The sequence below is a fragment of the Paenibacillus sp. NPDC058898 genome (genome assembly GCF_049316025.1).
Lineage (GTDB): Bacteria > Bacillota > Bacilli > Paenibacillales > Paenibacillaceae > Paenibacillus_AQ.
Genome location: NZ_JBMOSM010000010.1, coordinates 1 through 115,343, shown reverse-complemented (window position 1 = coordinate 115,343; position 115,343 = coordinate 1). Strand labels below are relative to the sequence as shown.

Sequence of the window (115,343 nt, the reverse complement as noted above, 5' to 3'; positions counted from 1 at the left end):
TTTCGCCATATCACTTCCACCGCTTGTTTCGGAAGGAGGTCGGTATGAACATCGCGGATTACCTTAGAAAACGAAGACTCTGTTATGCGGCACAGCTACTGCTGCACTCCGAAGCTGCGATTATCGACATTTCCCTGCACTGTCACTTCGAAAGTCAGGAGTCGTTTACAAGAGCATTCAAAAAATTATACGGCATGCCGCCGGGACGTTACCGGAGAATCTTTGCGGTTCACGCTCAACACGCAAGCTACTTTAAAGGAGAGGATCACATGGAGCAGCAATCTCAATCCGCATTAAAAGGCTGGTTTCTGAGCGGAAGCCACCCGCATGATTATGAAATCGGTGTCGATCGGTCCACCGTCCACCAAGGAAGCACTTCCGGTTACCTAAAAGCCCTAACCCCAATGGAGGCTGGCGCTTTTGCGACCATGATGCAGCAGTTCAAAGCCGATAAGTATGCGGGCAAACGGATGCGGTTTTCCGGATTTGTCAAAACCGAGAACGTCAAAGAATACTGCGGGCTGTGGATGCGTGTTGACAACAGAGCGGAAGACGTACTCCAGTTCGACAATATGAACGATCGGCGCATTGTGGGCAGCATGCACTGGAATCACTATGCCATCGTGCTCGACGTACCCGAGGACAGCGCCACGATTTCGATCGGTGTTCTGCTGATGGGGGCAGGCAAGGTGTGGCTGGACAGCCTCCGCTTTGAAGAGGTGGATCTTAGCGTACCGACGACGAACTTTGATTTTCACTATGAGCTCCTGGAGGAGCCTACCAATTTATCGTTTGAAGAGTGAGGCGCAGGGCTCCTGGCTTTCACACACCATTACAGAAATGAAATGACCCTAGCGCGCTGATGGATAGGGGAAGCTCCCATTCAACTATAACCTGGAAGTCTCTCCAAAAACGGAGGGCTTCTTCTTTTTTCTTCATGGATGGATGGTGGTTGCGTTGCATCATGTTTACTCCTATGATGGGTCTTGAGCAATGCTCCCTACTATAGTAATAATATTGAATCCTTATGCTTTTTTTGTTATAATTCCCAAATGGCGGTGGTGGATTCGATGGATATTTATATGGTTATTCAGCAGTTATATCCGAGTTTCTCGAAGAAAGAACAGTTGGTAGCGAATTATATTCTTCAAGAAGGTCAATCGATTAATAACATGAATATATCTGTGCTCGCGAACCATGTTGGTGTCTCGAATGGGACAATCACGCATTTCTGCAAGAAGATTGGTTGCAATAATTTTGCCGAATTAAAGGTTCAGTTGGGCAGGCTACGAACTGCGACGGCTCCTTCGGTGGAGGACAATATTCTCATTCAAGTATCTAAATTCTATCAGACAGTTATTGAGCGTTCGAATCAATTACTGGACATTACATATTTGCATCAGCTTGCTGAAACGATTAAGGGCGCAGCACGGATTTTCATATACGGGATCGGAAGCTCGGGACTTTCAGCGAAGGAAATGATGCTTCGTTTGCTGCGTATGGGCTTCAATGTGCAGAGTATAACGGATTCGCATTTAATGCTGATCAATAGTTCGATAGTGAATGAGAATGATTTCGTTATTGCGATTTCCAGTTCAGGGGAAACGTCTGTCATTGTCGACGCAACCAGAATTGCAAAGAATAATCGGTGCAAAGTCATCTGTCTGACCAGCTTCTCCGAGAGTACGCTGGCGCAGCAAGTGGACTCTTTTATTCTGGTCCCGAATACATTGTTTGTTGATAAAGAAAGGTTTGTAAATAGTCAATTTTCCGTCATGTATGCGATCGATATTTTATGTATGATCTTACTCGCGGATGCGGATTTGAATAGACGGATGCAAATTACAGTTAATACGATTCTTGAACATAATCGAATGGATTACCAATAAAGCATTCATCGTACCTGTGAACCTCAGAAGTTGACGTAGTTATCGTCTACTGGAGGGGCACAGGTTTTTTTATTGGTGAGTTGTTCATACTAAGAGTTGTCATGGATTTAATTGTCAGGTAATAATAAAATTATTTTAATAAAATTATATTTACTAAAATAATTTCATGATGTAGAATCGACATATCGCGATGGAAGTACAATGCTTGATCTAATAGGAGGAAAATCCATGTTTAAACAGTTGCAAAAGCTTGGTAAGTCATTTATGTTACCGATTGCAATCCTACCTGCTGCGGGTTTGCTGCTTGGGATTGGCGGATCCTTATCGAATGCAAATACGATTGCGGCATATCCGATTCTGAATACGCCGTTTTTACAAGCTATTTTTCAAATTATGTCAGCAGCCGGCAATGTTGTGTTTACCAACTTAGCGCTAATCATGTGTATTGGTCTTGCCGTGGGATTAGCGAAAAAAGATAAAGGTACTGCCGCACTGGCAGCAGCCGTCTCGTTCCTAGTTATGAATGCATCGATTGGTGCAATGATCACGGTATTCAATCCAAGCGTTGAATCCATTGACACCGGGGTTGTAGGGGCTATTGTCATTGGTATCCTGGTTACTTATTTGAATAATCGATACCGGGGAATTCAATTACCTTCCTTTCTAGGATTTTTTGGAGGCTCGCGGTTTATTCCGATCGTCTCATCGTTTAGTGCTATTTTTGTAGGCGGGATCTTCTTCTTAATCTGGCCTACGTTTCAAGGATGGCTGGTAGCGGCAGGAACTGCTATTGCCGGCATGGGATATTTCGGAACCTATTTATACGGATTCTTGCTTCGTCTTACAGGTGCTGTCGGTCTACACCATATGATTTATCCGATGTTCTGGTTCACAGAGCTGGGCGGTGTCGCCACGGTTGCAGGTCAGCAAGTGGTGGGTGCGCAGAAAATCTTTTTTGCCGAACTGGCTGATCCGAATCATGTTGGAATGTTCTCCGAAGGAACCCGTTTTTTTGCAGGGCGTTTTGCTACGATGATGTTTGGTCTTCCTGCGGCATGCCTTGCGATGTATCATTGCGTACCGAAGAACCGTCGCAAACTTGTGTTTGGTTTGTTCTTTAGTGCTGCGCTGACATCGTTCCTGACAGGGATTACGGAGCCGATTGAGTTTATGTTCTTATTCGTCGCTCCATGGTTATATGTGATTCATGCGGCTCTGGACGGTCTGTCCTTTATGATCGCGGATATGTTATCCGTTCGTATCGGGAATACCTTCTCTGGCGGGGCCATCGACTTCTTGCTCTTCGGGGTTCTGCAGGGGAATGCCAGAACTAATTGGATCTATGTCATCATTATCGGGCTCTTCTGGGCGATCATCTATTACCTTGTGTTCCGCTTCTTAATTACGAAATTCAATGTGGCGACACCTGGACGTGAAAGTGATGGGGAGAGCGTATCGGTTGAATCCAAGGACAGTATTGGAGATACCGCGATGAAAGTGCTGAGTGCGCTTGGCGGCAAGGAGAACCTGGAAGATGTCGATGCATGTATTACAAGACTTCGTGTTGCCGTCAAAGATGTATCGAAGGTAGATAAGGATACAATCAAAGAACTGGGTGCTACCGCAGTATTGGAAGTAAAAGGCGGGATTCAGGCTGTATTTGGCGCCAAAGCCGACTTAATTAAACAAAAGATAAATGAGACTATTGGTGAAGAATAAAACAGGATAGGGCATGGAGGGAACATATTGTGAATCGAGGATTAATTGTATCATGTCAGGCTTTGCCAGGCGAACCGTTGCATAGTTCATTTATTATGGGGCGTATGGCCATTGCGGCTGCCGAATCCGGTGCGGTGGGGATTCGTGCTAATAGCGTTGAAGACATCGAAGAGATTAAGAAGCATGTTGAGTTGCCCATTATTGGCATTATCAAAAAAGAATACCCGGGTATGCAATCGTTCATTACAGCGACCATGACCGAAGTGGATGCGCTTGTTGGCACGGGGGTTGAAATTATTGCTGTGCAAGCAACGATGGATCAGGATGAGGCATTCCTGCAATCGATCTTTACAAAATACCCTTCGCAGAAGTTCATGGCGGATATCTCCACCACGGAAGAGGGGTTGCGAGCAGATCGATTGGGGTTCCACTACATTGGAACGACACTTATTGGTTATACACCGCAGTCTCAGCATGTGGAGAAGTTCACCGTGCTGGAAGAACTGATTAAGCAGTGTAAGAAACCAGTCATTGCAGAAGGCAACTTCAACACACCGGAGCAGGCTGCAAAAGCGATCAAAATGGGGGCTCATTGTGTGGTTGTAGGCAGCGCCATAACAAGGCCGCAAATCATCGCGAAATGGTTCTCTGATAAGGTAAACGAAGTTCTATAACAAAAGAAGCTTAGAGGAAAGATTTGTTATGATATAGTCTGTTAATACCATAGCCATCCGCGCACTTTTAATAAAACGGGGCTGTCCCAGAAGTCATGAAAGATGACTTTGGGACAGCCCCTTTATACGTGCCCGAGCACCTCTAGGATTGTAAACGGTACTTGTAGAACGGTTTTACAGATAAAGCACCAATGCAATAATAGCAGCGAGCACGATCCGATAGATCGCAAACGGCACCAGCTTGATCCGGTTAATCAGCTTCAGGAAGAAGCGGATGGAGATCAAGGCGAAGACGAAGGCTGCCACGAATCCGGCGATGAAGAATGGAAGAGCCTCCAGCGTGAAGTATTCCCAGTTCTTCAGCAGCGACAGTAAGCTGGCTCCGAACATGATCGGCACCGCCATAATGAAGGTGAAGTCCGCCGCCGCGCGGTGACTCATACCGAGCATGACGCCTCCGGAGATGGTGGAGCCGGAGCGGGAGAAGCCTGGCCAGAGCGACAAACACTGAATCAATCCGACGCTGAATGCCTGTTTGTACGTTATTTGGTCGACAGTGACCACGTTCGGCTCTCTTTTCGAGCTGACTTTATCGGCAACGATCATGAAGATGGCCCCGATTACAAGTCCGATCAGCACCGTTTCGGTAGAAAATAAATGCTCGTCAATAAGGTCTTCGAACAAGACGCCCAGAACACCGGCCGGAATCAAACCGACGATAACCTGGCTGAGCTTCAGTCTGCCCGTAACCGCCGGTACGCCGGCTTCAGGCTTTTTGCGCTTGAGGCCCAAGAGATCCAGGAAGCGGTCCTTAAACACAACGAGGACGGCTAGAATGGAGCCAAGCTGAATGACAACCTTAAAGGTGTTGGCTACGTATTTCGTCAGAAACTCCTCGGATTTCAGCCACATATCATCAACGATGATCATATGACCGGTAGAGGATACAGGAGCGAACTCGGTCAGTCCCTCGACGATTCCCAGAATAATTGCTTTGAGGATGGTTAAAAAATCCATGACCTATAGCTCTCCCTTACTAAAATGTTAAATGTAATGATATGAATGATCAATGGCATGAATATGCGTAACTTTAAGCTGACTTTCTCCGCTTGCGGAAGAAAAAGAACAGGAACGCAATTACGGCCACAGCTATTACAGCATAAGCGATATTGGAATAGACGTCCATGAAGGCTACGATTTTTTCCCATGAATCGCCGACAGCGGCTCCCACGCATACCAGAATAATGTTCCAGATCAGGGTGCCGATGGTCGTGAAGAGGAGGAACATGCCGAACTTCATGTTGGACATCCCTGCCGGGATGGAGATCAAGCTTCGGATCAGCGGAATCATGCGGCAGAACAGCACGGTCCAGTAGCCGTATTTATCAAACCATGCATCCGCCTTGCGGATGTCTTCTTTTTTGACACGGAGGATATGCCCCCAGCGATCCACGATTTTTTCAAGCCGCTCGACATCGAGGAGGCGACCAATCCCGTACAGAATAACAGCACCGACGACAGATCCGATCGTAGCGGCAATGATAACGCCAGGCACCGTCAGTTTCGTGTAGGTGGTCATGAATCCGCCGAAGGTAAGAATGACTTCGGAGGGGATCGGAGGAAACACGTTTTCCAAAGCAATCATCAGCAGGATGCCGATATAGCCGAACTGCTCCATCATATCCGTAATCCAGTTTTCCAAGGGTTACACCTCTTTCAAAATAAGGATGCTGCTGCATCCTTTATATAAGGGTCTGCTTCAGCTTGCGCAGATATTGACTGCGGATAAAGAAGAAATACAGGACCTGCATCATCAGGAAGCTGATCAACACGATGCCCATTTCAGCTGCAATGGATAAATAGAAGTAGCTCTGCAGCGCGATAAAAGCAAAGATGCTATGCACAATCGCAAGGCTGATCGGTACAAAAAACAGCAGCGCCAGCTGTCCGGTGACGATTCGCCGGAACTCCTTATCGGTCATTCCAAGCCGGGATATCGTGGCATAATGCCTGCGGTCATAATCCAGATCGGCATAGAGGCGGAAGTACAGGAAACTTCCTGCCGCGATAAAAAACACCGTGCCCACAAGCAGCGCCGCAAAGAGCAGCATATTGTACAGGCTGTCTCGAAGGGCAAAGAGCGTGCCGCTGACCGCCAGCGCATAAGGCTGGCCCATCTCATAACGCACCGCCCCGCGCGGGGCCAGATGGGGGACGATGCCCTCCGTCTCTGTGAAATCATCCACATAGAAGCCGGTGTACCGCTCTAGCCGGACCGGATTCGTGATGGCGGCGAAGGCTTCGTCACTGACCACAAGCCCGCCGAAGCGAGAATCGTCGTCCATTTCCGGCAGCAAATATTCCGGTACGCCGACATGATCGGAATAACCGATTTCATGCAGGAGAAGTTCGGAATCATGGATTCGGTACGAAGCGTGCTCCCGGTCGCGGATATAAGCCCTGTCATTTTGCGAAGCAATGAGGACAAGCGCATCCTCACCGCTTAGCGGCTGTTCATCAAATGGCAGTCCCGCCATTAGCACCGCCGCCTTATAGTCGGAGAAGGAGATCAGTGCCAACGGATTTTGCAACTGCCCGACCTGTGCGGAAGCTGGCTCAACTTCCGTATATTTCACGCGAAACGATAGCGTTTCAAACGGTATTTTTTTCGACTCAAGCTCCTGCCGGATTTCATGTAAATGCTGCTTCTCGGAGGTGTCCCCCGCTTTGGCGAGATAACCGATGGCAGCAGGGAAATCCTCGTTGAATTGCTTCGTGAGCACCGGGATGGAGGCAAATACGCCTACCGAGCAAAAGGAAACAGCCAGCACGATTGTCACCATCGAGAACATCTGTGCATGATCTCTAAGCCGGTAATGCAGGCTGGATAGCGAGACCAGCTTGGTCCTTCTCCAGGCTAACCGGCGGCTCTGCTTCAACCTTCGCACGAGAGCAACCCCTAGCTGCGTATACAACAGATAAGTGCCGATCATCGTCATTAAGGTAACCGGGAACATGCGCAGCGCCAGGGTCGACGCGTTTGTCGTAGCGGCCAAGCTGTAGCTGACCACCAGCAGCACGGCTGCCAATATCGATAACCAGGGCGATGTCCTGGGCGCGGTTTTCGGCCGCTGTCCGGACTGAAACAGATCGATCAACGCTTTAGGACGCAGCAGCCTAGAGGTGCACAGCGAGATAATGATAAACAGTAGCACATAACTTGCAACCGTCAGTCCAAGCGCACGCAGGGGCAATCGAAACGGCAGAGGCGGGATTCCAAGAAAGGCCGAGCCTGCCATCAGAAACAGCTTGCCTGTAATGATGCCGAACAGGATGCCTGTAGCAATGGCGCTTACGCCGATGATCATATTTTCGAGAAACACCATCTTGTTAAATTGGCGATCCGTCATGCCATGCATGAACAGAATGCCGAACTCGCGCTTACGCGTCTTTAGAAAAGCCCCCACGGAATACAGCACGAAAAAAAACGAGAATACATACATGATCAGCTCGGCCCCGAGCATCGCCTGGATAACAACCGGATAGAACATCTCGTCCGCTATCGAAGGATGGAACAGGAACAGCGCACACACGAAGAAAATCATGACGGAGAATGCGCTGCTTAAGAAATAGGCAGCATAGGTCCGCTTATTCCTCAGGACATTCCTAAAAGCGAATTGTCGAAAGGTCATGACTGCCTCCTCCCAGTAAAGCCAGCATGTCAATGATTTTCTGGAAAAAGGCTTGGCGGTTGTCACCGCAGTACATTTCATTATAAAGTTGTCCGTCTTTGATGAACAAGACGCGGTCACAATAGCTGGCTGCCACCGGATCATGAGTGACCATGAGAATCGTTGCGGAAGCCTCTTTACTCGAAGCAGAAAGCGTCTGCATCACCTCTTTGGAGGCTTTGGAGTCTAGGTTGCCGGTGGGCTCGTCAGCGAGAATTAGAGCGGGCTCCTGAATGAGCGCCCTGGCAATGGCGGTACGCTGCATCTGCCCGCCGGATATCTCATAGGTATGCTTATGCAGAATGGACCCGATGCCGAGTCGATCTGCGATCCGGCTCAGCCGGATGCCCATTTCGTCAAGCGGCATGCCCTCCAGCGTCAACGGGAGAACGATATTTTCCTCAACGGTCAGCGTATCCAGCAGATTGAAGTGCTGGAAGACGAAGCCAAGCTCCCGGCGCCGGAACAGAGCGGTGTCGCTTCTGCTGAGAAGATGAGGATTGCGCCCCCCTATGATCACTTCTCCGGCTGTGGGCTGATCAATGGTTGCAATCAGATTGAGGAGCGTGGTTTTTCCGCTGCCGGAAGGACCCATAATGCCGACGAATTCCCCTTTGGTGACGTTGAAGTGAATATTGTTCAGCGCTTGGAACGCCACTTTGCCCTCATAGATTTTAGATAGATGCTTGACGCTCAGGATGGGCATATCTTCACTCCTCTATAACGATGATATCATTGTAAAAGATTCCTTCGCGTTCATGCCATATTCGTAACTTACAGTTACCTTACAACCTTGTAAGGTTTCTTTAACTGCCGCAAGTTAGATCAGGAACTGCCACTGCTATCGTTTCCGAATGGGCAAAAAGCGCTGCCCTGCCTGCCGTTGAACTTTATTGTGCAATGTGGCCTGAAGAATCCGCAAAAATGATGCGAACCGTCGTTCCTTCATCCACTTTGGATTCGATTTCGAAGGCATGTCCTAGCTTATCGCATATTTGTTTGACAAGAAACAGCCCCATGCCTGTCGATTCCTGGAACCTGCGCCCGTTCTCTCCGGTGAAATAGGGGTCGAACACTCGCGGCAGGTCGCTTTGGGGAATACCGATGCCTTCGTCCCGGATTTCAAGTACAACTTGATTCTCCCGGGTGTAGCCGTTAAAAAAGAGGGTGCCTTGTTCCTTCAGCGTATACCGAACCGCATTGGTCAGCAGCTGTGTCAGCACAAAAGAGAGCCATTTCTCGTCCGTGGCCACCGTTAGTCCGGAATCGATCTGGATGGACGGATAAATTCTCCGCCGGATGAACAGACGCTTTTGCTCGGAAGTGACATTCCGGACGATTCGCTGAAGCGGCAGGTTCTCCACGTGAAAGTCATGCTCGAACGTATCAAGCCTGGCGGTGTACAGCACCAGATCAAGCCCTTTTTTGAGTCGATCCAGCTCGTCGCCGATCGCGGCAAAACGGGGATCATCGTCATCCTGAAGAATCAGGTGAATGACCGAAATCGGCGTTTTCATCTGGTGGGCCCATTGATTGATGAACTGAAGATGGCCCTCAATCTTATGCTTATAGTTATGCAGATCCGTGGTGTAATGCCGGAACTGGGTTTTCAGCAGTTGATGAAGCGCTTCGGCGAGCGGGGTATGGGAGGATTCTGCCGAGGATTCGCCGGTGAGGGATTCTCCCGGGAGCGGCTGTTCTAATCGTTTATAGAATGAACGGTTGGCTATAAATCGGAAGGCCAGATAGCCGAGAAGCAGCAGCAAGCTGATGATGCCTGCGTACAGACTAACCATCAAATTGCGATAGCCATCCAGTCTGTAAATGAGTGTTATTACGAGAAGCTGGGCTATGTAGACAATCATTAAGGGACGTTGTTCTTGCAGAAATAGCCTCATGCTTCGTCCCCCCAGTTCGGTACCAGTCGATAGCCGCGACCGCGCACGGTTTGAAGGCCATCCTCGATCCCAAGGGCAGCAAGTTTCTTGCGGACGCGGGTGATGTATACGTTCAGCGTATTATCGTCCACGAAGGCCTGATCATCCCATATTTTCTCCAGAAGCCGGTCCCTGCTGATGATCTGCTCGGGCTTCTTCATTAACTCGTCCAAAATTTTGGCTTCAGTATGGCTGAGCTCCGTTTGGTTCTGCCCAAGCGACAGGGAGAGGCGTTCAACGTCGAGCGTGAGTCGGGCAACGCTGAGCACGCGCTCATTCTGAGCGACAGCATAAGAGCCGTAGGCACGCCGGAGCTGGCTCTTGATTTTGGCCATGGCAATCTCGTAGTCAAAGGGTTTGGTTATATAATCATCGGCACCGTTCTCCAGCGCCATCACCTGATCCATTTTCCCGTCGCGGGCGGAGATGAAGATGATCGGGCAGGTGGAGAGGCTTCGGAACTGGCGGCACCAGTAATATCCGTCGTATTTTGGCAGATTGATATCCAGAAGCACAAGGTGGGGGTCATACGATTCAAATTGATCGCGTACCGTCTCGAAATCATGAACGGACTGCGTCATGTAACCGAATTTATGAAGATACTCTTTCAGCAGGTTGACCAGCCCGGTATCGTCTTCGACAATAAAGATTTTGAACATATCGATCATAGTCCCTTCATTTTACATTCTTCTAGTACCGAGTGTATTGTACCAAATTGTCAGGATATAAGGAAAAATACGTTACCACACATCTGCTGATAGTATACTTGATAATTCCGATCGAATAACTATGATAAATTCAATCGACCAGTCTACTGGAGATCATGAGCATCCTTCATGATCTCCTTTTTTTGTTGTTATGATCTCATATTATTTAGCAATCAAGGAGGGGGGATCATCGATTGCGTGCAAATGAGGAACTCAAACTGACGGCCGATGTTCTCGTCATTGGTGGTGGTCCCGCCGGAGCTTGGGAAGGGGGATTTCAGGCTAAGGACTGAATGATACCCGGCCACTCGGCACGAAAAACCGTTCCTTGGTTCACCGTGCTGTCCACGCTCATCTGACCGCCATGTGCGGCAATGATGGATTGGGTAATGGATAATCCAAGACCCGCACCACCGTGCTGTCTGGTCCGGGATTCATCGATGCGGTAGAACCGCTCGAACAGATGGGGCAGATGCTCCTCCGGAATCCCCGCTCCATTATCGCTAACCAGCAGTACGGCCTGTTCCTTGGTTTTATTAACCGTAAGGGTAATCCGCCCTATGGCAGAATCGGTATGCTGTACCGCATTATGAAACAGGTTATAGATGACCTGTTTGATCTTATCGGGGTCACACTGGCACAGCACCGGTACCGCTTGAATCGTTACAATCCTGCCTTGGGCAAGCATCCTCAGATGGGGCTCCATCTCAAGCAGCAGCTGATCCAGCCGGGTTGCCTGCAGATGGAGCTCCGGCTTGCGGTCAAGCTTGGCTAACAGAAGCAAATCCTCGACCAATTTCTTCATGCGCTTAGATTCCCCGTGCATGCTGGATAGTGCAGCATGCAGCTGCTCCGGGTTGTCGGCAGCGCCGCGGCCAAGCACCTCCAGAAAGCCGTGAATGGAAGTGAGCGGCGTTCGCAGCTCATGGGAAGCATCGGCAATAAACCTCCGCATCTGCTCTTTGGCTTCGCGTTCCGTTTCAAACGCATCTTCGAGCCTTTCCAGCATGCCGTTAAACGATTCGGCCAAGCGGTCAATCTCCCGTTGACCCTGCACGGCAGGAAAACGCTCCGCCAAGTTCCCGGCGTCTGTGCGTTTTACCGCTTCGACCATTCGGTTCAGGGGGTGGAGCGTTCGGCGCAGCAAAGGCAGGTACAATGCAACCCCTGCAGCCATGGCCAGTAAAGCCAGTACGGCGAAAATCAGCAGCTGCCGCAGCAGAACGGCATGCAGGGGCTGCGTATCCAATCCAAGCTGCAGTACACCCGAGGGGCTGCTCGGATTGCCGTAAGGGCGAAAGACAATGATCTGCTCGGTGCCCTCGGCATTTTCGATTACTTCATACGGAATAGGCAGACGCTTCTGGAATTTCTCCAGGATCGCTGAATAAACCTCAGCTGTCAGCCGTGGTGCGGACAGACCGTTGTCAGCGGCCAGGTCGGTGTAGCCTCCGCCGGCTTCGATCTTGGCAAGCGACATATTCGGCAGAAAAAACATAGGTCTGTCTCCCTGACGGGGATTTTCCGGGAGGGCTTCGTTATTGCGCCCTGCAGGCCGGTTACGCGGCTCCCGATCAGCCTCCCATAGCTCCACGGGGATCGACCGAGCCTGAAGGGAAAGCGCCTCGGCTTGATTGCGGAACAGGGCGTTTTTCATTAACACATATTGCAATGCGCCGATCAGCACAAGCAGAAGAGCCAAGACGATGAGGGATCGTGACAGGAGCTGCGTACGTAGAGACGTAGGCCCGGATGAACGTGTACGGTTTCGCAAACTCATGGCAAATCGACCCGGTAGCCGGCTCCGCGAAGCGTGCGAATGACCCGGTGTTCTTTATCACCGAGCTTCTCGCGCAGGGATCGGATATAAACCTCAACGATGTTATCCTCTCCGCCAAAGTCGTAATCCCACACAATATTCAAAATGTTCGTTTTACTCAAAACGCTGCCGTGTTTGGTCACAAGCAGATTAAGCAGCTTATACTCCGTGGGCGACAGCTCAAGGGCCTCCCCCTGGTATGCAATTTCCTTCTTCCGGTCATCGATGGTGAATGGGCCAAGCCGAATTTCACCCAGCAGGCTCGGGAACTGATTGCGCAGCCTTGCTTGAATTCGGGCAAGCAGCTCTTCGAAACTGAAAGGCTTGGCCATGTAATCATCCGCTCCGATCATGAGGCCCTTCACACGGTCATCAATCTCGTCCTTCGCGGTAAGCATAATGATCGCGACATCCCGCGCCTCCTCTTTCAACCGTCTGCATACAGAAAGTCCGTCCATTCCCGGCATCATCACATCCAGAACGATGATATGCGGCTCGAAGCGGCTTGCTTCCATTATCGCACGTTCCCCATCCGGGGCCGTTCGCACCTCAAACCCTTCATTTTGGAGACCAAGCTCCAGAAACTGCAGGATATGCGGCTCGTCGTCCACTAGCAAAACACGAATACGATGCGTTGATTCCATAGCACAAAACTCCCCTTATCTCATTCCTTCAACTTTATCATACGTGCTCTAGCTGAATGAAGACTGAACGTGAACTGAAAATAAACTGAAAAGTGATTCGCAAATATGCATCCGCAAGAAGGGAATTTAAGGATGTTGATATATATTCTGTTATCGTTGATACTATCTTAAAGCCGAGATAATCAATGGAGCACCTGTTCAAGGTCCATCATGGATGGGTGAAAGGAGGAGACTGGACATGATAGGAAATGTATATCCACCCGAGAATCAGAGCACGGACTCTCTCGATGGAGGAAGGATAACGGAGCAGAAGCCGATCGGTTTCTCCGGAGAAGGGTCTGCCGTGACCCGGGTGGGGCCACTATTCTATTGGTCCTGGTTCCGTTCGCCCGTCGAAGGTTATATTGCGCCTCATCCCCATCAGGGTTTTGAAATCGTGACTTATATGATTCAGGGAAAGGGCGTTCATAAGGATTCGCATGGCACGCACAGTGAGTTGGGGCCTGGAGGCCTGCAATTGATGAGGGCCGGTTCCGGGCTAACACACGAGGAACGTTTGACTGGACCGGATGCAGAAGGATTTCAGATTTGGTTCGAGCCGTATCTTCGCGATTCATTGAAACAGAATCCTGCCTGTCGTCAGTATCGACCGGATTCCTTCCCGGTAACCCGCATACAGGGTGGACTGGTCAAAACGATGATTGGCGGTTCTGCACCAACCGATTTATCCGTAGATGTGAGGATGCTGGATATTCAGATTCTGGCTGGTAATGAAGCTCAGTATGAACTGAAGTCCGGCAGGAGAGCGGCTGTGCTTGCCGTAAGGGGAGCTGGCAGCTTTTGTGCCGAAGAGGAAAGCCTTCAATTTCGACAGCGGGACTTTATGGTAATGGATACAAAGCTGGGCGAGACGCTAAGCCTTAAGGCGCAAGACAATGTCAGGGTTATCCTGATTGACGTACCGGAAAACCCTGGGTATCCGCTCTATTCCAAGAGGCCGTAAGGTCAAATGTTTACAAAATTGTAGTGGAATGAAATTTAGGATGTACGATAAACTAAAGTCTGTCAGATGGGGATACCCGTCTGGACAGGCTTTTTTAGCTGTAGGAAGGATCGCAATATATACTCTCCTGCAACAATAGTAAGAAAAAATACGTATATATGGTAAGTAGAAAGACCCAACAGAGAATTCCGGCGTTTGTTATACCGGGCTGGTTGGGTTATTTTGGCATGTATTATTTCTATAATAATCTATTTATACTAAATTTAAGCATAAAAAGAGACTATAGTCCCCCTCTTTACCAATAGTTGGCATGCGTTTTTGTGAGGATGGTAGCATGCGTCCCGAGACATGGCCTGTCTATAATGATTGCGGGATCACGAAAATGACAATTTCGTCATTCCACAATCTAACGAGATGGGGGAGATCATTATTTTCTCGAAAAAAAGCTTTAAACAATTGATGGCCGGAGCGCTTCTATCAGCAGCGGTTCTTGGTTCTTACGGATATGGGTCTGTGAATGAAGTGGCTGCTGCCAGCGTGCAGTCTGCAACAAACGGCGTGGCAAGCTCGAATGTGTATATGCGCAATAAGGCTTCGACTTCGGGTAAAGTCGTTGACCGCGTGCATAAGGGTGACCGCGTTCAAATTCTGGGTAAGAGCTCAGGCTGGTATAAGATCAAAACTTCGGACGGCAAGCAAGGATATGCTTCGTCTAAATATATTAACCAAAGCAGCGGCTCTTCTAACAATTCCGGCAATTCGGGAAGTACTGCGCCTTCTGCCAGCGCCAGCGTTGAAAAAGTAATCAGTGCAGGCATGAAGTATCTTGGCACGCCGTACGAATTCAGTTCTAACCGGAATTCAACGAAGACCTTTGACTGCTCCGCTTTTGTTCGCCGCGCATTCATGGACGGCGCTAACATTACGCTGCCAAGCGATTCCCGCAAACAAGGGCAATACGTCAAGGATAAAGGAACGGCTGTTTACAACGTCAATCAATTAAAGCGCGGGGATCTTGTATTCTTCATGAGTTACAAAGGTTCATCGGCTTCCGCTTATGCCGGATTGGACAAGTCCAAACAACGGATTACGCATGTAGCGATATACCTGGGAGACAACAAGCTGCTGCATACGTACTCGAAACAATCCGGTGGTGTCCTTGTAGGTAACTTCGGTGATTCCTGGAAAAATCGCTTCATGCATGGCGGAAGCGTCCTGTAGCGCATCATAATTTTTCATTGGGTATGTGCCCGTACTTAGAATGAGATAGAAGGACTGTCCGATTCGAAGATCTGAATGATCTTTAACGGGCAGTCCTTTGTTGTTTGGAATTTGCTTTTCAACCTTGATTTCAGTAAGGTGGACAATAGAGAATGGACAGCATCAAGAAATGGACAGGAGGGACAACGATGAACGGTGGGCAGCGTTCCAATATCAAACCGGGACTTGAGGTTGATATCGTATTGAAGCAGGATCAGCGAACGGGCAAATTAACCCGCGGCGTGGTCAAGGATATTCTGACCAATTCCCCGAACCATCCGCATGGCATAAAAGTACGCCTTCAAGATGGCCAGGTGGGACGGATAAAGAACATTTATGAGTCTTGAAATTCGAAGCAGTTCTGTGGCCGTCAAAAAACTCAGGCTGCCATAAATAGAACAGTTTGACTATAAGTCGATCCAAAACTTCGCAATTCTGAGGAGTTTTGGATACGGCTTTTTTGCAGTTCTGTGCAACATTGCCCTCTGACCATCCGTCTGGAAGTTGAGGTGAAAATGAAGATGAAAAGGTACCTTTATATGGGGTTTATCTTGATGTTGATGCTAACAGGTTGTGTGAAGCAGGAGACGCTAGGGGCGGCTCCATCTGATCCTCCATTGAATATAGCTGCCAGGGGACATTATGCGGAAGTTCCTGACGGGGACTTCGTATATCGCCTCGTTAGCGAGAAGGAGCAGTACGAGCATGGAGATCAGGTTCGAGTATACGCGGAGCTGGAGTATGTCGGCGAGTTGGATGAGGTTACGATCGGCCATGCGGCCTCCGCCTTTTATTTCCCGATGAAAGAGCTCACAAGGGACTACAACATCAGTTATGCCATGAATGAGCCCTATATTACAACCACGCTGAAAAAGGGCGAGCCACTGCGCGAATATTATCAAATCGGCGGTGGTTACGACAGCAGTGACGACAAGAGGTTCAAAGATTTCATCCATTCCCTGCAGAATGGCTTTCCAGCTGGGGATTACGTTGTATACGGATCCGCGGATTTCGTGATGGATTCACAGTCACAAGGCGTGAATAAGGGCGGTTCGAACGGGGAAGAGCCAAAGAGGTATAAGATACAAGCTGAGATCGAATTCAGAGTAAGTGAAGAGAAGAAGTAGATAACAAAGAGAAGAAGTAGATAACGATAGAAGGGGTATCTCGTTAGGTCTTATCGACCTATGAGATACCCCGTTTGACATTCTTATTGGAAGCCTTGGCCTTGATGTGTGTTAGGGAAACCCTGTTGGCCAAATGAAGGCTGAATGTGTTGTGTTTGGTTGTGAGCTTGCACGGAATTCTCGACTTGTCTAACGATTTGGGAGATTTGCTGATACTGCTGCATCGCCTGTTGATGTCCTTGAAGGGCAGACTGGATCATCTGTGCCGCTTGGCGCTCACGTTGAGCGAGCTCTTCCAGGCGGGCTGCATTTTGCTGCTCTTGCTGCATCAGCTGCTGGTACATAGCCGAACCCTGCTGTGTTTGCTGGGTCAACTGCTGAAGAATTTGCTCGCACTGACGAATTTGCTGCGAAATTTGCGAGTTGTTGTTATTCATTTGATACATAGCTTGTATTCCTCCTAAGAATTGTGGTTTCAAATCCTTGATTAGTGTACGGAAGAATACGTAAAAACATCCTGATTATAAAGCGAGCTGACCTTCCAATATATGGACAAACTCCTCCAGAAAAGCTTGATCCTCCTGATCGAAACGGTTCTTTAGCGGACTATCGATATCGAGAACGCCATACAGTGCGCCATCCACCATGATCGGAACAACAATCTCGCTGTTCGAAGCTGCATCACAGGCAATGTGCCCGGGGAATTCATGTACGTCGGCAACTAGCAGTGTCGTCTGTTCAGCCGCAGCCGTGCCGCAAACGCCACGATTCATTGGAATCCGAATGCAAGCGGGCAGTCCTTGGAACGGCCCGAGCACCAGTTCTTTACCATCATAGAGATAGAAGCCGACCCAATTCGTATCGGACAGAAACTGCTTGAGCAGCGCCGAGGCATTGGACAAATTGGCAATGGCATTGGGCTCATCGTGTATAAGTGCTTTTAGCTGGTTCAGGACCTGGGCATATTGCTCGCTCCGGGTGCCTTCGTAGGGTGTGTTTTGAAACATGTGATTATCCGCCCTTCCTTTATTTTCGCGTTGGTTCCATCACCTTAGTATAAGTATATGATATTCGTCAAGAGACAAGCCAAGAGGAAGAAAGCTCTAAGTGAATCCAACTGATTCCTCTTCCAGACGCAAGGGTAATGTATGACATGACCAGGTATCAATTTAATCAGGTGGAGGGAGAGAACCTTAATGCGGGCAGACGTACAGAATTTGTTTATCGGTATTCATATGCTCTATCACGCCCATGAGCGGGACCTTACGATCAGCGAAATGCAGCCCGAGTTGGAGCGCCATGGATATAAGGTTGGCGATAGGGAGGTTAAGCATGAGCTCGAACGTTTGACCGAGGAGAACTTCCTGACGGCGCACGGTGAAGGATACAGCCTCACGGGAGCCGGAATCGAGGAGTTCAAGGAAATCCAGAGCAGGCTTAAGGAGCTTTGCGATGAAGTGCTTAAACCGGTGAATCCCAAGAAGGCAGACTCCATGGCGTAAGTAGATAACAGGAGCATAACATTAGAAGAAGCCCCCGACTCACGCTGGTTTTTATGCGTGCAGGCGGGGGCTTCTTTGAAGGGATAAGAAAGGGTTAGAGCCAGCGGACTATATCGTTTCAAGCGAGCCTTCCAACTCCAGCTGGAAAGGATGGGGTGCAGGTGCAGTTTCTTTTTCCGGCTGCGTTGCTCGTTCAGCTTCCGCCTGCGGTACTCTCACGGGCTGATCAATATGTTCGCGAAGGAAAGAATGCACGCTTTCCCGATATAACTTGGGATCAACATGATAAGCGTTCGCATGGATAGCGCCTTCGATAAGAAGAAGTTTTTTCGGGTCCGGTTTAGCCTCGAACATGTCGATACTCATTCGGGTAGGCACGTAATTATCCTTGGTGCCATGGATAAACATAACCGGCAGCGTGCTGTTCCGAACAGCACGGATCGGACTGACTTGATCAAGGCTGAACCCGGCTTTGCGCCGAATTCTGGCGTTGACCCAAGACAGGAACGGCACCGAAGGGATTTTGTTAATGCGCGTAAGCTGATGCCGCATTAAATCCGTCAAATCGGAATACGGGCAATCGGCGATGACAAGTTTAACCTGCGGCTCGGCAATGGACAAGTATTCAAGCACGGTTCCGCCTCCCAGCGATTGACCATGCAGCCCGATGGCCACATCCTGGCCATACTGCCGAATAAGCCAGCGCACCCACGCTTGCACATCGTGTTTCTCATAGTAGCCGTAGGTGGTATAACGTCCTTCGCTTCGTCCATGCCGGCGTTGATCGATGAGGAGTACATTGTAGCCCTCTTCTGTGAACAAATCGATAAATTGAGTGGATACGGCTCGGGATCCGGTATAACCGTGAGCGAGAAGCATCCAATGCTTGGAGCCGGGATTGTTCTCAATGGCTGCGCCGCACAGCTTCAATCCGTCAAAACTCGTGATAACCACTTCGTTCTTCTGAAGCGACTCATATTGCTTTCTGCTGTATAGTCCGGCTTTTTCGAGAACATTGAACAGCTTGAGATCGTTCTTTACTCTCATCCTTGTAATTTGCAGATATCCGATTTGTGTAATGGCAGCGGCAATGATAACGACGGTGAACAGCAAGACAATCGCGATATACATACTCAGATGATTTTCCTCCTTCTTCCGTACTGTACAAGGGGGGCCGTAACATGCGTATTGACGGAAGCCTCCCGAATCCATCAATATAGATACATCTAGGTTCTGAGATGCAGATGGATGACCAGGACACGGATTAAATATTCGCTATACTCTTTTATACACGCACATAGTATCACCGGAAACAGCCCATACAAGTCAGTTTTTTTGCAAGGAGGTGGGAAAGCCATGTATGTTTGCGAGGGAATCATTCCGGAAATAAATGGCGGGCGAATACGGCTGCGAAGGATGGAGGCGGATGATGCGGAAGCGATGCTGCGCTGTTGGTCCGATCCGAAGACGAGCGCTTTTCTGGATTTGCCTGCCATGCATTCGGCTGAGGATGCAAAGGCATTGATTCATTGGCTGCATCTGCTTGCCGAGCAGGACGAAGCCATCCGATGGGGCATCGAAGTCATCGACACCGGCCAATTGATCGGCAGCTGTGGGTTTAATATTTGGCAGCTGGAGGGCGCATTCAAGGGCGAGTTCGGCTGTGAGCTCACAAGCGCTTATTGGGGGCAGGGCTTCATGTCGGAGGCGGCCGAAATGGTTGCGGCATTTGGGTACACATCCATGGGACTAAACCGGATTGAAGCTTTTGTTGATCCGAGAAATGAACGGGCATGTAGATGGTTTACGGGGATCGGCTATACGCGCGAAGGACTATTGCGGGATTATCGCCATACGCCAAGCGGTTATGTGGATGCCGTCGTTTTTTCGCGATTAAGAAAAGATTGGCCGATAGAGAGGCAGGAGTTGTAATATGCTGATTCAATATGAGAAGGGGAACGCGCTTCTTCATCGATATGATCCATTAAGCAAGCTGGTGATATTATTTTGTACCGCTGTGATAGCCATGCTGCTTCATCAGGCCTGGCAGCAGGCAGTATTCCTCCTGCTATGCATCGGACAAGCCCGATTTGCGGGCCGGGTATCAGGCAAACGGCTGCTGGGTGGGATCCGGCTGATTGCGATGGTTGCCGTGCCCTATTTCATTCTGACCAGCCTGACGGTCACAGGAGAGACGGTATGGCTGCAGTGGGGACCCATCTCCCTGACGGTGGAGGCGTTAAACGCTGCGGGTGCCATGACGCTCCGGATGTTTACCTTGTTTCTAACCTCGATGGCTTATATCTTGACGACAGATCCGAGAGAACTGGTAGCTGAATTAACCCGACGTCTTCGAATCCCTTATCGGTTTGCGTTTGGCATATCTGCTGCGCTAACCTTCATCCCGCTGTTGGAGGAAGAGGGAACTCATATTCTGGCTGCCCAGCAAGTAAGGGGCCATCGACCTCCCAGGGGCCTCGGTAACCGAGTGCGCTACGGCTTGAAGTTTGTATCGGCTGTACTGCTCAATGCACTGCGGCGTGTGCAGCAAACGGCGGGTGCCATGGAGTCCAAAGGTTTTGGCGCGTATCCGGACCGAACGTACCGCACGGAGGTTAACATCCCATCTTGGGCGGTCATATCGGCTGTCATGTATGTACTGGCAACCGTTTTCGTGTGGTGGATTGTCTAAATTGTTAACCAATAATAATAAAAATTAGGTTGACGTTAAGGGCTGAAGCATGCAAAATATGAAATGAAGCATTCGAAAGCGCTAGTACAGCCGCCCATGGCTGGAAATAAGGAGGACTACATTTGAATTCATCATCATCCCCAAAAAAATGGTTTGCTTTTACGACGCAGGAAATTATTCTGATGGCGATGCTCGCTGCCGTCAATGCTGTTCTAACTGTTTACATAGGGCCAGTTAACAAGCTGCTGAACAGTCTTGGCGGACCCATCGCAACCTCGACGACGACGGGCATCTACATGGTATATGGGCTCTTGGCCTATTACATCATTCGTAAACCGGGAACGGCGGTTGTCACGTTTGCGATCGGCGGCACGATACAGGCTCTGACGGGCACGGTATACGGCATCGCTTCGTGTTTTGTGGCCGCAGGCTGCTATATGATCGTGGCAGAGACGATTTTTGCCATCTACCGCCACAAAAAGTGGAGTGCCGGCGTGCTCATGCTGGTTGGCGGCGCGATGGTACCGTTATGGTTCCTATTCGCGGCCAATATGTTCGGATATACGTCCTGGCCGCTTGAAGTGCTTGGCATCGCGCTGGTTGTGCGCATTCTGAGCGGCGTGCTTCTCTGTGGTCTGTTAACCAAAGTGTTAGGAGAGGCGTTAGTGAGGACAGGCCTGCTTCGCCGGTTTGCCGTCGCCGTGAAGGGATAGTTCCATGTCGGGAACAACGGTAACATGCCGGGAACTCGGGTTTATCTATGATGGAGAAGAGCGCCCGGTTATACAGGATCTCCATCTGGAGATCGAGCAGAACGGGTGGGTCGCTATCCTTGGGGCAAGCGGCAGCGGGAAGTCGACGCTTTGCCAGCTGGTGTGCGGCCTTCTTCCGCGGAGCGGCGGAGGCACAAGAACTGGGGAAGTGCTGCTGGATGGCATTGATCCTGCAGCGGCGCCGATTGCCGACGTGGCCGAGGCGGTAGGGGTATTGTTTCAGGATCCGGATGCGCAGCTCGTTCAAGGCATCGTAGAGGACGAGGCGGCCTTCGGTCCTGAAAATATGCGGGTTTCACCCGCGGAGATCGAGGAGCGGGTGGTGCACTCCCTTACGGCGGTCGAGTTGCTGGAGCGCCGGATGGATCCGGTGCGCAGCCTGTCCGGCGGACAGCGGCAGCGGACGGCCATTGCCGCGGTGCTGGCGCTGCGCCCGCGGCTCTTCGTCTTCGACGACGCCTGCGCCAGCCTGGATGCCGCGGCGCAAGCGAACTTCCTGCAGCTGTGCCATAAGCTGCAGGCGGAGGGCCGGACGCTTGTCACCGCGTCCGGCCGCTTTGACGATGTCGCGCGCGCCGCGCAGCGCGTCATCGTCCTGGATGGCGGGACCGTCGTGCTTGACGGTCCGCCGGAGGAGCTGCTGCACCGCTGCGGGGAGCAGCTAGTGCAGTTGGGCTTGCTGCCTCGGCCCGCAGGCGAGGCAGCGGGTGCGTCCGCCGGAGACAATCCTGTCCCGGCGGCGACTCCCCCGCAATTGGCTGCGCGCCATGCGGGCAAGCCGATCGCCGCAGGTGCCATGCCTGCGGCGGTACCCCATGCAGAAGGCGGTAGGGAGTCTGCCGCCTCCCCGCTGCTCGAGGTCGATTCGCTAACATTTGCCTATCCCGGGGGCCGGGAGGCGCTGTATGATATCCATGCGAACATTTACCCCGGCGACTGGGTGCTGTTAACGGGGGAGAACGGCTCTGGCAAAACAACCCTCAGCCGTCTGATCATGGGGCTGCTGCCCGCTCCGGCAGGCAGTATACGCTGGCAAGGGGAAGATACGAAGGGAATGGCCGTCTACCGCAGAGCCGAGATGATCGGTTATGTGTTCCAGCAGCCGGAATATATGTTTACCGCCCCGAATGTATGGGAGGAGCTGATCTACAGTCTTCATGGAGGGCTGCCCATGAAGAAGCGTCCGGAGCTGTCTGCCAGCCAACAGCAACGAGCGAGGTTCCTGTTGGAGAAGGCGGGACTTGCGGATCGGCTTCAGATGTCACCCTACCTGCTCAGTCAGGGTGAGAAGCGCCTTCTGAGCATCATCAGCCAATTGATGCTGGAGAGATCGCTGTACATCCTGGACGAGCCGACCTCCGGGATGGACTATGCCGCCATCGATAAGGTGATCGAGCTGTGTCATTTTGTCATTGGGGAAGGCTCGGCTATATTGATGATCACTCACGATCCAGAACTCATGAAGAAACATGCTACATCGTTCATTCATCTGAAGAGCGGGAAAAAGTGACTGTGCAACCTTCAAGGTAACCTTTATAATAGGAAATATTACATGATATGAAAGCGCTCCTGGTATCGGGAGGCGCTTTTTATGCTGTTGGCCCCGGGCGCACCTTATTTTCTCTATTAAGGATACATGCCAGAAACCTGTTGCAGCAGGTCTGGGATTATGCCGGGGCTGTCTAGAGTAAAGGGGACGAAGGAACGTGGGTGTATTAAAACAAGACAAACGCGGTTATATCTTGGTCGGTATTCTGTTATCCACCTTTATGGCTGCGATCGAGGGAACGGTTGTCGGTCCGGCAGGTCCGGCGATTATCAGCAGCTTCGGCAGCGTGAGTCTGATGAGCTGGATCTTTACGGCCTATCTGCTGACGATGGCTGTGACGACGCCGATCTTCGGTAAAATAAGCGATTTATATGGACGCAAGCCCGTATTTTTATACGGCTCGCTGATCTTTCTCGTAGGCTCATTACTGTGCGGCCTGTCGCAGAACATGACGCAGCTGATCATATTCAGGGCGATCCAAGGGATCGGGGCGGGCGCCGTGATTCCGGTGACCTTCACGATTGTTGGAGATATTTACAATCTGGAGGAGCGCGGTAAAATTCAGGGGATGATCAGCTCCGTATGGGGAATCTCCTCTCTGATCGGCCCGCTGCTTGGCGGTTATTTTGTCGATTACCTGTCCTGGCACTGGATCTTTGTCTTTAATGTACCGTTTGCGCTGTTATCGATATGGCTGATTTTCCGTTATTTCAAAGAGGAACGCACCATCCGCGAGGTGTCGATCGATTACGGGGGAGCGGCTCTGTTTACCGTTGGGATGACAGCGCTGCTATTTGCGCTCGCGGTAGGAGGCGGAGAGACCTATTCCTGGACTTCTCCATTCATGCTCAGTCTGATTATCGGTTCCGTGGTGCTGCTTCTTGCGTTCCTGGTAGTGGAGAGTAGGGTGAAGGAGCCGATGCTGCCGCTGCATCTGTTCAAGATCAGGGATATTACGGTATCGACGGTGGCCAACATTCTGGTCAGCGCGCTTATCATCGGGTTGACCACGTATTTGCCGCTGTGGATTCAAGGCGTTCGAGGCGGCAACGCGACCTTGTCGGGACTGACATTGGCCCCGATGTCGATCGGATGGCTCATCGGTTCGATTATCAGCGGCCGTTTGATCGTTAAATCCGGCTCCCGGAAAACGGCGATTATCGGCGTCGTATTCCTAATGATCGGAGCGGTGGGGTTGGCTTATATGCATAAGGATACAGCGCTGGGCGTGCTGCTGGTCTTTACTTTCATTTATGGCGTCGGCTTCGGATACATCTCGACGTTGTTCCAGATCATTGCACAATCCTCGGTGGGTTATCAGGTTCGGGGAGCGTCCACGGCGCTGAACTCCTTCATTCGGACGTTCGGTCAGACCGTGGGCGTAGCGGTGTTCGGATTATGGGTCAACGCGGGAATTGCGGGCAGACTTGCGGCGGAGCCGGATGCTGCAGGCATTACCAGCGACGACATTAACAAATTGCTCTCTCCGCACGGAATGGCTGAACTGCCTGAAGGGTCAGGCGGTCTGCTGAGCGGAATACTGGAGGGCAGTCTGAATTCGCTGTTTGTGGTGATGGCCGTAATGGCCGTGATCTGTTTGTTTATCGTGGCCGCCTTCCGCAATGCTCCTCCTGAACCGGAGACGGAAACGGAAGAGGCGCAGACTTCAATGAAATGATAGATAGACCCTTATTAATAAGAAGAACCCTGATTCCGAGAAGGAGGAAGGGTTCTTCTCTTTGTTTTTTCAGCCTTGCTGGCGTACGATTTGCACCTGTTCCGCATGTTTGCCCATTTTACTCAGAAGCCCAATCAGTTGATACTTCTCTTCCTCATCCAATCCACCCAGGGCATGCTGGATGTGACGTTCATGCAGGGGGTAAAGCTTCTGCATCAATTGTTCTCCGGGCGGAGTCAGCTCGGCGTAAATCACTCTTCTGTCCTCGGGACAGGGCTTGCGGCGTACATATCCTTTTTCGACGAGCTTATCAACCACATAGGTTACGTTTCCGCTCTGCAGGAGCAGCTGTGCCCCGATCTGCTGGATGGGCTGGCGGCCTTTATAGAACAGTACTTCCATTACGGCAAATGAAGTTGGATTAAAGCCTTCGATTTTACTGCCATTCACGACATGTTCGTTGACGCTCTTGAATGACTTGGCAAACACCCGATACAGGTGCATAGCAAGCTGTGTATCGCGTTCATGTGACACCTTCATACATTCTCCCGCCTTTGATATGGACTCATGTCCTGAATTACTTCAAATCTAAGATTACGCTGAAATGAATAAATTCAACATGTGATTTGTCACAATGCAGCCGAAACATTTTCATTCTCCGGGTCCGTATCAACTACACCTCCAGCCCGATACGCCTTCTGAACGCCGATTTTATAATGAAATTATTCAGATGGGATGAAAAGGGTGGGGAACATGAATCAAGCACAAACCGTGGAATCAGAGGGATTAAAACCGCTGCTGCGCAATCGGAACTATATGTTATTGATGGGATCTCAGCTGGTGTCCAACATGGGAGAGTGGCTGTATATCATTGCGCTCTTGACGCTTGTCGGATTGAAATGGCAGGCCGCGCCCTGGGAAATAACGGCGATGACATTATGCATGGCCATTCCCGTCTTGATTGGCGGCCCTGTGGCAGGATGGATCGGTGACCGGTATGACCGCAAAAAAATCATGGTGATATCGGACGGGGTCAGAGTTTTTATCTTGATTGGGGTTTTGTTTGCAGGCAATCTAATACAAATTTATATACTACTGATCGTTAAAGGCCTGATGGATGTCCTGTTCTCTCCTGCCAAGAGCGGCAAGATTAAAGAGATCGTAGACCCGAAACACATCGATCAGGCGGTGACGATCAGTTCATCGATCGAGCAGTTGTCCAAGATCATCGGGCCGTCCTTGGGCGGTTTATTACTGGCGTTGTTCGGCATTCAGTTATGCTTCATTATCGATGCTGGCGCTTTTGTCGTATCGGCACTGTTTCTGCTTGGCGTGCCGGGTCGGAAGCAGCTTAAGCAGAAAGGATTGACCGGTGAGTCGCCAAATGAAGGGCGTAGTGGGCATGACGGACAAAAAAAATCCTTCTTCAAGGAAATCGGGGAAGGGGTGCAGCTGATCTATGGCATACCGCTGCTGCTGGGAGGCGTCATTACGATATGCGCAGTAGTACTGGTGCTGCAGATGGCTGATTCTCAGATTGTAACCTTGTTCCGGTTGATTCCGAATATATCAGAAGATCTGCTTGGTTACTGTATTTCCGCCAGCGGCCTGGGCACGTTGATCGCAGCCATGTTTGTCCGCAAGTTGAGCTGGAGCACGCTTGCCAAGATGGGAATAGGCGCTGCCGCAGCGGGTTTGGTGTTTGCCGTATGTGCCGTAGTCGTCGTGACCGAAATGCCGCATCTGCTGCAGAGCGTGGTGCTGTTCGGATCCTTCTTTCTGGCGGGTGCAGGCGGAGGCTTCGTGCTTGTACCGTTCCAGATGCTGCTGATGAAGAGGACCCCGGAGCATATGACGAGCCGCGTATTCGGAACGGTCAATAGTCTTACCAGCGGTGCGGCGATCATCGGACCTACGCTCGGCGGCGCTCTCGTTACAGGCCTGGGTCCTGTGCCGACTTATATCGTTGCAGGGCTTGGAACTGCTGCAGTGGGCGCCGTGCTGCTGCTGTTCAAAGGCAGAATCGAACGGAAGGATGAAACCTCTGCTACAGGGAATGGAGTCCATAGGGTCCCTGAAACTTCTACGATGTAATGTAAGAGTGTTTCACTAAATGCAACGAATCCCCGTCCATCTGCGTAATACTGAGAATAGGATTAATGGATGGGGTGTTAAGATGCATAAGATTCAAGAGAATGGACTTGAGCCCGAGCCGGTGCTGAAGGTGGATATTCAGCAGGCGGGTTACGAACCAGGTCGCCCGCGGATACGGGATATCTCGTTTCAAGTGGTACCCGGCGAACTGCTGGGGTTGATCGGACCGAATGGAGCCGGAAAAAGCACGACCATTAAGACGGTGCTGGGGCTGCTTAAAGACAGTAAGGCCGACGTCTTTATTGCAGGCCATCCTCCTCGATATGCTTACGTTCCCGAGCAGCCGGTGTTTTACGAGGAATTGACGCTATGGGAGCATCTGGATTTGGCAGCTGCCGCATTTGGAATGGATGATGAACATTTCGAAGCACAGGCTGATCAGCTTCTCCGTCAGTTTGGAATGGAGTCGGTACGCAATGAACTGCCGGGAGGCTTCTCCAAAGGAATGAAGCAGAAGATGATGCTGATGATCGGCTTTCTCTCCAAGCCAGACGTCTATATTGTAGATGAACCGTTTATTGGATTGGATCCCCGGGCTACCCGAGATTTTTTAAATCTGCTGCTTGAGGAGAGACGTCGGGGAGCCGGTGTATTGATGTCTACCCATGTGCTGGATACCGCAGAGAAAATTTGCGATCGCTTTGTGCTCATATCCGGCGGCCGGATTGCTTCGGAGGGCACGTTGGATCAAATCCGCCAGGCCGCTGATCTTCCCGGCGCATCGTTGTTTGATTGCTTCGATGCGCTGACATGAGGGAGGTGATGGATATGGATCGATCCTATCATTTTAGCCATCCGGGCGCTCTCTTTTGGCGAAGGGTAACCGCTCATTGGAAGAATCAACGCGATAATCTGGCAACCGTGGTCGACTGGATCGTGATGCTGTACATCATTGTTCCGGGTCTGCTGCTGGGAGGCGGGCTCTACCGCGAGTTATGGACGAGCCCGCTTCCCGGATGGGCACAGTTCTTCCCGCTGCAGGCGGTGGTAGGCATCCTGCTCTTTATGTTCTCTGGCAGAGTGCTGCTGTTCCTGGAAGAGGCTGACGTGTTGTTTCTTCGGCAGCAGGGGGGATGGATGAAGGGCTTAATGATCAGAGGCATGGTATACAGCCATACGGTCTCAGCAATCAAGGGATTGGTTGTTACAGTGCTTGCGCTGCCAATCCTGGTCAGGGAACATGGGATAACCGGTATTGTTCTGGTGACCTTGCTGATGATTACAGCTGTATGCGCCTGGTGCGCGAATCTATTAACCGCTATGATTCGCGCAAGCTATAAAGGCTGGCGGAAACATGTACTGACTTATATCGTACGCTGGCTCTCATTCGGACTGCTGGCGCTGCTTGTTACATTTTGGCTTGAGTCCTACGTTGTACTATGGGCAGCTTCCTTAATTTTGCTCTTGGTGCTGTTTCTTCTTAGCCGCAAGCGTCTTGCCATGCAAGGGACCTTCATCGCAGATGCGCGTGAGGATGCGAAGACAAGGATCCAGTTGACGGAAAAGCTGCTTATTCAAGCTGTCGGTAAACCTCCCAGCGTACGAAGTAAAACCTGGTTTATGCGCAAGTCCGGCCGGTTGTTCAAAGGTACGGCGGAGAAAAGGCTTGCCGATGCGGGGTTAAAGGCGATTTTGCGCCACTCTGAGAGCTTATTATTATATATTCAGATTACGCTGGTCGGCATCCTGGCCGTCTGGCTGCCGCCGCCGATCATCAAAATCATCGTATATCTTGCTCTGGTATTGATGATGTCGTATTGGCTGAATACAAGGTGGGCATTGTTCGCCAAAGCCGAATTTATGCAGGTGCTCCCGTTTACGAATCAGCAGCATCGTTCGGCTGGTGTTCTCGCGGTCCGAACCTTACTCGCTCTTCCCGCCTTTCTTTATTCGCTCATGACAGGGCTAACGCTTTTACAAGGGGGAATGGGATGGCTCGCCGCGCTTGTATTGACTGTGCTGGCTGTCATGGTCGCGCCCTCGCTCATGTCCTGGCCGGTCTACAAGGAGGAGAGACACCCGCAAGAATAATAAAAAGCGCGCTGGAATGCTCCAATGGATGGGGGCATACAGCGCGCTTTATTTAAGATATCAGAAAGTATAAACTTCGAAGCTTGTGGCTTCCTGATATCGCAAGAAAAACTTCCTCTAACTGCGGTCTGTCATCTGTGAGAGTACGTCGATAGACGTTTTTCTTTTAGATATCAGAAAGTATAAACTTCGAAGCTAGTGACTTCCTGATATCGCAAGAAAAACATCCTCTAACTGCGGTCTGTCATCTGTGAGAGTACGTCGATAGACGTTTTTCTTATTATTTGTTTATCACTGCGGCTTCGGCTGCATGCTTGCCTGCCGTATAACCGGTTGCAAAAGCGGCCGTAATATTGTAACCGCCGGTGTATCCGTGAATATCCAGAATTTCACCACAGAAGAAGAGCCCGGGCATCAGTTTGGATTCCATGCTTTTGGGTTGGACTTCCTTGAGGCTGACGCCGCCGCCTGTCACGAAGGCCTCCTTCAGCGAACGGGTGCCCGAAGCGCGGAACGTGAACTTTTTTAGAATGGAGGCAAAGGTTGTCAGCGCCGTTTTGGAGATACCGCTGCAGATCATGTCGCTGTCGATGGACGTCTTGGATAGCAGCAGGGGGATCATTCGTTCCGGGAGCATGCCTTTGAGCACGTTTTTGATGCTCTTTCTTGGCTCATCCTCCAGTCGACCTTTGAGCTCGGCCTCAAGCTCCGCTTGGGAGCGGTCGGGGAACATATCGATGCCCATGTCCACATTCACGATATCAAACTTCCGCTGTACCTGGCGGATGAACTGACTGCAGCGCAGCGCGATCGGACCGGACACCCCGAAATGGGTGAACAGCATATCTCCCCGGTGGGCAATCACTTTTTTTCCTTTCGGATTCCAGACGGACAGCTCAACATCCCGCAGTGACAAGCCCTGCAGTTCTTTAGAGGCAATAAAAGGCTCGGTAGAGACGATAGGCACTTCAGTTGGATACAGCTCCGTGATGGTATGTCCTGCCGCCTCAGCCCATGGATAGCCGTCCCCCGTGGAACCGGTTTGAGGCACGGATTGTCCGCCCGTTGCAATAATCACACAGGAAGACTTGATTACTTCCCCGGATTTCAGCTCAATCCCGGCTGTCCGGCCGTTCTCATAGAGAACTCTCTTCACCGGACTGTTTGTCCGGATGTCGGTACCGAGCTCCTTCACTTTGCCAATCAAGGCATTAACGACGCTGGAGGCTTTATCCGTCACAGGAAACATGCGCCCGTTGTCTTCTTCTTTGAGGCGGATACCAAGCCCCTCGAAAAAAGACATGATATCCTTGTTGTTCCAATGCTGAAAAGCACTATATAAAAAACGGCCGTTTCCCGGGATGTTGGCAATCAATTCATCCTGTTCTTTGGCATTCGTCACATTGCATCTTCCGCCGCCCGATATGCCTAGTTTACGGCCTAGTTTATCTCCTTTATCGATCAGCAGAACAGAAGCTCCTCTTTCCCCTGCAGCCACGCAGGACATCAATCCGGAAGGTCCGCCGCCGACGACAATAATATCATAATCAAGCATGTTTGCTCATAGCTCCTTTGGGGGTATATCAATTAATAGATGAATCTTATTATATAGGATATTTGCGAATTATCCCAAACCTCATGAAAAGGACACAGGATGGAGTTTCCCCAGACTTCGAATGAGAAATTACAATATATTGTAATATGATGTCGCCTATGCTTTAATCAGAAATATTAGATGCGTTGTCCAATTGAGGTGATCGATCGCTGTGCTGAGCCTATGGAAAGATATTTTGCTGCAAGTTTTGCTGTCTGGTACACTCATCTTTCATCTGCCGCTTCTCCTCGACAGACATCTAAAGTGCCTGAACAAGAAGAATCCGGATGATCTGCTTCGATTTCGCCAACATATTGTCATTGCATGCGGAATCAGTACTGTATTATGCGTCTTGATCTCGGCTATGAACGATTATTACGTTCCGATCCATCTTGGCGTAATCCCGTTATTTTTAGGCATATTATATGGAAGTCGGCGTTCAGGTCTATGTCTTGCAGCTATATATATCACAAGCTATGGGCTGATGAACGGCTGGTCCACGATCGGCCTCATTCTGTATATGCTGGTTCTAGGGTACTCGCTATTACCCTGGATTACCTCCAATTTCAAGAAAGGCTCCATGACCGAAAAGATTTGTTGGCTGTGGAGCGCGCTTATTCCGGCTATGCTGATTATTGTAGCCTCCCACGCGATTGAAGGAAAGGTTAACCAGGATGCTCTGAATCCGGATACGATTCTGGTAACCATTCTGTATATGCTGATCGGTATTTTTTATTCTGGAATGATTGTGTACTGGATCGAATTAACATGTGAGCGCCTAGGCGCAGGTCAATACGATGTGAAGGTCAAAGAGTGGTCATCTTTAACAAAAATGATGGAGATGATTCCTTTAGGAATGGTTGCGGTGGATCGAAGCGGCAATATCATCGCCTTTAATCAACCGCTTATCCGCAGCTTTCGAAACGTCTTTCCTAATCTGACGACCAAGGATGTCATCGGCAGACCATTATTTGACTTATTGGACGGCATGATTCAAAAGGAGCATCTGCGCAACCGGTTTCAGAGAGCTATGGATGGAATCGAAAGCACCGGCGAGATTATGCGAAGCGCTACCCGGGTGTATTCCACCGGCATCTATCCACTTATACATAATGGGAACGGAGACATCTTGGGTGCGGTAGGAGTTATGGAAGACATTACGGAGCTGGAGAGGCTTCGCACGGAATTTATGAATGTAGAGCGTTTAAGCTTGGTTGGCCAAATGGCGGCAAGTATTACCCATGAGATTCGCAATCCAATGGCTGTCGTACGCGGATTTTTGCAGCTGATGCAGGAGAAGAGTCCTGATACGCTGGACCATTATTACCGGATCGTCATGGAGGAGCTTGATCGGGCCAACGGTATCATCAGCGATTTTTTATCCCTCGCCCAAAACCGGGTGGCAGAAAAAGAAGAGTGTCACCTTCATGACATTATCCATGAGCTCAATCCGCTCTTGTGGGCCGACGCGAATTTGCGCGGACAGAGCATTGAGCTGAAACTCGGAACCGAAATTCCCCATCTGTACCTGAATACCAAGGAAATGAAACAGCTGATTCTGAATTTATGCCGAAACGGGATGGAGGCTATGGACGATAAGGGAACGTTGACGATTGAAACTCGGATGGAAGGAGACCGGGCGCAGCTGTACGTTGCGGATACCGGAATCGGCATCTCGGAGAATGAGCTGGAGCGCTTGTTTGAACCATTCTTTACGACGAAGAGCAAGGGAACGGGGCTTGGACTCGCCCTGTGCATGAGCATTGTACAGCGTCATCATGGAACCATTGATGTGAAGTCGAAGCTTGGCGAGGGAACGGTTTTCATTATTTCTTTTCCTCTTCACTCGTACCCGCAAGGTTTGCCGGAATCCCAGAGCGCTGCCGCTTTCGAATAAACGGATTGGTAATTAGGCATCATAAGGCAGAGCTTAGGGCAAAGGAGGGATTCGGATGAGTAAAAATGATTCCAAGCAACAGGAGCAGCAGGAGCGTGAAAACAAAGATCGCCGTGGTGAGCCCATCGTTGACAAGAAAAAAGATGGGGTAAACTATCCTGCTACCTAGTTCAACCAATGGAACATGAAAAACGGGCGGTATCCTATTTTGTGATGCTGCTCGTTTTGTATTTTCTTGCTTTCACTCTTTAGGATTGTATAATATAGATATCGATGAGCTGTTATAATTCGAACAATCTTGTTTATATAAGGAGTGAAGAGTTATGGGTATGTCTTTTGACCGATATATGCGCGATATGGTTCAACCGATGCGGGATGAGCTGACCAGCTTGGGAATCAAGGAACTGACAACACCTGAAGAGGTAGAGGAAGTTCTTCCTACAGCGAAAGGTACAACGCTGGTCGTTGTAAACTCCGTATGCGGCTGCGCAGCAGGGCAAGCGCGTCCTGGTGTAGCCATAGCGCTTGAGAACCAGGTGAAGCCGGATCAATTGTTTACCGTGTTCGCCGGACAGGATAAGGAAGCAACGGCTAAAGCACGTGAGTATTTTGCTCCGTATCCTCCATCCTCCCCATCGATTGCTCTGTTGAAGGACGGGGAATTGGTGCACTTTATTGAGCGTCATCAAGTGGAGAATCGTTCTGCAGAAGAAATCGCGGCGGATTTGACCGACGCATTCAATCGCTACTGCCAGTAATCCGGCAGTTACATAGGCCCCGAAGCATTCGGCATATTCCGAAGCCGCGGGGCTTTTGTTATAGATATAGAATTTATAAGTTATCTCAGCTACGCTGATGAAATTCTATATCGCAAGAAAAACTTCCGCTAAATGCGGTCTGTCTTCTGAGAAAGTACGTCGATAGACGTTTTTGTTATAGATATAGAATTTATAAGTTATCTAGCTACGCTGATGAAATTCTATATCGCAAGAAAAACTTCCCGCTAAACGCGGTCTGTCTTCTGAGAAAGTACGTCCATAGGCGTTTTTCTTTTATCAATGAAGTACTTCAGAAAGAGAGAACATACTGAAAGGAGTCATATATCATGAGCCTACAAGAACAAATTATCGCAGAGCTGGGTGTCAAACCTACCATTAATGTGGAGGAAGAGGTACGCAAGCGCGTTGACTTTCTGAAAACCTATGTAAAGAACTCGGGCACTTCCGGACTGCTGATCGCCATTAGCGGCGGGATTGATTCAGCCGTCGCTGCCGGTCTGTGCAAGCGGGCCACCGATGAACTCACGGAGGAGATTGGCAAGGAATACAAGACACTCGGGGTGTTCCAGCCATACGGCGAACAGGCTGATATTTCAGACAGCTATGCGACAGCAAAGGCCTTCGATTTGAAACATACCGTCGAGACGAATATCGAGGAAACGGTGAACGAAATAGCTTTGGAGGTTGAGCATGGCCTGAAAAATATCGGGGTCCATAAGCATATGAGTATTCCGGGTAAAGGCAATGTGAAGGCCAGAGTGCGTATGGTGGTACAATATGCGCTGGCATTCGAGCAGAATTTGATCGTGGTCGGTACGGATCATGCTTCCGAGGCGATTACCGGCTTCTATACCAAGTGGGGCGATGGAGCAGTGGACATTACGCCGCTGAGTTCCCTGAACAAGCGTCAGGTTCGTATGCTTGCATCCTATTTAGGAGTTCCGAAATCGATTCTGGATAAAGCCCCTTCTGCCGGCCTTTGGGAAGGTCAAACAGACGAGAAAGAGCTCGGAATCAGCTACGAGGATAACAGCGATTACCTGGAAGGTAAGACGATTGATCCTGATGTTCAGCAGAAACTCGAGAGTTATTACGTCAAAACCGCACACAAGCGCAATACGATTCCAGGCATCTAACATACAAATATCCAGGCAACCAGCCTTCCGGTGGAATAACCTCCGGAAGGCTAGTTTATTTAGCGCGGCACTAGGTATATATGATATTGTAGGTCGGTTTGAGAACGCCGTTGGCATATTGCTTCATATCGACCAGTTCGAGTTTTAGCCGCGGTTTGACACTCCCGAACAATGGAACCCCGTCACCAACCATTACCGGGTTTACCTTTAATACAAGCTGATCGATCAGTTGATGCTGAAGCAGGCTTCCTGCCAATTCCCCGCCGCCGCACAGCCACAGCTTGCCGTCTGTCTGTTGTTTAAGATTATGGATGTACGGGATGGCGTCCTCCTTGACTAATTCAACTTCTTCATTGGATTCGAATTCTAATGAGCGTGAGAATATATAATGCTTGAGTCCTTTGTAACCAGGCTCTCCTGGCTTAGCCCCCATCTTAAATCCAAACTCATACGTTTTACCGCCCATCAGCACAGCCTCAAACTCCTGGATTTCTGCCAAGAAGTCCGGAACATGCTCTCCATCGAATAAAAAGAGAGTGCGGTCGATCCTTCCATCCATCATGGCTTGATCGGCGATAAAATAGTCAAGCGAAACAGCCACGTGATAAATCAATGAGCCCATAATATGGTTCCCCTTTCGCCATGCTATTTTGTACAGTCTATATAGATGAAATTTGAAATACAACAAATTTATTTAATTCATGTTGTTGTAACACCGTTGGTCTCGCGTTGACGTACATCGACTGATACAATAAGTAAGAGTATATTTTTTGGACAGGAAGACTGGATCCATGAAGGAGAGCGGACGATTGTGATCTACGGAATCGGACATGATGTGCTGGACATGAAGCGAATGGAGATGTTGATGACAGGCCCGCATGGAGAAAGATTCATGAAGCGCGTGCTTACGCAGGGTGAGCAGGTCATTGCCGCCGGTAAGGGGGCGAAACGGACGGAGTTTGTTGCCGGGCGCTTTGCTGCCAAAGAGGCGATATCCAAAGCCTTTGGCTCCGGAATTGGAGGTATAATCGGGTTCCGTGACATAGAAGTGCTGCCGGGTGTTCTTGGCAGGCCTGAGACTCGACTATCCCAGGAAGCCTGGGATCGCCTCGGAATGGAGGAGTCCGCTCATTATGCGATTCATTTGACGATTTCGCATCAGACCACGCTGGCTTCCGCTTTCGCCGTGGTTGAGAAGATAAAGATAGGTTGACGAAGGAGATTACTTATAGATGCATAATACGGAACACAAACAATACTTCAGCCAAGAGCTGCTGGATTGGTATGAGATCAACAAAAGGGATTTGCCATGGCGCCGGCATCGTGATCCCTACTATATATGGGTATCTGAAATTATGCTGCAGCAGACCCGGGTGGACACGGTAATCCCATATTTCCACCGGTTTATCGAGCGGTTTCCAACGATTCAGTCGCTTGCGGATGCGCCGGAGGACGATGTGTTGAAGTGCTGGGAGGGCCTTGGCTATTATTCCCGGGCACGCAACCTTCAGGCTGCCGCAAGGCAGGTGACAGAGCAGTATGGGGGCGTTATGCCGAGCGGCAAAGATGAAGTGTCGGGACTTAAAGGCATTGGTCCATATACCTCGGGTGCCATTCGCAGCATTGCATTCAATATTCCTGCCGCAGCAGTGGACGGTAACGTCATGCGTGTGCTGTCCCGCTATTTTTTGATTGAAGAAGATATTATGAAAGTGAAGACCCGCACCAAGATGGAGGAGCTGGTGCTGACGCTGGTTCCGGATGGGCGAGCATCGGATTTCACCCAGGCGTTGATGGAACTGGGGGCGTTGATCTGTACGCCGAAGTCCCCCAAATGTCTGGTATGCCCTGTGATGGAGCATTGTACAGCACGGTTTGAGGGCAAAGAGGAGTCCCTTCCTATTAAGACGAAGGCCAAACCGCCACGTCCTGAATACCGCCTCACGGCCATTGTAGAAGGCACTGGCGTGCACGAAGGGAAGATTCTGATCCGCAAGCGTCCATCCACCGGTTTATTGGCAGGGATGTGGGAGCTGCCGCATGTGATCGTGTCGACTGAGGGGAGCGGCGTGCCGGCCGTGATGTCCGAGGAGACGGCGATGAGCCGCTTGCGTCATGCCTTGCTGGAGGAAGGAGTTCCGATCCTGCCGATGGGCCATGTGATGGACGCCGAGCATACCTTTAGCCATATTCAATGGCATATGGGCGTGTACCGCTGTAAATGGCAGGATGTGCCGCCGGAAGCCCTGGAAGTAGCAGAGAGTGCAGCGGCATATGAGACAGGCGAAGAGAGCTTTCGCTGGATTCACGTTCATGACATGGAACGCTACGCATTTCCGAATGTGTTCATTCGGATTCTGAACTCGTATTTCTCATCTTAAAGCCGTATTTCCCTTGCAATGGGAGATATAATGTTGAAACGGCTTGTAAGGAGTAGTGGAGATTTTGCATAGCTGGAAGAATGCGCTTCTTTACATTTTTGGCATCGGGGTTTCCAATCTGGGAAACTGGATCTATCTGGTCGCGATTAATTTGCTTGTGCTGCATATGACAGGTTCTCCTGCGGCAGTGGCTGGATTGTTTATCATCCGGCCGCTCGCAACCCTGTTTACCAACTCCTGGGCGGGCAGTATTATTGACCGGGCGAATAAGCGCAGGCTTATGATCACCACCGATGTGATCCGGGGGGCTTTGATTGCCCTTATCCCCTTCATGTCCTCGGTTTGGGGCATCTACTGTATCATGTTTCTGATTAACGTTGCGGGGGCTTTCTTCGGGCCTACGTCCATGACATATATAACGAAGCTGATCCCGGCAGAGGAACGAAAGCGGTTCAACGCATGGTCCAGCTTTACGACATCCGGCGCGGTGCTGCTTGGACCCGCTATATCCGGTCTATTGATCGCTTATACGGACATTCGGATCAGCATCTTTATCAATGCCGTATCTTTCTTCATCTGCGCGCTTGTCATTTACTTCCTTCCCGATGTGGATGGAAAGGAAAGCGCAGGCAATGGACGGGATGCCATCACAATGAAGACACTGCTTCAGGACTGGGCTGCGGTTATTGATTTCGGGAAAGCGGCGAAGTATTTTATGCTTGTATACTCGTTATTTCAATCTGCCATGCTGCTAGGCTTCGCGCTCGATTCCCAAGAGGCAACCTTTATTAAACAGGTATTGCTCCTCGGCGACGAGGATTATGGACTACTCGTCAGCGTAGCCGGAGCTGGGTATTTGGCCGGCTCAGCGGCTGCGTCTCTAACTGTCAAATGGCTATCATTGCGCATGTTTATCGGGGCTGGTGTGCTTCTATCTAGTGCCGGGTATATGATCTTCTATGCCGCATCCGGCCTCCTGACGGCCGTTATCGGCTTTATCGCGTTTGGTTTCTTCTCTTCGTATGCGAATGCGGGATATACTACCTTTTTTCAAAATCAGGTGCCTATTGATCTGATGGGGCGCTTTACGAGTGTGACCCGCTTATTGGAAGGGATGCTGCAGATTCTCTTAACACTTCTGCTCGGTTTTGCCGCCGATGCCTGGCCGCTGCAGGCCGTATGCCTGATCGGTGCAGGTGCAGCCGTCCTGATCTCGGTCATTCTGCTGGTGGTCATCTATGCACCATCCAAGGTCCGCCATTATGAGTCAGGCTCTGCAGCAGCGGTAAATAACACGTAACAGCATGATATAGATATAGAGAAAGGCTGCTTTCGCAGTAGACAGGGTCTACAGCTGAAAGCAGCCTTTTTTGGTATGATATCGGTTTTTAGTTAAGCGATATTATTTCGCGTTATCGTAACGTTTGCCGACTTCTTCCCAGTTCACTACATTCCAGAATGCGGAGATGTAATCAGGGCGTTTGTTTTGATATTTCAGGTAGTAAGCATGCTCCCAAACGTCCAGGCCGAGGAGAGGTGTTTGACCTTCCATGATCGGGCTGTCTTGGTTCGGTGTGCTGGTTACTGCCAGTTTGCCGTCTTTAACAACGAGCCAAGCCCAGCCGCTGCCGAAACGGGTTGTAGCCGCTTTTGCGAAATCTTCTTTGAATTTATCAAAGCCGCCCAGTTCACTGTTGATGGCATCAGCCAAAGCGCCAGTCGGTTGTCCGCCGCCGTTTGGTCCGATAACTTCCCAGAACAGGGAGTGGTTAGCATGGCCGCCGCCGTTGTTGCGAACCGCTGTGCGGATGCTTTCCGGTACAGCGTCAAGGTTAGAGATCAGATCCTCAAGGGATTTGCCTTGAAGCTCAGGAGCGTTCTCAAGAGCAGCGTTCAAGTTGGTTACGTAGGTATTATGGTGGCGATCATGGTGGATCTCCATCGTTTGTGCGTCGATATGAGGCTCGAGCGCGTCGTTTGCGTAAGGAAGTGCTGGTAATTGAAATGCCATAGTAAAAAACCTCCTGTAAATTTAGTTTTTGGTTATGATGAAAGGGTCTTCCTTCATCAGGAAGTCTTTATCATCCCGGAGACGTAATATGTAATCCGGCTACACTACATATATTAAACCGTTTTGGGTGATTAAATCAACTTTTATGTTTGAAAAGTCCGAGAGGGCTGATTTATTGCATGAACGAAAGTTGTGACATCGAAAATTAATGGAAAACTTTTCTGTGAAATTTGTCGTTATATATATAGTCTTGAACAAATCTATGATCGAAACGTCGATATAGAAGGGATATGTCGAGGTAGAAAGGAGTCGGTACATAATATGAATAGTACAAAGCTCAGAGTGACTGCCATTCTGATGGCTGCCATTCTGGCTGCAGCACCGCAAGTGGAAGCTGCAGCAACTAAGACACAGCCATCCCAAATCACGAAGTCGACTGCACAGAAGGGTGCAGCTCTGGCCTGGAGCGTGCAGCTTGGGAACAACGTCACAGCAAAGCTTGACCATGCCGACGTATGGCAGCAGACCGGCACGAATGTGGCGGTATTTACACTGACTTATAAAAACGGGGGGAAAAGCGCAGCGCGCCTGGTATCTTATTTTCCCAAGGTGGTGCTTCCCGGCGGTTCCGTGACGGCGGCCAATCCCATATCCAAGGATCTGGCCAAGAAGAAGGTAGAGCCCGGGCAAAGCCTGAGTGTAACCTACTATGCGAAGACCGAGAGCAGTTCCTTGTCCGGCATGAAGCTGGTGATGGACGTATGGAATCCGCAAGTCAAAGGCTACCTGCAGCGTGTCGGAACGTACAGAATGCCCGCCAATTATACAGCAGCCGTACCATCTGGTTCGACCTCCAAGCTGAATCTGGGCGGCACTCCGGTTACCGTACAGGCTGAATCACTAGAGATCATCAAGTATGACGGCAAAGTCATCGCCAAAGTCGGGATGTATATGACGAACCATGGTGGAAAGGTATGGAATGATCGGGGGTTCGAACCGTATTTGGCGACGGCAAGCGGCAGTTCGTTCCTTCTGCGTCATGAGGCAGGGGCTGAGGGTGTGCCTGTTCAGCCGAAAGAAAAGAAACTGGTTTATTACATAACAGAAGTTCCCTCTTATCTTAAAACGACCGGTTTGCATTTCCTGTGGACCGAAAACGATGAAACGCTGAAGCTGTCATTGCCAGTCGCATCCTTCAAGCTACCTGCGGCAACAGCTCCAAAGTGGGATGTTGCGGCGGGCGCGGCCAAGAAGTTGACCATCAAGGGGATTCCGGTCGATGCCAGAATCCGCCAAGCTTCGCTGCGTGCCTCAGGGGGGCAGGGCATATGGAATATCGAGATGGCCTTCAAGAATAAAGGAAAAAAATCGGTGGAGGTTCCGGCCTACGAATTTGCGATTAAAGCATCCGAAGGCTCCTTCCATCCTTACACTCCGGATAACAAAGCGGGTTTGACGCTGCGTCCCGGGGAAGAGAAAACAATGGTGATGGAAATAACGCTCCCGCTAGAACTCAAGCAGGACCGATTGAAGCTGCAAATGATCGGGACATCTGGACCAGCCAGCTCATCTAAACCGCCGGCGAGCTCGGGTGAACCGGCCGGTGAGCCGACCACCGAGGTCCAGGAGTCATTGACCCTGCCGATTGCATACTTTGCCATCCCTTATCAAACGGAACGCAAATCATCTATCGGTGTGGAGTACGACGCGCAGACAGCCAAAGGATTTGCGTACACGCTGGAATCCATCCAGCGCCTGCCATGGCAGGATCAGGATCTGATCGTTGCAAAGCTGCGTCTGCGGAATACGCAGGAATCCAAATCGCTGCCGCTGCCTGAGCTTAAAGTGAACGTCACAGCGGACGAAAAAACAAGTCTGGCTGGTTCGGAGGTTATTGCGGAGGAGCAGGGTTCCCTGATTTCCCCGGGGTCATCAACCGAGGTATATGTCATGGCTCGGATCCCGTATACCAAGGATATCCGTTCGCTTCGCTTCGAGCTGTTTACGCAGCAGGATACGGCCAAAACGTCGTTTCTTACCATGACCACGTCCGGCATGACGCAGTCGATCAGCACTTTGGAGAAAGGGAAGCCGTATACCGTTACCGCGATTGGTAAGCGCGCAGAGGCGCAGGAACGGCGGACGGTCATCTATGAAGGTGTGGACTCCGATATTGTCTATTCCGAGTTCTTGCTGACCAGCAATGAACAGCGCCGCGTCCAAGCAGCGGTGCTGAAGGGGTATTTCCAAAGCACGGATGGAAAGATCTATGAAGCGGAAACCATTCAGCCTGAAGCCTCGCTTCAGCCGGGGTCCAAGCAGTCGATTGTCTTTTGGGCCAGAGTGCCGAAGGGGGCTGCAAGCGAACTGGGGCTTGCTCTGGGTACGGCGATGACCGGAGGCAAGTTTGCTGAAACGGGTAAAGATGCTACCGGCGTCATGGGCATGAAAAAATTGATGCTGAATCCGATCAGACCTGCCATAAGCTCCGGACTGACAAACCTCGATTGGTATCCTTACCACGTTTCGGTTACGAAAGCGGTAGGACATCTGCAGGAAGGCAGCTCATCCATTCCGCTGAATATCACGATTGATGTAAAACGCAGCGAGAGCATCATTGCGGCGGACTCCGGCCACAAGCTGATTTTAATCATCAAGGATAACCTCGGGCAGACACAGGAGCGCACGCTCACGCCAGGAACCGATATCCAGGTCCCAGGCACCCGGTCGATGTCGATCGAGCTGTCGGATGAGCAATACAAAAAACTTCGAGGCGGTTGGTTTAACTTGACCCTGGTGGATGAATTCCAGGATGAGCGGATCACGCTGGGCAGTCAAAGCTACAATCTGATATTCACGCCTACAGCAGTTCCTGACGAGGAGAGTTAAATTAAGAACCGGAAAGGAATAGCGAACATGTTGCGTTTGGAGAATGTATCGCACAGCTTTAAGAACGGTAACGAAGTATTAAAAGTGCTCCATAATATCCAGTTCGAAGTCCAGAAGGGAGAGATGATTGCCCTGCTGGGCAGCTCCGGGTCGGGCAAGTCCACGCTGCTCAACTTGATGGCAGGACTGATGAAGCCGACGGAAGGCCATATTTATATTGCCGATCAGGATATTGTCAAGTACGGGGAAAACAAGCTTGCTGTCTTCCGGCGCAAGCATATCGGCTTTATTTTTCAGGCCTATGAACTGATCCCGACGCTCACGATTCGTGAAAACGTGGAGCTTCCCCTGGTCTTTCAATCCGTTTCTCCGTCCAAGCGCCGGAAGAAAGCGATGGAGCTTCTGGAGATGACGGGGATCGGCGATAAGGCTTCACTATACCCGTCCCAACTGTCAGGCGGACAGCAGCAGCGCGTTAGTATTGCGCGCTCGTTGATTACCGAGCCTTCCGTCATTTTTGCGGACGAGCCGACGGGTAACCTGGACACCAAAACGGAAGAGGAAATTATCCGAATCATGATGGCGCTGAACGAGTCCATGAAAACGACATTTGTCATCGTTACTCACGAGATGGAAGTCGCTGCCCAAATGAAAAAAACGATTATGCTCCGTGACGGTTATCTGGTTCAGCCGGAGGACTATACAACGCCAGCAGCAGGTCAACGGGGGCCAAACGGCCCCTCGTCCCTGCCTGGGGTCCCGGTTCATACGGAGGGGGCAGGTGAGGTCAGCTGATAATTTTAGACAGCATACGGCTGGCATGGGGACAGATTAAACGTCGTAAAGTGGTGACAGCCCTGTGCATGACTGGTATTTCGATTGGATGCGCGGCTATTATCGTAGCGATCAGCATTGGGAACGGCGCCCAGAATTATTTGGAGACGGAAATTATAGGCGGCATGAAGCTTGACGAGATTACGGTGACTCCACAGGGCTCAAGCGGGCAAGGAGAAGGCAGCGGCCCCGCGGCCGGAGCTGACCGGGGATTGCTAACGGATGATAAAGTTCAGGTGATTCAGGGCTTTGATCATGTCAAATCCGTTATAGCCACCAAGCAGCTCGGGTATTTTAGAGCCATTTCGTCCGATAACCTGATAAACGACGGTTTCAACGTCGTGGCCGTGGACCTGTCAAAGCTCAAAGAGCAGGGTAACAGGTTCAAGGAAGGTGGCGCGCTTGAACAGATCGGTGCCATGGTGCTCAATTACGGAGCAACAACCGGATGGAAGGATGCAGAGACGAGCGAAAGATTGATGAATATGATAAATACCGATCCCAATAACCCGAAGCTATGGGAAGAATATCAGATGTATGAGAGCACCGTTTCGGAAATGCACGGCAAAAATATTCAGCTGGAGTCGATGGACGCAGACAAGAAACAGCTTAGCCCACAGCTTTATGTTGGCGGCGTGCTGGATGTGCCTTCGGGGAGAGATGCCCAGTTTGCGTTCTACGATCGTCAGGCCTATATTTCCTTTGACACGGCGGAATGGCTAACAAACAGTTTGAACCTGCAAAATGGGACAACTTCGAAACAGCGAGTATACGATAGTCTAACCATCAAAGTGGATGATCTGCAGAATATTAAACCGCTTGAGGATTTAATCTCAAAACTTGCGCTGAATGCGAGCGACAATCTGGCCATGCGTGATCAGGTCGCTTCCCAATTGGATACATTCAAAGCGATCGCTCTCGGCATAGGCGTATTTATCCTGTTATTGGCCTCGATATCAATCATCGTAGCCATGACGATGTCTACGCATCAGCGCCGTAGGCAAATCGGCATTATGAAGGTCCTTGGGGCGAATATGCCGCAAATCCGCAACATGTTCATCGTAGAAGCCAGCCTGCTCGGTTTGCTTGGTGGATTGCTTGGCATCGTATTCGCATTTTTGATCATCAAGGGACTGAATTCATTCATTATGGCTTCGGCGGGCATGTCAGGGCTGCAAATTGCGGTTACGTTGGAGACGCTGCCCATCGGCATCGCATTCGCTGTGATGACCGGAATCTTCTCGGGGATCTATCCGGCGATCAGCGCAGCAAGAACGAATGCACTTCTGGCCATCAAGCGGGATTAGGATAATGAGCATCGGAAAGGAAGCTAAATCGGTATGATAAAAAAAATCATAAAATGGACGGTTATCGTTGCCGTGCTGGGCTTGGTGGGATATTGGGGATACGGACAGGTCAAACCGAAAGAACCCGAGATTCCCATGATGGAAGAGCCGCAGGTCATCACATTTCCCGTAACGGAGGAAACCATTGTCTCGACCGTGCAGGTCAAGGGAACATCCGAATACGGGCGGGAGACCAATGTGTACGCACCTTTTGAAGCGAAAGTGGAGTCCTGGAACGTTGAGAACGGTCAGCAGATCAAGAAAGGCGATGCGCTTTTTAAATTAGAGCAAACGGCCATTCGCCAGCAGCTTCAGCAGAAGGAAGCCGAGCTGCAGAAGCGGAAGCTGGAGAAGGAACTGAAGGAGTTTACGTTAAATCAGGACCTCGATAGCGCCCCCACTTTAGCAACGGAGGCCGAACGCCTTAAAGTGCTGGCAGATCAGGAAAATGCTCGGCTGAGCAGTCAACTGGACGAGGTTACTAACGATATTGAGCGCCAGACGATGGCCGACTTGAATGACAGGCTGAAGAAAGCTACATACTTATCACCAGCAGCAGGCCTGTTTCTGTTCGACCCGACACAGCAGCGGCCGCAATCGGTGACGGCGAACCAGTATATCGGCAAAATCGTCGACCTGGATTCTCTTCGATTAGTGGCATTTGTCGGGGAAAACGATATATTCAGCATTAAGCCGGACATGGCGGTTGAGGTTAAGATGCCGTCCATCAAGGATCTAAAGCTGAAGGGAAAGGTGCTGGAAGTAGCTAAATTCGCCGAGACGACGGCCCAGGAGAAGCAAACTTCCCAGACACCACAGTTTAAGGTGATCATCTCACTGCCGAAGGAAGATCGTTTAATCGGCGGCCTGACGCTGAACGGAGACATTGTAACCAAACGGAAGGATAAGGCGGTTGTAGTTCCTAAACTTGCCGTTATGACGGACGGAGGCGCCTCCTATGTCATGGTGGACAAGGGAGGCGGCCAGATTGAACGGCAGGATATCGAGACCGGCTTGCAGACGCTGGATAAAGTCGAGGTTTTGTCAGGGCTGAAAGTGGGCGACACCGTCGTTCTCCAGTAAGTAAATATCATGATCAAAAAACACAGCGTTCCTCAGAGGCACATAGCCGAGAGGACGCTGTTGTTTTTTACTACATGTCTTTATCCTCGGTGGAACTGGAGAAGGTTGGTTATTTTATCGAAGTATAAATCTCAAATAAGAAAGAAAACCACTGGGAATTAATGGGCCTATTTTAACAGTGAGATAATGGTTTAGCAGCAGGAAACAAACCTAGCATTCAACAAAAAAATGGAATTTTATCCAGCTAAAATGATGAAAACGCTTCCTATAAAGCGCTTTCAGAAGAAAACTCGTGAATTTACGAGAAAGATGTGGTTTAATGGACAAGGAAAGAGGATTTTCGGGTTTTTTGTAGTAATATAAATGTCAGGTTTGCGTAAACGGAATACTAGATTTTTGTAAACCGGGTAAACCGCATCATGCTAACGAAAAGGGAGATTTTGAAATGCATGTTCGTTCCTTTCAGTTGAGTGACTGTAACCCCGTAACCGAGCTACTTCAGATTGCTTTATCGGAAGAATGCTACGAAAACACGATGGAGCCCTTCTCCAGGCAGCTAGCTTGGGATTCCGATCTGATTATGGTAGCTGAAGAAAACGGTGAAATCGTTGGTGCCTTAATCGGTACGATCGAACGCAATCATGGTTGTTATTACCGCATTGCCATTCATCCCGACTATCGTAGAAAAGGGATTGGCAAATCTTTGATTTCGGCAATGGAACAGCGTTTTCAATCACGGAAAGTCAGTCGGATTATGGTAGCCGGAGACGAGCACAACGCCGCAGCCATGCCATTTTATGAAGCCATGGGATACGGTGCCAGCCAAATCCTGCGGTCGTTCCAGAAGCTCAGTATCCTTGGTCAATAGTCGTAATGACAAAAAGCGGTACATACGAGCGACGCAAACGGCGGCTTTAAGCTTCGACAGAGATAAGAAACGACATTTTTTCGATATGAAGCATATCTTTCAGCCGTTGCAAATGGGTGGGAGATATGCTTTTCTATTAATGTACCTTATTTGAAGGTGCCGCCTTCGTTTTCCGGAGGTGAAATCGAAGTAAAGTAGGTGTAGCATGGGACAAGTGATTTCTCCGGATTCAACTGAGCATGGCGAGAACAACGAACCTCAGAATCAACCTGGCAAGAAGAACGGCTGGGCTGCCGAGCTTTGGGATTGGGTAAAGACGATTGCGATTGCATTTGTTATTATGGTGCTTCTAAATATGTTTGTGTTCAACCTGTCTATGGTTAAAGGTGAATCTATGCAGCCGACACTGGTAGCATCGGAGCGGCTATTTATTAATAAAGTGGTATATCGCTTTTCAGCACCGGGCCATGGCGATGTTATTGTACTTAAGGACCCGAGTGATGGCCCGGATAAGAAGGAGTTTCTGGTAAAACGTGTCGTGGGCGTACCTGGAGATACCATTGAGGTAAAGGACCAGAAGCTGTACGTAAACGGGGTTGCAAAGCAGGAAGGATATACCGATGTCCCGATCGAGGATCCTGGCTTTGAGCCTATAGTACTGGAAGAGGGTAGATACTTCGTTATGGGAGATAACCGCCATCTCGGAAAGAGTAAGGACAGCCGCATGTTCGGCAGCGTGAAGGAAAGCGACATCGTAGGCAGAGCCGAATTTATTTTCTGGCCGTTGTCTGAGATCAAAAAGCTGTAACCTGAAAGACAGAACATCATCCCAGAAAAGGAGGCGCTGGAGAATGACCTACACACTCGGTTCGTACGCTCCTCCGCCTTCGGTATGGGAGGAGCTCAAGCAGGAGCTCAAGGCCGCTCTGCCGGAGCTCGGGATTGATGATATCGGCTTCGCTTCGGCGGAGCCGTTCCAATCCCTAAAGGGAATTTTGCAAAACCATCGGGATATGGGATATGAGTCCGGCTTTGAGGAGTCGGATCTGGATAAGCGGGTTACTCCCACACTCCCTGGCACGGAGCCGAAGTCCCTGATCGCCATCGCCATAACCTACCACTCCAAGATGGAGAACCCGCCCAAATCGGAGCCAGGTAAATACAGGGGGATTATGGCGCGATCAGCTTGGGGAAGGGATTATCACCAGGTGCTCCGGGAGGCCATGAGTCGTCTCGAGGAATACATTAAAGAACGCGTGCCGGATGCGAAGCTTGAAAGCATGGTGGACACCGGCGCGCTTGTCGACCGGGCGGTTTCGCAGCGAGCCGGGATTGGCTTTAGCGCCAAGAACTGCTCCATCATCTCCCCGAAATTCGGTTCCTGGATATTCCTTGGCGAAATGGTAACGAACATCCCGTTTCCTCCGGATACGCCGGTAACTGAGGATTGCGGGGAGTGCACCAAATGCATCGATGCTTGCCCAACCGGCGCCCTTGTCGGTCCCGGGCAGCTGAATGCTCAGCGCTGCGTTTCTTTTCTGACCCAAACCAAAGGGTTTCTGGACGAAGAGGCCATGCGCAAGATCGGCAACCGGCTGTATGGATGCGATACCTGTCAAATTGTTTGTCCGAAGAACCGGGGCAAGAACTGGACTCATCAAGAGGACTTCAAGCCCGATCCTGAAAAAGCCAAGCCTCTGCTCCTGCCCATCCTGGATATGAGTAACCGGGAATTCAAGGAGGCATTCGGAGATACGTCGGCCGCATGGCGCGGCCGAAAGCCGATTCAGCGCAATGCTGTCATCGCGCTTGGCAACTTTAAAGATATTTCAGCCGTACCGAAGCTGAGCGAAGTACTGCTGAAAGACCCGCGCCCGGAGCTGCGGGGAACCGCTGCATGGGCTCTGGGCCGTATTGGAGGCGAAGAAGCGTTGAACAACTTAGAGAAAAGCATGAAATCAGAAGGGGACTCCCAAGTACGAGATATGCTGCAGCAAGCCTTGAATAAACTGAATGAACCAAGTGAGAAAGAAGCGTCTGCCGTAGCTGCGGCTGATGCTTCCTCCGCTAGCACTCCTGTTGCAGGTTCCTCTAATGGGGACAAGCCGGGACAGGAAAGTCCTGTTATTCAGGGAGTCGAGCCGATGGCCGTCCCTGAGGGAGGACCGGAAATGCTGTATTACGATGAACTTCAATCTCCGATTGGACCGCTGACGGTCTGCGCAACGGAGAAGGGATTATGTCTTATTGAATTTGGCAGCTTCTATGTGAAAGAAGCGGTCATCCAGCAGTGGTCACGGACCTGGGCCGGTAACGGCGGCTATCAGCGTGACGAGGCAAGATTAGCTCCTGCGATCACACAGTTGAAACAGTATTTTGCAGGGGAGCTAAAGGCGTTCGACGTACAGCTGGACATGCGCGGCACCTCATTCCAATTGCAGGTATGGGAAGCGCTGAAGTCCATTCCTTATGGAACGGTTTGTTCCTATAAGGATGTAGCCGAATCCATTGGGCGTCCTAAAGCAGTTCGTGCCGTAGGTGGGGCGAACAACAAGAACCCCGTTCCGATCATCGTGCCGTGCCACCGGGTGGTAGGAGCCGATGGAGCGTTGATCGGCTATGCCGGCGGTCCGGAAATCAAGCGCACCTTGTTAACGATAGAAGGAGCCATGCCGGACCGGAAAGGGTCGTAGTTGACCAAGGCGTATCATCAGGCCGTGTCTGCTGCCATGTATCTGTTATTTTCATTTGCTGTGATGAAAAGGACATGCTATGATAGGTTCGTGTATGCGCCATTAAATGGCAGATATTAGTAGAAGGTGGTCAAGTGATGGATATTGTCATTCCGATTATTACATTGATCGTGGGTCTGGTCGGCGGATTTTTCATCGGCGTATTCTATTTGCGAAAGCAATTGGAAAAGATGCAGAACGATCCGCAAATGCTGCAGAAGATGGCAAAACAAATGGGGTATAACATGAACAGCAAGCAGATGCAGCGTGCACAGCAAATGATGAAAAATCAGCCTGTGCCGGGTAAAGGGCAAGGCCGTAAACGCAAATCATAATGCAAGAAAGCCCACTCCCGTCTGAATGGATGACGGAGGGGCATTTCTATTTAAAAGGCCGCTAACAGCGGCTATAAGTTAACCGTTTGCTTTTTATATGGAACGAAAAAGGGGGATGTACTGTGGCAGGTGTAAAGGATTATGTAAACAATAAAGTCGGCGATAACCGAGAGCAGATCGAGTATCATGTAGAGCAAATATTGAAACTGATCGGTGAAGATCCCCAGCGTGAGGGACTCCTTGAGACACCGGCCCGTGTGACGCGGATGTATGAGGAGATCTTTGCCGGATACGAAGTGGATCCCAAGGATGTTCTCGGGGTTACCTTTGACGAGAATCATGAGGAATTGGTTATCGTGAAGGATATCGTATATTACAGCCAGTGCGAGCACCATATGGCGCCGTTCTTTGGTAAAGTCCATATCGGTTATGTCCCTAGCGGCAAAATCGCCGGTTTAAGCAAGCTGGCACGTCTGGTAGAGGCGGTTACCCGCCGTCTTCAGGTGCAGGAGCGCATTACATCGCAAATCGCGGATATTATGGTGGAGGCGCTGCAGCCAAACGGCGTGATGGTGGTAGTGGAAGGCGAGCATCTGTGCATGTGCGCGCGCGGTGTGAAGAAGCCGGGCAGCAAGACGGTCACGTCAGCTGTACGCGGTACCTTCCAGAGTGATTCTGCACAGCGTTCGGAATTTCTGTCTTTGATTAAAGACTAATCATGATCCAGACAAATGAAAAAGGCTTCGCCCACGGAGGCGAAGCCTTTTTTTTGTGCTTAATAATGAATGTGAACTCATGATAATCGATATGTTGGGCAAGGGTTTCTCAAGAAGCGCCATCCACTTGTTTCATATATTGCACATACTGGATGAGTGCATGTTTTTGCTCCTCGATATCCCGGATGCGGCGGGACATCTCCATAAAGAAGGTTTCAATCTGGTCGCGCAGCACATTGGCGGATTGTCCCTTCCAATCCTGCAGACGGGCGTACATGACCCTTGCCTCCTGTTCGTCGGCTCGAATGGCTGCCAGCAGTCCTGACAGCTCGCGTTCGGCTTGAAGCAAATCATCAAGCTCAAGCAGAATCTCTCGACTCATCTCCATCCCCCCCCCGGTAGTTTTCGTATCGATGTTTATCCGCTGTTGTCGGTCCGTTCAAATAAATCCGCTTTGAATTTAATATATTGAACGATGTCGGTGGTATGCTGCAGATGCCATTGACTCATCGACATGATGGATGTATCCAGCTGCTGGACAATCGGCTGTAGACGCCTGCTGTGGCTGGAGAACATGTATTTGGAGAGGCGCTGCCGGATTCCCTGTAGTTCGGCATCACTTTGATGGGCGTGTGCTCTCCATTTCTCGGCTACGCTTCGAAGTTCGGCAGGGGTCACCTGAATGGTTCCAGCTGAGCCTCCTGCGGAGCCGGATATGGCTGCCAGCGAGCCGCCCAACCCTAAGCCCAGATTGCTCATCGGACCACCCAGGCCGAACAAGAGACTGCTATGGGCAGGTATTCTAGGCGAATCAACGGCTTTGTCGGTAGCGCCGTCGTACAGAGGATTTGAGATGTAACCATCCTCGAATCGATAGCGGTCAAGCTGATGATAATTGGGGCCGCCCAGTGTATTATCAATTTTTTCCTTTATGCTAAGCCCGTCATTGGCGTCTTTATAACTGGAGTCTATGTAATAGGTTGAACCGACGTGGCCATCGAAGCCGCCGAGCGCACCGCTGCCAATAATGTCGCCAGGATGGACGAAATTAGTGATTTGAGAGTCAAATTCCCCGTTCTCTGCCTTTCTTCTGGCTTCAGGGGAGAGGCTTCCGATGACCGACGGAGCACTGAAGGTGACAGCCGACATGCCCGTATAGGCGGCAGCATATTGCGCATTGGCTCCCCCCAAGGAGTGACCCGTAAGGGTGAAATCAACGTCCTTGTATTTCTCCTTCATTTCCAGCGCATAATCCTCGGCTTGATACAATTGGTTGGTTCCCCATATATCCGTTTTTTTATCGATCTGTCTCGATTGTTCACCGAACCAATCCGTGACATCGTTAATCCCCGTGACTTCTTTGACTTTGTCCACATGGTCCGCCCAAGGTGGCCGAAATTCCGGGATTTTTCTTTTGATCTCTTCAATGCCAATATCCGCATCAGCCAAATAATCGGGGAGAGCATGGGATAAATCTTTGCCTGCCTCGGTGCCCCGGTATGCGATAACGGCCTGGTTCGTTTCCTTGTTATAGAAAGTTACGGCATCAAAACCTGATATGCTGTTGCTCTTATAGTCCTCAAGGACCTCCCATCCAGGCAAGTCCTCAACGGTATCTTCTTTTTTCAGATCGAGATAAGCCGCTTCTGACATCAATCGGTATGTCTCGTCATCCACTTGCGGTGAACTCAAATATACTCCCTCCTTAACATGACTCAGCAGGATCAGAACCTGTAGTTACAGCCAAAAGGCAGCCGCAACCCATCACTCGCCCTTAATCGCTTTTCTGAGCTCCGGGTTCATCACGAAGTTGGATGTCTCGCCTGTGTTGAAATCAACGGATATTTTAAAGGTTTGTTCAGGATGATCTACGACAAACCCTTCGAAGTTGACCTTGTCCGCTACGATAGAAGGCATCATCTCTTCCTTGGTAATTTCTACATCCAAGTCGTATTTCTCTTTAAAATGCTGAACGGCTGTGGTTTTAGCCTTCGTTATAACTTCGTCCGAGCTGTCGTCTGTAGTGGCTTGGTTATTGTTCACGGGCTGGCATCCTCCAACAATTAAAATGATAAGCACAAAAGCAAAAATGAAAACACGTGATTTGAACCTACTGTTCACACTGACCCATCCCTTCAGTGGTGATGTTCTGCTCTTACCGGCTCGCTGAATCTTGCAGTCTTAGTATGGATCGCATAATTTCTCTTCGTATCGCCTTAGGCCATACAGTGACTGCTTATCAAGCTTACTGTCATATCATAATCCAGCATATGGGAGCGTTCAACCGAATAAATAACCAGATATATGGTAAAAAAGACCCAACAATAGGGTCGGGTTACTCCCTAGCTTGAATAATCAAGTCCGATTCTGGACTCATGACCAAGTGCCCGGTTTCAAGAGTCTTGGTTTACGGATATATTGAAAGTCTGATCGGGATGCCCTATGACATATCCTTCAACATCAATCTCATCGGCTCCCGATCCCTTTATCCGATGTGCTCCAGTGTACAGAGAGTCACCCCCTTGAATAATGATAAGCCCTCCTTAAACTCCATAATGAAGTAAGGAGGGCTATAGACATCATACCCAATATTAACCAATGTGAAGCAGCCCAGCTAGGTCTTGAATTAAAAAGGCTTCCATTTCAGCATGCTGGCATGCTTGAAGCGCTCCGCAACCTCCGGCCAGTAGACCACGTTCCACCAATCGTTGATGTAATCCTTGCGTTTATTTTGATGTTTAAGGTAATAGGAATGCTCCCATACATCCAGAGCGAGGAGAGGGACGACATCCCATTGGGAGAGATTCTGATGTTTCTCGGCCTGCAAAATTTCAAGTCGATGGCTGCGCGGACTCCAGACGAGGATTGCCCAGCCGCCGCCTTCCACTTTGTCTGCAGCTTCGCTAAAGTGCTTTTTAAAGCGGTCGAAACTTCCAAAATCCTTCTTGATCTGTTGGGCTAGCTCCCCGCCAGGCTCGCCACCGCCCCGCGGGTTCATAATGTTCCAGAAGATCGTGTGCAGATAGTGGCCGGCACCATGAAAAGCCAACTCGCGTTCCCAATGCTTCACCAGCTCGAAATCACCGCTTTTTCGGGCCTCCTCCAATTTCTTCTCCGCCTTGTTCAGACCGTCGACATAGCTTTGGTGATGGATGTCGTGATGAATCCGCATGGTTTTCTCGTCAATATGAGGCTCCAGCGCATTATAAGCGTAAGGCAGTGGAGGAAGGCGGTGCCCGCCAATCGGAACAGCCTTGCCGCCGCCGCTGTCTCCCATGCCTTGAATGGATAGCTCGGCCTCGGGAGGAGACGGCGGAGGAGACGTGGCCTCGTGTAGCGTCATCGACTGCATCGGCATATCCACGTCCATGAATCTTTCCAGCGCTCCGGCGGAGTTGAGCGTCTCCAGCGTGTTCAGGAAGTATTCGGACTCCCGAATCACATGGTGCAGAACCGTGGCGGCGAGCGGAACTTTCTGAACAGCCTCACTATTCTCCTTCAATCCGTGGAGCTGGCGGATGAACTCTCTGGATTGCTCGCAGGAAGCACGCAACAGCTGCTCGACCTGGGCCAGCACTTGAGGTGAAGGAGGTCCGTCATAACGAAGAATGTGGCGCAGAAGTTCGTCTGCCGCTTTTTCCGTGTCAGCGAACACCACGGCCCATTGATCCAGCATCTTGACATAGACCGGCTCCAGATCCGGAACAATAGCTTTGATGAGCCCGGTATGCTTCCTTTCCTGATGTTTCCAATAGCGAATCTCTTCGAGTAATCGTATCGGGAGCTTCGCTCCGTAAATTAATAACATGTCCGTTCCCTCCAGTATCAGGTTCACTAAACACACTATATTCAGTTAGCGGCCTGTATTATGAGGAGGAAATTAAAAATCCCCCGCTGCATCAAAGCAGCGGGGGGAGATGGAGCGTATGATCAATAAAGCATCAGGATTCATCCGGAGTTTCGAGTTTTCCTAGAAAGGTGGATACTCTGCGCAGATATTCTTTAGGGTGCTCACGGAAGATAAGCTCATGATGCGCATCCTCTACAATCCAGGAATCCGAATCCGTATGGGTCTGATTGGAAGCAATCTTCTCGGCGATCGGGTAAGGTGCCTTATCGTCTTTCGTTCCGTGTATGAACAAGGTCGGGAACGGATAATCGTGCTTCTTCACCTCATTGTAAGGGATCTGATCCAGGCTTGTGCCGTTAAGCACCGGGAAGAGCAGCTCCAGAATCTCCAGGGACGGATGACGAGGGAGATTGATCTGGTTGTGAATATTATGGTAAAGCGTGTCCGGCTCCAATAAAAAGGCGCTGTCCAGAATCATGGCATCCACATCCTTGGTCTCAAGCCCTGCCTGCAGTGCGGTACCGGCCCCCATGGAGAAGCCCCAGACGACAATTTGCTTCGCGCCGCGCTGCTTCACATGTTCAATGGCTCCAAGAAGCTGGCGTTTCTCTTCCTTGCCTCCGGTCGCCACTTCCTTGCTGGTCTGGGAGGCAAAACCGTAATCAAACATAAGCACATTAAAATTCATATTATGCGCATAATGGGCGAGATCGTACATCGGTACCCAGGTTTCCTCCCGATTGGCGCCATAACCATGGCTGAGCACGATGGTTTTAGAAGAATTCTCGGCCGGTATATACCAGCCATTTATATTTCGTTTACCGTCAATGGAGTGGAATGTGACATTCTCGTAATTCATATCTTTAGCAAGCTTGGGGTTAGAATAGAGTGGAGCAACCGTTGGATTCGACAAAACCCAAGCAATATAAGCATGAAGCGCAATAAAACAGAAAACAAGGAAAAAAACGACAGATAATAACAACGCTAATATAATATGCTTTAAACGAACTAAGCCCGTCGACAGCTCGGCTGGCGTGTCATTTAATTGGGAGAGTGGGGCATTACTACCAGTCGTTGTGCTCATAAGTGGCCCCTCCTTACCATATAGTCTGGATATGTTTCGTTAACATGAAAGAGTTGAAATTATAATAATCGTATGCCCGGATGCCTATAAAGTCAATGCAAATCCATAGATTGTAAGACAACTGTAAAGTCCCTGTCTCGATGGTTTACTTTTGAGAAGAATTCTCATATAATTCTTGTAACCAGGTTTCATAGAATGAAACAGGAGAGGAGCTGGTCGGGATGGAAGATCGTAAATTAACGGTGCGTGCTGTAGAGCGGGCACTTGATATATTGATGTGTTTTACGAAAGAAAGTGAACTTGCCCTCACGGAGATTTCTTCCCTTATCGGATTACATAAAAGTACTGTACATCGGCTGTTAACAACGCTGGAAGACAAAGGATTCGTTGTTCGTAATAAAGAAACGGAGAAATATCGGCTCGGCTTGAAAATATGGGAGCTGTCTATGCATCTGTCCCAAAGCGACGACCCGGCGATTCGCCTTTTGCCCGCGATGGAAGCCTTGCGGGATCGGCTTGGGGAAACGGTGAGTTTGTATTTAAGAGACGGTTCGGATCGTCTTCGGATTCAAGCGGTTCAGAGCAACCAGGGCATTCGGCGGGTCGCCCAGGTCGGAGTACGACTACCGTTGTCGGTTGGCGCCTCTAGCAAGGTTCTGGTGGCCTTTGCGCCACCGGCCGATCAGGAGGAGCTGCTGAATGCGCCGGATTGGCCGGAGTCAGTTGATAGGATCGTTTACCGGCAGCAGCTGGCCGAAATACTGGAGAAGGGATACGCGATCAGCATCGAAGAGCGCGAGCCTGGGGCTGCTGCGGTATCCGTACCGATCTTTGACCGGAATGGTCAAGTGGCGGCAGCATTGTCGATGTCAGGGCCAGTCACCCGTCTGTCAGCGGAAACGCTCCGCGAACATGCGCCAATCCTGATGGAGGCGGCACGGGAAATGGGAATGATGATTTAATTCATTCTATTGCCGGAGTGCGGACAGCATCACTATAAGTTATTGAATGACCGGGAGGCTCCATGTGATACAGCCGCCCGGTTATTCTTATGCGGTGGTCAACCATTTGAAAACGGGAATTGAAACGAAACAATACGAGACGAAATATGCGAAACGATACGTTACATGGCAAGGCCAAAGGATATAAAGGGAAGGGGTTTCAATCCTCATTCCAACAAAAAGACCGCTCCCTACAATCTTGGCGATTGGGGAAACGGTCCTTTTGTTGTAACGGCTCAACGATATAATAGGTAAGCGTCTCTTAGGTCAGCTTCATATTCTTTTCCTTCATTTTCTGATTGAGGATCTCTTGGAAGGTGAGGGGTTTATCTTTCGCTTCCTCTCTTTTGGGTGCAGCCACCGGCTGTGGCCGTTGGTATTGATATTGGAGCGATGTCATCGTATGTATTTTGATCATGGGTACCTTCCTCCTAGGTCTGGATTTCCGCGAATGTTTTTTACCCATTAACCTCCATGGCATCATTCGAAACGGAGTTTCCAATATTCAGGAAAGAAGTACCGGAAAATAACAAAATCCCCATCATCCATGCGCGGATGATGGGGATTTTTGACTAAGGCCAAATCACCTATAAGAATGCCTTATTGGTTCGATGCGATCATTTGACGCAGTACCGTTTGGAGGATACCTCCATTATGGTAGTAATCCACGTCCACCATGCTGTCGAGACGGGCGATAGCTTGGAACTCGAATTGGGTTCCGTCTTCGCGCGTAGCGATAACCGTCAATTCCTGGCCTGGCTTCACGTCGTTGCTGAGGCCCAGGATATCGAATGTCTCGCGGCCGTTCAGACCAAGGCTCTTCCAGCCATGACCTTCTTGGAACTGGAGCGGAAGAACGCCCATGCCCACCAGGTTGGAGCGGTGAATACGCTCGAAGCTTTCAGCCAGGACAGCTTTGACACCGAGAAGATAGGTACCTTTTGCCGCCCAGTCACGGGAGCTTCCTGTACCGTATTCTTTACCTGCGATAACGACGAGGTTCTGTCCGCCTGCTTGATAATTCATCGAAGCATCATAGATGGACATCACTTCATCCGTTGGCAGGTAAGTCGTTACGCCGCCTTCCGTACCTGGAGCTACCTGGTTACGGATCCGGATGTTAGCGAAGGTACCGCGCATCATGACTTCGTGGTTACCACGGCGGGAGCCGTAGGAGTTGAAGTCTTTGCGTTCAACGTTGCGGTCGCTCAGATATTTGCCGGCAGGGCTGTTGGTTGCAATGTTACCCGCTGGGGAGATATGGTCCGTTGTAACGGAATCGCCCAAGAGAGCAAGCACGCGCGCTTCTTTGATGTCCTGGATGTCGTTCAAGCCGTTGCCGAGGCTTTCGAAGAATGGCGGATTCTGAATGTAAGTGGATTGATCGTCCCACTCGTACAGCTCGCCTTCAGGAACAGGAATCTTGTTCCAACGCTCATTGGCGGTGAACACATTCTCGTACTTTTCACGGAAAGCGTCAGGGCTAACGGCTTGACCGATCGCTTCGCGGATTTCCGCGCTCGTTGGCCAGATGTCTTTCAGATATACAGGCTCATTGTTCGGATCGTAACCGATCGGCTCGTTCTGCAGGTCGATGTTCACTGTGCCTGCCAGGGCGTAAGCCACAACCAGCGGCGGCGAAGCCAGGTAGTTGGCTTTGACTTGAGCATGCACGCGGCCTTCGAAGTTACGGTTACCCGACAATACGGCGGCTACCGTCATGTCGTTGTCGGTAATCGCTTCGCTCACTTCATCCGGCAAAGGACCGGAGTTACCGATACAAGTTGCGCAGCCATAGCCTGCAACATAAAAGCCGAGAGCTTCAAGGTAGTGCAAGAGACCGGACTTCTCGAGGTAGTCGGTTACGACAAGGGAACCTGGAGTCAAGCTGCTCTTCACATAGCCGGGCTTTGTCAGGCCGCGTTCAACGGCTTTCTTCGCCAGGAGACCTGCGCCGAGCATAACGCTTGGGTTTGACGTATTCGTACAGCTGGTGATGGCTGCGATAACAACCGCACCCGTTCCCATTTCACTGGTAGAGCCGTCTTTATGATTGACTTTAACGGTTTCCGCGATTTTCTCATCGCTGAGGCCGTATCCGCCTTTGTCGATTGGCGTGCGGATGATATCGTTAAAGTTTTGTTTCATGTTGGTCAGCTCGATACGGTCCTGCGGACGCTTTGGTCCAGCCAAGCTTGGTACAACCGAAGCGAGATCCAATTCGATTACATCGGAGAACTCAGGGTCCGGCGTATCTGCCGTACGGAACATGTTTTGCGCTTTATAGTAGCTCTCCACGAGTTCAACCTGCTCGTCGGTGCGGCCCGTATTGCGGAGATAAGCCAGGGTTTCACTATCAACCGGGAAGAATCCGATGGTAGCGCCGTATTCTGGAGCCATGTTGGCTACCGTTGCACGGTCAGCCAGGCTGATGTTAGCAAGACCCGGTCCGTAGAATTCTACGAATTTGCCTACAACACCTTTCTTACGGAGAAGCTCGGTTACCGTTAGGGCAAGGTCGGTCGCTGTTGCGCCTTCCGCCAGGCTGCCTGTCAGCTTGAAGCCGATAACTTCAGGTGTTACAAAATACAGCGGTTGGCCGAGCATACCGGCTTCCGCCTCGATACCGCCTACGCCCCAGCCCACAACGCCAAGGCCGTTGATCATGGTTGTATGGGAGTCCGTACCTACGAGGGAGTCAGGGAAGACAAGCGTCTCGCCGTCAACCGTCTTCGTAGCTGCTACGGAAGCAAGGTATTCCAGGTTAACCTGGTGAACGATACCCGTTCCCGGAGGAACTGCGCGGAAGTTGTTGAATGCCGTTTGAGCCCAGCGAAGGAAGCGGTAACGCTCTTCGTTACGCTCAAATTCAAGCTTCATATTCGTTTCAAGAGCTTGGTCGGTACCAAAAGCGTCAACCATGACGGAGTGGTCGATAACAAGGTCAACCGGAACGAGAGGGTTGATCTGTTTAGGATCGCCGCCGGATTTCTTAACGGTGTCACGCATAGCTGCAAGGTCAACGACAACCGGAACGCCGGTGAAGTCCTGCAACACGATACGGGCAGGAATGAACGGGATTTCCTTGTTGTTGTCGCGTCCTTCATTCCACTTGGACAAGAGTTTTACGTGATCTTCGGTAATTGCGCGTCCGTCGAACTGACGTACGGCAGCTTCCAGCAGTACCCGAATGGAGAAAGGAAGCTTGGATACATTGCCGTATCCTTGCTCTTCGAGCGCCTGCAGGCTGAAATAACGGTAACTTTTACCACCCACCTCGAGGTTGCGTGAGATGGAGAATTGATCCTTTGCTGGCATTGATGAACCTCCTTAAGTCATTTCATAAATCGAATAAAAGTTGTGATTTAAATCCTCTGCGGTTTCACTAGGTGAAACCTAATTTCATAAATTAACTACTTTAAGTATACCGTTTTCAACTCGCTGCGTAAAGCATTTTTTATAGAAGAAAAGTATTTCAAAAAGGTGAAAACAAGCCCGTTTTTAACCCGGTTACAGTCGCGTGTGATCCCGGTCTTTCTGTATTCTCTTGACCGAAGTTCATAGCCCGGAGATTTTCTTCATATAGTTGTGATAGGGAACAGCGTGAAAGGCAAGGTTAGAGGAGGAGAGTAGATGAACAGTCTGAAGCAAGCAGAGAAGCCTTGGAAGCAAGCTCTATATATTTACGTCAATCAATATAACCAAAATCGCGTGGACTATTCTTCAGGCCTGAAAGAGCAGATTGTAGCGGATCTGAATTTCCTGGTAGAGAGAGGGGAAAGGCAGTTTCGGCTGCAGTCGTGGTATACGCAGCGGGAGGCAACGCCGCTTAAGAGTGAGACTCGTGCCCGCCTCCTGCGCATCATGAGGGAGACGGAGGATGATGTGGTCGCGGACGTGCGGCTTCACAGCGTATTTTATTATGAAAAAAGAGGCATGACGCACCGGGAAGATACGGTTTTTAGGGAGCGGCTGACGCTGATCCGGGACGGGGATGCCTGGTTGATCGTTGGCATTGAACGTCTGCAGGATGAACGCCATCCCCTGCAAAGAACCGATGTTCCGGCAGCAGGCGCGGATAGGACTGGAAGAGAGCCGTCCATCCCCTATATGAATGGCCGCGTATACGCCGCCGGCAGCAGCACGCGGTCCGGCCGGTATGAGCGTGAAGCCGCAGCTGCTTATGCCGATCGTTGGTGGGATTCCGGGAATCCGGAGTTTGAGGAATTTGACGTGGATTGCACGAATTATATCTCCCAGTGCCTCTTTGCAGGCAAAGCCCCAATCCTCTATACTGGTAAAAGAGAAACGGGATGGTGGTACAAGGGGTACGTAAACAAGCGGGAATGGTGGAGTTACAGCTGGGCGGTATCGAACAGCTTTGCGCATTATTTGAACGCCAGTACCTCGGGGCTGCGGGCCGAGCGGATGGAGCGTCCCGAACAGCTGATGCTGGGGGATGTCATCGTGTACGACTGGGACGGTGACGGTGCGTTTCAGCACAGCACCATCGTGACGGCATTTGACGCAGGCGGCATGCCGCTGGTTAATGCACATACGGTGTCCAGCCGCCATCGCTATTGGGACTACCGGGATTCCTACGCTTGGAACGATAACACGGAATACCGGTTTTACCATATCCCCGATTATTTTTAAGATGACAGCATGTCATGCTGCAATACGGACAAGAGAGAGGTTAACATGGGACAGGATAAATTGACGGTTGGTTTAATATACGGGGGGAAATCCGGCGAGCATGAGGTGTCGCTATCCACGGCATTCGCGGTCATGAACGCTTTTGATTATGATAAATATGAGATTGTTCCGTTTTATATTTCCAAGCAGGGTACCTGGAGAATCGGCAGCAAGCTTTCGGCTCCTTTTGCCCAGTTGGAGGAATTGAAGCTAGCTGAAGGGGAGGGCACGCAAACAGCGCTGAACGCCGTGTTCAGCAGATTGTATGGCCAAGAGACTCAGGCGGTGGATATTATGTTCCCGCTTCTTCACGGGACGTTCGGGGAGGACGGAACGATTCAGGGACTGTTCGAAATGGCGGACATCCCTTATGTGGGAACCGGTGTGCTTGCGTCGGCTGCGGGGATGGATAAAGTCGTGATGAAGAAACTCTTCGCCCAAGCAGGATTACCGCAATGCGAGTATTGTTATTTCAATCGTACCCAGTGGGAGCGGAGCAAGCATGAAGTGCTGAAGGATATCGAGGACAAACTCGGATTCCCAAGCTTCGTCAAGCCGGCTAACCTAGGATCAAGCGTCGGGATATCCAAGGCAAAGAACCGGGAGCAGCTTAAGGCGGCGATTGAATCCGCGCTCCGGTTCGATGACAAGATCATTGTTGAAGAGTTCGTCGATGCCCGCGAAGTGGAGGTCAGCGTGCTTGGCAATGATGAGCCGATGGCATCCGTTCCGGGTGAAATAGTCTCTTCCAGTGAATACTACGACTATGCGGCCAAATATACGGATGGACAGTCACAGATGCAAATCCCGGCCGAGATCGAGCCGGATACGGCTGATCGTCTGCGTGATCTTGCCATTACCGCGTTCAAAGCGATTGAAGGCGGCGGCATTACTCGGGCCGACTTCTTTGTCCGCCGTTCGGACGGCGCGATACTGATCAATGAAGTGAACACGATGCCGGGCTTTACACCGTACAGCATGTACCCGCTTCTGTGGCGGGAAACGGGCGTGTCCTACCGCGAGCTGCTTGACCGGATGATCGAGCTGGGTCTTGAGCGGTACAACCGCAAGCAATCCCTAATTTATGAGAACCAGGCGTAAGCCGTCACAATAGGATATGAAACACCAGGGGGAGTCCGCGCTATTCATTACGGCTCCCCTTGAGTCTAATATTTTGGGATGAAAGGAAGATACGTAATATGGGATTTCAAACCGAGTTCAATTCCGTTTGTAAGTTTAAGAGTGAGCAGGAGCTCTATGAGCTGTTGGAATACGGCCGCGGCAAAATGCTGAAGGATGGGCTTCGGGTATTTCCGACAGGACAGAAGGTGATTGCTTATACGCCGGATAACCAGGCGGTGGCAATCGTTCTGATCACCGCATGCGTATCAGAGATTAACTTCCAGGGCCGCGAGGTCACTTCGGTCGAACTGCAGCTGATCCGCAAATTGACCGAAGAGGAAGCACGCATACAGACAGCCCTCGCTCACGAAATGTTTTTTGGAGATCATGCATGATTGTTCGTTTCGGTTATGTAGCCATGTCCACGGTTGTGCAGAATGCTTCTCCTTCCAAGACGATGACCATGAAAAGCTTTATGAAGCTGAATGACCGTGAGGCCGGCATACACAAACTGGAGCGGATCGCGAATGAGAATCTACATAATACCCTTCGGCTTCTGAAGCATAATGCGGCTCACGATATCAAGGTGTACCGCTTCTCGTCCAAGCTGATTCCGCTGGCTACGCATCAAGATATGCAGGATTGGGATCCGTTCCCGGCTTTGCAAGAAGGCTTTCAGGCCATTGGGGATTTTGTGAAAAAACACGGGATGCGGGTATCTTTTCATCCGGATCATTTCACGGTGCTGAGCACGCCGCGTCCTGAGGTGCTGGTCAACTCGATCCGTGATCTGAAGTCGCACGTCCATATGCTGCAGGCGATGGAGCTGCCTGCTTCCATGAAAAATAACATTCATATCGGCGGCGCTTATGGAGACAAGCCTTCGGCCTCGACCCGATTCGTGGAACACTTTCATGAGCTTGAACCGAATATTAAGGAACGGCTGACCCTTGAAAATGACGACAAAACCTTTACTGCGCAGGAAACGCTGGCCGTATGCCAGCAAACGGGGTTGCCGATGGTGCTGGATATCCATCATCAGTGGGTCAATAACGATGGCGAGGCACCTTGGGAACTGTGGCCGGATATTCTTCGCACCTGGGAGACGCCGCTAGCGCAGGCGGATTCGGACCGGGCGCACCCGCTGCCGCCCAAGATTCACGTATCCAGTCCCAAGAGCCCTACCGATATCCGCAGCCATGCGGATGGGGTGGATGTTGTGCCATTGCTGGCGTTTTTACGGAATATTGCGAGGTCTACGCCGAAGGTGGACGTTATGATTGAAGCGAAGATGAAGGACGGCGCCTTGTTTGATCTGATGAAGGATTTGGGAGATTATACGGCAGAGGGCGTAACCATTCTCGACGGTGCCTCCGTACAAGTGAACCCTTAACCCGATAAGATGAGCTTGTTAACACTTGCAAGTTGATGGATTTTGGGTTACGTTGGAAGTATCCAAACAGAGATTCCCCTTAATACATGACATTGGATAAAAAGTTCGTTCTCGCCAAGCATTCAGGTGCACAGCATAGGACGGACTTTTATTGAAATAGGCGGAATTTTCGTGTGGCTGCCCTTTCGATTACAGCAATGACTGAATAGGATGTAGGGATTGTCAAAAATCACTAGATTGATATAGAAAGTAGAGTGAATGCTTTGAACGAGAATGAAAAGATTCCTTATGTTGTCAGCAGTAAGAGCTACACCGCCGTTGCGATTAATTGCGCCGCCAAAGCGGGAGAGTGGATTAAGAGTAAACTCGGTACAGTCAAGAAGTTGAGCACCAAGTCTTCGGCACAGGATATCGTAACCGAGGTGGACAAAGGCGCGGAGCAGATGATCCGCAAGCTGATCTTGACGCACTTTCCAGATCATGCGATTCTCGGAGAAGAAGGGGTTGCCCCGGGCACCGATGCCTATGTGAAGGCGCTCGAGGACGCCAAGGACGAAGAGTATCTCTGGATTATCGACCCTGTGGACGGAACGACGAACTATGTTCACGGATTTCCGTTTTACTCCGTGTCGATTGCACTGGCTCATCATGGTGAAGTCATTGTCGGCGTTATTTACGATCCTTCCCGGGACGAGTTGTTTGTTGCGGAAAAAGGAAAAGGAGCCTACGTTCACGGCAACCCTACCTATGTTTCCAAGGAAGATCAATTGTCGGACAGCTTGCTGGCCACGGGCTTCCCGCTGGACAGCACGGTCAACCTGCCGCTGAATATGGCTGAGCTGCAGGCGCTGCTGCCGATGGTTCGCAATGTAAGAGCCGGCGGCTCCGCTGCGCTTCATCTTGCTTATGTGGCTGCCGGCCGGCTTAGCGGATACTGGGAGCACGGTTTGAGCGCTTGGGACGTTGCCGCAGGCGCACTATTGGTTCAGGAGTCCGGCGGTAAAGTAACCGATACGGAAGGAAAGTCATACGATCTGTCGGTGCGTCATTTGGCGGCAACCAATGGGCTGATTCATCAGCGTTTTCTGGATACACTAAAAGACGCGGGCGAAGCTTTGGTTCGCTAACGACCCGGGACAACAGAGGAATGCAGGTCATTTACAACCGCTTGATAAAGGAGTGTGCTTACGATGAATGAGAAGTCGGATCAGGATTTGGAGCGCCAGCTCAGCGAGATGTTAACGGATGGTGAGATGGAGAAGAAGGATCGGGAGAAGGAGGAGCGCAGGCTTCTCTCTCCGAAATACGAGATCCGGATTCAGACGCAGCTTGATCCCATCGTGGAAGAGACGCAGAAATACCGCAGCATGGCGAAGGAAGTGGATGATCGCTATGACAAGTACATGGAGAAGGCAGTTAAGAAGGATAAGCCTGAGGATGCAGGTGAAGAAGCTTGATAGCGCTTTAGGAGATGTTTACGAAGCCGGACATCTCTATTCATGAAAGGCCGAATCAGGAATGGACAGCATAGAGCGAGCTGTCCATTTTTTTATGATCACTAGTCAAGGTAACACTGCTCAAGATGGCTCAAATTGGAGTCACGAGGTTTAGCCTTGTCCATAGGGGGGGTCTCATGAAACCTTATCGTCCTGGTTGATTAGGTACCATTCACAGGCTGCTGGTGGTAAAATAAGGCTGTATTAAGTTCATTGACATTAGGGGAGTGAAGGCATGTTCAAACAATGGAAGAAGGGGCTGGCGGCAGTAACCGGCACCTTGACGCTCGCGGTGGCACTGGTTGGACCGGGCGTTGCGCCGGCTTATGCCGATGAGGTTACAGCCAAGGATACATATCATATTGTAGCGCTGGGGGACTCGCTGACCGTTGGGTATGAGCCGGGAATGGATCTGAACAGCAAGCCTTACGGTTTTGTTGACCGGCTGTATGAGCAAGGTTTGTTCCATGGCCGGACCGAGGTAACGAATCTGGGGATCGGCGGCCTGAAAACCGATGGGCTGAACCATTACGTCAAGGCCGTCTTGGATGAACGCGCGATTACGGCAGAGGAGCTGCAGCCAGGGCTCAGCGGCATTGATCCGCGCACCAAGCAGATGGGCGCTGACGCAGCGAAAGCCAAGCCGATTATCGCGGGTGCGGATCTGATTACCATTACCATCGGCGGCAATGACATGATGAGTCTAGTCAGTACCGTGGAAACATTAAGCGACGAAGAGCTGAAAGCAAAGATGCAGGAACTGTTCAAGACCTATACGGATAATGTCTCATCCGTCATTACCAACTTGCATGCCATCAATCCTGATGCCTCTATCGTGGTGGCGGATCAGTACAATCCGGTGCCCAAAGTCGCTGACGAGGTCGCATACGCCAAATTGCTTGCAGCATCTGGAGAGTTCACGAAGCTGGTGGAAGGCGTAGCTGACAGTTTTGCAACTCAGGGCGTAAACATCAAGGTAGCCCATGTTGCGAAGAAATTCGTGGGCTCCGAGCTGACGATGACCCATATCCTGAAAGACGATATTCATCCGAACCAATATGGATACGAGACCATGGCCGGCGTGTTCGCAGAGACGATCTGGGGCAGCTACAAGAATCCCCCTGTTCAGGAACAGGGGCAGCCGATGCGCATCATCGTGAAGGGGCAGGAGCTGAACACGCCATATAAGCCGATCCTACGCGATAACCTGAATTACGTCGCGATACAGGATATCGTAAACGCAGTGGGAGCGACGACCACATGGGAAAATAAAACGTCCAGTGCAACGATTACGTTTGGAGATCAGACGGTGGTGGTGAAGATCGGTGCCAAAACCGTTCAAGTTAACGGCACAGCTGTACCGATCGATACGCCGGCTTTCCTGCAAAAGGTTGGGAAAGAAGATAAAACTTACGTTCCGCTCGCGGTGATTGCATCTGGTCTTGGTTTTGATGTTCAATACAGCACCAAATTGCGTACCGCATTCATTAACTTGTAATCCCATAAACAAGCTGCACCGGCTGGAAGGAGTCGATGCAGCTTTTTTTGTTGTGATTACCGATTGTGGTGATGGCCAATGAGAGAAACCGGTTGATCTTCCACGTTTGTTAACGGCGCGATAGAGAACCTGCTTGGGATATTAGAGATGTCTTTGCAAAGCGTTGTGACGTTTCTAACATGAGTAACTCCAAGCAGATGGTACAATACGACATCATTTCCTTTCATGCAAGGTTTGACATCAGATCAGAAGTTGCACTCATTACCTGACATGATGGAAAGTGGGGATGTGTGAGAGCGGCAGGGAAATGGTTGTCGAATGTCGAATCTTGGAAGAAACATAGATATGGCATTATAGGGGGATCAAGGAATGAATGGACCGATGATCGTTACGTTATCTGTTTTGGCCGTGGCATCCGTATTGTTCATGTCGGGAAAAGTGCGGTCGGATTTAGTCGCGATCGGCGTGTTGATGGTACTTATGTTAACGGACATTTTAAGTCCGACTGAAGCCCTTTCAGGCTTTTCCAATTCGGTTGTCATTATGATGATCGGTTTGTTTGTTGTGGGCGGCGGAATTTTTCAGACCGGATTAGCCAAGATGGCCAGCGGTAAGCTGCTGAAGCTTGGCGGCGGAAGCGAGACCCGGCTCTTGATTATGATCATGCTGGTGACGTCGCTCATTGGCGGATTCGTCAGCAATACCGGCACGGTAGCGGTGATGCTGCCCATCGTTGTCAGTCTGGCGTTCAGCGCCGAGATTAATCCGGGGCGGCTGCTGATGCCCCTTGCTTTTGCAAGCAGCCTGGGCGGCATGCTTACGTTAATCGGTACGCCGCCGAATCTCGTGATTCAGGAGACACTGATCAACGCAGGATACGAACGGCTGTCATTCTTTGCTTTTTTGCCAATCGGACTTGTGTGTTTGGCAACGGGGATCATCGCGATACTGTTTCTTCGCCGTTTTCTTCCCAGCAATGAAGAAGGGGGAGCTGGTAAACAGAGAGGGCGCTCGCTTCGAGAACTGGCCAAACAGTATCGGCTGACCCAGAACCTATATCGCATTCAGGTTGGAGCGGATTCCTCCATTCGATCCAAAACATTGCGGGAGCTGGACATTCCGGCGAAATTCGAAGTGAACGTCATTGAAATCCGCCGTAAAATGTCGGCCAAGAATCAATTCTTCAAGACGATCAACCAGGAAATCGCAGGTCCTGAGACTGTGATTGAGGAAGACGATATTCTGTATGTGAACGGTTCGTTCGAGCGGGCCGCGGAGTTTGCGGAGACGTATGGGCTTATCATGCTGGACCAGCGTGCACCAGAGCTTCGGAAACGTGCCGAAGAGTCGCAGTACGCCACGAGTGACGTCGGCATTGCCGAGGTGATGCTGACTCCATCTTCGCGCCTGATTGGCCATCTCGTTAAACATTCGGGCTTCCGGGAGAAGTATCGGGTGAACATTTTGGGCATCCAGCGAAAAGAACAGTATCTTCTGCACCATCTGAAAGAAGAGAAAATGCGCTTTGGCGATGCCCTGCTCGTTCAGGGCACTTGGAAGGATATAGCCCTCCTGGCTGCCGAGCAAACAGATGTCGTGGTGGTAGGGCAGCCAGTGGAAGAGTCGCGCAAATTGACGATGGACCATAAAGCGCCGATTGCGGCCGGGATCATGCTCTTGATGGTGATCCTGCTGGTGACGGAATGGATTCCGGCGGTCGCCTCCGTGATGGTTGCTGCGGTATTGATGGTTGTGTTTGGATGCGTGCGTAACATGGAGGAGGCCTATAAGACGGTCAATTGGGAGAGCATTGTGCTTATTGGCGGCATGATTCCGATGTCCATTGCTATTGAGAAAACGGGAGCTGCCACGCTGATTTCGGACATGCTGGTCCATTCACTGGGCAGCTATGGCCCGCTTGCCCTGCTGGCAGGGGTATACTTCACTACCTCGCTGTTGACAATGTTCATCAGCAATACGGCCTGCGCCGTATTATTTGCGCCGATTGCACTATCGGCTGCCATTCAGATGGGGGCGAGCCCGTATCCGTTTCTGTTCGCCGTCTCCATTGGAGCAAGCATGTGCTTTGCTTCTCCGTTCTCTACGCCGCCGAATGCACTCGTCATGTCCGCAGGCCGTTATAAATTCAGTCACTATGTGAAGGTTGGATTGCCGCTTCAACTGGTAATCGGCCTGGTCATGATGGCGGTACTGCCGATGTTCTTCCCGTTCTAGAGGGATTTTGCATATGAACACCTCTATGTTGGGTCCGTTAGGATCTAACATGGGGGTGTTATTCTATTTGGCTATAATGCATATTGGAGTGTACTTAAAATTTGCCCATGGTAAGTCCGTTAACAATTGGCAGGCCAGCCTTAGTAAGAAGGAAATCGCCTGTCCCGAGGCTAATAGTTGAATTTGTAACTTCCTGCCTCATCGTAAAATTACGCATCATTTCCGTAGAAATGACTACGCTGGTGCTGCTGGATTGTTGCTATGCTTGAGAAAGCCGGAGGTGCAAGTACCGATGAAGAACCGCTTCAAAAATCCGCTGGGCCGCATGAATATCAAACAGCAGATGATTCTGCTGTTTCTGGTGCTGGTCATCCCGTTGTTTGCGCTAAATGCCTACGGGAATTCCATGGCCGGTCAAATCCTGAAGCGTCATGTGACTAATGCTTATATCGAACTGAACAAGCAGAACTTCAAGCTGATTAATCGTGATATTGAAACCGTTAACAAAGTGACCTCTACGGTCATCCAAAACTCGCAGATCCAGCAGCTGGATCCCTTTGCGGAGGGCACTGTTCTTGCGCGCGTCAAAAACTACGAGCAGCTGGAAAAAATGCTGTTGTCCTTCTCTCAAGAGACGGATGAACGCGAACCAGTCTATTACTCGCTCTATGTGTATGACCCGGACAATAGCTACTTCTTTGCTCCCTATTACCCTGACCGCAGAAAAGCGGGGGTGTATTTTTTCTCCGACGAGAAGGAGAAGCCGGCATGGTTCGATGAGGCCGTGGCGATGAAAGGGAACGGATATCTCAAGCGGATAGCGAATCTGTCCCCGCCGGTACAAGGGCGGCAGGATCAAGAGACCTTAAGCTATGTGAGGGCCGTTAACAATATCTATAGGGGCGGGACCATCGGCGTTCTGGTGGTCACGAATTTGGACGCGCGGATCGGCGAGTCGTTATCGACGGTTTCGATACCGGACGGGGAGTTGTATTTTACGGATTGGAACGATAATATTCTGACCTCGTCGGTACAGGGCATGGCGGGCAAGCTGGAATTGCCGCCCGAAGCGGATCCGGGCCATTCCACGATCGGCGTCATGGACGTGATCACGTCTGATTTTATCTATGTCATCGATTATAACTACGTGCTCCAGCAAAAGCTGGTCTACAAGGTGCCTGTCAAAACGCTGCTCGCCCAGCAAAGCGAAATGAAGCGCGTCATTCAGGTCATCTCCATCGCTTACTTTGCTGTGGGCCTCATTATCGTTTTCTACTTCTGGCAGTCACTGATGACGCCGCTTCAAAAGCTGGCGCATTTCGTGAGAAGGTACGAACCGGGGAACGTCGTGCCGGAAACCCCCTACCGACGCAGAAAAGATGAAGTCAGTGTCCTCATCTCCACGATTTATGATATGGCCCGCCGATTGAATGATCTGATCCACTACAAATACCGTATGGATCTGAAGCAGAAGGAAGCACAGCTGCAGCTGCTTTATCAGCAGATTAACCCCCATTTGCTGTACAACACCTTGGAAAGTATTTATTGGAAGAGCACAATGGAGGGCAATACCGAGTCCGCGGAGATGATCAAGGATTTGTCCAAATTAATGAAGATCAGTCTCAGCAGGGGGCGGGATCTCATCACGCTTGGGGAAGAGCTCGAGCATGCGGGGGCTTATATTAATCTCCAACTGAACCGTTACGACTATCAGTTTACCGTCCGCTGGGAAGTTCCCGAGTCCTTGCTGGTGAACCATGTGCCGAAGATTACGCTGCAGCCGCTGCTGGAAAACGCGATTATTCATGGCATTAAAAATATGGGCGAGGACGGAATCATTCGGATTTCAGGACATCTGGAGGATAAATGCTTCCGGATCGTCATCGAAGATAACGGCTTCCGTCCCGTAAACTACGAGTCTATTCATAGACTGCTCCATAATGAAGTGCAGGACCCTTCATCGGGCTACGGCATTCGCAATATCCAGGAGCGGATCCGGCTGCATTTTGGAAACTGCTATGGGCTGGAATATGAACCGAGAGAAGAAGGGGGAACCCGTGTGACGATTACGATTCCCCGAACAGAAGTTGCAACCATTACCACAACCGGACAGGAGGTCTCCTGATGTATAACATTTTGGTGGTAGATGACGAACCTTTGATCTGCAAGGGCTTAGCCGGGCTGTTAACGTCCTCGGGCCTTGCCATCGATGGGATTACCACGGCTTACAGCGGGCAAGAAGCGCTGGATTACATACGGATGGGGGATATCGATCTGTTGGTCACCGATATCCAGATGGGCGAGATGAACGGCATCGAGCTGATGCAGCAGGCGAAGATCGTGAAGCCGTGGGTTCAGACAATCATTATTTCAGCCCATGAAACATTTCAATATGCGCAGCGGGCGCTTCAGCTCGGGGCCAAGGATTATTTGATCAAACCACTGAACAGTGAGCAGTTTCTGGATTCGGTCCGCAGCGTGCTGCTCAAGATGGACCGACCGGCGCCTCAGGTGGAGTCGTTTCTTATGGTCGATAACGAGCATTTTCGGATGGAGGAGCCTCCGTCCGAACGAATAGAGCGGCTGAACCAGCGGCTCTCCACAGAGTCGGATCAGCTGCAACTGGCCGGTCTAGACGAATCGGAACTGGGCTTGAGTGGTCCTTATTTTGCGGTCATCAAGATGAAGCTGGGCCTAACGGAAGACAGCAGCGCTTCTTTTTCCAGGCAAGATATAAATCTGATTCAATATGCTGCGCTGAATATCGCCAAGGAGCTGTTGGAGCAGGAGCCGCACACCTTCGTGTTCTACTCGCCGGAGCGAGACATCAACATCATCCTTCAATGGAGCGAGCAGGAGATGGAGGAGAATGCGAGCAGCAAGATCCACCATCTGGAGATGATTGGCCGGAGCCTGCACCACCATGTGGAGCTGTACCTGAAACGTAGCTGTACCGTGGGGATCAGTCAAATACTGAGAGGGCCTGAATTTTTGAGTGTGCTCAGCCGTCAGGCGGACAAAGCGATGCTGTGGAGCGAGCAGCTGCATGATTTCCACGTGTTTTATTACGGGGATTTCAATTGGCACAACTATGCCCAGGAGACGTCGCAAGAGGTGCTCTCGAGCCAGAGCAACCGGATCGTCGAGAATACGAGGCAGTATATCGAGGAGCATTATCGCCAAAAGGGATTGACGATTCATGAGGTAGCCAAGAACAATCATGTGAGTCCGAACTATTTGAGTTATCTGTTCAAAAAATATACCGGCAGCAGCCTGTGGGAGTATGTCGTGAAGCTGCGGATGGAGGAGAGCAGGTCTCTGATCCTGAGCACGGATCTTCGCCGTTACGAAATCGCCGAGCGAGTCGGCTATGAATCCCCGGAGCATTTTAGCAAAATCTTCAAAAAATATTATGGTGTCAGCCCCAGCGAGTTAAAGAAGTAAGAACGGTTATACTTCACATAGTTTTAGACATGTTGTAAGACTCCCTTCCTTTTTACAATTAAAGCTGGACATTTAATAAAGGAATGAGGGAGTCAGATGGAAGAAACGGCCATGCCGCAAGGCCAGGCTCGGATAGAGCCCGGTCATCGCACCCGACAGGAGCACAAGCGCAAGCCGCTGTGGAAGAAGTACATATGGGGGTATTTGTTCCTCGTTCCCGCAATTGCGATCTTTATCGTCTTTTTGTGGGTGCCAATCTTTAAAGGGATTTTTTACAGCTTTTTTCATATCGATTTCGTAAAAGGAAACACCTTCGTCGGGTTCGAAAATTATGCCAAGGTGCTGAGCAATCCGGATCTGCTGCTATCCGTTCGAAATACTTTATATTTCATGCTGTTAACGCTGGTCATCGGCTTCTGGGTACCCATCGCGGCCTCCATTGCCATCTCGGAGCTGAAGCTGTTCCAGGGCTTCGCCCGGATTGCAGCGTATCTCCCGTTTGTCGTACCCGGCGTCGTGCTCTACGGCATGTGGAGGTGGATGTATGATCCGGTAGGCCCGATCAACGCCCTGTTCGGCTTCTTCGGGGCAGAACCGGTATCGTTTATATCGGATAGCCGGTTCTCGATGGTGTCGCTTGTCGTTATGGAGACGTGGCAGCAATTCGGCTCGGCGATGCTGATCTATCTGGCCGGCGTGCTCAGCATACCGAAGGATTGGTATGAAGCTGCCGAAATCGACGGTGCGGGCGTATGGGCCCGGATTAAATACATTACGCTCCCCTCGATGCGCAATTTGATTATGCTCATGCTGATTCTGCAGCTGATCGGCACTTCGCAGGCGTATCAGTCGCAGCTTGCGATGCTGGATGGCGGACCGAACAAGGCCACGCTCACCTATGCGCTTCTAACCGTAAAGTACGCGTTTAACCAGCTGGATTACGGGGCAGGAACCGCCATGGGCATTTTGATGTTTCTGGTGCTGAGTTTGCTGGGCATCCTGCAATTCAAGATGAACAGGGAGGAGTACTAGGATGAAAGAGAGAGGCATACTGTCCGCATCGGATTTGAGAAAACCGTGGAACAAGGCGGTATACGGGTTTATGGTGCTGTGCATCGCGGTGATGGTCTTTACGATGCTGTACCCGATCGGCATGACGATGTTCAACGGGCTGAAGAGCAATCAGGAGATCAACACGTTTCCGCCACGCTTTTTCCCTTCGGAATGGCATTGGGATAACGTCCCAAAGGGGTGGGAATACATCGATCTGCCGATGTTTCTGAAGAATACGCTGCTTATTTTTGGCGGCAATCTGCTGGTGACGATTCTGGTACTGGGCCTCGCGGCCTTCAGCATTTCCCGGATCCGAGTTCCCTATCACCGCGTCATCTATTTCTTCATTCTCATGACCTTGTTTATTCCGGCGTCGAGTTACATGATTCCGAACTTCGTTAATTTGAAGGAGCTTGGGCTGTTGAATTCCTACTGGGCCTTCTGGCTGCCGGCCGGAGCGAATGCTTATTTCTTCCTGCTGATCAAAAACTTCTTCGACGGCATTCATCCGGAGATCTTCGAGGCGGCGCGCATTGACGGCGCTTCGGAGTTGAGCAGCTTTCTGCGGATTGCCGTTCCGCTGTCCGTTCCGATCTTCGCAACGCTGGCGATCTTTATCTTCTCCACGGCATGGAATGACTGGTTCTGGCCGTCGCTTGTCATGCAGACACAGGACAAGTACACGCTGGCTACGGCCATTTACAAGTATGTCATTAACGCTAGGAGCCTGGACAGCAGCATAAAATTTTCGATCCTGTTCATGGTCATGGTGCCGCCGATCTTTGTATTTCTGGTGTTCCAGAAATTCATTATGCGCAGCGTCAGTCTCTCGGCCGTCAAAGGGTAGAGCAGCGTATACCGCACCATCGTAGCCCTGCACATGATCGTCATATGAATGCACATCGTCCTTTCCAGGTTTCAATTTTATGATGGAGATAGAAACGGACATTATCATTTCAATAAGGAAAAGGGGAGTATCCATGCGCAAGTTCTCAGCACTACTGATCTGCCTTATGCTGTTCAGCTCCTTGCTCGCAGCATGCGGCGGTGGCAAAGCAGCACCGGAGGCCGGTAATAAAGACGGAGGGACCGCCAATTCGGGCGGAACGACTACAACGCAGACAGAGGAACCGAAAGAGGATATCGCGGATCAAAAGATAACGATCAAGATCCACTATCCGCTGCCGGATGACACAACGCTGCGTCAGCAGGAGGATGATAAAATCGCCCGTTTCCAGGCGAAATATCCGAACGTGACCATCGTGAAGGACGACTGGCAGTACAGCGTCAACGAAATTGGGGTCAAGATGGCTTCGAACGAAGCACCGACGTTTTATAACACTTGGGCTACGGAAGCACAGCTGCTCGTGGAGCGGGGCTGGGTGGCCGACATTACGGAGTTTTGGAACGACTGGGAGTACAAGGATGACATGAATCCCGTGCTGCAGGATCAATTCATCGTGGACGGCAAGGTGTACGGCGTTACACAGAACGGTTATATCACGTCAACGATCGTGAACAAGAAGCTGCTGGACGCGAAGGGCGTGCCCGTCCCGCCGATGGATTGGACATGGGACGACATGTACAACACGGCTAAAGGCGCTGCGGACCCGAAGGCCGGTATATCCGGAATCGCGCCGATGGGTAAAGGCAATGAAGCGGGCTGGAACTGGACCAACTTCCTGTTCGAAGCCGGCGGGGATATCGAAGTGAACGAGGACGGGAAAGTGAAAGCGGTGTTTAACTCGGAAGCCGGCGTGAAGGCACTGGACTTCTATAAGAAGCTGAGATGGGAAGCGAATGCTATTCCGCAGGATTGGGCCCTCGGTTGGGGCGATGCCGTCAGCTCGTTCCAGCAGGGACGTACGGCAATGGTTATTGCTGGCGCATTTGACGTGATCCAGCCGGCATTGAACGAGGGCGGCATGAAGCCTGAGGATGTGCTTGCATATCCGATGCCTGCGATGGAGAAAGGCGGAGCGCATCATGGCATTTTGGGCGGAAATTATTTGGTCATCAACCCGAATGCCACGAAGGAAGAACAGGAAATGGCATTCCGCTATATCACGTTTGATTATTTTACGGATGATGCGCTGAAATCGGTGGAAGATACGATTAATGCCCGCAAAGCCGAAGGCAAATACTTTGTACCGACGCCGCTTGAATATTTCAGCGATGATTCCGAGTATGCCGCGAAGGTGAAGGCCATCTACGATAAGTACGACAATGTCTACAAATATGATCCGCAGCTCTTCAGCCTGTTGGAAGGCAAACCGGAAGCGCAATTCGGAACGCAGGATTATTATGCGGCGATGTCCAATGTCGTGCAGGAATCGTTCTCGAAGGAAGGCACGGATTCCAAGAAACAGCTGGACGAAACAGCCAAGTTGGTTCAGGAGAATTTTTTCGATAAGATCGAACAGAAGTAAGGGTGCGGCTGTCCCGGATGGGATTGGGGAGAACTCTGCAGCACAAAAAAGAGAGACGCCGGAAACAGCGTCTCTCTTTGCTTTTTCATATCCTTGGCAATAGCTGCTAAAAGGCGGGCGAAAGGTCAGCCCTTCCCAAGCATGGCCGCCAGATTTGTGTCCGGGTCCCGAGACCGCCACAGGCGACTTTTTCTGTATTATCTATCATTTTACTGCGTTTCTACGAGAAAAGAGCCATAATTTGGTATAATGATTGGCGATTATGATGTTTTTAAGCCAAGAGAATATAACGCTGCTTACTTGGAATCAGGCTTCGGAATGATCGTATTGGCGATGCGGATCAGCTCTTCGGCAGCGATCTCTCCCTGGGCAGAGCTAAGCCTAAGCATGTAGCGGTGCCCGGTCGTTGGTTCTTCATAGGCCCAGTCCAACTGCGCCGAGCTTCCGCCGTTCCACGTTTTTTGCAGAACGTCCTGCCCATTGATCTTGATCTTCCGGTTGATCATGTCACTATTGTCGTCCCAGTAGGAGGTCACGCTTCCGTGGTCCCCGTTATTCAGGATGGTAAGGGAGACTTCCTTTTTGTCGCTGGTATAATATACCGTTGAAATCCAGAAATTATCGGTGAACTTCACCGGCATCAGGGCGTAGTCCTTCCCGGAAGCTTTGGCTTTCTCAAGCAGCTTTTTGGCGATGTTGGCTTTTTCCTGCTCGGTCAGCGGGTTCACGTCAGTCTCGCGCTCCATGTGCACGCTGGCGTTATTGAACGTGTATGTGCCCGAACCGGACAGCTCCTTGGCCAGCGGCAAACCGGGCACGTTCACCATGCTTTGCAGCTTGGCGAAATCCTTGACGGCATGTGGAGTGGATTTGATGTCGATGGCATGCTTCGGATTATCCGGCACGACATAAATGATGGCGGCTTCGCCCGGCTTGATCTGTTCGTCCCAGATGGTGTTCATCAGATGTATGCGGTTCAGTTCCTCTTTTGAATAGTCTTTAGGCGAAGGCGACTCTGCCTTCGATTTCTCCTCATAGACAACCTCTCCCTGGCCGTTGGTTAAAGAGTGGTACTTTACTGCTGCGAAACCGGTCGATGCGGTAAGCAGCATGCCGGCAATTAAGAGAATGCTTACTTTGTTTTTCACGAAAAATCGCTCCCTTTTAAGATGCTTTTCCCGAATTTGGTTCATGACGCGTTCCTGAAGGGCCGTCCCGAGCGGCTCAACCCTTTGAAAGAGTGGTTCCAGGTCCTGGTCGTTGTCCATGTTCATTCGTTTCTTCCCCCTCGGCCATGGCATAATGTTTGCGGAACTTGGCTGCGGCCCGCTGAAATTTTTTCCTAAGATAGGTCGTGTTTTGTTGCAAAATAAGGCTGATCTCGTGATAGCTCTTGTCCTCGACGCAGCGCAGGATGAGCAGGCTCCGTTCCTCGGCGGTCAGCCTGGCCAGCGCCCGGAGCACGGACGGATTGTAGTATTTGTGCTCGATGACCTGATCGACATGCCTGTTATCCTGATCCTTCTGATACAGAAAGGGGAAGTATCGGGATAGCTTTCGCTTACGGAGGTAGTCGATGCACTGGTTGGAGGCGATGCGGTACAGCCAGGCTTCGAAGGGCTTGTCCAGTTCGAATTTAGACAGATTGCGATAAGCTTTCAAAAAAGCTTCCTGGGTGCAATCTTCGGCTTCGGCATAGTCGCCAAGCATGTGATAGCAATAGTTGAAGATGGCTTTGTGGCAACGGTTCATGATCAGCTCATATTTGTCGATCTCTCCCTTCAAAACATCAGCAACGATCTGATGGAATGCTGGTTCATCCAAGTGGTTTCACCCCTTTACAATTTGTATTACGCTTGGGCAGAGCACAAATGTGACAAATGGATTCAATTAATCTTGGTTGCAGGAGAGCGCATTTCGAAAATCGGGTTGGAGTAAGGGAGCGCTCCCGGATGGGACTGGAGAAAATTCTGCATCGCAAAAAAGAGAGACGCCGGAGCGGCGTCTCTCTTTGCTGATTCATTTCTTTGCAATTGGGAGTTGATTTGGACCCGTGGTCAGTCCTCCTCGAGCACGGCTGCCTGATTCCATATTTGGAATCAAGGGAACTGCAGCTTCCGCAATCTTAATAAATCGCCTTCGCATCCGCTGGCAGCTGCCGGACATGCTGCAGGAAGCCCGTTACACGCCGATCCTGCCCTATATCGTATTCAAAGCCCAGCTGCTCAGCGACATCCAGTGCGGTTCTGCGGAACAGCGCTCCCATCGTAAACAGCGCCTCCCACACCTCTTCGTAGGTTCCGCGAGGGTAGGTGGACATCAGCTCTTTCCAGCTGTCCGCAGACAGGTAGTTTTTCAAGTACTTGCCGTTCTTGCCCACGCTGAGCGAGAAATCGGTCTGGGTGCCTACCTGCCACTCCAGCATTTTCATCAGCATCGGCCGCATGATGTTGTGGAAGTGGTCTTGGGCATACAGTATTTCTTCCCGCCACAAGCCCTTGGCTACATACGTGGATACCCACCAGAACTCATTGCAGCAATCCTCGAAGAAGGCTGCGGACGGACGCTGTACCCAGAAATCCTCGTCGGACGGAGCAGGAATCTTGGGAAAAGTCTGATCTTTATCCATTAAGATCTGGATCAGTTTGTCTCCCTTGCAGTATTTCTCCTTCTCCTCGATGGGAATCAGAGTCATGTCAATCCGGTTGCCGTCGGTAAATAACATCAGGTACGAGAACCAGCCTCCAAGATCCGGAGGGAACATGGCCATATCTTCCGGCGTCTGCAGAATCAACCGTTCCCCGAAGACATCAATCCAGTTCGGATCCTGAATAAAGCTGTCCATGTCCGTAACATGAAAGCTGATATCGTAATCCTGAAAAATATCCTTAGGCACGTTGGGATTCGTTCGCGAGCCCTCCAGGGTCACCGCCCGAACCCGTTCGTCGCGGGCTGCGTAGCCCAATACCAAATCCATCATTTCTTGTTCGCTTCTCATGTTATCCAGCCTCCGCATTCATATTTAGATGACTCATGATTGGAATCGGACAGGTCAGGAGGTCCACGAATCCGGACCGTAGAAGCATGGCATGGAGCATGTTATAACTTGTTCAAGCGCTTTTTCATAAGGAAATCTCCTTTTCCGTTGAATATATTTAAATTAATTCTTCATGGCCTTAAAAGATTCCTCCGCAGCCTCAAGCGTAGCCTCGATGTCAGCATCCGTATGGGCGGTGGTCATGAACCAGGCCTCGTATTTGGAAGGAGCCAAGTTCACGCCGCGGTCCAGCATATGGCGGAAGAATGCAGCGAAGGCTTCACCGTCGGTGTCCTGCGCTTCGTCATAGTTAGTGACCGGATGATCGCAGAAATGAGTGGAGAAGGAGCCGCGGATGCGGTTGATTGTGAGCGGAATGCCGTGGCGGTCGGCGGATGCCTGCAAGCCTTCCGTCAGCTTGATGGTCAAGCGCTCCATTTCTTCATATACGCCTTCGCCCTGCAGAACCTCCAAGCAAGCGATTCCGGCTGCGATGGAGGCGGGATTACCCGCCATAGTTCCGGCCTGATAAGCAGGGCCGAGCGGTGCGACCTGTTCCATCACGTGTTTACGGCCGCCATAAGCGCCGATAGGCAGGCCGCCGCCGATGATTTTGCCAAGAGCCGTAAGATCCGGCTGAATCGCCTCGTGATTGGCCAGACCCGCATAGGTTTGGGTAGATCCGTAGTGGAAGCGGAAAGCGCTGATAACTTCGTCATAGATGACCAGTGAGCCGTTGTCGTGCGTCATCTGACATAGGCCTTCGAGGAAACCCGGCTTCGGCATCACCATCCCAAAGTTGCCGACGATCGGCTCTACCATAACGGCAGCCACATCATCGCCCCATGCGTCGAGGGCAGCGCGCAGGCCTTCCAGATCATTGAACGGAACGGTAATGACTTCCGTCGCAATGCTGGCCGGGATCCCGGCACTGTCCGGAATACCAAGGGTGGAAGGGCCGGAGCCTGCTGCCACGAGGACAAGATCGGAATGGCCGTGGTAACAGCCGGCGAACTTGATGATCTTGTTGCGCTTGGTGTAGGCGCGGGCGACCCGGATCGTGGTCATGACCGCCTCGGTACCGGAATTGACGAAACGCACCTTATCCATGGACGGAATGGCGGCCTTCAGCATTTTGGCTAAGGTGATCTCAAGCTCTGTTGGCGTCCCGTAAAGAGTACCGTTTTGAGCTGCTGTTGTGATTGCAGCCGTAATATGCGGATGGGCATGTCCGGTTATGATCGGACCATAAGCCGCCAAGTAATCGATATAACGGTTGCCATCCTCGTCCCAGAAGTGGGCTCCGCTTGCGCGTTTCATAAAGACGGGGGCACCACCGCCTACGGCTTTAAAGGAACGGGAGGGACTGTTTACGCCGCCTACGATATGCTGCAGCGCTTCTTGATACAGAGTTTCGGAACGGTTTCTTGATGTTGCCATGATAGTAAAACTTCCTTTCTTCATGAAGCAGGACAGGAAGCTAAAATGACGTAGCGTCCTGTCCTGCTTGCTGTAAGTGTATTAGTTACGATCCGTTGTTGCAGATGGGGCAGTGGAGCTTTCGGAATTACCATTCTCAGAATCGTTGTTCTCAGAACCACGGGTCTCAGAATTGTTTTCCGTACCTTCGCTGCCTCCGGTTTCAGGGTCAGGCGTTGGCGGATTTAAGATGTCCTGGATATACTGTTTAAGCGTATCCGGATTGCCTACCGTTAGAACGGCAGCACCGCCGATATGTTCTTCCTTCAGGAGTTTCATCGGAGGAACCTGTTCGCTGCCACTCATTTTACTCTTATAGGCAACGTTCGCAAGCTTCCACATATCCTCGACATCGAGATTGGTATCAATATATGGGCTGACGGACTTCAGAATGTCCGGAAGCTTCATGATGGACGTGGTGGTCTGCATTTTCTTGGCTACGGCCTTCAAAAGCTCGCGCTGCCGCTCGGTGCGGGTAAAGTCGCCCATCGCATCATAGCGGAACCGGACATATTGCAGCGCCGTGTTGCCATCTAGATGCTGCATGCCTTGCTTCAATTCAATGTCGTATTCGTTTTTGTCTGCTTTACTGGAATAATTCATGTCCTTCTCAACATAGAAATCAACCCCGCCGACGGAATCAACCAGCTTCATGAAACCCTGGAAATCCGTATAGACGTAGTATTGAACCGGAATGCCCAGCAGATCGCCTACAGCCTTCATGGCCGTATTCGGGCCGTGCGTGATGGCCGTATTGATTCGGTTTCGGTCATATCCGGGTATTTCTACGTAAGTATCGCGCAAAATAGAGAATAAGTGCATTTTTTTCTTCACCGGATCAATCGAGGCAACAAGCATACTGTCGGAACGAGGAATTTCGCCTTCCTCAAAACCGCGTGCATCAACGCCCATCAGCAGAATGTTAACCGTCTCCGTTCCTTCCCACTCGGGTGGCGCAGGAACCTTGGCATCTACCTTTTCAATTTCGCGAAAAGGGGAGGAATCACCTGATTTCTGAAGACTTTGCAAGCCGTCGTAGAACGACGCCGCATAATAAATGCCGTAACCAATAACAGCGGCGAGGATGAGGCTGACACTCCATATAATCGTCTTCTTTGTTTTTTTGGTCATTGTGTTCTTCCTTTCGGATTACGCTGATGAATAAATTCGATAGAACATTTGAACATTCGACATTCATTCTATTATAATTTTTTTCGAAAAGACAATCAATTTTCGGGACTAAAGTCCGTACAGTAGGAGTTGAGCCTTATCGTAGATCAAACGCAGTTGACAGTCGGAAGCCAGGTGCCGGATTTTTCACTTCCGGCTTCGAACGGGGAGAAGGTAGCATTAAGCGATTTTCGCGGACGTAAAGTCGTGCTGTTCTTCTATCCGAAAAATATGACCCCAACCTGTACCGAGGAGGCTTGCAGCTTCCGGGACAACTATGGTGCGTTGGAGCAAGCTGGCGCAGTGGTGATCGGGATTAGCCCGGATCCACTGAAATCCCATGCCAAATTCATTGATAAGCATAGCCTTCCCTATTTGCTCATGTCTGATGAAGAGCACAAGGTAAGCGAAATATTTGGCGTATGGCAGATGAAGAAGATGTTCGGCCGCGAGTATATGGGTATTGTACGCTCTACCTTCTTGATTGATGAGCAGGGAAAGCTTGCAGGCCAGTGGCGGAAAGTAAAAGTGAAAGGTCATGTCGAAGCGGTTCTCACAGCCGTGCTGTCATAGCTATATGAAGAACGGTCCCTCAGCATGCCTGGACAGGCATGATAAGGGACCTTTTTTTAACAAATAAGACCAGAGGAATAATGAATTCAGTTTACTCAAATTCTAGTCTTTTTTTGAAACACCCTCCATATAATCTATCAGGAAGCCGAACTCATAGAAACGATGGAGGTAGAGTTGATAATGAAAAATATGGTGCGGGTAACATCAATTGCGGTATTTTTCGGCGTATTGGCAGTGCTCATCATGATCGGTATGGGGCTTGAGGTCCAGCAGCCGACTGACATATATATGGAACACGCGCCTCTGGCAGCAGCGCCAATGACAGTGACTGGGCAGGATATACAGGTGAAGCCGGAAGCGTCAAGCAAGCCTATCGTTACGACTGCATACAAGAATACATCGGCTGTGAACGCCGCACCTGTTCAATATAAGAAACAAAGTGACAAAACGGTATACCTGACATTTGATGACGGGCCATCGGATTTGACGCTTGATGTGCTGAATATTTTGAAGCGAGAAGGAATTAAAGGCACGTTTTTTGTACTGGGTAAGGAAGCGGAGACCCGTCCCGAGATTATTAACCGCATCTATGAGGAGGGCCATGTGATCGGGAATCATACATATGATCATCGTTATGACAAGCTCTACGGGCGTTTTCAGGATTTCTGGGGACAGATTAAGAAAACGGAGGAAATCATTCGTTTAATTACGGGGGAACGGCCGCAGCTGGTCAGAGCTCCCGGGGGAACGGCCGGCCATTTTGACGAAGCCTATTTTCAATTCATGAAGCAGGGGGGCTATCATGTATTCGATTGGAACGTCGACAGCGGCGACTCCAGGTATCGAGGCGTCCCGGTTAAAGACATCGTAAAAGGGGCAACCACGAAAGTGAACGGCAATGAGGCAATTGTGCTTCTTCATGACGGTAGAGGTCATGCCGAAAGCGTAAAGGCTCTGCCGGACATCATTTCTTATTATAAAAAGCAAGGCTATGCCTTTGATGTACTATCTCCGGAAATTCAGCCCGTTCAATTTCGTGCCCAGCAGAGTGCACGTAAGGTTTCGCAGCCTTCAAAGCAATGGATCGAGGAGCATGTCGCAGCCAATGCCGCGCTATTTGAGACTGGGCGAACGCTGGCCGTGGAATTCGGAGGAATGGAGACTGCGTTCGCGGCAGGGGAATACAAAATGGTGGACGGCCGGTTGATGGTACCGCTGCGCGCCCTGGTGGAGCGGCTCGGCGGAAGCGTGTCCTGGAAGTCTCACAACAAGACCGTGCAGGTGACGCTGGCAGGGAATCGCTGGGAAGCAGACCCGGTTGGCGGCTTGCTATTCCCCATGCAAACAGGGGGCAAACCGGTGTCTTCGGATGTTCATTTAATCGGCGGTACTGCTTGGATTCCGCTTCGGGAAGCGCTTGACTTTTCCGGCCGCCCTGTTACAAGAGTGACATATGAAGAAAGCGAGTATCGCGTTCTAACTTTGTAGTCGAAAATTGCATTTTATGTTTGTAATTATGCTTCACAAGTTATAGACTAGTACTTAGAGATATTTATCACAATCCCTAAGATTGTTTCAGAATAAAGGAGGGGGAAGTTTCCCCCTGCTTTATTTTTGGCGATAGTGAGTCACCCTTAAGTTCGCACTTTTGTAAGTGATGCATAATAGATACCGGTTATCCCAAAATTAAAGCTAACCGGTTCGATCGTCGCCAAGTCCATCTTGGGAATTCACTTAAAGAAAAGGAGGCAATTCTTTATGACAGAAACATCTTCTCCACAGCCGTCCGAAACTCCGGAAAATGTTGTAGGAAACCAAGAAGCTGCGGCGTCCAGCCGTCCTGATGTGCTGCTCGAACAACTGCTCAAGCCCGAGGTTCAGGAATCCCTCACAACTCTCGTGGACAATCTTCCAAAACTTGCAGAAATGCTGACCGTCATGACTAAAGCTTATGACTTCGGTAAATCCGTAGCTACAGATCCCGTGCTTGCGGAAGACACCATGGCTTCCCTTAGCGGATTCGCGAAGCCGGTCACGACAGCAGCGAAAAGCGTTGCATCTGCAGCTATCGAAGCCGGAGACCGTGTACACGCTCAAGGCGACCAAGCTCAGATTGGCGTATTTGGTCTGATGAAAATGCTGAAAGATCCTCAGGTTCAAAAGGGTCTTCGCTATGCTCAGGCTTTTTTGGACGTTCTTAACGAGCGCGACCAACAAAACAAGCGTTAATCCATAAATCATACGAAGAACGGAGGATGGTCATGTCTAAACATATTTTAATTTTGGGCGGAGGCTATGGCGGCTTGCTTAGTGCGCTTTCTGCACGCGAGCATTTTGGTGCTGGTGCAAAAATCACGCTGATCAACCGTTTCCCAACCCATCAGATCATTACGGAATTGCACCGTCTGGCAGCAGGCAACATCGCAGAGAAAGCAGTAGCTTTGCCGCTCGATAAGCTTCTGCGTGGCGCGAACGTTGACCTGCGCATCGGCAACGTTAAGGAAATCAAGCCGGATGAGCGTTCGATTTCCCTTGATGACGGCGGAAACTTCACATATGATGCCCTGGTTATCGCACTGGGCAGCGAAACGGCCTTCTTCGGCATTCCAGGACTGCAAGAGAACAGCTTTATCCTGAAGTCCGTGAACGATGCTAACCGTCTGCGTGCTCATGTGGAATCCCGTATTGCGGAATATAGCAAAACGAAAAACAAAGCGGACGCTACCATCGTTGTTGGCGGCGGCGGCTTGACAGGCGTTGAGCTTGTTGGTGAATATGCCGATATGAAAAGCGAGCTGGCTCGCAAATACGGTATCGATCCACAAGAAATCACGCTTTATTGTGTTGAAGCAGCTCCTTCCATTCTGCCAGGCTTCCCTGCAGAACTGGTTGACCGCGCAACAACAAGCCTGCAAAAACGCGGCGTGAACTTCCTGACCGGATTGCCGATTACCAAAATGGATGGCACTACCGTTGAACTGAAAGACGGCAGCACGATCGAAACCAGCACATTGATATGGACTGGCGGCGTACAGGGTAATTCCGTTGTGGCTAACTGCGGCATCGAAGTCAACCGTGGTCGTGCAGTTGTTAACGAATTCCTGCAATCCGCATCCCACCCTGACGTATACGTTGCTGGTGACAGCGCGGTTGTTATGGGACCGGAAGGTCGTCCATACCCGCCAACAGCACAGCTGGCATGGCAAATGGGCGAGCTGATCGGCTACAACATCTTCGCTCAATTGAATGGCGGCGTACCAGCTTCGTTCACACCGGTATTCTCCGGTACGCTCGGCAGCTTGGGACGTAAAGATGCCATCGGTACCATTGGTGCTAACAAGACCCAATTGAAGGGTCTGCCTGCAACCTTGATGAAAGAAGCAAGTAACATGCGTTACCTATCCCACATCAATGGTTTGTTTACACTGGCTTACTAAGCCTAGAAGGCGGCATTATATTCACATATAAAGAGATGGACCCTGAGTTTTCGGGTCCATCTTTTTTTATTTTGCAGCCCAAACATAAGCAGATGGACTTAGGGACATCGACATGAAAACATAATACGATGGTTACACCCGGGAGCGAGGAATACCAAGGGATTTCACACGCGTGCTCCAGAGCGGGATGTTAGAGAAGGAGGTAAGGGAGAGACTGAAAGGTGAAAGTCCAAAAGGAAGAAGAAAGAAGTTTAAACAGTTATGTAAGCGCTATCACAAAAGGTTCGCAGTTTTCATTTTATGAAACGGAGGGAGCATGTATGCGGGGATATCATCGTCTTCATTCCATTGTCATTCAACTTTTTTTGTTTTTTTTCATCGGCACCACACTCCCGGTTCTCATCATGGGTTTCCTGTCGTATCACAAGTCAGCCTCAATCGTGGAGGAGCAGGTCAGTAAAGTGGCTTCCCTCACGATCACCCAAGTCAGTGACAAGCTGAATATGTTCTTCAAGAAACTGGATGACTCATCGATGATGGTGCTGAACAGCAAAGTGGTTCACGGCATCCTCGAGGATCAGGATATCAGTAAATACGACCTGACGTTGAAGGTGAAGGAGGGAAAGGATCTGTTGACCTCCATCATGATTAATTCGCCGGAGATATTGGACGTGTATGTGTTTGACGTGCAGCGGAACAATTCGGTCCTGAGCGCCGATTCCTTGATGTCCATCCCGGACCAGTGGGATTCTCCTTGGTATCAAGCGATACTGGAGGCGAACGGGCAGGCGGTATGGTTCGGCTTGTCGGATACCTCCTACCTGAAGCAAACGGGAATGGGATTTCCCGTGTTTGGGCTGGGCCGGGCAATCCGGAGCTGGGATACGGGGGAGATCGTCGGGGTGATGTTCATCGAGATTATGGGGGATGTCCTGATCGATGAATTAAACCATGTCCAATTCGGCAACACGGGGTATATGTACGTGGCCAATGACGAGAATCGTTACTTTTACCATCCCGATCCTTCCATGTACGGGAAGCCGTCCCAGATCAAGCTGCCCTCGGGATTGACGGAATACAACCTGAACAACAACAAAACGCTGATGATCCCTTCGCGCCTGAACAACGGCTGGCATGTGGTCGGCATGGTGCCGCTTAAGGAATTGACGGCCGATTCCGCCAGCATCCGGAGTTTCACGGTCTGGATTGTATTCGGATCGATTCTGGCAGCGATCGGGATCGGTTATTTCATGACGCGGAGGATCGGCAATCCGCTCGTTCATTTAAGCCGCTTGATGCGCAGAAGCGAAGCAGGCGATTTATCGGTCCGCAGCAAGAATGTGGGTCCCAGTGAAATCGGTCAGCTGGGCAGAAGCTTCAACAAAATGATTGAGCAGATCGATCTGCTGATCCGGCGAATCGCCGCGGAGGAATCCGAGAAAAAAAAGGCGGAAATCCGCGCGCTGCGGTATCAGATCAACCCTCATTTTCTCTACAATACACTGAACTCGATTCGCTGGATGGCCAAGCTGAACCGGACGAATGACGTGGATCGATCGGTTACGGCCCTTGTTCAGCTGCTGGAGGGGAGCCTGGAGCGCAATGGGGTGTTCATACGCCTTGGAGATGAACTGGAGCTGCTTCGGAAATATATGATCATCCAGAATTACCGATACGACCATCAAATTGAGCTGAGGATCGAATGTCCCGAGCCAATGGAGGATCTCTATGTTCCCCGGATGCTGCTGCAGCCGATTGTGGAGAATGCGATCTTTCACGGGATCGCCCCGCTTGATGATCCTGGCGTTATCACGATTCGAATAACATCGCACCAGCAGGATGTCATGGTTCGGATCGAGGACAATGGAATCGGCATCAAGCCCGAACGAATAGCCGGACTGCTGTCGTATGAGCAGGATCACTCCAAGCAAGGCATGACCCACATCGGGCTGCGTCATGTTCACCAAACGGTCCAGTTGTATTACGGCAGTCGCTACGGGGTATGGGTAGAAAGCCCGGAAGGCGGAGGAGCGCGGGTCACGATAACATTTGCGAGGCAAAGGGGGGACGATTATGTACAGAGTGCTGCTCGTGGATGACGAAGCGATCGCACGTACAGGACTTCGATCGACCTTCGATTGGGAGAAATATGGTTACCGGCTTGTGGGCGAGGCCTCCAACGGACAGCGGGCCATGAAATGGATTCTGAACGGGGATCTGGACATTCTGATCACGGATATCGCGATGCCGGTCATGGATGGTTTGGAGCTGACCCGCCGGACAAGGGAGCTTTGTCCTTGGGTGAAAGTGCTGCTGCTCAGCTGTCATAGCGATTTTGAGTTCGTGCGCGAAGGCATCAGGCTTGGCGCATCGGATTATATTCTCAAGCCGACGCTGGATGCGGACTCTTTGGGTGCTGTGCTTGATCGCATGCGTTTGAAGCTGGAAGAGGAGAAGCAGATGCAGCGGATTTTGACCGAGCATGAGCAGCAGCAGCGTTTGAATCAGAAGAAGGCCGCGGAAAAAGTCCTCTTTCAGGCGCTGTCCGGGGAGCCCGGTGCGCTCGCAAAGCTGGAAGCATGGAACCATAACGGTCCTTATCTGCTGGCCGTGCTCCAGCTTAATTCTGATCCAGGGGCTGGCGCGGCCGGGGTTCAGCACAAGGATTGGCATGACGAGATCGAGCGATTAATGGGACAGTTATATGACCAGGCGCCGGAGGCGCTGGCAGCTCGACTGGAGACGGATCGGATCGCTGTCTACGTGCCCCTACGGCATGCAGGAAGGCTTCCAGCTTCAGAGCACGAAGCGGCCATCCGTCTGCCGATCCGATGCGCGATGGGGCTCAGCAGGAGATATAACGGCATGGATAAGCTGCAAGAAGCGTTTCGAGAAGCTAGCGAGTGCCTGGAAGGCCTCTTCTTTCATAAAGATCAACAGATTCTTCGGGCAGGGGAGCTCCCTCTGACCGAGGCCGATTCGGCTCAGGAGAGGCCGGCCGCTGAGCTGCATGCCCTAAGAGCCGCGCTGACCGTCGGGAACATGGATATCAGCGAAGAGCGCCTGCAGTCCATTATGCTGCGCTGGCAGCCCGGAAGGATGAAGAAACGGGCGGTCCTCCGGGAAGCAGAGGAGCTTCTGAGCTTGCTCGCTATGTTTCATCTTCCCGGCTGCCCGCCGTTACCGCAAATCGGAGAAGTGGGCAAGCTTCGCTCGGTGGAGGAAGTGAAAGAGCTGGTGCTTCAAGGCCTCCATACTTTGCGGGAGGAAGCCATGCGTCACCCCGTACCGGAATCCACGCTGCATGAGCGAATCGTGCTGCAGGCCGTCCAATATATTAAGGCGCACTTCACTGAGCCGATCTCCCTCCAGGAGGTGGCGGACGAGGTGGCCGTAAGCCGCAACTATTTTAGCGAATTGTTTAAGCGCGTCACGGGGCACAACTTCATTGACTATGTGATTGATCTGCGGCTGAAACGGGCCAAGGAGCTGCTTTCCACCACATCGCTACGAGTGTATGAAGTGGCGGATCGTTCCGGATTTAATGACGTGAAATACTTTAGCAAGCTGTTCAAGAAGTTGGTAGGCATGACGCCTGCTGAGTACCAGGGACAGCATCGAAAATAATGGGAATTTCTTAGGATCCGAAAAGAATCCACTTTTTCGGAACATAATCCGTTCAAAAACTTTTTGCCAAAATTTTATAATTAAAGCGTTTACAAGAGCTGTGCCAGCGAGTCCAAATCTGGTTTGAATGGAGGAAATGAAATGACAAGGAAACAGGTGAGAGGGTCATTGCTTGCAATCATTCTTCTACTATCATCCATGCTCCAAGCGTGTGGAGGCGGCGGAACATCAGAGGGTGGGGAGCCCGGAAGCGGCGAGAAGGTCAAGATTAAATGGGCGACCTGGGGAAATCCCGGCGAGCTTACCCGCTTCCAGGAGCTCACGAAGGACTTTAATAAGAATCACTCGGACATTGAGGTCGAATTTATTCCGATTCCGGGCGAATATGATCAGAAAATATTAACCCAGTTAACAGGTGGGACGGCCCCCGATATCTTCTATGCAGGGGACGCCCTAGTCGTGAAACTGATCGAGAATCAGAGCATTGAGAATTTGACGCCGTATATGGAAGCACCGGAAAGCGTAATCAAGAAAGATGATTATTTCGAAGGCTTGTGGGGCGCAGCCGTGCGGGATGGTCAGACCTTCGGGGTACCGGTGGACTGTAACCCGATGGTGTTGTGGTACAACAAGAAGGTGCTGAAGGAAGCAGGAATTACCGAGATGCCGGCCGATCTTCAGGCGAACGGACAGTGGACCTGGGACAAATTCAAGGAAATGTCGGACAAGATCCGGGACAGCAAAAAGTACGGCTACGTGCTGGATAACTCGTGGAACAGCTACCACAGCTGGGTGACTTCCAACGGCGGCCGGGTATACGACGACGAAGGGAATTTCGTGGCGGCTTCGGATCCGAAGGCGATGGAGGCGTTCCGCTTCCTGTACGACAACGTGAAATCCAAAAACATCACCTTCTCCGGCACGCTTCCAAAAGGGCAAGGCGGGGATGCCATGTTTATGTCCAATCAAGTTGGATTCGTTGCTGCAGGCCGCTGGTACTTGCCGCTGTTCAAGAAGAATCAAGGACTTGAATATGACGTGGTCACATGGCCAACCAATACCGGCAATAAGATCGAGCCGGCCGGTATCCCGACCGCATACATGGTGATGAACAAGGCATCGAAGAATAAGGAAGCGGCATACACCTTCTTCTCCGAGTACGTAAGTAAAGAGGGTCAACGCTTTCGCCTGCAGGGCGGCGGCAATGCTGTCCCGTCGGTACAGGGAACGGATGAGGTGGTGCTGGAAGGGAATCTGCCGGAGCATGCCCAGTTATTCCTGGACGCGCGTGAGATCGGGTATTCCCTGACTCCGTTCGAGGCTGGTATTCCCGGGCTTAGCCAGGATATTACGTCCAAGTTCGAGGCACTATGGCTGAAAGATCAGGATCTTGAAAGCTCGTTGAAGGACATTCAGGATATGGCTAACAAGAAAATTCAAGATTACAAGAGCGGCAAGAATTGATCCAGCTCTGGGGAGGAACGGTGAGATGAAATGAACACGCAGCCTGCAGGAAGCTCCGGCGCCGCTCCTTCTCCGGAGCGGTTTCCGGAGAGGAGAACGACCTTAAAGAGCAAGACGTCCGATGGTTTATGGGGCTACTTTTTTATCTTTCCCCAGATGATCGGCTTGATCGCTTTTTCATTGATCCCGCTCATCTCGGCTTTTGTCATCAGCATGATGAACTGGGACGGCATGGGAGCCAAGAAGTTTATCGGTCTCCAAAATTTCGTGTCCCAGCTTCAGGATGAGGAGTTCCACATCGCACTGGTGAACACGGTGTATTACACGATTCTTTCGGTACCAACAGGCATCGTTCTGGCCATGCTGGTGGCGGTAGGCTTAAACCGGGTTCGCGGGAAGATTCTGTACCGGCTGATCTACTTCATGCCGAACATTACGATGTCCGTTGCCGTCGCCGTCGTGTTTATGTGGCTGTTCAACGCCGACTTTGGCCTTATTAACATGTACTTGCAGCAGTGGTTCGGGATAACGGGTCCCTCCTGGCTGACGGATTCCAGGTACGTGATGCCTTCGATTGCCCTGCTGAGCGTCTGGATGGGGCTGGGAGGCAATATGGTGCTGTTCCTTGCCGGGCTTCAGGGCATATCGAGAAGTTATTACGAGGCGGCCGAGATTGACGGTGCCGGCAAATGGCAGCAGCTGATCCATATTACGATTCCGCTGCTGTCCCCGACGACCTTTTTCGTAACGATCATGTCCATTATCGGTTCCTTCCAGGTGTTTGACCAGTCGTTTGTCATGACTTCCGGCGGACCGGCGAAGGCCAGTTATACGCTTGTCTATCACATCTATGAGACGGCCTTTGCGGACTTCACCTTTGGCAAGAGCACGGCGTCGGCGGTCATCCTGTTCGTGATGATCCTGTCGCTCACCTTGTTCCAGATGAGGATGTCCAAGCGGTGGGTGCATTACGAAGACTGACGGTCGAACCTTTAGGAAGGAGGGAAAATGAATGATACATCGGGGATTGAGGATGTCCACCGTAGTGCTGCATATCGTGCTGATCATAGGCGCGTGTATGATGGCCTTGCCGTTTGTCTGGATGGTGCTCAGCTCGCTCAAGGATTTGTCGCAAGTATTCGTCGTGCCGCCCAAATGGATTCCTGACCCGTTCATCTGGTCCAATTACAAGGATTCGTTGACGGCGCTGCCGTTCGGGCGCGCGTATTTTAACAGCTTCTACATCAATATGATCGTTGTGGTTTCACAGCTGATTACCTGTTCCATGGCGGCCTATGCGTTTGCCAAAATCACGTTCCCGTTCCGGGAGCCGCTGTTCATTCTGTTTCTAGCTACCATGATGGTGCCGGGACAAGTGACCATCATTCCGCTTTATCTGATCATGAAAAATATCGGATGGCTGGATACACATCTGGCGATTATCGTCCCTTCGGCACTTCTCAACGCCTTCGGGGTGTTTCTGCTCCGGCAATTCTTCAGAGGCATTCCGAAGGAAATGGAGGAGGCGGCCATCGTGGACGGCGCGAACCGCTGGACGATATACACCCGGATTATGCTGCCTTTAATCAAACCGGCTTTATCGGCACTCGGGATTTTTACCTTCCTCGGGATGTGGAACAACTTCTTTAACCCGCTGATTTTTCTCAGCAGCACGGATAAGTTTACCGTGCCGATGATGCTGAATTTGTACCGGGGCATGTATTCAACGGATTGGACGCTCATGATGGCCGGAGCATCCATTGCGCTCATCCCGGTCCTCATCGTATATATCATCGGTCAGAAATATATTATTGAAGGCGTTACTTTATCCGGGATTAAGGGATAGGTGAGTTTAATCAGCCCGTAAGCGGAGCTCCTTGAATGAGGAACCCGCTAACGGGTTATTTGTGTTCTGACCAGAATCAAGATGGAGTACAAGCTAGGTACAAATACGCTTCATGTGAATGATTTGTCAGCTGAAGAACGGCTTCTGCTCCAGAAGAGGGTCATGGCTGAGGCGGAAGGAGAACTGTGCCAATATAAAGCAGCCGAGCTGCAGTATATTTTCACAGATATACTAGTATGGTAGTATAAGGTAAAATGGGTGCGCTTACATAATTACGCTCGTGAAGGGGGACGAGGATATTGTTCAATGTACTTCTGGTGGATGATGAACCATGGGTCCTAGAGGGACTTCGAACCATGATCGATTGGAACCGGTTTGGATTTCAAATATGCGGAGAAGCTCTGAGCGCTCCGGAAGCGCTAAAGTTAATGGAACAGTTGAAGCCCGAACTGGTGATGACGGATATACACATGCCAGTCCTGAACGGCCTTGAATTGATTGAGCACAGTAAACGGATACTGCCTCTTCCTCCGAAATTCGTTATTTTGAGCGGTTATGATGATTTTGGGTATGCACATCAAGCCATGCGCCAACGGGTCGCCGAGTATTTGCTGAAACCGATAGATGACGAGGAGATCGAAGCTGTGCTTGCCAAGCTCAGCCATGAGATCCGGGAAGAACGAGACGCTGAACGCAGCCACCGGAAGAAGGCGGGCCTTGCCGTCCATTATTTGTTGAACCGGTTAATTCAGGATGAGCTGAGCCATGATTTGGCCGAGCAAGCGCGCAAAGCGATGTTAATCCAGGGCAAGCCGCTGCTGCAGTGCCTATTGATTGAGGCGGAGATTATTGAAACGGGAGTGGATTGGATCGAATGGATGGCCGATTATGGGCCCGAGAGCTCGCTGGGATGTTTCCAGGACAACAGCGGGAGCATCGGAGTGGTGCTTCATGTGGAGCATTCGACTCCGGATGATGTTATGGAGACCGCGCTTCAATTGCAATCCGCTCTGGCCCAGGAGCTGAAAGGACCGGTTATCGCAGCGTTAAGCGGAATGGGGACAGGAATTCAGGCGATTGGAGAGCTTTACAGGCAAAGCGCGGAGGTGCGTGATGATAAACGGAGCCAAGGCAGAAGCGGCGTGTTTTGTTATCAAGAGTGGAGGAGGGGCGAGCACCTCCTGGGGCTACCCTTCGGATGGATAGACGAATTGTTTTCTGTGATTATGGCGGGGGAACAAGCGTCCATCGAGTCATGCTTGGCGCGGATTTATGCAGCCATGACTGATCACCTGCCCCACCTGAGGGCTCTTCAAGCCGATGTGGCCGATCTGGAATTGAAGCTGTGCCGAAGGATCGCGGAGATGAAGGGAGATCCGGATCTTTTCATGAACCGGCTGCAAGGGGAGCTTGGACATCTGGGTGAAGCTTGCCATAACGCAGCGTTAAAGAATTATTTGCGGCTGCTCTCGTTCGAGGCCGCTTCGCAGTTGGCCGAGTTAAGAAAGCTTAACGAGCACAACACCATTTTTCAAGTGATTCAGTATGTCGACAGAGAATATCGAAGCAAGCTTCAGCTTCAGGATTTGGCACGGCATTTTCATATGAACGCCACTTATTTGGGACAGCTGTTCAAGAAGCATGCAGGCAAGCCGTTCAAGGAATATCTGAATGACAAGCGGATCGAGGAGGCCAAGCTGCTGCTGAAACGTAGCGGCATGAAGGTTTCCGAGGTTGCGCTCCATGTCGGGTTCCCAAACGCGGACTATTTTATCCATAAGTTTAAGCTGACAACCGGGATACTGCCCTCGAATTACAAGAATCATGTTGAAAGCAAGCAGCGCTAAACCGGGAGGGTGCCTTCATGAAGAGGATGTTCAGGCTGGGGAATTTCGTGAACGATATTCCGTTGAAAACTAAATTTTTTCTTATTTTTGTCGTTGGGGTACTGCTGCCTATTCTGGTGGTCAACCTCATCTTTATGGATCGGATGTCGGAGCTGATTCGAGAGAGAGAGGAGCAGAACCTCGATATCTCGATGGAGCGGGCTAGGAAGGATATCCATAATTTCATCGACGGTGGGGTCGCTGTAAGTCATGCGCTGAGCACAGATAAGACCCTTTACGAAATGCTCGACCGTGAATATGAGTCCCAGTTGGACTTCTACGAGACCTTTGATGAGCAGCTCCGGAACCGGGTAACCAGCTACATACCGGTTAACAACCAGATTCAGCGAATTAGCATCTTTACCGAAAATTCCACCATTGTGTCCGGCGGCAATTATCATGTGATCGACGATAACGTGCTTGAGAGCGACTGGTATGCGTTGTGGAAGAGTTCGGCCCATCCTGTGCTGGTGGCGGCATATAGGGCTATGGAGGCAAACAACTCGGCTTCGACGGTTCCATATTTAAGCGTCATTGAGAAGATGGATTATTTTGATAGCTATGCTACCTATGAGAAGCTGCTTCGCATCGACATCGACCTGAGCAAGATCTATGACGTCATAGTGCGGGAACGCGATTACCTGGATATGTATTTGGTCAACGAGAACAATGAGATTATTATGTCGGCAAGCAGCGGTTATGAAAGAGGGAAGTACAGCGCATATTCGAAGTTTGATCTGGGGCAATACGATGAAGAGGATCGGCATGTGTTCTCGATCGGAACAGCCAGGTACGTGAAGGGATGGAAGCTGATCGGCATCAACCGGGGCAGCCGGATCACGAGCGCCATGCTGGATATGCAGCTGTTTACCTTCGTATTGGCAGCGGTTGTTACGCTGGTTGCGGCGGTCTTTATTACCGTTATGCTCCGGTCCTACAATTACCGGGTGAAGCGTTTGTCCCGTCATATGCAGAAGGTGAGCAACGAGAAATTCGACTTGATTGAACTGGACGAAGGCCGGGACGAGATCGGCGGACTCATCCGGAATTTTAATCAGATGACAACGAAGATGAACTCCCTGATCAACAATGTGTACAAGCTGGAGATTCAGAAGAAGAGCCTGGAGATGGAGCGGGTTCGGGCTGAATTAAACTTTTTGCAGAGCCAGATGAATCCCCATTTCCTGTTCAATACCCTGAATGCGATATTGGTGGTCTGCACGAAGAACCGTTACATGGAAGTGACGGATATTATCAAAAGCTTGTCCAAGCTGCTTCGCAGACTGCTGAGCTGGAGAGAGGATCTGGTCTCCGTGGAGGAGGAATTCAGATTTATCGAAATGTATCTCAAAATCGAAAAATTCCGCTTTCGGGATAAATTCGAATATCAATTCAACATCAATTTGGAAGCGCTTCATTATAAAATTCCGAAAATGAGCATTCAGCCGCTCGTTGAGAATGCATGCAAATATGGTCTGCAGGCGATGGATGGAGCCGGGTTGGTGACCATAAGCGCTTCGGTTGCCCACGACTACCTTCGCATCGTTATAACGGATAACGGTAAGGGAATCGAGCAAAGCAAGCTACGGGACATTATTCTCTCGGTCCGTAACGAGCAGTTCTCGGGCAACAGCTTCGGCATTCGAAACGTATATCGGCGGCTGGAGCTGTACTACGACGATCATGTCATTTTCAACATTGCCAGCACGCCGAATCAAGGGACAACCGTTTCCTTCGAGATTCCGATCCGGCTGCTGGAGCTTCGGGAACATGAAGGCGGAGGGGAGGAGAACCATGCCATTCAAAGTGTTGTTGATCGATGACGAACCGGGTGCGCTGGAAGGGCTGGCGCTGTGGATCGATTGGGAACGCCTGGGGTTTAGCGTCTGCGGAACTGCCGGCAACGGAGTGGAAGGCTTGAAGATGATTCATGGGCTTGTGCCGGATTTGGTCATTACCGATGTGAAGATGCCGCTAATGGATGGACTTCATATGATTGAAACCTGGCAGCAGCATCACCATGACAGCGGCGTGAAGTTTGCCATTATGAGCGGCTACAGTGAATTTGAATATGCAAGGAAGGCATTGCGGCATGGCATCCATCACTATATGCTGAAGCCTATTATCGCAGAGGAAGCCGAGGAGGAGCTCGGCAAGATTCATGCAGAGCTCATGCAGGAGCACCGCAGATTAAGCCTGAGCGTGATTGCTAAGAGGGAAGAGGATGTTTCGCTGATCAAGCAATCACTCCTGGAGATGCCGCTTCGGGCTAGCGGCCTGTCGAAGCTTCAGGTTATATCCTCCGCCCATCAAGAGTGGAACGTATGTCTGATCCAGGCCGAGTCTGCCTTGTTTCCTGACGTCAGGGAAGTCGCCCGCTTGTCCGCCCAAGCGAATTCGGAGTATGTCATCGATCTGGAACCGAACCGGCTTGGTTTGGTGTACGGCTATTCTCCTGACAAAGGGATCGTGCCCTCGGGCACGATCCGCGTGCTGCTCCGCCGTTTTGAAGGTCAACGGGTGCTTATGGGTGAAGGAGAAGGGAGGCCTTCTCTGATGTTGATCCATCATTCCTACGGGACCGCCAAGGAGGCTGTCGAGCATACATTTTATGATACGGATAATGGACGGGTTATATCTTATCTGGAGGCACGGGATCGGCCGTTTCGTTATCATTACCCCACAAGTCTGTTGGATGAGGTCATCAGGTCCGTGGAGCTCCTCAGCAAGGATGATTTCCGTGAGGCTACCATATTGGCGGCATCCAGACTTCGGGAGCAGCGAATTGCACCAGTCATCGTGAAGAAAATGGTCATCCATGTTCTATACAAGATCAAGAGCCTGGTGAGAGAGACTGGAGGCGGGGAAGATCATATCCTGTCAGCTAAAAATAATATAACCGAGTTAACAGACGGGACGACCCATTTGGACGATTGGTTCAGGGAGCTGATACGCTGCGGGGAAGCAAGCATCGAGCTTCTTCTCAAGGAGCAGGCCCGGCAATCGCAAGGCGTAATCCAGGAGATTAACGATTTTATTCGGCTGCACTACCGCGAGAATCTGACGATTAAGCGATTGGCGGAGCTTTTTTATCTGCACCCCGTCTATCTCGGCCAACTGCTGATGCGTAAAAATGGGATCGGCTTCAACGAACTTATACATAATTTGCGGATCGAGGAAGCGGTCGCGCTGCTGAAACAGAACAAGCTGAAGAACAGTGAGATCGCCGAAAGGGTCGGCTACAGCCATTACAATCAATTCCTTAAGCATTTCGAAAAAAGATGGGGCATGGCACCGAATGAATTCAAGAACAGGATGTTCTAAAGTTTTTAAGGTTAATGCTTTAATTATAGTATAGTCCGCCTTTGAAAGCGCTTTTACAATATAGATAGGTTACACGCAGAGGCATTTTAACCAACGGTGTAACCACATTATGACGGAGGTGCTTTTATGGGGGGAAAGACAAAATCATGGCTTCGGCTCAGCACGGTGTTGCTGTTGTCGCTTAGCATCGTCCTTACGGGCTGCGGGGGCGGAAACGGGAATAACGGGGCCAAGCCGGAACCAAAGGACTCCGCTGAACAAACAACACCCGGGACGGACGGGAATAAGGTCGAACCATTTGAGGTGAGCGTTTTTATTGGGGAGGCTGGGCAGCAGCCGACACCGGATAACAAAATCTATAAGAAAATCAAGGATGAACTCGGCGCCACCTTTAACTTTGAGTTTCTGGCCGGCGATATCAATCAGAAACTGGGCGTTATGATTGCCGGTTCTGATTATCCGGATATGATGACCGGAAATACGAAGCTTACAGCGGCAGGCGCTTATATTCCGCTGGAAGATCTGATTGAAGAGCATGCTCCCAACTTGAAAAAGCATTATGAAGACTACTGGAACATGATGAAGGACCCGAATGACGGACATATCTATATTCTTCCGAATTATGGCGTGTTCAACGGCAAGCTGAACAGCACATGGTATTCGGGTCCGGCATTCTGGATTCAGAAGGCCGTGCTGGAGGAGTTCGGATATCCGAAGGTAAAGACGCTGGACCAATATTTTGATTTGATCGCCAAATATAGAGAGAAATATCCGACGATTGACGGCAGCCCGACGATCGGGTTCGAGATCCTGAATTATGACTGGAGAAACTGGGGGCTGTTCAATGCGCCGCAGCATCTGATCGGACATCCGAACGATGGCGGCGTCGTCGTTAAGAATGGCGCTGCCGAGGTGTTTGCCAACAAGGATTATGCTAAGCAGTACTACCAGAAACTGAACGAGATGAATGCGCAGGGCCTGATTGATAAAGAGACCTTCGTGCAGAACTATGACCAGTATCTGGCCAAGCTGTCCAGTGGGACGGTGCTGGGGATGTTCGACCAGCACTGGAACTTCCAAAACGCAGAGAATTCCCTGATTACGCAGGGCAAGGATGAAAGAACGTATGTAGGCCTTCCGCTGGTCTACGACGAGAGCATCAAGGATCACTACCGCGACCGGGGGCCGCTGAACCTGAACAATGGCTTCGGCATCAGCGTGAATGCCAAGGATCCGGTCAAAATCTTGAAGCTGCTCGACGCCTTGATTATGGAGGATTGGCAGAAAGTATTGAGCTGGGGAATCGAAGGCGAGGATTACATCGTGAATGAGGAAGGCCGCTTTATGAAAACGCAGGAGCAGCGTGATGCGTTTACAGACGGGACCTGGAAATTGGCGAACAAAGCGGATGCCTTCTTCGGCTTCGCGCCGAAAATCGAAGGAAGCTTCAGTGACGGCAACGCCACGGATGCGGCGGCTCAGCCTGAGGAGTATAAAGCCGGCCTGAAGGAATACGACAAGAAGTTCCTGGAAGCTTACGGCTTTGACAGCTACGTGGACTTCTTCAGCGAGCCGCCGGAGAATGAGGTGGCCTACCCGGCATGGACCATCGATTTGGTTGAAGGATCCGACGCGAAGGTGGTCAATACGAAGTTGAATGACCTGTCTACCAAATACCTGCCGAAGGCCATCCTGGCTAAACCGGCTGATTTTGAATCGGCATGGAGCGAGTATACGGCCGAAATCGGAAAGATCAACATCAAAGCCTATGAAGATCGAATTAACGAACAGATCCAATGGAGAATCGACAATTGGAGCAAATAACCGGTTGAAGATCAGAGGGTGGAAGGCGAGCTATTGGCCTTCCACTTTCTAAAATTAAGGTTGGTGGGGAGAGCAGCTTGAAATGGATGAGACCTTAGCGAAAAAAAGAGCCATGCGAAATCCCAAGAGGGGGAAGAAACAGCCCATCACATGGACCCTCATCAAAAATCAGAAGCAGCTGATCATGATGTCGGTCCCGTTGATGCTGTACATTATCCTGTTTGCCTACGTTCCCGTATGGGGCTGGACGATGGCTTTCCAGGATTACAAGCCGGCCAGGGACTTCGGGCAACAGACGTGGGTGGGGATGAAACACTTCAAGTTCCTGTTTACGGACGACAATTTCCTGCGCGTGCTGCGCAATACGGTAGGTATGAGTTTGATCAATCTTGTGCTTGGGTTTGTTACCGCCATTATTTTGGCGCTCCTGTTGAACGAAATCAAGAAAGTATTCTGGAAAAGAACCGTCCAGACCATTTCGTATCTGCCCCATTTCTTGTCCTGGATTATCGTAACAGGCATCGTGGCTACCTCACTGGCCTCGGATGGGATCATCAATGATCTGTTGATGAAGCTGCAGATCATCCAGGAGCCAATTCTTTGGTTGAGCGAAGGCAAATATTTCTGGGGCATCGTCGGGAGCTCCCATGTTTGGAAAGAGGTGGGCTGGAACACGATCATCTACTTGGCTGCCATTGCCTCCATTGATCCGGCGCTCTACGAAGCCGCCGAAATTGACGGGGCCAGCCGCTATCGCAAGATGCTCCATGTGACACTGCCCGGCATCAAGGCAACCATCGTGATCCTGCTGATTATGTCCATCGGACACATCCTTGAAGCCGGATTCGAAGTGCAGTATCTGCTTGGCAACGGGCTTGTGGTGGATTGGGCGGAGACGATCGATATCTTCGTACTGAAGTATGGAATTGCGCAAGGGAACTACTCGATGGCAACGGCCGGCGGGATCTTCAAGACGGTGGTCAGCGTCACTATGCTGCTGCTTGCCAACTGGACCGCAAAGCGGCTTGGGGAAGAGAGGTTGTTATAGACATGGGAAATCAGCAGCTCAGCCCGCCAAATGCGGCAAACGCTCCCGTGAAGAAAGATATCGTCAGAACGCGCGTGGAGCCGGTTCTGTTTAATACGTTTAACACCGTATTTATGGTCTTCCTCGTGATCGTGACGCTGTACCCGTTCCTGAACACGATTGCGGTGTCGTTCAACGCGGGGAACGATACGATCCGCGGCGGAATCTACCTGCTCCCGAGAGAGTGGACATTGCAAAATTACAAGGCAGTATTCGCTTCGGGAACGATTTATGACGCATTCTGGATCACGGTCGCTAGAACCGTGCTCTCCACCGTATTGAATATCTTCCTGACGACGATGCTGGCTTACACGTTAAGCCGGCGCGAATACGCCTTCCGCAAGCCGATTACGCTTGTATTTGTGTTAACGATGTACTTTAACGCCGGTTTGATCCCGGGTTATTTCCTCATCAAGGATCTGAATTTGCTTAACAGCTTCTGGGTATACATCCTGCCGTCCATGGTAAGTGCCTTCAACCTGATTGTGATCCGAACCTATATCGGCACCCTTCCCGAAAGCCTGGTCGAATCCGCAAGAATCGATGGCGCGGGGGATTTCAAAATCTTCATGCAAATCATCTTCCCGCTGTGCAAGCCGGTGCTTGCCACGATCGCGCTATTTGTTGCAGTAGGCGCATGGAACACATGGTTTGACGCGTTCCTGTATACGTCGTCCACGCAGAAGCTGAGCACGCTGCAGTATGAGCTCATGAAGCTGCTGTCGTCGAGCATGAATTCCAACAGCAATCCGAATGTGGCCGCTGGAGCAGGCATGACCCAGGATTCTGCCGCCGCCATGGTAACGCCGTTGTCCATACGGGCGGCCGTAACGGTCGTGGCTTCTGTACCCATTCTGGTGGTGTATCCGTTTTTGCAGAAATATTTCGTTGTTGGTTTGAACGTGGGCAGCGTCAAAGAATAACCAAGAATTCGATAAAAGACAGACTAAATATGCAACGAATGAGGAGGTAAGCATTCCGTGTCTAAGAGAACCATCATTAGGAAGATCAGCCTGATGCTGATCGCGTCCCTGCTGCTCATTCCGCCCAGCTGGAGTGTGGCGGCAGTTGAACCGGCCCATACGCCCGCTGATCAGAATCTGGTGATTCACCATCATTTTGATGGCGGGACGGAGGGGTGGTTTAAGCGAGGGACGGAGACGGTGACTTCCGCGACCTATGCCTATGAAGGGACAGGGAGTTTATTGACGGAGGGAAGGACGGAGACCTGGAACGGACCTGGGTTTAATCTAGCCGCCACGAATCGGATGGACAAGGGAGCTACCTATGAAATTTCCGCATTTGTCCATCTGAAGGAGGGTACCCAAGGGTCTCAGAAGCTTCAGCTTGCCATGCAGCAAACCGGAGCTGAGCCGGAATACGTGAACTTCAGCAGTCCGGTCGATGCAACTGCCGACGGGTGGGTAGAGGTGAAAGGCCATTATAAATACGATGCTAACGCTTCAGCCCTACAGGTTTATCTGCAAAGCCCGAGCAGTCCGGACGCTGCTTATTATATGGACGAATTCAAGGTTCGGTTGATTGAGCCGGCACCAGACCCGGGGAATGAGGTACCGGGCGGAGAGAATACGGTCGTATGGGATTTTGAAGACGGAACGACGATGGATTGGGGACCACGCGATTCGGAGACCGTAGAAGCTGTGCCAGAAGCTGCCCATAGCGGCGGCTACGGATTAAAGGTCCATGATCGGACAAACAACTGGAACGGACCTAGCCGAGACGTGAAAGGCATCATGGTGAGCCAAAAAACGTATACGATCTCAGCCTATGCGAGGCTTGAGCAGGCGCCTGCCGCTCCGGTCAAAATATCGCTTTCGATGGAGAACAAAGCGGCGGGCGCAGCGGACACATCCTATACGACCCTCGCCTCAGCCTCGGCGAGCGGCACGGAGTGGGTGGAGCTGAAAGGAACCTTCGGCTTCAGTTTGGATATGGAAACATTGAAGCTGTATATGGAAACCTCGGATCTTTCCAATTTCTATATCGATGACATTAAGATAGCACTGCCGGGCTCCATTCAGACGGATATTCCCGCACTGAAGGATGTGTACCAAGAGTATTTCGAGATCGGGGCAGCCGTTGAACCCAAGCATCTGTCCGGCGTGCACAAGGAGCTTCTCGATTACCATTACAATTCGCTTGTTGCCGAGAACGTGATGAAACCGGAATCTCTTAGTCCGAGCGAAGGAACCTATAACTTTACCAATGCGGATCTGATCAGGGATTATGCCAGGGATCATGGCATGAACCTCCGGTTCCATACGCTGCTGTGGCACCAGCAAGGAGCCGAATGGATGCTGAAGGATGATCAGGGCCATTATCTCGATGCCACGCCGGAGAATAAAGCGCTTGTCCTTCAACGGCTGGAAGCTTACATCCATGAAGTGGTCGGTCGTTACAAGGATGACGCCCGGGATTGGGACGTCGTGAATGAGGTCATTGACGAAGGGCGTCCGGATGGCATGCGAGACAGCCAGTGGTACCGGATGACGGGGCTGGATTATATTCGTACGGCATTTTACGCGGCCCGTGATGCAGCCGGTCCCGAGGCCAAGCTCTACATCAACGATTACAGCACGCACAATCCGAAGAAGCGTGATTACCTGCTGAAGCTTGTGAAACAGTTGAAGGCGGAAGGCGTTCCGATCGATGGCCTGGGCCATCAAACGCACATCAATATAAGCGGGCCGTCCATCCAGCAAATCTCGGATTCCATCCGGATGTTCGGCGAGGCGGGCTTTGACAATCAGCTTACCGAGCTGGACGTTTCGGTGTACACGAACAATACCGACGTCTACCAGACCGTTCCTCAGGAATTGCTCGACAAGCAAGGCTATCGATACAAAGAGCTGTTTGAAGAATTGAAGCGGCTGGACCAAATGGGCGCTCATGCAGGCGTAGAGGGGGGCTGGATCAGCAATGTCACCCTTTGGGGGATTGCAGACGACCATACCTGGCTGCATGATCGTCCCGCGGGGACGGGCCGCCAGGATGCCCCGTTTCCTTTTGACAAGCAATATCAGGCCAAACCTGCTTATTGGGGAATGGTCGATCCTTCCCGATTAACAATCGTGAGAAAGACCGGAACGGCTATTGAAGGTACAGCAGTCATCGACGGACAACCGGATTTTGCATGGAATCTGGTTCCGGCACTTAAGACGGATCAGCTAGGATCGTTATCTGCTGAATTTAAGACATTATGGGACAAGGAGCATATGTATGTCAGGGTTGACGTGAAGGACGGATCGATATCTCCGGGAGATCAGGTTGACATCTTCGCTGTGGTGAACGGTACCCTGCAAAAAGCCCGGATTCAGCGTGGAGCCGCCAACACGGCAGAGACCGCTGGAGGTTACGCAGGGGAAGCGCTGCTTCCGCTTAACGGAAAAGGATCGCTGGGCGGCAACATTTATTTCGATATCAGAGTAACGGATTCCGGTACGGATGACGGCTCCGAGCATGGCAAGAATGGGGCGATGGTGTCCTGGAGCGATCCAAGGCATGCCCAGGAGAGCGATCAGACCGGACTCGGCATTCTTACGCTCGCTGCCGCGCCGAAATCGGCCCAGGCCCGCTATGGCACCCCGAAGGTTGACGGCGAGCTCGATGGTATCTGGAAGGATGCCGGGGAACTGGCAACAAACGTGTGGGTCGAGGGAATCAGCGGCGCGACCGCTACATTCCGGACTCTGTGGGATGAGAATCACCTGTACGTTTATGCCGTCATTAGCGACAGCTTGTTATCGGATGCGAGTTCCAACGTATGGGAGCAGGATTCGGTAGAGATTTTTGTGGATCAGAATAATGGAAAGACGGATGTTTACGAAGAAGATGATGGACAGTACCGGATAAACTTTAACAATGTGCGTTCCTTTGGCGGTCATGCGGGCGAGGATAACTTTACATCCGCAGCGAAGGTAATCGACGGGGGATATGTCGTTGAAGCAGCGATCGGCCTGGATAAGATTAAACCGCAGAAAGGGACTGTGATCGGGTTCGATTTTCAGGTGAACAACGATGAAGACGGCCAAGGTACAAGAGACAGCGTGGCCATATGGTCGGATCCGACCGGCCAATCCTATCAGAACACGACCAGATTCGGCGTGCTGGAATTTACGAAGAGCTCCGCTCCCGGCGGAGGAGATGGAAGCGGCGGCGAACATAACAGCGGCGGTAACGTAGGAAGCGGTGGAACTGCGGGCGGTGGCGGAAGCAGTACGAGTCCAGCTCCAAGCACGCCTTCACTCGAAATCCGGAACCATGACGGGCGGATCACGGTTGGAGTCTCGAGCCTAATGCTTCAGCAGGCATTGGAAAGGGCAGTGGCTGGAACGGACGGAACGAAGCGGACGCTTGTAGACGTTCCGGTGCAGAAAGGAGCCCAGTCCTATGATATTCAGCTGGCGGGTAAGTGGCTACTGGGGAATCCGCAGGCAGTTCTCGTAGTCCAAACGGAGTTTGGTACGCTGGAAATGCCAAGCGTGTTGATTCAGGGGACCGGTGTAACGGATACGGAAACCGTAACGCTGCGTCTGGAGAAAGCGTCGGGCGGCAGCCTGGATGCGGCCCTTCGCGAGAAGATCGGCGATCGTCCGGTGTTCCGGGTAGAGGTTCTTGCTGGCGAGCGGGCTTTGTCCTGGAAACAGGGCACGCCTCGTCTCATCTGGTCGGTGCCTTATTCCCCAACCAAGGAAGAGTTTGCACGACCGAATCATATCATAGTTTGGAATATCGACTCTAACGGACGCGGGGTTCCGCTTTCCAACAGCCGATATAATTCCGCAGATGGGATCGTTCGTGCTGTGCTGCCGCATGGAGGCACGTTTGCAGTCGCTTCCGCGTTCAAGACTTTTCATGACCTGAAGCATGTGCCATGGGCGATCGATGCGATCGAAATGATGGTATCTCGCGGGATCATTCAAGGTGAGACCGAAACGAGATTCAATCCGTTGAACCCGATTACTCGAGCCGAGTTCCTCGTTATACTCGTACGCGCGTTGGAGCTGGAGGGCTCGGGCGAAGGCCGGGCAGCGTTCGGAGATGTTTCGTCTTCGGCATATTATTACGAAGACGTGCAGATTGCCGCAGAGCTTGGGCTGGCCCAAGGTGTCGGAGGAAACCGTTTCTTGCCGGACACGCCAATGAAACGCCAGGACATGATGGTGATGACGCAGCGTGCTCTGGAGGCAGCCGGCAAGAAGCTGGAAGGACAGGGGTCTCTGGATTCTTTTGCTGATGGGGATCAGGTTGCCGAGTATGCCAAATCGAGTGCAGCGGCGCTTGCAGGTTCGGGCATCGTGAGCGGCATGAACGGCAGCATTGTGCCTAAGGCGTACTTTACGCGTGCTCAGGCTGCGGTGATCCTTGACCGGATTTGGAATTGGAATGATTAAAGCTGTGAATCGTTAATATGATGATCGGACGTGAACGATGAAAGTCAGCATGTAAGTAGAATGAATTGGAGGCCAGCCGTGAGCAACGGGCTGGCCTTTTTCGTGTAGATTCTGATCAGGCTATGTGGACCGTACGCTATAAATCATGGAGGAAAGGCCAATCCTTTTCTAGCAAATGACGTCTATCTTCTTGCTTTCTTGGAAAACCTATTCATAGATTCAAGATTCCAAGTTACCGCTATCTAATAATCTATGAATATAGGTTGGAGGTTGATGTTCTTGTTTAGTTCATCCGTTCATGCTGAAGAAGCAAATCATCCGGAGTGGGCACCTGAGCTTCTGGGGAGGGTTACCAAACGGATCGGGAGTGTCATTGTCGGACATGAGGAGCAAATCTCGTTAACGATGATTGCCTTACTGGCTGGAGGTCATGTGCTGCTGGAGGACGTGCCGGGAGTCGGGAAGACCATGCTGGTGAAGTCGGTGGCTGCGTTAATCGGCTGTGATTTCAGCCGCATTCAGTTTACGTATGATTTAATGCCAGGTGATATTACAGGGGCGTCGGTCTATTATCCGCATACGGGAGAATTTGTATTTAGGCCCGGACCCGTGATGTCTAATATTGTGCTGGCCGATGAAATTAACCGGGCATCGCCACGGGCACAATCCGCGCTGCTGGAGGCGATGGAAGAGGGGCGCGTTACTGTGGACGGCCATACGTATCCGCTGCCGGCCCCCTTCTTCCTGCTGGCAACGCAAAATCCCTATGAATATGAAGGGACAAGCCGTCTGCCGGAGGCGCAGCTGGATCGCTTTTTGATGAGATTATCGCTGGGATATCCCAATATAGAAGGCGAATTGGAGCTGCTGGAGCGGGGGATGGGCAGTTCCAGACTGGACGATCTAAAGCCCCTTATGATGGGATCTGAGCTCATCCGGATGCAGCAGATGGTTTCCCGTGTATTTGTGGATGACACCATAAAACGTTACATGGTCAGTGTGGCCGATGCTTCCCGAAAACAGCAGGGCGTGACCCTGGGGATTAGCCCGAGAGGGACATTGGCGTGGCTTCGCGCTTCACAGGCGGCTGCGTTTCTGACAGGACGAATGTATGTCATCCCGGATGACTGCCTGCGTGTTGCCGTACCGGTGCTGACCCACCGGATTCATCTGTCTCATGAGGCACGCGCTGCCGGCGTAACTTCTTATGAAATGGTGGAGTCCATCATTACGAGGTTTGATCTGCCGCGCCAGCGAAGCCGCAAGGGAAATCCGTCATGAGACGCCGTCTGCTGGAATGGTCGAGAGGAGTGGCCATCTGGTCCGTTTCGTTGGGCCTTTATGTTTGGTTAGGCGGGGAATCGCTGCGGCTTGTATGGTGGGCATCCACGATTCTATTGCTTGGCGGGGCTTTAACGAGCTTGCTGGGCCCAAACCGAATCACCATATCACATACAAGCTTTCCTTCGTGCATACAGGCTGGTGATTCTGCTCAGATGACGGTTCAAGTAACTTATCGTTCCCTTCTGCCCGTGCCGTGGCTTATCATAACCGACCGGATCGGCAGCAGGGAGTATCGCAAGCTGCTGTTCCCGGGCTTGAAGCGAAGGCTCGAGTATACCTACAGACTGAACCAGGTTCCCCGCGGAGTCTGGTCTTCGATCTATAGCGAGGTGGAATGGGGCGATATGTTCGGCTGGTTCAGGACAAGCCGGAGTGTGGAAAGCGATACAGCCGGCATGATCGTGCTGCCAAGGCCCTCCGCGTGGCCGGAGGCCCAGGTGCACATGCATGGAAGCGATATGGACATGGAAGATGAACGGGTACGCTTCAAGGTTTGGAATGAAATGAGAGGATCGGGCGTGCGCGACTATGTTCCCGGTGATCCTATGAACCGGATTCATTGGAAGAATTCCGCGAAGCTCGGACGCCTGCAATCCTTCATGCCGCATGAGGGTTATGGATCAAGACAGGGGGTTGTCCTGGATACATCGCTCCAAGGGTATGCAGGCCTTGGAGCCTTGAAACCGGAGGATGCATTTGAAGCCGCAGTATCTGCGGCAGCAGGATTTGTATCTCGGCTCATCCGCTACAAAGTTCCCTATCAACTATGTATGGATGGGGATGGGATGGAGGATCGGCGAATCGAATACAAGGGAGTGTTCAAGGCGCACCAGGATACGTTAGTACCGTTTGCCTCCGTTCAGCTAACCGGGAAAGATCCTTTACGGAACCGAAGTTTCGAGAAGTCTCTATCTCCCTCGCAAAAGAATACAGATTGGGCGATTATCACAGGTGTTTTTCATCAGGGAGCGGCTGTTGCAGCGATCAACCTGCTGAATGCTGGAAGCAGAAAGGTTACCATCTTCTGTACGCAAAGTGTAAAGCGCTTGAAACCGGCTGGAAATTCAAGCTCATGGGTTAGTCCAAATAGTCCAATGGAGAATCAGGCGAAGCCAGAATGGGCACGAGAGTTCTTCAGCAAAGGCGGGAGACTGGTTTATTTGCATGAACAGCCGACAGAAGGGAAGCCAATGCAGATAGGAGGTGCCGGCCATGATCGAACCGGAAAGCTCGCCCGTTAGGGAAGGAGGCCATCGGAAGACCAGTATATCCGGAGCCCATAGTGTACCCCATATTTTCGTCTCCCGATTGTCGCACGGAACGCTTCTTCATCGCATATTGATTACTCTGCCGGTTATGGGACTGCTGTCTGAGTGGCTCTTGCCACTTCGGGATGCAGGGGACATGGGCGGCCATCTTATGCTGCAAACCTTATTCATCTGGGCTTTATTCTTGCTGCTTCAAGGATTGTTTACGCTGCGGGGCTGGGTATGGCTGCCGCTGAACGCCGTTCTGGTGGTCTGGCTGTGTGCCCGATTGTTTGAATATAGCGATCCGCTGGCATGGTTATCCGATTATGCTTCGGCTATACTTCCGGGTGACGTTTCGATATTCGGAAATGTGTGGGAGTTTACTGCCTTAAGCCAGGAAACGAGAACGATCATCCTGCTTGTCGGCTGGGCTATCATGGTATCCGCGGTCCATATGCTGGCTTTGTATCGCCGAACCGTGTGGTTGTTTGGCGGTTCGACGCTGGTTTATTTAGCAGTGCTCGAATCCGCCATGGAGGAGAGCATATACCGTGATATGCTGCGGGCTGTATTGTATATTTTGCTGGCCCAGGGCATGATGCTGATTCTTAAGCTGAAGCAGGAAACCGTTGAGGCAACCCATAGGGGAGCGGACATCCCTGAGCCTGTTCGATCTGGCCGCTTGTCTGGGCTGCCTGTGCTTCGCTGGAGTCTGGTGGTGGTGCTTGCTTCCTGTCTAATCGCCGGAATGACCCGAGTGGGAGGAGCTTTTAGCGAGCCTTCGGCGGGTATGGGATTAACGATATCCGAAATGGCGGAACGTATGACGGGATGGGGGGATCGGCTCTGGAGAAACGCGGAACCGTCGATTCCTGCCTCTCAGGTTGCCGGATATACTTCCCAGGGAAAAGATTTAGGGGGTCCGCTGACGCTGAGTGATGCGTTGTATTTTACCGCCCAATCGCCTGAACCGACTTATTGGCGGGGGGATACGTATAACCGGTATGACGGACGGAAGTGGGATGCAGATCCTTCCATCCGCAAGCCCGTCAAACTATCCGAAGACTTGAGCGGCATCCTGCCGTATTGGGAGCGTCCTTCTGGAGAGACGATCGTTCAGTCGCTGACTTTTGAACAAGATACCCCCGTGCAATCTTTGTTGTCCGGAGGTATTATTACCCGCGTAAAGGAGATGCATTTCTCCAAAGAGAGAGGTACACCGAGGCTTGCCGTTGACAGTCTGTCCGAAACGGTGTCCCTGCAAGGCGATAGGGCGGTATCCGGTTATACGATAGAAACAGTATATAGTCAGCCGGAGGAGCAGTCGCTCCGCAGTGCAACTAACAACGATCCCGAATATATGAAGGAGATGTACCTGCAGCTTCCTGAGGAGCTGCCCCTCATGGTGAGGGATTTAGCGCAGAAGATCACATTGGACGCTGAGAACAGGTATGAAAAGGCAAAAGCTATCGAATCCTATTTGGAGAAGAACTATACGTATACGCTGCAAACATCCGTGCCACCGGAGGGCCGGGATTTTACGCATCACTTTTTGTTTGATACGAAGGAAGGGTACTGCGTTCATTTTGCTACGACAATGACCGTCCTGCTCCGATCTGAAGGCATTCCCGCACGCTACGTGACCGGATTTGCACCGGGTGAGCGGGTAGCAGGTACGGTTGATCGTTATGAGGTGGCCCAAAAGAATGCGCATGCATGGGTTGAGGTTTTTTTTCCGGGACAAGGCTGGGTGATATTTGATCCGACCCCAGGCTTTGGCATCGAGCAGATATCCACTCCTCCGATTGCCGGTGATTTTGGTTCTGCCGGGCTTAAGTACTGGAACAGCATGTGGAATTCCATGCTTTACGGCGTCGTTAAAGTACTCTTTTTGATAGCCGCCATCAGTCCTGTGATGTTTGGGGGCGTTCTACTATTGATTCTTCCCATCCTTGTGGCAGTTGTTTATCAAATGCCGACCGTGCGCCAAAGCTTGGCCTTCATGAGGATGGCCAGAACGATAGCGATAAGCAGGCGGGAGGGGCTCGTATCGGCCTCGGTGTGGGTTTGGGACAAGCTCCAGCGAAGATTTGGAGATGTGGAAAGAGGGCAGACCATGCGTCAATACGTCAATGCTTTGTCGATTGCCGATGTCGAATTCAGGGCGGAGCTGGAGCAGTTTGCGCAGCGCTGGGAGCGGGCGGCATACTATGATAAACCGTGGTCCCGTACCGAAAAAGTACTCTTTTTACGCCAATGTATTAGAATTGTCAAAAAACTGGCATGAAAACAAAAGGCCCTCTTTCTTGACGGTATGAATTCGGGTTGCGTATAATTAATTTCATTAATCAAGGGAGGCCCGGTAATGAATAAGCCTAATGAAATCATCGTCGTTTTGGACTTCGGTGGACAGTACAACCAACTTATAGCACGACGCATTCGCGATCTTGGCGTTTATAGTGAGCTTCTGCCATACAACACGCCCGCTGAGAAAATCAAAGAACTTTCCCCGCGCGGCATTGTTTTCTCAGGAGGTCCTTCCAGCGTGTATTCCGAGAATGCACCGCATGTGGACCCAGCCATCTATGATCTGGGACTGCCGATTTTCGGCATTTGTTACGGCATGCAGCTGATGGCTCAACAACTGGACGGAAAAGTAGAACGTGCTTCGAAACGCGAATACGGTAAAGCCGAATTGGAATTTGCTCCAAACTCGACGCTTGTCAAAGGGATTGAGCAAAAACAAACCGTGTGGATGAGTCATGGTGATCATGTGGTATCGCTGCCTACCGGCTTTAAGCTGGATGCAGGAACGGAATCCGCTCCGATCGCTGCGATGAGTAACGAGGATAAGAAGCTGTACGGCGTGCAGTTCCATCCGGAAGTTCGTCACTCCGTCCATGGTAATGAAATGATCAAGAATTTCTTGTACGAAGTGTGTGGTTGTGAAGGCAACTGGAGCATGGAGACTTTTATCGAGGACCAGGTTCGCGAAATCCGCGAAGTTGTCGGCGAGCAAAAAGTGCTGTGCGCGCTGAGCGGCGGCGTTGATTCCTCCGTTGTGGCCATGTTGATTCACAAGGCAATCGGTGATCAGCTGACATGCATGTTCATCGATCATGGACTGCTGCGCAAAGGCGAGGCTGAGAGTGTTATGGAAACCTTCGTTGGCAAGTTTGATATGAAGGTTGTTAAGATTGACGCTCAGGAACGCTTCTTGTCCAAGCTGAGAGGCGTAGACGATCCGGAGAAAAAACGGAAAATCATCGGCAACGAGTTCATCTACGTATTCGATGAGGAGTCCAGCAAGTTTGATGATTTTGCATTCTTGGCACAAGGCACGCTGTATACCGATATCGTGGAGAGTGGTACGGACACGGCGCATACGATCAAATCCCACCACAATGTCGGTGGGCTGCCTGAAGACATGAAATTCACGCTGATCGAGCCGTTGAAAGCTCTCTTTAAGGATGAGGTTCGTAAAGTCGGCGAGGAGCTTGGTTTGCCGGATGAGATCGTTCACCGTCAACCTTTCCCTGGCCCGGGTCTTGCGATCCGCGTACTGGGTGAAGTAACGGAGGACAAGCTGCAAATCGTTCGTGATTCCGACTACATCCTGCGCGAAGAAATCGCGAAAGCGGGACTGGATCGCGAGATCTGGCAGTATTTCACGGCGCTTCCGAACATGAAGAGTGTCGGCGTAATGGGTGATGCACGTACGTATTCCTACACCGTAGGTATCCGTGCCGTTACCTCCATTGACGGCATGACAGCGGACTGGGCGCGTATCCCATGGGATGTGCTGGAGAAAATCTCCGTCCGCATCGTGAACGAAGTCGAGAACGTCAACCGTATCGTGTATGACGTGACGTCCAAACCGCCAGCAACGATCGAGTGGGAGTAGTTTATTTTCTGCTGTACTAAAACAAAAGCCTTCAATCCAACATCTGTGGGATTGAAGGCTTTTTTATGTGTGGTTGTACCACACGAACTTTTTCCTGTAATCAATAGACGGATAGATGCCCATGGTTTTATTGTATGCATCTTTTGTGTAATAAGATCAATAATACGTAAAGGTGCAAAAGTTAGGTGCGAGCGTTTAGGAGGTTGAGCCAAGTCCTAAAAGGAAGTTGAACCAAGACGGAGGAGGAAAAAGAATGAAAGCTATCGTCATTGATCGATATGGGGGCAAGGAAGAACTACAGGAAAGAGAAGTACCTACCCCTACACCACAAGCTCATCAGGTCTTAGTTAAGGTGGCCGCCACCTCGATAAATCCAATTGACTGGAAGCTCCGTGAAGGCTATTTAAAACAAATGATGGATTGGGAGTTCCCGATTATTTTAGGTTGGGATGTTGCCGGGACAATTTCAGAAATTGGGCACGAGGTAACGGATTGGAAATTGGGAGACGAAGTGTTTGCCCGTCCGGAAACGACTCGTTTTGGCACTTATGCCGAATATACTTTGGTGGATGAACACCTGCTGGCGCGTAAGCCTGCTGCTATTTCATGGGAGGAAGCCGCATCCGTTCCGCTCGCAGGGCTGACTGCTTGGCAGGCGCTTTTTACACATGGTGAACTGACCAAAGGAGAGAAGATATTGATCCACGCAGGCGCAGGCGGTGTTGGGATGTTCGCTATCCAGTTTGCCAAACAAGCGGGAGCCTACGTTATTACGACCGCTAGTGAGCGTAATCATGAACTGCTGGCTTCACTTGGAGCTGATCAGATTATTGACTATCGCACGACCCCATTTCAAGATGTATTATCGGATGTGGATGTTGTGTTCGATACGATGGGCGGTGACGTTCAGAAGAACAGCTTTAAAGTGTTGAAAAAACACACCGGGCGAATCATATCGATTGTCAGCGATTTTGATGAGGAGTTGGTAAGAGAATACGACGTAACTGCCAAAAATATATGGCTGGATCCCAATGGTCAGCAGCTTCAGGAAATAGCAGATCTGTTGGAGCAAAAAAAAGTAAGATCGGTAGTGGGAGCTACGTTTCCTTTTTCGCAAAAAGGGCTCTACGATGCCCAGGCATTAAGTGAAACCCACCATGCTGTCGGTAAAATAGCAATAAGTTTCTCCTGAGGAGCACACGATCCCAATTTCCCCTGCGTGGGAAACAATCCGGTTTCGACTGCTTCTGCTACCATCGAGTGAAACACCTCCCGAACGGTTTTCAGTGATCATGTGCGCAATATTCCATGATGTATTTTGTCGTATGTAGTTCAGTTGTCCTAGAATCAATAGGTGGCGAAGCATCAATTTCCGAACATTTCTTTAAATTGACAAGTATAATATTCGCTTTTGTTGTTGACAAGATTGGGCTTCTCGTCCTAGAATATGTGTAGAAACTGACATGACAACTACAAATAACGAGCTTTTTCGTATAATCCTGGGAATGGGCCCGGGAGTCTCTACAGGTCACCGTAATGATCTCGCTACGAAAAGAAGAGCGGCAATATAATGATGCGGACTCGTCCAGCATTCGAGATATCGGCCTGTTTATGGAGCGCCGCTCCATAAAGCAGCAGCCGGTTATTCGATAAGGATGCTGCCTGGCAGCATGCGAATGATTATTTTGCGGCTCTTTTTTCAAGCGATGGCCCTGGGGATTTATCCTTAGGGTCTTTTTGTATGTTGTCGGTCATTAATTTTAAGGGGGATATCTCTACAATGGAGCGTTTCTTTAAACTAAAGGAACACGGAACAAATGTAAGAACCGAGATTATCGCAGGCTTGACGACATTTATGACCATGGCTTACATCCTGCTGGTCAACAATCTGTTCCTGGGTCCTGATGGCGCAGGTATTCCGCAGGAAGGCGTATTTTTCGCTACTGCAGTAGGTGCCGGCCTTGTGACGATGGCGATGGGCTTCTTCGTTAACATTCCGGTTGCGTTGGCACCAGGTATGGGTTTGAACGCATATTTCATGACAGTTGTATTAAGCTCGAACGGAGCGATTACTTGGCAGGCCGCACTCGGTGCAGTATTCATCTCCGGTATTGTCTTCATTATTCTTACGGTTACCAAAGTCCGCCAAATGCTGCTGACTGCGGTTCCAAACAATTTAAAGATTGCCATTACGGTCGGTATCGGTTTGTTCATTACCATCGTTGGTCTTAAGCTAGGCAACATCGTGACGGCTTCCATTAACCCAGGAACGGATATTACTCATCCGGTACCAGGCGGTGCCTTCAATCTTGGTCTTGGGAATTTCATTCAGAACAAAGATACGCTGCTTGCGATAATCGGGCTGTTCCTGATCGCCATCCTGATGGTTCTCAAATTGAAGGGCGCCTTGCTTATCGGTATCGTGCTGACAACGCTGATTGGTATTCCAATGGGAGTAACCGATCTGTCAGGTCTGAGTACTGCAAGCTGGATTCCTTCATTTGATAATCTGGCTGTCGGTCAGATGGACTTGAAGGGCGCGCTTGGCATGGGTCTTCTAGAAGTTATTTTCATCTTTACATTCGTTGAACTGTTCGATACGTTCGGTACATTGGTTGGTACCGCAGGCCGTGCGGGACTCCTGAAGAACAAAGAGGAAGGCGAGAAGAAGCTTGGTAAAGCGATGCTCGTGGATGCCGGCGGCGTAAGCGCGGGCGCATTCCTTGGAACAAGTACAATCACTGCTTTCGTAGAAAGTACCTCCGGTGTTGCAGAGGGTGGACGTACAGGTTTGACTGCGGTTACTACTGGCGTACTCTTTATTCTGGCATTGTTCTTAGCTCCGATTGCTCTGGTTGTTCCTTCGGCTGCTACAGCTCCAGCGCTTGTCATTGTCGGTGTACTGATGATGAGTCAGGTACGCGATATCGAGTGGGATGACTTCATGCAGGCGTTCCCGGCATTCTTGACCATCATCCTGATGCCTTTCACTGGCGGTATCGCAAACGGTATCTCTGCCGGTATCATTGCTTATGTGATTCTTGCAGTATTCGGCAAGCTGACTGGACGTACAGACACCAAGGTGCACTGGCTAATGTGGATCCTGTTTGTGATCATTTTGATCCGGTACGCTTTCCTCGGTGCCGAATAGTTTCGGAATTCTATTCTAATGAACAATTAAAGCGAAGGCTTCGGGTATCTATCCGGGGCTTTCGCTTTTTTTATGTCTACAAATGCATGAACGGCTTTTTACTAAGATAACAGGATGTTGGAAAGCTGAGGGCTAAGTTGGTCATATTATTATAGAAGGGTTCCGTCATCGAGTAGACATGTCATCAAGAGCAGGAGCGAAAAAGGGTTCTGTTTCTTTTCTATTTCATTATGGGACTGTAATTGACATCTGCTCATTACGCACACATGTGTATATCCGATAAGAATGTGGCTTTTATTGTAGGAGTGTCACAGCCTATACTATATTTAGTGGTCCTTATATTAGATAGAGAGCAATTCTATGAAAAAAACTTTTGAAAAAGACTTGCATTCTAGTTCCACCCATGGTATATTATATTTCCGGCCAAGAAATACGGTCGAAACAATCGCTTGGGTCAACAAGCCAAAATGAATTTGAAAAATAAATTCAAAAAAAGCTTGCGATGATCGAGCGGATGTGATAAGATATAAGAGTTGCTAACGAGATAAAATGTTGGCGACGAACGAAGAAGTTGATCTTTGAAAACTGAACAACGAGTGAGTAAAACGAACCACTTAGGTGGAACGTTGAAATAGAGAATTGAACAAATTCTCGTCAGTTAAGAAATGAGCAAGTCAAACTTTATTGGAGAGTTTGATCCTGGCTCAGGACGAACGCTGGCGGCGTGCCTAATACA

96 protein-coding genes and 1 riboswitch (1 of these 97 running past the window's edge) are annotated in these 115,343 nt (G+C 50.7%); of the genes, 69 read left to right on the top strand and 27 right to left on the bottom strand.

Translation table 11 applies throughout. The features are described 5' to 3' along the window. The 4 genes from ACOZB4_RS24065 to ACOZB4_RS24050 form a co-directional block, all read left to right on the top strand. A protein-coding gene (locus tag ACOZB4_RS24065) for a helix-turn-helix domain-containing protein (RefSeq protein WP_379414451.1) crosses the window boundary here: on the top strand, positions 1-803 show its 3' portion. It extends 97 nt beyond the left edge of the window; only the last 803 of its 900 coding nucleotides appear in the window; its start codon lies off the left edge, out of view; it ends in the stop codon at positions 801-803. Positions 804-1,070: 267 nt separating this feature from the next. Beyond that, complete coding sequence (locus tag ACOZB4_RS24060) at positions 1,071-1,889, top strand: MurR/RpiR family transcriptional regulator (RefSeq protein ID WP_339270292.1); 819 nt, start codon at positions 1,071-1,073, stop codon at positions 1,887-1,889. Positions 1,890-2,117: 228 nt separating this feature from the next. Beyond that, positions 2,118-3,608, top strand: a complete 1,491-nt coding sequence (locus tag ACOZB4_RS24055; RefSeq protein ID WP_076325939.1) for a PTS transporter subunit EIIC — start codon at positions 2,118-2,120, stop codon at positions 3,606-3,608. A 29-nt stretch (positions 3,609-3,637) separates the two neighbouring features. Further along, positions 3,638-4,282, top strand: a complete 645-nt coding sequence (locus ACOZB4_RS24050; RefSeq protein WP_379416711.1) for an N-acetylmannosamine-6-phosphate 2-epimerase — start codon at positions 3,638-3,640, stop codon at positions 4,280-4,282. A 174-nt stretch (positions 4,283-4,456) separates the two neighbouring features. Here the strand turns inward: ACOZB4_RS24050 and ACOZB4_RS24045 are convergent, their stop codons facing one another. The 8 genes from ACOZB4_RS24045 to ACOZB4_RS24010 all read right to left on the bottom strand — a co-directional run bounded on the left by ACOZB4_RS24045 (position 4,457) and on the right by ACOZB4_RS24010 (position 13,120). Continuing rightward, positions 4,457-5,299, bottom strand: coding sequence for an undecaprenyl-diphosphate phosphatase (locus ACOZB4_RS24045; protein ID WP_076325937.1), 843 nt, complete (start codon positions 5,297-5,299; stop codon positions 4,457-4,459). 73 nt (positions 5,300-5,372) lie between these two features. Next, complete coding sequence (locus ACOZB4_RS24040) at positions 5,373-5,984, bottom strand: DedA family protein (RefSeq protein ID WP_215160472.1); 612 nt, start codon at positions 5,982-5,984, stop codon at positions 5,373-5,375. Between the two features lie 40 nt (positions 5,985-6,024). Beyond that, complete coding sequence (locus ACOZB4_RS24035) at positions 6,025-7,974, bottom strand: ABC transporter permease (protein WP_339270296.1); 1,950 nt, start codon at positions 7,972-7,974, stop codon at positions 6,025-6,027. Beyond that, positions 7,949-8,719, bottom strand: coding sequence for an ABC transporter ATP-binding protein (locus tag ACOZB4_RS24030; RefSeq protein WP_379416716.1), 771 nt, complete (start codon positions 8,717-8,719; stop codon positions 7,949-7,951). Before ACOZB4_RS24030 ends, ACOZB4_RS24035 begins: the two co-directional genes overlap by 26 nt. A gap of 184 nt (positions 8,720-8,903) precedes the next feature. After that, positions 8,904-9,911 (bottom strand): HAMP domain-containing histidine kinase, encoded by a 1,008-nt coding sequence (locus ACOZB4_RS24025; RefSeq protein ID WP_379416718.1) that lies wholly within the window; start codon positions 9,909-9,911, stop codon positions 8,904-8,906. Further along, complete coding sequence (locus tag ACOZB4_RS24020) at positions 9,908-10,609, bottom strand: response regulator transcription factor (protein ID WP_379416720.1); 702 nt, start codon at positions 10,607-10,609, stop codon at positions 9,908-9,910. Before ACOZB4_RS24020 ends, ACOZB4_RS24025 begins: the two co-directional genes overlap by 4 nt. 325 nt (positions 10,610-10,934) lie before the next feature. Further along, entirely contained in the window at positions 10,935-12,437 is a 1,503-nt protein-coding gene (locus ACOZB4_RS24015; protein WP_379416722.1) for a sensor histidine kinase, read from the bottom strand. After that, the gene (locus ACOZB4_RS24010) at positions 12,434-13,120 is read right to left on the bottom strand and encodes a response regulator transcription factor (RefSeq protein ID WP_379416725.1); all 687 of its coding nucleotides are present in this window, start codon (positions 13,118-13,120) and stop codon (positions 12,434-12,436) included. Before ACOZB4_RS24010 ends, ACOZB4_RS24015 begins: the two co-directional genes overlap by 4 nt. 238 nt (positions 13,121-13,358) lie before the next feature. On the opposite strand from ACOZB4_RS24010, the gene ACOZB4_RS24005 reads away from it, so the two are divergent. The 4 genes from ACOZB4_RS24005 (at position 13,359) to ACOZB4_RS23990 (ending at position 16,510) form a co-directional block, all read left to right on the top strand. Then, entirely contained in the window at positions 13,359-14,123 is a 765-nt protein-coding gene (locus tag ACOZB4_RS24005) for a pirin family protein (protein ID WP_076325930.1), read from the top strand. A 414-nt stretch (positions 14,124-14,537) separates the two neighbouring features. Next, positions 14,538-15,344: a C40 family peptidase gene (locus tag ACOZB4_RS24000; RefSeq protein WP_379416743.1), complete on the top strand. Its 807-nt coding sequence runs from the start codon at positions 14,538-14,540 to the stop codon at positions 15,342-15,344. 188 nt (positions 15,345-15,532) lie between these two features. Then, positions 15,533-15,730: a YwbE family protein gene (locus tag ACOZB4_RS23995; protein WP_076326037.1), complete on the top strand. Its 198-nt coding sequence runs from the start codon at positions 15,533-15,535 to the stop codon at positions 15,728-15,730. Between the two features lie 207 nt (positions 15,731-15,937). Next, complete coding sequence (locus tag ACOZB4_RS23990) at positions 15,938-16,510, top strand: hypothetical protein (RefSeq protein WP_422759667.1); 573 nt, start codon at positions 15,938-15,940, stop codon at positions 16,508-16,510. Between the two features lie 83 nt (positions 16,511-16,593). On the opposite strand, the gene ACOZB4_RS23985 is transcribed toward ACOZB4_RS23990, so the two are convergent. Next, on the bottom strand, positions 16,594-16,956 hold the full coding sequence (locus ACOZB4_RS23985) for an AMP-dependent synthetase and ligase (protein ID WP_098741910.1): 363 nt from the start codon (positions 16,954-16,956) through the stop codon (positions 16,594-16,596). Positions 16,957-17,031: 75 nt separating this feature from the next. Then, on the bottom strand, positions 17,032-17,517 hold the full coding sequence (locus ACOZB4_RS23980; protein ID WP_379416730.1) for a GAF domain-containing protein: 486 nt from the start codon (positions 17,515-17,517) through the stop codon (positions 17,032-17,034). 189 nt (positions 17,518-17,706) lie between these two features. Between ACOZB4_RS23980 and ACOZB4_RS23975 the strand changes: the two genes are divergently transcribed. Beyond that, a complete protein-coding gene (locus ACOZB4_RS23975) occupies positions 17,707-18,012 on the top strand; it encodes a hypothetical protein (protein ID WP_071221900.1) in 306 nt (101 codons plus the stop codon). 108 nt (positions 18,013-18,120) lie between these two features. On the opposite strand, the gene ACOZB4_RS23970 is transcribed toward ACOZB4_RS23975, so the two are convergent. Next, complete coding sequence (locus ACOZB4_RS23970; protein WP_379416733.1) at positions 18,121-19,143, bottom strand: alpha/beta hydrolase; 1,023 nt, start codon at positions 19,141-19,143, stop codon at positions 18,121-18,123. Positions 19,144-19,368: 225 nt separating this feature from the next. Between ACOZB4_RS23970 and ACOZB4_RS23965 the strand changes: the two genes are divergently transcribed. From ACOZB4_RS23965 to ACOZB4_RS23945, 5 genes are all read left to right on the top strand, one after another. Next, positions 19,369-19,944, top strand: coding sequence for a GNAT family N-acetyltransferase (locus ACOZB4_RS23965; protein WP_379416735.1), 576 nt, complete (start codon positions 19,369-19,371; stop codon positions 19,942-19,944). A gap of 1 nt (position 19,945) precedes the next feature. Further along, entirely contained in the window at positions 19,946-20,704 is a 759-nt protein-coding gene (locus ACOZB4_RS23960; protein WP_379416737.1) for an energy-coupling factor transporter transmembrane component T family protein, read from the top strand. A 122-nt stretch (positions 20,705-20,826) separates the two neighbouring features. Beyond that, positions 20,827-21,417, top strand: coding sequence for an ECF transporter S component (locus tag ACOZB4_RS23955; RefSeq protein WP_379416739.1), 591 nt, complete (start codon positions 20,827-20,829; stop codon positions 21,415-21,417). 4 nt (positions 21,418-21,421) lie between these two features. Next, positions 21,422-22,987, top strand: coding sequence for an ABC transporter ATP-binding protein (locus ACOZB4_RS23950; protein ID WP_422759665.1), 1,566 nt, complete (start codon positions 21,422-21,424; stop codon positions 22,985-22,987). A 196-nt stretch (positions 22,988-23,183) separates the two neighbouring features. Further along, on the top strand, positions 23,184-24,704 hold the full coding sequence (locus tag ACOZB4_RS23945; RefSeq protein WP_379414517.1) for an MDR family MFS transporter: 1,521 nt from the start codon (positions 23,184-23,186) through the stop codon (positions 24,702-24,704). Between the two features lie 69 nt (positions 24,705-24,773). Here ACOZB4_RS23945 and ACOZB4_RS23940 read toward each other — a convergent pair whose 3' ends face one another. Beyond that, a complete protein-coding gene (locus ACOZB4_RS23940; protein WP_076325923.1) occupies positions 24,774-25,244 on the bottom strand; it encodes a MarR family winged helix-turn-helix transcriptional regulator in 471 nt (156 codons plus the stop codon). 213 nt (positions 25,245-25,457) lie between these two features. On the opposite strand from ACOZB4_RS23940, the gene ACOZB4_RS23935 reads away from it, so the two are divergent. The 3 genes from ACOZB4_RS23935 to ACOZB4_RS23925 all read left to right on the top strand — a co-directional run bounded on the left by ACOZB4_RS23935 (position 25,458) and on the right by ACOZB4_RS23925 (position 28,889). Further along, positions 25,458-26,798 (top strand): MFS transporter, encoded by a 1,341-nt coding sequence (locus ACOZB4_RS23935; protein ID WP_379414518.1) that lies wholly within the window; start codon positions 25,458-25,460, stop codon positions 26,796-26,798. An 82-nt stretch (positions 26,799-26,880) separates the two neighbouring features. Next, the gene (locus ACOZB4_RS23930; protein WP_339270322.1) at positions 26,881-27,612 is read left to right on the top strand and encodes an ABC transporter ATP-binding protein; all 732 of its coding nucleotides are present in this window, start codon (positions 26,881-26,883) and stop codon (positions 27,610-27,612) included. A gap of 14 nt (positions 27,613-27,626) precedes the next feature. Further along, positions 27,627-28,889 (top strand): ABC transporter permease, encoded by a 1,263-nt coding sequence (locus ACOZB4_RS23925; protein WP_379414519.1) that lies wholly within the window; start codon positions 27,627-27,629, stop codon positions 28,887-28,889. 280 nt (positions 28,890-29,169) lie between these two features. On the opposite strand, the gene ACOZB4_RS23920 is transcribed toward ACOZB4_RS23925, so the two are convergent. After that, positions 29,170-30,444, bottom strand: a complete 1,275-nt coding sequence (locus tag ACOZB4_RS23920) for an NAD(P)/FAD-dependent oxidoreductase (protein WP_379414520.1) — start codon at positions 30,442-30,444, stop codon at positions 29,170-29,172. Positions 30,445-30,655: 211 nt separating this feature from the next. On the opposite strand from ACOZB4_RS23920, the gene ACOZB4_RS23915 reads away from it, so the two are divergent. The 3 genes from ACOZB4_RS23915 (at position 30,656) to nadE (ending at position 34,295) form a co-directional block, all read left to right on the top strand. Further along, on the top strand, positions 30,656-32,380 hold the full coding sequence (locus ACOZB4_RS23915; protein ID WP_379414521.1) for a two-component system sensor histidine kinase NtrB: 1,725 nt from the start codon (positions 30,656-30,658) through the stop codon (positions 32,378-32,380). Between the two features lie 323 nt (positions 32,381-32,703). Continuing rightward, positions 32,704-33,138: a BrxA/BrxB family bacilliredoxin gene (locus ACOZB4_RS23910; RefSeq protein ID WP_076325917.1), complete on the top strand. Its 435-nt coding sequence runs from the start codon at positions 32,704-32,706 to the stop codon at positions 33,136-33,138. A gap of 347 nt (positions 33,139-33,485) precedes the next feature. Next, positions 33,486-34,295 carry an ammonia-dependent NAD(+) synthetase gene (gene nadE, locus ACOZB4_RS23905; protein WP_076325916.1) on the top strand — a complete coding sequence of 270 codons (810 nt, stop codon included), beginning with the start codon at positions 33,486-33,488 and terminating at the stop codon, positions 34,293-34,295. Between the two features lie 70 nt (positions 34,296-34,365). On the opposite strand, the gene ACOZB4_RS23900 is transcribed toward nadE, so the two are convergent. After that, entirely contained in the window at positions 34,366-34,917 is a 552-nt protein-coding gene (locus tag ACOZB4_RS23900) for a dihydrofolate reductase family protein (protein ID WP_339270330.1), read from the bottom strand. A 189-nt stretch (positions 34,918-35,106) separates the two neighbouring features. On the opposite strand from ACOZB4_RS23900, the gene acpS reads away from it, so the two are divergent. From acpS to ACOZB4_RS23885, 3 genes are all read left to right on the top strand, one after another. Continuing rightward, entirely contained in the window at positions 35,107-35,508 is a 402-nt protein-coding gene (gene acpS, locus ACOZB4_RS23895; RefSeq protein ID WP_379414522.1) for a holo-ACP synthase, read from the top strand. 19 nt (positions 35,509-35,527) lie between these two features. Then, positions 35,528-36,676, top strand: coding sequence for an A/G-specific adenine glycosylase (gene mutY, locus ACOZB4_RS23890; RefSeq protein WP_379414523.1), 1,149 nt, complete (start codon positions 35,528-35,530; stop codon positions 36,674-36,676). 64 nt (positions 36,677-36,740) lie between these two features. Further along, positions 36,741-37,976, top strand: coding sequence for an MFS transporter (locus ACOZB4_RS23885; RefSeq protein ID WP_076325912.1), 1,236 nt, complete (start codon positions 36,741-36,743; stop codon positions 37,974-37,976). 102 nt (positions 37,977-38,078) lie between these two features. On the opposite strand, the gene ACOZB4_RS23880 is transcribed toward ACOZB4_RS23885, so the two are convergent. Further along, complete coding sequence (locus tag ACOZB4_RS23880) at positions 38,079-38,687, bottom strand: superoxide dismutase (RefSeq protein WP_339270336.1); 609 nt, start codon at positions 38,685-38,687, stop codon at positions 38,079-38,081. 321 nt (positions 38,688-39,008) lie between these two features. Here ACOZB4_RS23880 and ACOZB4_RS23875 point away from each other — a divergent pair, with 321 nt between their 5' ends. The 9 genes from ACOZB4_RS23875 to folE all read left to right on the top strand — a co-directional run bounded on the left by ACOZB4_RS23875 (position 39,009) and on the right by folE (position 49,490). Beyond that, on the top strand, positions 39,009-41,576 hold the full coding sequence (locus ACOZB4_RS23875) for a hypothetical protein (protein ID WP_379414524.1): 2,568 nt from the start codon (positions 39,009-39,011) through the stop codon (positions 41,574-41,576). A 27-nt stretch (positions 41,577-41,603) separates the two neighbouring features. Beyond that, positions 41,604-42,371: an ABC transporter ATP-binding protein gene (locus ACOZB4_RS23870; protein WP_053490009.1), complete on the top strand. Its 768-nt coding sequence runs from the start codon at positions 41,604-41,606 to the stop codon at positions 42,369-42,371. A gap of 68 nt (positions 42,372-42,439) precedes the next feature. Next, positions 42,440-43,717 carry an ABC transporter permease gene (locus tag ACOZB4_RS23865; RefSeq protein WP_379414525.1) on the top strand — a complete coding sequence of 426 codons (1,278 nt, stop codon included), beginning with the start codon at positions 42,440-42,442 and terminating at the stop codon, positions 43,715-43,717. A gap of 33 nt (positions 43,718-43,750) precedes the next feature. After that, positions 43,751-44,839 carry an efflux RND transporter periplasmic adaptor subunit gene (locus ACOZB4_RS23860; protein ID WP_379414526.1) on the top strand — a complete coding sequence of 363 codons (1,089 nt, stop codon included), beginning with the start codon at positions 43,751-43,753 and terminating at the stop codon, positions 44,837-44,839. 445 nt (positions 44,840-45,284) lie between these two features. Next, positions 45,285-45,707: a GNAT family N-acetyltransferase gene (locus tag ACOZB4_RS23855; RefSeq protein ID WP_076325907.1), complete on the top strand. Its 423-nt coding sequence runs from the start codon at positions 45,285-45,287 to the stop codon at positions 45,705-45,707. Positions 45,708-45,912: 205 nt separating this feature from the next. After that, positions 45,913-46,515, top strand: coding sequence for a signal peptidase I (gene lepB, locus ACOZB4_RS23850; protein ID WP_379414527.1), 603 nt, complete (start codon positions 45,913-45,915; stop codon positions 46,513-46,515). Between the two features lie 43 nt (positions 46,516-46,558). Further along, positions 46,559-48,400, top strand: a complete 1,842-nt coding sequence (gene queG, locus ACOZB4_RS23845; RefSeq protein WP_379414528.1) for a tRNA epoxyqueuosine(34) reductase QueG — start codon at positions 46,559-46,561, stop codon at positions 48,398-48,400. Positions 48,401-48,537: 137 nt separating this feature from the next. After that, a complete protein-coding gene (locus ACOZB4_RS23840) occupies positions 48,538-48,774 on the top strand; it encodes a YneF family protein (protein ID WP_098741934.1) in 237 nt (78 codons plus the stop codon). Between the two features lie 122 nt (positions 48,775-48,896). Then, positions 48,897-49,490 carry a GTP cyclohydrolase I FolE gene (gene folE / locus ACOZB4_RS23835; protein ID WP_071220880.1) on the top strand — a complete coding sequence of 198 codons (594 nt, stop codon included), beginning with the start codon at positions 48,897-48,899 and terminating at the stop codon, positions 49,488-49,490. Between the two features lie 109 nt (positions 49,491-49,599). On the opposite strand, the gene ACOZB4_RS23830 is transcribed toward folE, so the two are convergent. The 5 genes from ACOZB4_RS23830 to ACOZB4_RS23810 all read right to left on the bottom strand — a co-directional run bounded on the left by ACOZB4_RS23830 (position 49,600) and on the right by ACOZB4_RS23810 (position 54,424). Further along, positions 49,600-49,872 carry a hypothetical protein gene (locus ACOZB4_RS23830; protein ID WP_076325903.1) on the bottom strand — a complete coding sequence of 91 codons (273 nt, stop codon included), beginning with the start codon at positions 49,870-49,872 and terminating at the stop codon, positions 49,600-49,602. 35 nt (positions 49,873-49,907) lie between these two features. Then, positions 49,908-51,182 carry a lipase family protein gene (locus ACOZB4_RS23825; protein WP_379414529.1) on the bottom strand — a complete coding sequence of 425 codons (1,275 nt, stop codon included), beginning with the start codon at positions 51,180-51,182 and terminating at the stop codon, positions 49,908-49,910. A 72-nt stretch (positions 51,183-51,254) separates the two neighbouring features. Continuing rightward, entirely contained in the window at positions 51,255-51,533 is a 279-nt protein-coding gene (locus ACOZB4_RS23820) for a hypothetical protein (protein ID WP_379414530.1), read from the bottom strand. A gap of 583 nt (positions 51,534-52,116) precedes the next feature. Next, positions 52,117-53,298: a Fe-Mn family superoxide dismutase gene (locus tag ACOZB4_RS23815; protein WP_379414531.1), complete on the bottom strand. Its 1,182-nt coding sequence runs from the start codon at positions 53,296-53,298 to the stop codon at positions 52,117-52,119. A gap of 133 nt (positions 53,299-53,431) precedes the next feature. Then, positions 53,432-54,424 (bottom strand): alpha/beta fold hydrolase, encoded by a 993-nt coding sequence (locus ACOZB4_RS23810; RefSeq protein ID WP_339270355.1) that lies wholly within the window; start codon positions 54,422-54,424, stop codon positions 53,432-53,434. Between the two features lie 221 nt (positions 54,425-54,645). Between ACOZB4_RS23810 and ACOZB4_RS23805 the strand changes: the two genes are divergently transcribed. Then, on the top strand, positions 54,646-55,386 hold the full coding sequence (locus ACOZB4_RS23805) for an IclR family transcriptional regulator (protein ID WP_076325898.1): 741 nt from the start codon (positions 54,646-54,648) through the stop codon (positions 55,384-55,386). A gap of 301 nt (positions 55,387-55,687) precedes the next feature. On the opposite strand, the gene ACOZB4_RS23800 is transcribed toward ACOZB4_RS23805, so the two are convergent. Then, positions 55,688-55,843: a hypothetical protein gene (locus ACOZB4_RS23800; RefSeq protein ID WP_179090730.1), complete on the bottom strand. Its 156-nt coding sequence runs from the start codon at positions 55,841-55,843 to the stop codon at positions 55,688-55,690. Positions 55,844-56,025: 182 nt separating this feature from the next. Continuing rightward, complete coding sequence (gene acnA / locus ACOZB4_RS23795) at positions 56,026-58,743, bottom strand: aconitate hydratase AcnA (RefSeq protein ID WP_076325897.1); 2,718 nt, start codon at positions 58,741-58,743, stop codon at positions 56,026-56,028. 315 nt (positions 58,744-59,058) lie between these two features. Between acnA and ACOZB4_RS23790 the strand changes: the two genes are divergently transcribed. From ACOZB4_RS23790 to ACOZB4_RS23730, 13 genes are all read left to right on the top strand, one after another. Beyond that, the gene (locus ACOZB4_RS23790; RefSeq protein ID WP_379414532.1) at positions 59,059-60,081 is read left to right on the top strand and encodes an amidase domain-containing protein; all 1,023 of its coding nucleotides are present in this window, start codon (positions 59,059-59,061) and stop codon (positions 60,079-60,081) included. A 45-nt stretch (positions 60,082-60,126) separates the two neighbouring features. Beyond that, complete coding sequence (locus tag ACOZB4_RS23785; RefSeq protein WP_379414533.1) at positions 60,127-61,221, top strand: D-alanine--D-alanine ligase; 1,095 nt, start codon at positions 60,127-60,129, stop codon at positions 61,219-61,221. 98 nt (positions 61,222-61,319) lie between these two features. Further along, entirely contained in the window at positions 61,320-61,637 is a 318-nt protein-coding gene (locus tag ACOZB4_RS23780) for a hypothetical protein (RefSeq protein ID WP_322398503.1), read from the top strand. Next, positions 61,634-62,635, top strand: a complete 1,002-nt coding sequence (gene uvsE / locus ACOZB4_RS23775; RefSeq protein ID WP_379414534.1) for a UV DNA damage repair endonuclease UvsE — start codon at positions 61,634-61,636, stop codon at positions 62,633-62,635. The genes ACOZB4_RS23780 and uvsE overlap by 4 nt, the downstream gene beginning before the upstream one ends. Positions 62,636-62,898: 263 nt before the next feature. After that, positions 62,899-63,762, top strand: a complete 864-nt coding sequence (locus tag ACOZB4_RS23770) for an inositol monophosphatase family protein (protein ID WP_379414535.1) — start codon at positions 62,899-62,901, stop codon at positions 63,760-63,762. Positions 63,763-63,825: 63 nt separating this feature from the next. Next, on the top strand, positions 63,826-64,092 hold the full coding sequence (locus tag ACOZB4_RS23765) for a hypothetical protein (RefSeq protein WP_379414536.1): 267 nt from the start codon (positions 63,826-63,828) through the stop codon (positions 64,090-64,092). A 274-nt stretch (positions 64,093-64,366) separates the two neighbouring features. Beyond that, positions 64,367-65,629: a stalk domain-containing protein gene (locus tag ACOZB4_RS23760; protein ID WP_379414537.1), complete on the top strand. Its 1,263-nt coding sequence runs from the start codon at positions 64,367-64,369 to the stop codon at positions 65,627-65,629. A 369-nt stretch (positions 65,630-65,998) separates the two neighbouring features. Next, positions 65,999-67,864: an SLC13 family permease gene (locus tag ACOZB4_RS23755; protein WP_379414538.1), complete on the top strand. Its 1,866-nt coding sequence runs from the start codon at positions 65,999-66,001 to the stop codon at positions 67,862-67,864. A gap of 292 nt (positions 67,865-68,156) precedes the next feature. Beyond that, a complete protein-coding gene (locus ACOZB4_RS23750; protein WP_379414559.1) occupies positions 68,157-69,989 on the top strand; it encodes a cache domain-containing sensor histidine kinase in 1,833 nt (610 codons plus the stop codon). Then, positions 69,989-71,308 carry a response regulator transcription factor gene (locus tag ACOZB4_RS23745; RefSeq protein ID WP_379414539.1) on the top strand — a complete coding sequence of 440 codons (1,320 nt, stop codon included), beginning with the start codon at positions 69,989-69,991 and terminating at the stop codon, positions 71,306-71,308. Before ACOZB4_RS23750 ends, ACOZB4_RS23745 begins: the two co-directional genes overlap by 1 nt. Before the next feature lie 96 nt (positions 71,309-71,404). Further along, a complete protein-coding gene (locus ACOZB4_RS23740) occupies positions 71,405-72,340 on the top strand; it encodes a carbohydrate ABC transporter permease (protein WP_379414540.1) in 936 nt (311 codons plus the stop codon). Position 72,341: 1 nt separating this feature from the next. Next, a complete protein-coding gene (locus ACOZB4_RS23735) occupies positions 72,342-73,208 on the top strand; it encodes a carbohydrate ABC transporter permease (RefSeq protein ID WP_098741950.1) in 867 nt (288 codons plus the stop codon). 133 nt (positions 73,209-73,341) lie between these two features. Then, positions 73,342-74,790 (top strand): ABC transporter substrate-binding protein, encoded by a 1,449-nt coding sequence (locus ACOZB4_RS23730; protein ID WP_339270381.1) that lies wholly within the window; start codon positions 73,342-73,344, stop codon positions 74,788-74,790. A 296-nt stretch (positions 74,791-75,086) separates the two neighbouring features. Here ACOZB4_RS23730 and ACOZB4_RS23725 read toward each other — a convergent pair whose 3' ends face one another. The 5 genes from ACOZB4_RS23725 to ACOZB4_RS23705 all read right to left on the bottom strand — a co-directional run bounded on the left by ACOZB4_RS23725 (position 75,087) and on the right by ACOZB4_RS23705 (position 80,437). Further along, positions 75,087-76,064: a DUF4367 domain-containing protein gene (locus tag ACOZB4_RS23725; protein ID WP_379414541.1), complete on the bottom strand. Its 978-nt coding sequence runs from the start codon at positions 76,062-76,064 to the stop codon at positions 75,087-75,089. Further along, positions 76,015-76,614 (bottom strand): RNA polymerase sigma factor, encoded by a 600-nt coding sequence (locus ACOZB4_RS23720; protein ID WP_379414542.1) that lies wholly within the window; start codon positions 76,612-76,614, stop codon positions 76,015-76,017. The genes ACOZB4_RS23725 and ACOZB4_RS23720 overlap by 50 nt, the downstream gene beginning before the upstream one ends. A 301-nt stretch (positions 76,615-76,915) precedes the next feature. After that, entirely contained in the window at positions 76,916-77,788 is an 873-nt protein-coding gene (locus ACOZB4_RS23715; RefSeq protein ID WP_379414543.1) for an aminoglycoside 6-adenylyltransferase, read from the bottom strand. A gap of 162 nt (positions 77,789-77,950) precedes the next feature. Beyond that, positions 77,951-79,267, bottom strand: a complete 1,317-nt coding sequence (locus tag ACOZB4_RS23710; RefSeq protein ID WP_339270387.1) for a glutamate-1-semialdehyde 2,1-aminomutase — start codon at positions 79,265-79,267, stop codon at positions 77,951-77,953. 81 nt (positions 79,268-79,348) lie between these two features. After that, positions 79,349-80,437 (bottom strand): LCP family protein, encoded by a 1,089-nt coding sequence (locus ACOZB4_RS23705; protein ID WP_076325879.1) that lies wholly within the window; start codon positions 80,435-80,437, stop codon positions 79,349-79,351. Between the two features lie 129 nt (positions 80,438-80,566). Here ACOZB4_RS23705 and bcp point away from each other — a divergent pair, with 129 nt between their 5' ends. The 23 genes from bcp (at position 80,567) to ACOZB4_RS23590 (ending at position 114,607) form a co-directional block, all read left to right on the top strand. Then, a complete protein-coding gene (gene bcp, locus ACOZB4_RS23700) occupies positions 80,567-81,049 on the top strand; it encodes a thioredoxin-dependent thiol peroxidase (RefSeq protein WP_076325878.1) in 483 nt (160 codons plus the stop codon). A 180-nt stretch (positions 81,050-81,229) separates the two neighbouring features. Further along, positions 81,230-82,537 (top strand): polysaccharide deacetylase, encoded by a 1,308-nt coding sequence (locus ACOZB4_RS23695; RefSeq protein WP_379414544.1) that lies wholly within the window; start codon positions 81,230-81,232, stop codon positions 82,535-82,537. 270 nt (positions 82,538-82,807) lie between these two features. Continuing rightward, positions 82,808-83,278, top strand: a complete 471-nt coding sequence (locus ACOZB4_RS23690) for a DUF1641 domain-containing protein (RefSeq protein WP_076325876.1) — start codon at positions 82,808-82,810, stop codon at positions 83,276-83,278. A 32-nt stretch (positions 83,279-83,310) separates the two neighbouring features. Further along, the gene (locus ACOZB4_RS23685) at positions 83,311-84,486 is read left to right on the top strand and encodes an NAD(P)/FAD-dependent oxidoreductase (RefSeq protein ID WP_379414545.1); all 1,176 of its coding nucleotides are present in this window, start codon (positions 83,311-83,313) and stop codon (positions 84,484-84,486) included. Positions 84,487-84,806: 320 nt separating this feature from the next. Then, positions 84,807-86,585: a sensor histidine kinase gene (locus ACOZB4_RS23680; protein ID WP_379414546.1), complete on the top strand. Its 1,779-nt coding sequence runs from the start codon at positions 84,807-84,809 to the stop codon at positions 86,583-86,585. Further along, entirely contained in the window at positions 86,560-88,113 is a 1,554-nt protein-coding gene (locus ACOZB4_RS23675; protein ID WP_379414547.1) for a response regulator, read from the top strand. The genes ACOZB4_RS23680 and ACOZB4_RS23675 overlap by 26 nt, the downstream gene beginning before the upstream one ends. Before the next feature lie 141 nt (positions 88,114-88,254). Continuing rightward, a complete protein-coding gene (locus ACOZB4_RS23670; protein WP_379414548.1) occupies positions 88,255-89,577 on the top strand; it encodes an ABC transporter substrate-binding protein in 1,323 nt (440 codons plus the stop codon). A gap of 30 nt (positions 89,578-89,607) precedes the next feature. Continuing rightward, positions 89,608-90,558: a carbohydrate ABC transporter permease gene (locus ACOZB4_RS23665; protein ID WP_083659825.1), complete on the top strand. Its 951-nt coding sequence runs from the start codon at positions 89,608-89,610 to the stop codon at positions 90,556-90,558. Between the two features lie 31 nt (positions 90,559-90,589). Continuing rightward, a complete protein-coding gene (locus tag ACOZB4_RS23660) occupies positions 90,590-91,423 on the top strand; it encodes a carbohydrate ABC transporter permease (RefSeq protein WP_076325872.1) in 834 nt (277 codons plus the stop codon). Between the two features lie 81 nt (positions 91,424-91,504). Then, on the top strand, positions 91,505-91,666 hold the full coding sequence (locus tag ACOZB4_RS23655; RefSeq protein ID WP_422759662.1) for a hypothetical protein: 162 nt from the start codon (positions 91,505-91,507) through the stop codon (positions 91,664-91,666). A gap of 56 nt (positions 91,667-91,722) precedes the next feature. After that, a complete protein-coding gene (locus ACOZB4_RS23650; RefSeq protein ID WP_379414550.1) occupies positions 91,723-93,270 on the top strand; it encodes a helix-turn-helix domain-containing protein in 1,548 nt (515 codons plus the stop codon). Between the two features lie 17 nt (positions 93,271-93,287). Next, entirely contained in the window at positions 93,288-95,132 is a 1,845-nt protein-coding gene (locus ACOZB4_RS23645; RefSeq protein ID WP_379414551.1) for a sensor histidine kinase, read from the top strand. Then, positions 95,104-96,633, top strand: a complete 1,530-nt coding sequence (locus ACOZB4_RS23640) for a response regulator (RefSeq protein ID WP_379414552.1) — start codon at positions 95,104-95,106, stop codon at positions 96,631-96,633. The genes ACOZB4_RS23645 and ACOZB4_RS23640 overlap by 29 nt, the downstream gene beginning before the upstream one ends. Before the next feature lie 126 nt (positions 96,634-96,759). Continuing rightward, complete coding sequence (locus tag ACOZB4_RS23635) at positions 96,760-98,457, top strand: ABC transporter substrate-binding protein (RefSeq protein ID WP_379414553.1); 1,698 nt, start codon at positions 96,760-96,762, stop codon at positions 98,455-98,457. Positions 98,458-98,539: 82 nt separating this feature from the next. Next, positions 98,540-99,505, top strand: a complete 966-nt coding sequence (locus tag ACOZB4_RS23630) for an ABC transporter permease (protein ID WP_379414554.1) — start codon at positions 98,540-98,542, stop codon at positions 99,503-99,505. Positions 99,506-99,507: 2 nt separating this feature from the next. Beyond that, complete coding sequence (locus tag ACOZB4_RS23625) at positions 99,508-100,467, top strand: carbohydrate ABC transporter permease (protein ID WP_339292410.1); 960 nt, start codon at positions 99,508-99,510, stop codon at positions 100,465-100,467. Between the two features lie 57 nt (positions 100,468-100,524). Further along, a complete protein-coding gene (locus ACOZB4_RS23620) occupies positions 100,525-104,958 on the top strand; it encodes an endo-1,4-beta-xylanase (protein ID WP_379414555.1) in 4,434 nt (1,477 codons plus the stop codon). A 273-nt stretch (positions 104,959-105,231) separates the two neighbouring features. Further along, entirely contained in the window at positions 105,232-106,239 is a 1,008-nt protein-coding gene (locus tag ACOZB4_RS23615; RefSeq protein ID WP_379414560.1) for an AAA family ATPase, read from the top strand. Further along, positions 106,236-107,543, top strand: a complete 1,308-nt coding sequence (locus tag ACOZB4_RS23610; RefSeq protein ID WP_379414556.1) for a DUF58 domain-containing protein — start codon at positions 106,236-106,238, stop codon at positions 107,541-107,543. The genes ACOZB4_RS23615 and ACOZB4_RS23610 overlap by 4 nt, the downstream gene beginning before the upstream one ends. Beyond that, positions 107,515-109,839: a transglutaminase domain-containing protein gene (locus tag ACOZB4_RS23605; protein ID WP_379414557.1), complete on the top strand. Its 2,325-nt coding sequence runs from the start codon at positions 107,515-107,517 to the stop codon at positions 109,837-109,839. Before ACOZB4_RS23610 ends, ACOZB4_RS23605 begins: the two co-directional genes overlap by 29 nt. A 78-nt stretch (positions 109,840-109,917) precedes the next feature. Then, positions 109,918-111,456 (top strand): glutamine-hydrolyzing GMP synthase, encoded by a 1,539-nt coding sequence (gene guaA / locus ACOZB4_RS23600; RefSeq protein ID WP_076325868.1) that lies wholly within the window; start codon positions 109,918-109,920, stop codon positions 111,454-111,456. A gap of 253 nt (positions 111,457-111,709) precedes the next feature. Continuing rightward, positions 111,710-112,648: an NADP-dependent oxidoreductase gene (locus tag ACOZB4_RS23595; protein WP_379414558.1), complete on the top strand. Its 939-nt coding sequence runs from the start codon at positions 111,710-111,712 to the stop codon at positions 112,646-112,648. A gap of 277 nt (positions 112,649-112,925) precedes the next feature. Beyond that, positions 112,926-113,024, top strand: a riboswitch (purine riboswitch). 212 nt (positions 113,025-113,236) lie between these two features. Next, positions 113,237-114,607, top strand: a complete 1,371-nt coding sequence (locus ACOZB4_RS23590) for an NCS2 family permease (RefSeq protein ID WP_213647789.1) — start codon at positions 113,237-113,239, stop codon at positions 114,605-114,607. Positions 114,608-115,343 lie beyond the last annotated feature (736 nt).

Excerpts from the sequence above, each read along its gene's own strand:
- ACOZB4_RS24060 (WP_339270292.1), top strand. The coding sequence starts at position 1,071 with ATGGATATTTATATGGTTATTCAGCAGTTATATCCGAGTTTCTCGAAG.
- ACOZB4_RS24055 (WP_076325939.1), top strand. The coding sequence starts at position 2,118 with ATGTTTAAACAGTTGCAAAAGCTTGGTAAGTCATTTATGTTACCGATT.
- ACOZB4_RS24045 (WP_076325937.1), bottom strand. The coding sequence starts at position 5,299 with ATGGATTTTTTAACCATCCTCAAAGCAATTATTCTGGGAATCGTCGAG.
- ACOZB4_RS24035 (WP_339270296.1), bottom strand. The coding sequence starts at position 7,974 with ATGACCTTTCGACAATTCGCTTTTAGGAATGTCCTGAGGAATAAGCGG.
- ACOZB4_RS24030 (WP_379416716.1), bottom strand. The coding sequence starts at position 8,719 with ATGCCCATCCTGAGCGTCAAGCATCTATCTAAAATCTATGAGGGCAAA.
- ACOZB4_RS24025 (WP_379416718.1), bottom strand. The coding sequence starts at position 9,911 with ATGAGGCTATTTCTGCAAGAACAACGTCCCTTAATGATTGTCTACATA.
- ACOZB4_RS24020 (WP_379416720.1), bottom strand. The coding sequence starts at position 10,609 with ATGTTCAAAATCTTTATTGTCGAAGACGATACCGGGCTGGTCAACCTG.
- ACOZB4_RS24015 (WP_379416722.1), bottom strand. The coding sequence starts at position 12,437 with ATGAGTTTGCGAAACCGTACACGTTCATCCGGGCCTACGTCTCTACGT.
- ACOZB4_RS24010 (WP_379416725.1), bottom strand. The coding sequence starts at position 13,120 with ATGGAATCAACGCATCGTATTCGTGTTTTGCTAGTGGACGACGAGCCG.
- ACOZB4_RS24005 (WP_076325930.1), top strand. The coding sequence starts at position 13,359 with ATGATAGGAAATGTATATCCACCCGAGAATCAGAGCACGGACTCTCTC.
- ACOZB4_RS24000 (WP_379416743.1), top strand. The coding sequence starts at position 14,538 with ATGGGGGAGATCATTATTTTCTCGAAAAAAAGCTTTAAACAATTGATG.
- ACOZB4_RS23995 (WP_076326037.1), top strand. The coding sequence starts at position 15,533 with ATGAACGGTGGGCAGCGTTCCAATATCAAACCGGGACTTGAGGTTGAT.
- ACOZB4_RS23990 (WP_422759667.1), top strand. The coding sequence starts at position 15,938 with ATGTTGATGCTAACAGGTTGTGTGAAGCAGGAGACGCTAGGGGCGGCT.
- ACOZB4_RS23985 (WP_098741910.1), bottom strand. The coding sequence starts at position 16,956 with ATGTATCAAATGAATAACAACAACTCGCAAATTTCGCAGCAAATTCGT.
- ACOZB4_RS23980 (WP_379416730.1), bottom strand. The coding sequence starts at position 17,517 with ATGTTTCAAAACACACCCTACGAAGGCACCCGGAGCGAGCAATATGCC.
- ACOZB4_RS23975 (WP_071221900.1), top strand. The coding sequence starts at position 17,707 with ATGCGGGCAGACGTACAGAATTTGTTTATCGGTATTCATATGCTCTAT.
- ACOZB4_RS23970 (WP_379416733.1), bottom strand. The coding sequence starts at position 19,143 with ATGTATATCGCGATTGTCTTGCTGTTCACCGTCGTTATCATTGCCGCT.
- ACOZB4_RS23965 (WP_379416735.1), top strand. The coding sequence starts at position 19,369 with ATGTATGTTTGCGAGGGAATCATTCCGGAAATAAATGGCGGGCGAATA.
- ACOZB4_RS23960 (WP_379416737.1), top strand. The coding sequence starts at position 19,946 with ATGCTGATTCAATATGAGAAGGGGAACGCGCTTCTTCATCGATATGAT.
- ACOZB4_RS23950 (WP_422759665.1), top strand. The coding sequence starts at position 21,422 with ATGTCGGGAACAACGGTAACATGCCGGGAACTCGGGTTTATCTATGAT.
- ACOZB4_RS23940 (WP_076325923.1), bottom strand. The coding sequence starts at position 25,244 with ATGAAGGTGTCACATGAACGCGATACACAGCTTGCTATGCACCTGTAT.
- ACOZB4_RS23935 (WP_379414518.1), top strand. The coding sequence starts at position 25,458 with ATGAATCAAGCACAAACCGTGGAATCAGAGGGATTAAAACCGCTGCTG.
- ACOZB4_RS23930 (WP_339270322.1), top strand. The coding sequence starts at position 26,881 with ATGCATAAGATTCAAGAGAATGGACTTGAGCCCGAGCCGGTGCTGAAG.
- ACOZB4_RS23925 (WP_379414519.1), top strand. The coding sequence starts at position 27,627 with ATGGATCGATCCTATCATTTTAGCCATCCGGGCGCTCTCTTTTGGCGA.
- ACOZB4_RS23920 (WP_379414520.1), bottom strand. The coding sequence starts at position 30,444 with ATGCTTGATTATGATATTATTGTCGTCGGCGGCGGACCTTCCGGATTG.
- ACOZB4_RS23910 (WP_076325917.1), top strand. The coding sequence starts at position 32,704 with ATGGGTATGTCTTTTGACCGATATATGCGCGATATGGTTCAACCGATG.
- nadE (WP_076325916.1), top strand. The coding sequence starts at position 33,486 with ATGAGCCTACAAGAACAAATTATCGCAGAGCTGGGTGTCAAACCTACC.
- ACOZB4_RS23900 (WP_339270330.1), bottom strand. The coding sequence starts at position 34,917 with ATGGGCTCATTGATTTATCACGTGGCTGTTTCGCTTGACTATTTTATC.
- mutY (WP_379414523.1), top strand. The coding sequence starts at position 35,528 with ATGCATAATACGGAACACAAACAATACTTCAGCCAAGAGCTGCTGGAT.
- ACOZB4_RS23880 (WP_339270336.1), bottom strand. The coding sequence starts at position 38,687 with ATGGCATTTCAATTACCAGCACTTCCTTACGCAAACGACGCGCTCGAG.
- ACOZB4_RS23875 (WP_379414524.1), top strand. The coding sequence starts at position 39,009 with ATGAATAGTACAAAGCTCAGAGTGACTGCCATTCTGATGGCTGCCATT.
- ACOZB4_RS23870 (WP_053490009.1), top strand. The coding sequence starts at position 41,604 with ATGTTGCGTTTGGAGAATGTATCGCACAGCTTTAAGAACGGTAACGAA.
- ACOZB4_RS23865 (WP_379414525.1), top strand. The coding sequence starts at position 42,440 with ATGACTGGTATTTCGATTGGATGCGCGGCTATTATCGTAGCGATCAGC.
- ACOZB4_RS23860 (WP_379414526.1), top strand. The coding sequence starts at position 43,751 with ATGATAAAAAAAATCATAAAATGGACGGTTATCGTTGCCGTGCTGGGC.
- ACOZB4_RS23855 (WP_076325907.1), top strand. The coding sequence starts at position 45,285 with ATGCATGTTCGTTCCTTTCAGTTGAGTGACTGTAACCCCGTAACCGAG.
- lepB (WP_379414527.1), top strand. The coding sequence starts at position 45,913 with ATGGGACAAGTGATTTCTCCGGATTCAACTGAGCATGGCGAGAACAAC.
- queG (WP_379414528.1), top strand. The coding sequence starts at position 46,559 with ATGACCTACACACTCGGTTCGTACGCTCCTCCGCCTTCGGTATGGGAG.
- ACOZB4_RS23840 (WP_098741934.1), top strand. The coding sequence starts at position 48,538 with ATGGATATTGTCATTCCGATTATTACATTGATCGTGGGTCTGGTCGGC.
- ACOZB4_RS23830 (WP_076325903.1), bottom strand. The coding sequence starts at position 49,872 with ATGAGTCGAGAGATTCTGCTTGAGCTTGATGATTTGCTTCAAGCCGAA.
- ACOZB4_RS23815 (WP_379414531.1), bottom strand. The coding sequence starts at position 53,298 with ATGTTATTAATTTACGGAGCGAAGCTCCCGATACGATTACTCGAAGAG.
- ACOZB4_RS23810 (WP_339270355.1), bottom strand. The coding sequence starts at position 54,424 with ATGAGCACAACGACTGGTAGTAATGCCCCACTCTCCCAATTAAATGAC.
- ACOZB4_RS23805 (WP_076325898.1), top strand. The coding sequence starts at position 54,646 with ATGGAAGATCGTAAATTAACGGTGCGTGCTGTAGAGCGGGCACTTGAT.
- ACOZB4_RS23800 (WP_179090730.1), bottom strand. The coding sequence starts at position 55,843 with ATGATCAAAATACATACGATGACATCGCTCCAATATCAATACCAACGG.
- acnA (WP_076325897.1), bottom strand. The coding sequence starts at position 58,743 with ATGCCAGCAAAGGATCAATTCTCCATCTCACGCAACCTCGAGGTGGGT.
- ACOZB4_RS23790 (WP_379414532.1), top strand. The coding sequence starts at position 59,059 with ATGAACAGTCTGAAGCAAGCAGAGAAGCCTTGGAAGCAAGCTCTATAT.
- ACOZB4_RS23785 (WP_379414533.1), top strand. The coding sequence starts at position 60,127 with ATGGGACAGGATAAATTGACGGTTGGTTTAATATACGGGGGGAAATCC.
- ACOZB4_RS23780 (WP_322398503.1), top strand. The coding sequence starts at position 61,320 with ATGGGATTTCAAACCGAGTTCAATTCCGTTTGTAAGTTTAAGAGTGAG.
- uvsE (WP_379414534.1), top strand. The coding sequence starts at position 61,634 with ATGATTGTTCGTTTCGGTTATGTAGCCATGTCCACGGTTGTGCAGAAT.
- ACOZB4_RS23765 (WP_379414536.1), top strand. The coding sequence starts at position 63,826 with ATGAATGAGAAGTCGGATCAGGATTTGGAGCGCCAGCTCAGCGAGATG.
- ACOZB4_RS23760 (WP_379414537.1), top strand. The coding sequence starts at position 64,367 with ATGTTCAAACAATGGAAGAAGGGGCTGGCGGCAGTAACCGGCACCTTG.
- ACOZB4_RS23755 (WP_379414538.1), top strand. The coding sequence starts at position 65,999 with ATGAATGGACCGATGATCGTTACGTTATCTGTTTTGGCCGTGGCATCC.
- ACOZB4_RS23750 (WP_379414559.1), top strand. The coding sequence starts at position 68,157 with ATGAAGAACCGCTTCAAAAATCCGCTGGGCCGCATGAATATCAAACAG.
- ACOZB4_RS23745 (WP_379414539.1), top strand. The coding sequence starts at position 69,989 with ATGTATAACATTTTGGTGGTAGATGACGAACCTTTGATCTGCAAGGGC.
- ACOZB4_RS23740 (WP_379414540.1), top strand. The coding sequence starts at position 71,405 with ATGGAAGAAACGGCCATGCCGCAAGGCCAGGCTCGGATAGAGCCCGGT.
- ACOZB4_RS23735 (WP_098741950.1), top strand. The coding sequence starts at position 72,342 with ATGAAAGAGAGAGGCATACTGTCCGCATCGGATTTGAGAAAACCGTGG.
- ACOZB4_RS23730 (WP_339270381.1), top strand. The coding sequence starts at position 73,342 with ATGCGCAAGTTCTCAGCACTACTGATCTGCCTTATGCTGTTCAGCTCC.
- ACOZB4_RS23725 (WP_379414541.1), bottom strand. The coding sequence starts at position 76,064 with ATGAACATGGACAACGACCAGGACCTGGAACCACTCTTTCAAAGGGTT.
- ACOZB4_RS23715 (WP_379414543.1), bottom strand. The coding sequence starts at position 77,788 with ATGAGAAGCGAACAAGAAATGATGGATTTGGTATTGGGCTACGCAGCC.
- ACOZB4_RS23710 (WP_339270387.1), bottom strand. The coding sequence starts at position 79,267 with ATGGCAACATCAAGAAACCGTTCCGAAACTCTGTATCAAGAAGCGCTG.
- ACOZB4_RS23705 (WP_076325879.1), bottom strand. The coding sequence starts at position 80,437 with ATGACCAAAAAAACAAAGAAGACGATTATATGGAGTGTCAGCCTCATC.
- ACOZB4_RS23695 (WP_379414544.1), top strand. The coding sequence starts at position 81,230 with ATGAAAAATATGGTGCGGGTAACATCAATTGCGGTATTTTTCGGCGTA.
- ACOZB4_RS23690 (WP_076325876.1), top strand. The coding sequence starts at position 82,808 with ATGACAGAAACATCTTCTCCACAGCCGTCCGAAACTCCGGAAAATGTT.
- ACOZB4_RS23685 (WP_379414545.1), top strand. The coding sequence starts at position 83,311 with ATGTCTAAACATATTTTAATTTTGGGCGGAGGCTATGGCGGCTTGCTT.
- ACOZB4_RS23680 (WP_379414546.1), top strand. The coding sequence starts at position 84,807 with ATGCGGGGATATCATCGTCTTCATTCCATTGTCATTCAACTTTTTTTG.
- ACOZB4_RS23675 (WP_379414547.1), top strand. The coding sequence starts at position 86,560 with ATGTACAGAGTGCTGCTCGTGGATGACGAAGCGATCGCACGTACAGGA.
- ACOZB4_RS23670 (WP_379414548.1), top strand. The coding sequence starts at position 88,255 with ATGACAAGGAAACAGGTGAGAGGGTCATTGCTTGCAATCATTCTTCTA.
- ACOZB4_RS23665 (WP_083659825.1), top strand. The coding sequence starts at position 89,608 with ATGAACACGCAGCCTGCAGGAAGCTCCGGCGCCGCTCCTTCTCCGGAG.
- ACOZB4_RS23660 (WP_076325872.1), top strand. The coding sequence starts at position 90,590 with ATGATACATCGGGGATTGAGGATGTCCACCGTAGTGCTGCATATCGTG.
- ACOZB4_RS23655 (WP_422759662.1), top strand. The coding sequence starts at position 91,505 with ATGGAGTACAAGCTAGGTACAAATACGCTTCATGTGAATGATTTGTCA.
- ACOZB4_RS23645 (WP_379414551.1), top strand. The coding sequence starts at position 93,288 with ATGAAGAGGATGTTCAGGCTGGGGAATTTCGTGAACGATATTCCGTTG.
- ACOZB4_RS23640 (WP_379414552.1), top strand. The coding sequence starts at position 95,104 with ATGCCATTCAAAGTGTTGTTGATCGATGACGAACCGGGTGCGCTGGAA.
- ACOZB4_RS23635 (WP_379414553.1), top strand. The coding sequence starts at position 96,760 with ATGGGGGGAAAGACAAAATCATGGCTTCGGCTCAGCACGGTGTTGCTG.
- ACOZB4_RS23630 (WP_379414554.1), top strand. The coding sequence starts at position 98,540 with ATGGATGAGACCTTAGCGAAAAAAAGAGCCATGCGAAATCCCAAGAGG.
- ACOZB4_RS23625 (WP_339292410.1), top strand. The coding sequence starts at position 99,508 with ATGGGAAATCAGCAGCTCAGCCCGCCAAATGCGGCAAACGCTCCCGTG.
- ACOZB4_RS23615 (WP_379414560.1), top strand. The coding sequence starts at position 105,232 with ATGTTCTTGTTTAGTTCATCCGTTCATGCTGAAGAAGCAAATCATCCG.
- ACOZB4_RS23610 (WP_379414556.1), top strand. The coding sequence starts at position 106,236 with ATGAGACGCCGTCTGCTGGAATGGTCGAGAGGAGTGGCCATCTGGTCC.
- ACOZB4_RS23605 (WP_379414557.1), top strand. The coding sequence starts at position 107,515 with ATGATCGAACCGGAAAGCTCGCCCGTTAGGGAAGGAGGCCATCGGAAG.
- guaA (WP_076325868.1), top strand. The coding sequence starts at position 109,918 with ATGAATAAGCCTAATGAAATCATCGTCGTTTTGGACTTCGGTGGACAG.
- ACOZB4_RS23595 (WP_379414558.1), top strand. The coding sequence starts at position 111,710 with ATGAAAGCTATCGTCATTGATCGATATGGGGGCAAGGAAGAACTACAG.
- ACOZB4_RS23590 (WP_213647789.1), top strand. The coding sequence starts at position 113,237 with ATGGAGCGTTTCTTTAAACTAAAGGAACACGGAACAAATGTAAGAACC.